General features: G+C 62.7%; 104 protein-coding genes, 1 tRNA gene and 3 pseudogenes (1 of these 108 only partly in view). 50 read left to right on the plus strand and 58 right to left on the minus strand.

Going from position 1 to position 112,647, the window contains the following annotated elements; translation table 11 throughout:
• Positions 1-177 precede the first annotated feature (177 nt).
• The 3 genes from rpsA to aroA form a co-directional block, all read right to left on the minus strand.
• Positions 178-1,875, minus strand: coding sequence for a 30S ribosomal protein S1 (gene rpsA / locus FJ960_RS20655; RefSeq protein WP_027142834.1), 1,698 nt, complete (start codon positions 1,873-1,875; stop codon positions 178-180).
• 204 nt (positions 1,876-2,079) lie between these two features.
• Positions 2,080-2,730 carry a (d)CMP kinase gene (cmk, locus tag FJ960_RS20660; RefSeq protein WP_140716589.1) on the minus strand — a complete coding sequence of 217 codons (651 nt, stop codon included), beginning with the start codon at positions 2,728-2,730 and terminating at the stop codon, positions 2,080-2,082.
• Positions 2,731-3,002: 272 nt separating this feature from the next.
• A complete protein-coding gene (gene aroA, locus FJ960_RS20670) occupies positions 3,003-4,361 on the minus strand; it encodes a 3-phosphoshikimate 1-carboxyvinyltransferase (protein ID WP_140716422.1) in 1,359 nt (452 codons plus the stop codon).
• Between the two features lie 206 nt (positions 4,362-4,567).
• Between aroA and FJ960_RS20675 the strand changes: the two genes are divergently transcribed.
• A complete protein-coding gene (locus FJ960_RS20675; RefSeq protein ID WP_140716424.1) occupies positions 4,568-4,957 on the plus strand; it encodes a TIGR02300 family protein in 390 nt (129 codons plus the stop codon).
• A gap of 172 nt (positions 4,958-5,129) precedes the next feature.
• Positions 5,130-5,205 (plus strand) — tRNA-Ala (locus FJ960_RS20680).
• 137 nt (positions 5,206-5,342) lie between these two features.
• Here the strand turns inward: FJ960_RS20680 and FJ960_RS20685 are convergent.
• The 4 genes from FJ960_RS20685 to FJ960_RS20700 all read right to left on the minus strand — a co-directional run bounded on the left by FJ960_RS20685 (position 5,343) and on the right by FJ960_RS20700 (position 7,461).
• Positions 5,343-5,570, minus strand: coding sequence for a hypothetical protein (locus FJ960_RS20685; RefSeq protein ID WP_140716426.1), 228 nt, complete (start codon positions 5,568-5,570; stop codon positions 5,343-5,345).
• 7 nt (positions 5,571-5,577) lie between these two features.
• Positions 5,578-5,871: a hypothetical protein gene (locus FJ960_RS20690; RefSeq protein ID WP_246672888.1), complete on the minus strand. Its 294-nt coding sequence runs from the start codon at positions 5,869-5,871 to the stop codon at positions 5,578-5,580.
• A gap of 36 nt (positions 5,872-5,907) precedes the next feature.
• Positions 5,908-6,657, minus strand: coding sequence for a Crp/Fnr family transcriptional regulator (locus FJ960_RS20695; protein WP_348642363.1), 750 nt, complete (start codon positions 6,655-6,657; stop codon positions 5,908-5,910).
• A gap of 129 nt (positions 6,658-6,786) precedes the next feature.
• On the minus strand, positions 6,787-7,461 hold the full coding sequence (locus FJ960_RS20700; RefSeq protein WP_140506677.1) for a GntR family transcriptional regulator: 675 nt from the start codon (positions 7,459-7,461) through the stop codon (positions 6,787-6,789).
• 355 nt (positions 7,462-7,816) lie between these two features.
• On the opposite strand from FJ960_RS20700, the gene FJ960_RS20705 reads away from it, so the two are divergent.
• Positions 7,817-8,302 (plus strand): hypothetical protein, encoded by a 486-nt coding sequence (locus tag FJ960_RS20705; protein WP_140716428.1) that lies wholly within the window; start codon positions 7,817-7,819, stop codon positions 8,300-8,302.
• Positions 8,303-8,375: 73 nt separating this feature from the next.
• On the opposite strand, the gene FJ960_RS20710 is transcribed toward FJ960_RS20705, so the two are convergent.
• Entirely contained in the window at positions 8,376-9,035 is a 660-nt protein-coding gene (locus FJ960_RS20710) for a TetR/AcrR family transcriptional regulator (protein ID WP_181165867.1), read from the minus strand.
• Positions 9,036-9,310: 275 nt separating this feature from the next.
• Between FJ960_RS20710 and FJ960_RS20715 the strand changes: the two genes are divergently transcribed.
• On the plus strand, positions 9,311-10,750 hold the full coding sequence (locus FJ960_RS20715; protein ID WP_140506672.1) for an aldehyde dehydrogenase family protein: 1,440 nt from the start codon (positions 9,311-9,313) through the stop codon (positions 10,748-10,750).
• Positions 10,751-10,814: 64 nt separating this feature from the next.
• Complete coding sequence (locus FJ960_RS20720) at positions 10,815-11,390, plus strand: DUF1349 domain-containing protein (RefSeq protein ID WP_140506670.1); 576 nt, start codon at positions 10,815-10,817, stop codon at positions 11,388-11,390.
• A gap of 345 nt (positions 11,391-11,735) precedes the next feature.
• On the opposite strand, the gene FJ960_RS20725 is transcribed toward FJ960_RS20720, so the two are convergent.
• The 3 genes from FJ960_RS20725 to FJ960_RS20735 form a co-directional block, all read right to left on the minus strand.
• On the minus strand, positions 11,736-13,262 hold the full coding sequence (locus FJ960_RS20725) for a mercuric reductase (protein WP_140716430.1): 1,527 nt from the start codon (positions 13,260-13,262) through the stop codon (positions 11,736-11,738).
• A complete protein-coding gene (locus FJ960_RS20730) occupies positions 13,252-14,592 on the minus strand; it encodes a glucoamylase family protein (RefSeq protein WP_140506666.1) in 1,341 nt (446 codons plus the stop codon). Before FJ960_RS20730 ends, FJ960_RS20725 begins: the two co-directional genes overlap by 11 nt.
• 229 nt (positions 14,593-14,821) lie before the next feature.
• On the minus strand, positions 14,822-15,574 hold the full coding sequence (locus FJ960_RS20735; protein ID WP_140506664.1) for an SDR family NAD(P)-dependent oxidoreductase: 753 nt from the start codon (positions 15,572-15,574) through the stop codon (positions 14,822-14,824).
• Between the two features lie 323 nt (positions 15,575-15,897).
• Between FJ960_RS20735 and FJ960_RS20740 the strand changes: the two genes are divergently transcribed.
• Positions 15,898-17,196, plus strand: a complete 1,299-nt coding sequence (locus FJ960_RS20740; RefSeq protein ID WP_140506663.1) for an O-antigen ligase — start codon at positions 15,898-15,900, stop codon at positions 17,194-17,196.
• Between the two features lie 361 nt (positions 17,197-17,557).
• Here the strand turns inward: FJ960_RS20740 and FJ960_RS20745 are convergent, their stop codons facing one another.
• Together FJ960_RS20745 and FJ960_RS20750 are read right to left on the minus strand one after the other, a co-directional pair.
• A complete protein-coding gene (locus FJ960_RS20745) occupies positions 17,558-18,814 on the minus strand; it encodes a polysaccharide biosynthesis/export family protein (protein ID WP_181165857.1) in 1,257 nt (418 codons plus the stop codon).
• 85 nt (positions 18,815-18,899) lie between these two features.
• Complete coding sequence (locus tag FJ960_RS20750) at positions 18,900-19,577, minus strand: sugar transferase (RefSeq protein ID WP_140506659.1); 678 nt, start codon at positions 19,575-19,577, stop codon at positions 18,900-18,902.
• A gap of 600 nt (positions 19,578-20,177) precedes the next feature.
• Between FJ960_RS20750 and FJ960_RS20755 the strand changes: the two genes are divergently transcribed.
• On the plus strand, positions 20,178-20,453 hold the full coding sequence (locus FJ960_RS20755; protein WP_140506657.1) for an exopolysaccharide production repressor exox: 276 nt from the start codon (positions 20,178-20,180) through the stop codon (positions 20,451-20,453).
• A gap of 23 nt (positions 20,454-20,476) precedes the next feature.
• Here the strand turns inward: FJ960_RS20755 and FJ960_RS20760 are convergent, their stop codons facing one another.
• The 6 genes from FJ960_RS20760 to FJ960_RS20785 all read right to left on the minus strand — a co-directional run bounded on the left by FJ960_RS20760 (position 20,477) and on the right by FJ960_RS20785 (position 26,295).
• Positions 20,477-22,321, minus strand: coding sequence for an ABC transporter ATP-binding protein (locus tag FJ960_RS20760; RefSeq protein ID WP_140506655.1), 1,845 nt, complete (start codon positions 22,319-22,321; stop codon positions 20,477-20,479).
• Positions 22,314-23,291 carry a serine kinase gene (locus FJ960_RS20765; RefSeq protein WP_140506654.1) on the minus strand — a complete coding sequence of 326 codons (978 nt, stop codon included), beginning with the start codon at positions 23,289-23,291 and terminating at the stop codon, positions 22,314-22,316. The genes FJ960_RS20760 and FJ960_RS20765 overlap by 8 nt, the downstream gene beginning before the upstream one ends.
• Positions 23,288-25,210: a lasso peptide isopeptide bond-forming cyclase gene (locus tag FJ960_RS20770; RefSeq protein WP_140506652.1), complete on the minus strand. Its 1,923-nt coding sequence runs from the start codon at positions 25,208-25,210 to the stop codon at positions 23,288-23,290. The genes FJ960_RS20765 and FJ960_RS20770 overlap by 4 nt, the downstream gene beginning before the upstream one ends.
• A complete protein-coding gene (locus FJ960_RS20775) occupies positions 25,207-25,599 on the minus strand; it encodes a lasso peptide biosynthesis B2 protein (RefSeq protein ID WP_246672889.1) in 393 nt (130 codons plus the stop codon). The genes FJ960_RS20770 and FJ960_RS20775 overlap by 4 nt, the downstream gene beginning before the upstream one ends.
• Positions 25,600-25,708: 109 nt before the next feature.
• The gene (locus FJ960_RS20780) at positions 25,709-26,008 is read right to left on the minus strand and encodes a PqqD family protein (protein ID WP_140506649.1); all 300 of its coding nucleotides are present in this window, start codon (positions 26,006-26,008) and stop codon (positions 25,709-25,711) included.
• A 134-nt stretch (positions 26,009-26,142) separates the two neighbouring features.
• Positions 26,143-26,295 carry a lasso peptide gene (locus FJ960_RS20785; protein ID WP_140506647.1) on the minus strand — a complete coding sequence of 51 codons (153 nt, stop codon included), beginning with the start codon at positions 26,293-26,295 and terminating at the stop codon, positions 26,143-26,145.
• A gap of 436 nt (positions 26,296-26,731) precedes the next feature.
• Between FJ960_RS20785 and FJ960_RS20790 the strand changes: the two genes are divergently transcribed.
• The 5 genes from FJ960_RS20790 (at position 26,732) to FJ960_RS20810 (ending at position 32,034) form a co-directional block, all read left to right on the plus strand.
• Positions 26,732-27,862: a nucleotidyltransferase family protein gene (locus FJ960_RS20790; protein WP_140506645.1), complete on the plus strand. Its 1,131-nt coding sequence runs from the start codon at positions 26,732-26,734 to the stop codon at positions 27,860-27,862.
• 61 nt (positions 27,863-27,923) lie between these two features.
• Positions 27,924-28,946 (plus strand): glycosyltransferase family 2 protein, encoded by a 1,023-nt coding sequence (locus tag FJ960_RS20795; protein WP_140506643.1) that lies wholly within the window; start codon positions 27,924-27,926, stop codon positions 28,944-28,946.
• A 297-nt stretch (positions 28,947-29,243) separates the two neighbouring features.
• Positions 29,244-29,645: a hypothetical protein gene (locus tag FJ960_RS20800; RefSeq protein ID WP_140716432.1), complete on the plus strand. Its 402-nt coding sequence runs from the start codon at positions 29,244-29,246 to the stop codon at positions 29,643-29,645.
• 148 nt (positions 29,646-29,793) lie between these two features.
• Positions 29,794-30,654 (plus strand): family 16 glycosylhydrolase, encoded by an 861-nt coding sequence (locus tag FJ960_RS20805; RefSeq protein ID WP_140506640.1) that lies wholly within the window; start codon positions 29,794-29,796, stop codon positions 30,652-30,654.
• 48 nt (positions 30,655-30,702) lie between these two features.
• Positions 30,703-32,034, plus strand: a complete 1,332-nt coding sequence (locus FJ960_RS20810) for a UDP-glucose/GDP-mannose dehydrogenase family protein (RefSeq protein WP_140716434.1) — start codon at positions 30,703-30,705, stop codon at positions 32,032-32,034.
• Positions 32,035-32,392: 358 nt separating this feature from the next.
• On the opposite strand, the gene FJ960_RS20815 is transcribed toward FJ960_RS20810, so the two are convergent.
• The 3 genes from FJ960_RS20815 to FJ960_RS20825 all read right to left on the minus strand — a co-directional run bounded on the left by FJ960_RS20815 (position 32,393) and on the right by FJ960_RS20825 (position 36,053).
• On the minus strand, positions 32,393-33,439 hold the full coding sequence (locus FJ960_RS20815; protein ID WP_181174279.1) for an acyltransferase: 1,047 nt from the start codon (positions 33,437-33,439) through the stop codon (positions 32,393-32,395).
• Positions 33,440-33,576: 137 nt separating this feature from the next.
• Complete coding sequence (locus tag FJ960_RS20820; protein WP_140716438.1) at positions 33,577-34,551, minus strand: glycosyltransferase; 975 nt, start codon at positions 34,549-34,551, stop codon at positions 33,577-33,579.
• Positions 34,548-36,053 carry a lipopolysaccharide biosynthesis protein gene (locus tag FJ960_RS20825; protein ID WP_140716440.1) on the minus strand — a complete coding sequence of 502 codons (1,506 nt, stop codon included), beginning with the start codon at positions 36,051-36,053 and terminating at the stop codon, positions 34,548-34,550. Before FJ960_RS20825 ends, FJ960_RS20820 begins: the two co-directional genes overlap by 4 nt.
• A 208-nt stretch (positions 36,054-36,261) precedes the next feature.
• On the opposite strand from FJ960_RS20825, the gene FJ960_RS20830 reads away from it, so the two are divergent.
• The 9 genes from FJ960_RS20830 to FJ960_RS20870 all read left to right on the plus strand — a co-directional run bounded on the left by FJ960_RS20830 (position 36,262) and on the right by FJ960_RS20870 (position 47,073).
• Positions 36,262-37,323 carry a polysaccharide pyruvyl transferase family protein gene (locus FJ960_RS20830; RefSeq protein ID WP_140716442.1) on the plus strand — a complete coding sequence of 354 codons (1,062 nt, stop codon included), beginning with the start codon at positions 36,262-36,264 and terminating at the stop codon, positions 37,321-37,323.
• A complete protein-coding gene (locus FJ960_RS20835; protein ID WP_140716444.1) occupies positions 37,320-38,174 on the plus strand; it encodes a glycosyltransferase family 2 protein in 855 nt (284 codons plus the stop codon). Before FJ960_RS20830 ends, FJ960_RS20835 begins: the two co-directional genes overlap by 4 nt.
• Positions 38,175-38,259: 85 nt before the next feature.
• Positions 38,260-39,183, plus strand: coding sequence for a glycosyltransferase family 8 protein (locus FJ960_RS20840; protein ID WP_140716446.1), 924 nt, complete (start codon positions 38,260-38,262; stop codon positions 39,181-39,183).
• 303 nt (positions 39,184-39,486) lie between these two features.
• A complete protein-coding gene (locus tag FJ960_RS20845; RefSeq protein WP_140716448.1) occupies positions 39,487-40,659 on the plus strand; it encodes a glycosyltransferase family 4 protein in 1,173 nt (390 codons plus the stop codon).
• Between the two features lie 15 nt (positions 40,660-40,674).
• Entirely contained in the window at positions 40,675-41,664 is a 990-nt protein-coding gene (locus tag FJ960_RS20850; protein ID WP_140716450.1) for a glycosyltransferase family 2 protein, read from the plus strand.
• A complete protein-coding gene (locus tag FJ960_RS20855) occupies positions 41,664-42,614 on the plus strand; it encodes a glycosyltransferase family 2 protein (RefSeq protein WP_140716452.1) in 951 nt (316 codons plus the stop codon). The genes FJ960_RS20850 and FJ960_RS20855 overlap by 1 nt, the downstream gene beginning before the upstream one ends.
• The gene (locus FJ960_RS20860; protein ID WP_140716454.1) at positions 42,604-43,572 is read left to right on the plus strand and encodes a glycosyltransferase family 2 protein; all 969 of its coding nucleotides are present in this window, start codon (positions 42,604-42,606) and stop codon (positions 43,570-43,572) included. The genes FJ960_RS20855 and FJ960_RS20860 overlap by 11 nt, the downstream gene beginning before the upstream one ends.
• Before the next feature lie 74 nt (positions 43,573-43,646).
• A complete protein-coding gene (locus FJ960_RS20865; RefSeq protein WP_140716456.1) occupies positions 43,647-44,543 on the plus strand; it encodes a UTP--glucose-1-phosphate uridylyltransferase in 897 nt (298 codons plus the stop codon).
• A 148-nt stretch (positions 44,544-44,691) separates the two neighbouring features.
• Positions 44,692-47,073 carry a polysaccharide biosynthesis tyrosine autokinase gene (locus FJ960_RS20870; RefSeq protein ID WP_140716458.1) on the plus strand — a complete coding sequence of 794 codons (2,382 nt, stop codon included), beginning with the start codon at positions 44,692-44,694 and terminating at the stop codon, positions 47,071-47,073.
• Positions 47,074-47,199: 126 nt separating this feature from the next.
• On the opposite strand, the gene FJ960_RS20875 is transcribed toward FJ960_RS20870, so the two are convergent.
• A complete protein-coding gene (locus tag FJ960_RS20875; protein ID WP_140716460.1) occupies positions 47,200-49,107 on the minus strand; it encodes a propionyl-CoA synthetase in 1,908 nt (635 codons plus the stop codon).
• Between the two features lie 120 nt (positions 49,108-49,227).
• On the opposite strand from FJ960_RS20875, the gene FJ960_RS20880 reads away from it, so the two are divergent.
• The 4 genes from FJ960_RS20880 to FJ960_RS20895 all read left to right on the plus strand — a co-directional run bounded on the left by FJ960_RS20880 (position 49,228) and on the right by FJ960_RS20895 (position 51,734).
• Complete coding sequence (locus FJ960_RS20880) at positions 49,228-49,584, plus strand: DUF2259 domain-containing protein (protein ID WP_246672890.1); 357 nt, start codon at positions 49,228-49,230, stop codon at positions 49,582-49,584.
• 432 nt (positions 49,585-50,016) lie between these two features.
• Positions 50,017-50,307: a PqqD family protein gene (locus tag FJ960_RS20885; protein WP_140506612.1), complete on the plus strand. Its 291-nt coding sequence runs from the start codon at positions 50,017-50,019 to the stop codon at positions 50,305-50,307.
• A gap of 12 nt (positions 50,308-50,319) precedes the next feature.
• Complete coding sequence (locus FJ960_RS20890) at positions 50,320-50,754, plus strand: lasso peptide biosynthesis B2 protein (protein ID WP_140716462.1); 435 nt, start codon at positions 50,320-50,322, stop codon at positions 50,752-50,754.
• Positions 50,751-51,734 (plus strand): serine kinase, encoded by a 984-nt coding sequence (locus FJ960_RS20895; protein ID WP_140716464.1) that lies wholly within the window; start codon positions 50,751-50,753, stop codon positions 51,732-51,734. The genes FJ960_RS20890 and FJ960_RS20895 overlap by 4 nt, the downstream gene beginning before the upstream one ends.
• An 8-nt stretch (positions 51,735-51,742) precedes the next feature.
• On the opposite strand, the gene FJ960_RS20900 is transcribed toward FJ960_RS20895, so the two are convergent.
• The 15 genes from FJ960_RS20900 to FJ960_RS20970 all read right to left on the minus strand — a co-directional run bounded on the left by FJ960_RS20900 (position 51,743) and on the right by FJ960_RS20970 (position 65,628).
• Positions 51,743-52,765 (minus strand): nucleotidyltransferase family protein, encoded by a 1,023-nt coding sequence (locus FJ960_RS20900; protein ID WP_181165859.1) that lies wholly within the window; start codon positions 52,763-52,765, stop codon positions 51,743-51,745.
• A 70-nt stretch (positions 52,766-52,835) separates the two neighbouring features.
• Positions 52,836-53,822: a dihydroxyacetone kinase subunit DhaK gene (gene dhaK / locus FJ960_RS20905; protein WP_140716468.1), complete on the minus strand. Its 987-nt coding sequence runs from the start codon at positions 53,820-53,822 to the stop codon at positions 52,836-52,838.
• Positions 53,823-53,861: 39 nt separating this feature from the next.
• Positions 53,862-54,284 (minus strand): hypothetical protein, encoded by a 423-nt coding sequence (locus tag FJ960_RS20910; RefSeq protein ID WP_140716470.1) that lies wholly within the window; start codon positions 54,282-54,284, stop codon positions 53,862-53,864.
• 9 nt (positions 54,285-54,293) lie between these two features.
• Complete coding sequence (gene ptsP / locus FJ960_RS20915; RefSeq protein ID WP_181174280.1) at positions 54,294-55,868, minus strand: phosphoenolpyruvate--protein phosphotransferase; 1,575 nt, start codon at positions 55,866-55,868, stop codon at positions 54,294-54,296.
• 41 nt (positions 55,869-55,909) lie between these two features.
• A complete protein-coding gene (locus tag FJ960_RS20920; RefSeq protein ID WP_140506600.1) occupies positions 55,910-56,212 on the minus strand; it encodes an HPr family phosphocarrier protein in 303 nt (100 codons plus the stop codon).
• 21 nt (positions 56,213-56,233) lie between these two features.
• Complete coding sequence (dhaM, locus tag FJ960_RS20925) at positions 56,234-56,623, minus strand: dihydroxyacetone kinase phosphoryl donor subunit DhaM (RefSeq protein WP_140506598.1); 390 nt, start codon at positions 56,621-56,623, stop codon at positions 56,234-56,236.
• Entirely contained in the window at positions 56,620-57,222 is a 603-nt protein-coding gene (gene dhaL, locus FJ960_RS20930; protein WP_140506885.1) for a dihydroxyacetone kinase subunit DhaL, read from the minus strand. The genes dhaM and dhaL overlap by 4 nt, the downstream gene beginning before the upstream one ends.
• A 72-nt stretch (positions 57,223-57,294) precedes the next feature.
• A complete protein-coding gene (locus FJ960_RS20935; protein ID WP_140716472.1) occupies positions 57,295-58,938 on the minus strand; it encodes a dihydroxyacetone kinase subunit DhaK in 1,644 nt (547 codons plus the stop codon).
• A 71-nt stretch (positions 58,939-59,009) separates the two neighbouring features.
• Positions 59,010-60,023: an ABC transporter ATP-binding protein gene (locus FJ960_RS20940; protein WP_140716474.1), complete on the minus strand. Its 1,014-nt coding sequence runs from the start codon at positions 60,021-60,023 to the stop codon at positions 59,010-59,012.
• Positions 60,016-61,128 (minus strand): ABC transporter ATP-binding protein, encoded by a 1,113-nt coding sequence (locus tag FJ960_RS20945; RefSeq protein ID WP_140506593.1) that lies wholly within the window; start codon positions 61,126-61,128, stop codon positions 60,016-60,018. The genes FJ960_RS20940 and FJ960_RS20945 overlap by 8 nt, the downstream gene beginning before the upstream one ends.
• A 2-nt stretch (positions 61,129-61,130) precedes the next feature.
• Entirely contained in the window at positions 61,131-61,337 is a 207-nt protein-coding gene (locus tag FJ960_RS20950; RefSeq protein WP_140506591.1) for a hypothetical protein, read from the minus strand.
• On the minus strand, positions 61,334-62,284 hold the full coding sequence (locus tag FJ960_RS20955) for a carbohydrate ABC transporter permease (RefSeq protein ID WP_140716476.1): 951 nt from the start codon (positions 62,282-62,284) through the stop codon (positions 61,334-61,336). Before FJ960_RS20955 ends, FJ960_RS20950 begins: the two co-directional genes overlap by 4 nt.
• Positions 62,281-63,228: a sugar ABC transporter permease gene (locus FJ960_RS20960; RefSeq protein WP_140716478.1), complete on the minus strand. Its 948-nt coding sequence runs from the start codon at positions 63,226-63,228 to the stop codon at positions 62,281-62,283. The genes FJ960_RS20955 and FJ960_RS20960 overlap by 4 nt, the downstream gene beginning before the upstream one ends.
• A gap of 125 nt (positions 63,229-63,353) precedes the next feature.
• Entirely contained in the window at positions 63,354-64,685 is a 1,332-nt protein-coding gene (locus FJ960_RS20965) for an ABC transporter substrate-binding protein (protein ID WP_140716480.1), read from the minus strand.
• Between the two features lie 253 nt (positions 64,686-64,938).
• Positions 64,939-65,628 (minus strand): PIG-L deacetylase family protein, encoded by a 690-nt coding sequence (locus FJ960_RS20970; protein WP_140716482.1) that lies wholly within the window; start codon positions 65,626-65,628, stop codon positions 64,939-64,941.
• 16 nt (positions 65,629-65,644) lie between these two features.
• Between FJ960_RS20970 and FJ960_RS30295 the strand changes: the two are divergent.
• The 5 genes and pseudogenes from FJ960_RS30295 to nhaA form a co-directional block, all read left to right on the plus strand.
• A pseudogene (locus tag FJ960_RS30295) lies at positions 65,645-65,779 on the plus strand (EamA/RhaT family transporter); the annotation flags it as partial.
• 127 nt (positions 65,780-65,906) lie between these two features.
• Positions 65,907-68,369 (plus strand): ATP-dependent helicase HrpB, encoded by a 2,463-nt coding sequence (gene hrpB, locus FJ960_RS20980; protein ID WP_140716484.1) that lies wholly within the window; start codon positions 65,907-65,909, stop codon positions 68,367-68,369.
• 292 nt (positions 68,370-68,661) lie between these two features.
• A complete protein-coding gene (locus FJ960_RS20985; RefSeq protein ID WP_181165861.1) occupies positions 68,662-69,987 on the plus strand; it encodes an ActS/PrrB/RegB family redox-sensitive histidine kinase in 1,326 nt (441 codons plus the stop codon).
• Between the two features lie 63 nt (positions 69,988-70,050).
• A complete protein-coding gene (locus FJ960_RS20990; protein WP_015314185.1) occupies positions 70,051-70,614 on the plus strand; it encodes an ActR/PrrA/RegA family redox response regulator transcription factor in 564 nt (187 codons plus the stop codon).
• A 234-nt stretch (positions 70,615-70,848) separates the two neighbouring features.
• Complete coding sequence (gene nhaA, locus FJ960_RS20995) at positions 70,849-72,045, plus strand: Na+/H+ antiporter NhaA (protein WP_140716486.1); 1,197 nt, start codon at positions 70,849-70,851, stop codon at positions 72,043-72,045.
• Between the two features lie 53 nt (positions 72,046-72,098).
• On the opposite strand, the gene FJ960_RS21000 is transcribed toward nhaA, so the two are convergent.
• Positions 72,099-72,599, minus strand: a complete 501-nt coding sequence (locus FJ960_RS21000; protein WP_181165862.1) for an MmcB family DNA repair protein — start codon at positions 72,597-72,599, stop codon at positions 72,099-72,101.
• Positions 72,600-73,401: 802 nt separating this feature from the next.
• On the opposite strand from FJ960_RS21000, the gene FJ960_RS29555 reads away from it, so the two are divergent.
• A complete protein-coding gene (locus FJ960_RS29555) occupies positions 73,402-73,578 on the plus strand; it encodes a hypothetical protein (RefSeq protein ID WP_181174281.1) in 177 nt (58 codons plus the stop codon).
• Positions 73,579-74,673: 1,095 nt separating this feature from the next.
• On the opposite strand, the gene FJ960_RS21010 is transcribed toward FJ960_RS29555, so the two are convergent.
• Positions 74,674-75,144, minus strand: a complete 471-nt coding sequence (locus tag FJ960_RS21010; protein ID WP_140509102.1) for a nucleoside deaminase — start codon at positions 75,142-75,144, stop codon at positions 74,674-74,676.
• 235 nt (positions 75,145-75,379) lie between these two features.
• A complete protein-coding gene (gene cueR, locus FJ960_RS21015) occupies positions 75,380-75,769 on the minus strand; it encodes a Cu(I)-responsive transcriptional regulator (protein ID WP_140509104.1) in 390 nt (129 codons plus the stop codon).
• Positions 75,770-75,993: 224 nt separating this feature from the next.
• On the opposite strand from cueR, the gene FJ960_RS21020 reads away from it, so the two are divergent.
• Positions 75,994-76,611, plus strand: a complete 618-nt coding sequence (locus FJ960_RS21020) for a L,D-transpeptidase (RefSeq protein ID WP_027142903.1) — start codon at positions 75,994-75,996, stop codon at positions 76,609-76,611.
• Positions 76,612-76,767: 156 nt separating this feature from the next.
• Here the strand turns inward: FJ960_RS21020 and FJ960_RS21025 are convergent, their stop codons facing one another.
• From FJ960_RS21025 to trpS, 3 genes are all read right to left on the minus strand, one after another.
• Positions 76,768-77,337: a NifU family protein gene (locus FJ960_RS21025; RefSeq protein ID WP_027142904.1), complete on the minus strand. Its 570-nt coding sequence runs from the start codon at positions 77,335-77,337 to the stop codon at positions 76,768-76,770.
• A gap of 146 nt (positions 77,338-77,483) precedes the next feature.
• Positions 77,484-77,975, minus strand: coding sequence for a universal stress protein (locus tag FJ960_RS21030; protein WP_010913128.1), 492 nt, complete (start codon positions 77,973-77,975; stop codon positions 77,484-77,486).
• A gap of 118 nt (positions 77,976-78,093) precedes the next feature.
• Positions 78,094-79,161 (minus strand): tryptophan--tRNA ligase, encoded by a 1,068-nt coding sequence (trpS, locus tag FJ960_RS21035; protein WP_140716492.1) that lies wholly within the window; start codon positions 79,159-79,161, stop codon positions 78,094-78,096.
• Positions 79,162-79,393: 232 nt separating this feature from the next.
• Between trpS and FJ960_RS21040 the strand changes: the two genes are divergently transcribed.
• Positions 79,394-79,639 (plus strand): type II toxin-antitoxin system VapB family antitoxin, encoded by a 246-nt coding sequence (locus FJ960_RS21040; protein ID WP_140509110.1) that lies wholly within the window; start codon positions 79,394-79,396, stop codon positions 79,637-79,639.
• A complete protein-coding gene (locus tag FJ960_RS21045) occupies positions 79,639-80,043 on the plus strand; it encodes a type II toxin-antitoxin system VapC family toxin (protein ID WP_140509111.1) in 405 nt (134 codons plus the stop codon). Before FJ960_RS21040 ends, FJ960_RS21045 begins: the two co-directional genes overlap by 1 nt.
• On the opposite strand, the gene murJ is transcribed toward FJ960_RS21045, so the two are convergent.
• From murJ to FJ960_RS21060, 3 genes are all read right to left on the minus strand, one after another.
• Positions 80,018-81,616, minus strand: coding sequence for a murein biosynthesis integral membrane protein MurJ (gene murJ, locus FJ960_RS21050; RefSeq protein ID WP_140716494.1), 1,599 nt, complete (start codon positions 81,614-81,616; stop codon positions 80,018-80,020). The genes FJ960_RS21045 and murJ overlap by 26 nt on opposite strands.
• A gap of 46 nt (positions 81,617-81,662) precedes the next feature.
• Positions 81,663-84,464 (minus strand): [protein-PII] uridylyltransferase, encoded by a 2,802-nt coding sequence (locus FJ960_RS21055; protein ID WP_140716496.1) that lies wholly within the window; start codon positions 84,462-84,464, stop codon positions 81,663-81,665.
• An 89-nt stretch (positions 84,465-84,553) separates the two neighbouring features.
• Positions 84,554-85,357: a glycosyltransferase family 25 protein gene (locus FJ960_RS21060; protein WP_140716498.1), complete on the minus strand. Its 804-nt coding sequence runs from the start codon at positions 85,355-85,357 to the stop codon at positions 84,554-84,556.
• Between the two features lie 622 nt (positions 85,358-85,979).
• Between FJ960_RS21060 and FJ960_RS21065 the strand changes: the two genes are divergently transcribed.
• The 3 genes from FJ960_RS21065 (at position 85,980) to FJ960_RS21075 (ending at position 89,858) form a co-directional block, all read left to right on the plus strand.
• Positions 85,980-88,487, plus strand: a complete 2,508-nt coding sequence (locus tag FJ960_RS21065; RefSeq protein WP_140716500.1) for a heavy metal translocating P-type ATPase — start codon at positions 85,980-85,982, stop codon at positions 88,485-88,487.
• A gap of 43 nt (positions 88,488-88,530) precedes the next feature.
• Positions 88,531-88,923 (plus strand): DUF305 domain-containing protein, encoded by a 393-nt coding sequence (locus tag FJ960_RS21070; RefSeq protein WP_140716502.1) that lies wholly within the window; start codon positions 88,531-88,533, stop codon positions 88,921-88,923.
• A gap of 89 nt (positions 88,924-89,012) precedes the next feature.
• Positions 89,013-89,858 carry an aldo/keto reductase gene (locus tag FJ960_RS21075; protein WP_140716504.1) on the plus strand — a complete coding sequence of 282 codons (846 nt, stop codon included), beginning with the start codon at positions 89,013-89,015 and terminating at the stop codon, positions 89,856-89,858.
• Here FJ960_RS21075 and mutS read toward each other — a convergent pair whose 3' ends face one another.
• Positions 89,859-92,630, minus strand: coding sequence for a DNA mismatch repair protein MutS (mutS, locus tag FJ960_RS21080; protein WP_140716506.1), 2,772 nt, complete (start codon positions 92,628-92,630; stop codon positions 89,859-89,861).
• A gap of 23 nt (positions 92,631-92,653) precedes the next feature.
• Here mutS and FJ960_RS29935 point away from each other — a divergent pair.
• From FJ960_RS29935 to FJ960_RS21090, 3 genes and pseudogenes are all read left to right on the plus strand, one after another.
• Positions 92,654-92,899 (plus strand): annotated as a pseudogene (locus FJ960_RS29935) (glycosyltransferase); the annotation flags it as partial.
• 76 nt (positions 92,900-92,975) lie between these two features.
• Positions 92,976-93,212, plus strand: a complete 237-nt coding sequence (locus FJ960_RS29940) for a hypothetical protein (RefSeq protein ID WP_246672895.1) — start codon at positions 92,976-92,978, stop codon at positions 93,210-93,212.
• A 132-nt stretch (positions 93,213-93,344) separates the two neighbouring features.
• Positions 93,345-95,624 carry an NADP-dependent malic enzyme gene (locus FJ960_RS21090; RefSeq protein WP_140509127.1) on the plus strand — a complete coding sequence of 760 codons (2,280 nt, stop codon included), beginning with the start codon at positions 93,345-93,347 and terminating at the stop codon, positions 95,622-95,624.
• Positions 95,625-95,671: 47 nt separating this feature from the next.
• Here FJ960_RS21090 and FJ960_RS21095 read toward each other — a convergent pair whose 3' ends face one another.
• Both FJ960_RS21095 and FJ960_RS21100 read right to left on the minus strand, forming a co-directional pair.
• Positions 95,672-96,370, minus strand: coding sequence for an antitoxin Xre/MbcA/ParS toxin-binding domain-containing protein (locus tag FJ960_RS21095; RefSeq protein ID WP_140716508.1), 699 nt, complete (start codon positions 96,368-96,370; stop codon positions 95,672-95,674).
• Positions 96,371-96,764: 394 nt separating this feature from the next.
• Positions 96,765-97,757 carry an adenosine kinase gene (locus tag FJ960_RS21100; protein WP_140509130.1) on the minus strand — a complete coding sequence of 331 codons (993 nt, stop codon included), beginning with the start codon at positions 97,755-97,757 and terminating at the stop codon, positions 96,765-96,767.
• A 275-nt stretch (positions 97,758-98,032) separates the two neighbouring features.
• On the opposite strand from FJ960_RS21100, the gene FJ960_RS21105 reads away from it, so the two are divergent.
• Positions 98,033-98,935, plus strand: coding sequence for an EamA family transporter (locus FJ960_RS21105; protein ID WP_140716510.1), 903 nt, complete (start codon positions 98,033-98,035; stop codon positions 98,933-98,935).
• A 118-nt stretch (positions 98,936-99,053) separates the two neighbouring features.
• Positions 99,054-99,764: a sulfate transporter family protein gene (locus tag FJ960_RS21110; RefSeq protein WP_140716512.1), complete on the plus strand. Its 711-nt coding sequence runs from the start codon at positions 99,054-99,056 to the stop codon at positions 99,762-99,764.
• Positions 99,765-99,768: 4 nt separating this feature from the next.
• Here the strand turns inward: FJ960_RS21110 and FJ960_RS21115 are convergent.
• The 6 genes and pseudogenes from FJ960_RS21115 to FJ960_RS21140 form a co-directional block, all read right to left on the minus strand.
• Positions 99,769-100,767, minus strand: a pseudogene (locus FJ960_RS21115) (proline racemase family protein).
• Positions 100,768-100,778: 11 nt separating this feature from the next.
• A complete protein-coding gene (locus FJ960_RS21120; RefSeq protein ID WP_140716514.1) occupies positions 100,779-101,582 on the minus strand; it encodes an oxaloacetate decarboxylase in 804 nt (267 codons plus the stop codon).
• A gap of 75 nt (positions 101,583-101,657) precedes the next feature.
• Positions 101,658-102,509 carry a hypothetical protein gene (locus FJ960_RS21125; protein ID WP_140716516.1) on the minus strand — a complete coding sequence of 284 codons (852 nt, stop codon included), beginning with the start codon at positions 102,507-102,509 and terminating at the stop codon, positions 101,658-101,660.
• 153 nt (positions 102,510-102,662) lie between these two features.
• Complete coding sequence (locus FJ960_RS21130) at positions 102,663-103,334, minus strand: HAD family phosphatase (protein ID WP_140716518.1); 672 nt, start codon at positions 103,332-103,334, stop codon at positions 102,663-102,665.
• A 54-nt stretch (positions 103,335-103,388) separates the two neighbouring features.
• Positions 103,389-103,874 (minus strand): dUTP diphosphatase, encoded by a 486-nt coding sequence (gene dut / locus FJ960_RS21135; protein WP_140716520.1) that lies wholly within the window; start codon positions 103,872-103,874, stop codon positions 103,389-103,391.
• 96 nt (positions 103,875-103,970) lie between these two features.
• A complete protein-coding gene (locus FJ960_RS21140) occupies positions 103,971-104,441 on the minus strand; it encodes an Lrp/AsnC family transcriptional regulator (RefSeq protein WP_140509144.1) in 471 nt (156 codons plus the stop codon).
• Positions 104,442-104,554: 113 nt separating this feature from the next.
• Here FJ960_RS21140 and FJ960_RS21145 point away from each other — a divergent pair, with 113 nt between their 5' ends.
• The 3 genes from FJ960_RS21145 (at position 104,555) to FJ960_RS21155 (ending at position 107,175) form a co-directional block, all read left to right on the plus strand.
• Positions 104,555-104,803: a DUF6356 family protein gene (locus tag FJ960_RS21145; protein WP_140509146.1), complete on the plus strand. Its 249-nt coding sequence runs from the start codon at positions 104,555-104,557 to the stop codon at positions 104,801-104,803.
• A 15-nt stretch (positions 104,804-104,818) separates the two neighbouring features.
• A complete protein-coding gene (locus tag FJ960_RS21150; RefSeq protein WP_140716522.1) occupies positions 104,819-105,619 on the plus strand; it encodes a class II glutamine amidotransferase in 801 nt (266 codons plus the stop codon).
• A 182-nt stretch (positions 105,620-105,801) separates the two neighbouring features.
• A complete protein-coding gene (locus FJ960_RS21155; protein WP_140716524.1) occupies positions 105,802-107,175 on the plus strand; it encodes an amidase in 1,374 nt (457 codons plus the stop codon).
• Here FJ960_RS21155 and FJ960_RS21160 read toward each other — a convergent pair.
• A complete protein-coding gene (locus FJ960_RS21160; protein WP_140716526.1) occupies positions 107,169-108,242 on the minus strand; it encodes an FAD-binding oxidoreductase in 1,074 nt (357 codons plus the stop codon). The two genes, FJ960_RS21155 and FJ960_RS21160, sit on opposite strands and share 7 nt — an antisense overlap.
• Positions 108,243-108,361: 119 nt before the next feature.
• On the opposite strand from FJ960_RS21160, the gene FJ960_RS21165 reads away from it, so the two are divergent.
• The 4 genes from FJ960_RS21165 to FJ960_RS21175 all read left to right on the plus strand — a co-directional run bounded on the left by FJ960_RS21165 (position 108,362) and on the right by FJ960_RS21175 (position 111,576).
• A complete protein-coding gene (locus FJ960_RS21165; protein ID WP_140716528.1) occupies positions 108,362-108,958 on the plus strand; it encodes a TetR/AcrR family transcriptional regulator in 597 nt (198 codons plus the stop codon).
• Positions 108,955-109,710 carry a haloalkane dehalogenase gene (locus tag FJ960_RS21170; RefSeq protein WP_246672891.1) on the plus strand — a complete coding sequence of 252 codons (756 nt, stop codon included), beginning with the start codon at positions 108,955-108,957 and terminating at the stop codon, positions 109,708-109,710. Before FJ960_RS21165 ends, FJ960_RS21170 begins: the two co-directional genes overlap by 4 nt.
• A 35-nt stretch (positions 109,711-109,745) precedes the next feature.
• A complete protein-coding gene (locus tag FJ960_RS29945; RefSeq protein WP_246672892.1) occupies positions 109,746-109,883 on the plus strand; it encodes a hypothetical protein in 138 nt (45 codons plus the stop codon).
• Positions 109,884-109,983: 100 nt separating this feature from the next.
• Positions 109,984-111,576, plus strand: coding sequence for a peptide chain release factor 3 (locus FJ960_RS21175; protein WP_140509158.1), 1,593 nt, complete (start codon positions 109,984-109,986; stop codon positions 111,574-111,576).
• Between the two features lie 172 nt (positions 111,577-111,748).
• Here the strand turns inward: FJ960_RS21175 and FJ960_RS21180 are convergent, their stop codons facing one another.
• Positions 111,749-112,219 (minus strand): VOC family protein, encoded by a 471-nt coding sequence (locus tag FJ960_RS21180; RefSeq protein WP_027142181.1) that lies wholly within the window; start codon positions 112,217-112,219, stop codon positions 111,749-111,751.
• 241 nt (positions 112,220-112,460) lie between these two features.
• Here FJ960_RS21180 and ilvD point away from each other — a divergent pair, with 241 nt between their 5' ends.
• Positions 112,461-112,647 carry the 5' end (the start) of a dihydroxy-acid dehydratase gene (ilvD, locus tag FJ960_RS21185; protein WP_140509160.1) on the plus strand. The gene runs 1,658 nt beyond the window's last position, so only the first 187 of its 1,845 coding nucleotides appear in the window; the start codon lies at positions 112,461-112,463; the stop codon falls past the right edge of the window.

The following is a 112,647-nucleotide window of genomic DNA, read 5'->3' on the forward strand; positions in this document are numbered from 1 at the left end:
ACCATCGAGGCAGCCGAATGCAAGAACTACTTCGAAAACGCCGGATACGCTTCCGTCAAAACATGAAAGACTCTAGTCGCCGCGACATGCTGCAGCCGGCCTCCGACAGCATTCGTCAAAGAAAAACCCCGCCGGAGCGATCCGGCGGGGTTTTGTTTTCAAGGCTGCGAGAAGAGCTTAGCTGCCCTGCTTCTTCAGCGCGGCACCCAGGATATCGCCCAGCGAAGCGCCGGAGTCGGTCGAGCCGTACTGGGCGACCGCTTCCTTCTCTTCGGCGATTTCCAGCGCCTTGATCGAGACCTGCAGCTTGCGGGTCTTCTTGTCGAAGGCGATGACGCGGGCGTCGACCTTCTGGCCGACGGTGAAGCGCTCGGGGCGCTGCTCGTCGCGATCGCGGCTGAGGTCGGAGCGCTTGATGAAGGTCTCGATGCCACTGTCGACCAGCCGCACTTCCAGACCGCCATCCTTGACGCCGATGACTTCGCAGGTGACGACCGCGTTCTTGCGCAGTTCTCCGCTCGTCGCTGCTTCGCCGACCGTGTCCTTGGCCAGCTGCTTGATGCCGAGCGAGATGCGCTCCTTGTCGATGTCGACGTCGAGCACCTGCGCCTTGACCATGTCGCCGCGATTGTACTCCTCGATGACCTGCTCGCCCGGACGGGTCCAGTCGAGATCGGAGAGGTGCACCATGCCGTCCACGTCGCCTTCGAGGCCGATGAACAGGCCGAACTCGGTCTTGTTCTTGACCTCGCCCTCGACCTGGCTGCCGACCGGATGGCTCGAGGCGAAAGCCTGCCACGGATTCTCCAGCGTCTGCTTGAGGCCGAGCGAGATGCGGCGCTTGGCCGGGTCGACCTCGAGCACCACCACATCGACTTCCTGCGTCGTCGACAGGATCTTGCCGGGGTGCACGTTCTTCTTCGTCCACGACATTTCCGAAACGTGGATGAGACCCTCGATGCCCGGCTCCAGCTCGACGAACGCGCCGTAGTCGGTGATGTTGGTGACGGTGCCCTTGATCTTCTTGCCGATCGGGAACTTGGTGCCGATCTCGGACCACGGGTCGCTCTCGAGCTGCTTCATGCCGAGCGAGATACGGTGGGTTTCCTGGTTGATGCGGATGATCTGCACCTTGACCGTCTGACCGATGTTGAGGATTTCGGTCGGATGGTTGACGCGGCGCCAGGCCATGTCGGTGACGTGCAGCAGTCCATCGATGCCGCCGAGGTCGACGAACGCACCGTAGTCGGTGATGTTCTTGACGACACCCTCGACAACCTGGCCTTCTTCGAGGTTCTGCACGATCTCCGAACGCTGTTCGGCGCGGCTCTCCTCGAGCACGGTACGGCGCGACACCACGATGTTGCCGCGGCGGCGATCCATCTTGAGGATCTCGAAGGGCTGCGGGTTGTGCATCAGCGGGGAAACGTCACGGATCGGGCGGATATCGACCTGGCTGCGCGGCAGGAAGGCCACGGCGCCGTCGAGGTCGACGGTGAAGCCGCCCTTGACCTGATTGAAGATGACGCCTTCGACGCGCTCACCCTTGGTGAACTTCTCTTCGAGACGGACCCAGCTCTCTTCGCGGCGGGCCTTCTCACGCGAAAGCATCGCTTCGCCAAGCGCGTTCTCGATGCGCTCGACATAAACTTCGACGGTGTCACCGACCTTGAGAGTGGTGTCCTTGCCCTTGACGCCGAATTCCTTCAGCGGCACGCGGCCTTCGACCTTGAGGCCGACGTCGATGATGGCCATGTCCTTTTCGATCGCGGTGATCGTGCCCTTGACGACCTGACCTTCGCCGGAGTGGCCGGCGGTGAATGATTCTTCGAGCAGGCTCGCGAAATCATCGCGAGTGGGATTTGCAGTTGACATTGTTTCTCCTGGAGTGCCCCGCATCTCAAGCGGGACGGGCGCCGTGGGTTAGCGTTGCGTTGGCCTGCCGGCGTTCCGGGCTAAAAGCCCTTGGCCGCTTTTGAGCGGCAATTCCGGCGCATGAAGAATGCTGGCAGGCTGGTTCGTGCCCGATATGGGTATTTTCTTCGCCTCCGGCAATCGGAAGCAGCATGAAAACCCGGATCAGGCCTTGTTTCTCTTGGCCAGCACGTCGTCGATGACAGACATGGCCGCGAGAAACGCGGCTTCTATAGCCATTTCGCTGGTATCAAGCAAGTGCGCGTCGGCGGCCGGCTTCAAGGGCGAGTCGGTTCGGCCCATGTCGCGCTCGTCGCGGCGTTGGATATCGGCAAGGATTTCGGCGAAATTGGCCGTGCCGCCGATGCTTTCGATCTCGGCCAGCCGCCGTTGTGCCCGCACTTCGGCGCTGGCCGTCACGTAGAGCTTTATGTCGGCGTCGGGGCATACGACGGTGCCGATGTCGCGGCCGTCAAGCACCGCACCCGGCGGCGTCCTGGCGAAGTCGCGCTGCTTTTCGACCAGGATGCGGCGCACGGTCGGGAAAACCGCGATCTTCGAAGCCGCTTCGCCAACCGCATGCGCCGACAGCACCGCCCGGTCGAGTTTTGCCAGGTCGACCTGGCGCGCCGCTGTCTCGGCCGCCGAGACATTGTCGAGCGGCAGTGCGTGTTGAAGTAGCGCATAGGCGACGGCGCGGTAGGTCAGTCCGGTGTCGAGCAGGTTCAGCCGGTAGTGGTCGGCCAGCCGCCGCGCCAGCGTGCCCTTGCCGGCACCGGCGGGGCCGTCGATGGCGATGGTGAAGGTGTGGGTCATTGGCATGCAGACGCCTTACGCATGGAAAAAGGCCCCTGCGACTTCGTCATCCTAGGGCGTAGCGAACGCGAAGCGGAGCGAAGACCCTGGGATCCATGCCGTGACTTCAGCCAAAGAACGCTGCGGATCAGAATTTTGCACCGTCGCGGCGCGTTGAGGTCATGGCATGGATCCTGGGGTCTGCGCCGCGTCGCTGCGCTCCTTGCTTCGCCCCAGGATGACGAAGCACGGGATGTTCCCAGCCAATCTCCAAGGTTTGCGATTGCCACTTGTCACTCAATCTTCGCGCCAAGTCCCTTCATCAACCCCATGAACTCCGGAAAGCTCGTCGCGATCATCGCCTGGTCGTCGATCGTCACCGGCTTCTCCGTCGCCAGTCCCATCACCAGAAAGCTCATGGCGATGCGGTGGTCGAGATGGGTCTCAACGGTCGTGTCCCGCCCGTTGGGATGACCGCCCAGACCCTTGCCGCCCGGCTTGCCGCGCACGGCAAGCGAAGCTTCGCTCTCGGTGCAGTCGACGCCGTTGAGCTTCAACCCGGTGGCCACGGCCGAGAGCCGGTCGGACTCCTTCACCCGCAGTTCTTCCAGCCCCTGCATCAGCGTCTCGCCCTCGGCAAAGCTGGCGGCAACGGCCAGCACCGGATACTCGTCGATCATCGACGGCGCCCGCTCGGGAGGCACGGTGACGCCTTTCAGTTCGGAGTAGCGCACGCGCAGGTCGGCGACGTCCTCGCCGCCGGCATTGCGCGGGTTCAAGATGTCGATCTGGCCGCCCATCTCCTGCAGCGTGAAAAGCAGGCCGGTGCGGGTCGGGTTCATCAGCACATTTTCGATCGTGATGTCCGAGCCCGGTACGATCAGCGCCGCCACCAGCGGGAAACCCGCCGATGAAGGGTCGCCCGGCACCGCGATGGTCTGGCCGGTCAGCTTGCCCTGGCCTTCGATGAAGATGTGGCGCACGCCGCGCTCGTCGGTCTCGACCGACAGGTTGGCGCCAAAGCCTTTCAGCATCTTTTCGGTATGGTCGCGCGTCATCACAGGTTCGATCACCGTGGTGATGCCTGGCGTGTTCAGCCCGGCCAGCAGCACCGCCGACTTCACCTGCGCCGAGGCCATCGGCACGCGGTAGGTGATCGGTGCGGCGTGTTTTGGGCCATGCAGCGTGATCGGCATGCGGTCGCCGGGCGTGGCTTTGAGCACCTGCACGCCCATCTGGCGCAAGGGTTCAAGCACGCGCCCCATCGGCCGGCCGGATAGCGAAGCATCGCCGATGAAGGTCGTCTCCATGTCGTAGGTGCCGACTAAGCCCATGGTCAGCCGCGAGCCGGTGCCGGCATTGCCGAAGTCGAGCGGTCCTTCCGGCTGCAGCAGCGCCCCGTTGCCGGTACCGCGGATCACCCATTCGGCGCCGTGCTTCTCTATATGCGCGCCCATCGCCTTCATGGCCGCCCCCGTGCGCATCACGTCCTCGCCTTCGAGCAGGCCGGTGATGCGGGTTTCGCCGGAGGCGAGCCCTCCGAACATGAAGGAGCGGTGCGAGATCGACTTGTCGCCCGGCACGCGGGCCGTGCCGGAAAGGGCTGGTGACTTGCGGGCGATGGCCGGCTTGGCAGCGGCGGCGTGAGACATGGAATTTCCCTGGACGGATGCCGGCTGACCGGCGCTTTTCATTTGTTGCGGCGGTCTCGTATCACGGCGAGGCGAAATGGTCATCCCCATGGTCATCACTTGGCGCGAGGCCTTTCAATGCTTGGTTTTGTGACGCCGGCTTTTCGCTTTGACAGCGCTGCAAACTGTGGTTAAGGGGACCACTCTTTTATTGACGAGGCTTGGCCGTGGTAAAAACCGAACTTGGCACAAAACGTATCGACCCTGAAACGGGCCGGAAATTCTACGACCTGAACAAGGACCCGATCGTCTCGCCCTATACCGGCAAGAGCTATCCACGTTCCTATTTCGATGAAGGCAAGATCGCCGCCGTCGAGGAGGAGGAGGAAGTGGCCGAGAAGGAAGTGGACGCCGAGGACGAAGAGGGTGTCGAGGTCGTCTCGCTCGAAGAGGCGGAAGACGATACCAAGAGCGACGATCTTCCCGATCTCGGCGACGACGAGGATGACGTCGACCTCGGCGACGACGAGGATGACACCTTCCTCGCCGACGAAGAGGAAGAAGAAGACGACGTTTCCGACATGATCGGCGTCGGCGACGACGATGACGAGGTCTGACAAGGTCTCGAACGCGAGCCTTTGCCGGCTTTCACCGCCTGTGAAGAAAAAGCCGCCGATGAAGGCTTGATATCTGGGAAAGGCGGGGTTAGAAGCCGCCTGCACTAACGGCACGGTCTTCCAACCCGCGCCGATCTCTCGCCGGAAACGGCGCCGGCTGACTGCCGGGAGTGGGGCCATAGCTCAGTTGGGAGAGCGCTTGAATGGCATTCAAGAGGTCGTCGGTTCGATCCCGATTGGCTCCACCAAACAGTCTATTTAGGACAACCCTTTGAAGTGTACTGATCTGGCGTGACGTCTCCAGCTTCGCGGTGACGTCTGACTTGGGCTGCGCATCCGGATGCCCCCCTCATTCAACAAATCAGGGGCGACCGAGCTCGAACGGTCACGGAACGTCGGCGTCGAATTCGATGGCAAATCCCGCATCTATCGCGCTTCGCGCTATGTGGTCGCCAAGTTCCCAATCCGTGAGCTCGCAAAGCGGAAACATGTTTCTTACGGCGCGGATAATTTCGGATAGCGAAACGCAGGGGCTGTCAACATTGTCGATCAGGTAGCGGACAATCGCCTGGCGAAGCTCCGTGGAAACAGTCCTCTGCGCCAGCACAGACATCTCGGGTCTACGAATGGAGACGCGGTGCTGAGCCGTCTGGCTCTGCCGCGTCGAAGGCGACGGGCACCATGTGAGCGATGCAGGCCGCCGCCAGCATCTGCTCCAATTCGTGATCGGTGGCCTTGCATTTCGGCATAAGTGTTCGTATGGCGCGGATTGCTTGTGCAATGGAGAGAAAGCGGGCCTTGCCCCTGGAAAGGACATAGGCTTCGGCCGCTCCTTCCACCGTGATGGTGTGAAACGTATTGGTCATCAAGAATGCCTCCCTGAAATCCAAGCCAATACGACTTTCGACCAACATGCGGCGGTCTTCAAGCCTATGTCCGATTCCGGACAGTCAGCCGGCGATGCCGAAGTGACGCTGCTCCTCCTCGCCATATGCGCCGTGCGTGAGTTTTATCATTCCGGTGCGGTCGACAATCGTGATCTCGCCGCGCTTGGCGTGAACAAGCCCTCGATATTCAAGCATCTGGAGAGCCGTGGTAACGCCGGGGCGTCGGGAACCAAGCATGGTCGCCAGAAATTCATGCGTCAGATAGATGATATCTCCTTCGGCGCGGTCGTTGACCATAAGCAACCAGCGGGCCAGCCGTTCCTCGATTTTCGAGTGGCCATTGACCAGCGCCGTTCGCGAAGACTGGATCAGGAATTCGTGGGCGTAGCGAAGCAGTGACGGGCGAAGGGTCTGGCTGCCGGCGATCGCCATGCGAAGCGGTTCAACCGGCAGGGACCAGCCTTTGCTGGCGACCTGGATATAGGTTTCATTGGGAGACCTGTCCTGGCCGAGGACGACCGCAATGCCCGTCATGCCGTCATAGCCGATCAGGCCGACTTCGCTTTGCCGCCCTCCGGTCATGGCGGCGACCACCGATGCGATACCGGTCTCGGGGAAATATACATGCTCGATCGGCTGATATGCGATCTCCAGCCGGGCTTTGATGGCCAGTTCGACGTGATGCATCGATGGCCGTAAAAGCGCGAAATCCTCAGGCGTGAGGGTATTCAAAACACGGTTGCGAAAAGTCGATTGAGGCATGGCTCTTCTCCCTGACGGGCAAGAGCACGTACCTCTCACTGTCGGCTGCATCCGGATAAATGGCGGCCGATGGTCAAGTCTACGCCCCATAGGCGGGCTTGGCAAATGATTGCGCCCCGCGTCGGGCGAGGCCACCCTAAGACCATTCTTCCTGCGACGATCGCTTCCGGTCGCGGGTTTTCAGCCGAGAAGGTCGGCGGCGACTTCGAGCGTGTTGCGGAACGACGTCTCGAGGTGGTTTTCCATCGCCTGTGCCGCGCCCTCGGCATCGTGTCGCTTCAGGGCGTCGAGAATGGCTTCGTGCTGCTCGATCGTCTGTTCGCCATAGCCGGGCTTTGGAATGGCGAGGTAACGGCCGCGGTCCATCTGCGCCTTCGAGATGTCGACCGCCCGCCAGATCATCGGCAGGCCGCAGATTTCGGCAATAGTGCGATGGAAGACATCGTCGAGCTGGATCGCGGTCGCGTATCTGCCGCGCGATATGGCAAGCCTGTGCGCCGCCATATTGTCCTCCAGCAGTTCGGCGGATGCCGGCGTGAGCTTGACGGCCGCGCGCCTGGCGCTCTCCATCTCCAGGGTCCGGCGGATGATATAGGCTTCCTCGAGATCGGCGCGGCTGATCGGCGCGACATAGGTGCCGGTCTGCGCGAGGATCTTGACCAGGCCTTCGTCGCTGATGCGCTTGACCGCTTCCCGCACCGGCGTGCGCGAAACGCCGAGCGCCTCCGCGATGGCCACCTCGTTGATCACTTCCCCCGGCTTCATCTGTCCGACGACGATCAGGTTGCGGATCTTCTGATAGATCTGATCGCGGAGCGGCAGCGCCCGATTGAGGGTCGAAGGGTCCAGGTCCATGGCAAATCCATAGCTTCGTTCACCGGGAATGGTCAGATTATATTAGAATGTAAATCGGAATGGGAGCCTCGGTCGACGCGGACTGGCCGGCACGCTCGACGCTGGCGCAGCGCCCGCACGCACACGCTGCACGATCCGGTGCGCTGGAAACATTAGATCCTCGGCAAATATTTCCTCAACGGCGAAAATCCGCCGCTGCACGCCTGGAGCTGATTTATCACCGGCGGCCGGGACGAGCGGCACCGTCGAGCTAAGTGGCTTCGCCCCTGTCGGTTATCCCGGGTGAAAGCTTACCCGCAATTTACGACCATCGGCTACATCAGTTCCTGTCTGATTCGCCCGGGACAGGAACATCATGAGCAAAGCCCTCACATCCTTCGCACTGGTCGCGGTGCTGACCGCCTTGCTCATGGCGCTGAGCCTGGCGGTGGCAAGGCACGGCTATCCCTATGGCGCGATCGGTGTGAGACGGCTAGACGGCATCGCCGACGCCGGCACGTTCATTCCACTTGCAGCCGTCTATTTCTTCAGCGTCCTGCTGATGATGATCCTGCCGATCAGGGCAGCCAGCATTGTCCTGACCAACGCCGCGGACGCGGTCTTCTGGACCGTCATCATGCTGTTCGCGGCCATCCTTGGCTGCCTCGTCGCCAGGTGGGCTTTCGGTCAGCGGGATATCTTGTGGGCGGTGTTGAACTGGCGCTTCCTGTTTGCGGCCGCGATCATCGGCTGTCATTTCGTCATGAACGAGTTGCGCCGCAACGTGCTGCTGCGCAGCCTGTTCTTCGTGATCTTTGCCGCCGCCACGCTGGCCTGCCTGTTCTGGTCGTTTACGCTTTGAGCATGATCAGCGCTGGCTAATTTTCGGCGGCGATGTTGCCGACATCGATGCGCAGCTTGCTTTCAGGGGACGGCTACCGGGTGCGGGAGACGGTCTTCTCGACGTAGCGCGAGAAGTCCTCGATATCCTGGGGCGAGGGCTCCCGGCCGGTGAAGCTGCGCAGATAGGCGGCAACATGCGGCAGGCGGCTGCTCATCGGCTCGTTGAGTTCCAGCGAATAGTAGCCGATCTGCATGAAATAGAGCACGCGCGCGCGCACGAACGCGTCTTCCCCCTCATAGCCATGACGCATGAACATGTCGCGTATGGCATTGACGCGTTCTTCGTCGGCCTCATCGAGCGCACGCCGGATGGTCGGGGAGCGGCGCGCCCAGGCCCGGATCGCGAAATCCAGCCGGGGGTCGAACAGCTTTTCGTCCACCCAGCATTCGAAAATGCTCATCACCCCGCGAATGACAGTCGCGGAAGGGCGTTGGGCGCGCTCGACGATGAATCGGGTATTGGTCTGTCGCCAGTGGTCCAGCAACTGGTCGAGCAGGTCCTGGCGGCTCTTGAAATACCAATAGAAGCTCGAGCGCGAGACGTCGAGCTGCTGGCCTAGCGTCAGCACACGGACGCGTTCGACGCCATCCGAGATCAGGGTTTCAAGCGCGAGCTTCAGCCAGTCGTCCCGAGTGGCCTTGATGTTGCCGGTGGCGCCGGCACGCTGGATCGTCGTCTCGGGTGCTGCCATCAGCACGACGCTTGACACGCCGCATCGGGCAAATCAAGGTCGTGGACATATCTGTACAGGGCAATTCGACCTTGACCCGGAGCGCTATCCACCGATGTTAGCCGGATTGGTTGTCGACGCGGCACTGTCGCCGCTGCACCGAAGGCATGAGCATGGGCCGGGGACTTTTGTCGCGGCCTTCCAGCCCAGTGCGTGCTTTCCCGCAACGCAATTGTCTGGCAAATACCCCTTCAGACAGATGCGGCCGCGCGGCCAGCAAGCAGGAAGGCAAGGACATGACAGCGTTTCGAAAGAACCTCATCGATGGCGAATGGGTCGGCGATGCCGGGTCCCGCAACATCAATCCTTCGGATACGGGCGACGTCGTCGGCGAATATGCCTCGGCGGGCGTCGAACAGGCGAGCCAGGCGATAGCGGCGGCCAAGGCGGCGTTTCCGGCGTGGTCGCGCTCCGGTCCGCTGGCCCGTCATGCAGTGCTGAAAAAGGCGGCCGACGAGATCATGGCGCGCAAGGACGAACTCGGCCGCAATCTTGCGCGCGAGGAAGGCAAGACGCTGGCCGAGGGCATTGGCGAGACCATTCGCGCCGCCCAGATATTCGATTTCTTTGCCGGCGAAACATTGCGCCTGTCGGGAGAGGTGGTGCCAAGCGTGCGGCCGGGCGTCGGCGTCGAGATCACGCGCGAAGCGGTCGGCGTGGTCGGCATCATCACGCCGTGGAATTTCCCCATCGCCATTCCCGCCTGGAAGATCGCTCCGGCGCTGGCTCACGGCAACACCATCGTCTTCAAGCCGGCCGAACTCGTTCCCGAGAGCGCCTGGTCCATCGTCGACATCCTGCATCGCGCCGGCCTGCCCAAGGGCGTGCTGAACCTCGTCATGGGCAAGGGCTCGGTGGTCGGCCAGGCAATGCTCGACAGCCCCGACGTCAACGCCATCTCCTTCACCGGCTCGGTGGGAACCGGCAAGCGCGTTGCCGCGGCAAGTGTCGAGCACATGCGCAAGTTCCAGCTCGAAATGGGCGGCAAGAACCCGCTGGTCGTGCTCGACGATGCCGATTTGGCGGTCGCCGTCGATTGCGCGCTGAACGGCGCCTTCTTCTCGACCGGCCAGCGCTGCACGGCCTCGTCGCGTTTGATCGTCACCAACGGCATCCACGACCGTTTCGTCGACGCGCTCAAGGAGCGCATGGAAAAGCTGGTGATCGGCGATGCGCTCGACGCGCAGACCCAGATCGGCCCGGTTGTCGACGCGACCCAGCTCAAGCAGGACGAGGACTATATCGCCATCGGTGTCCGGGAAGGCGCCACGCTTGCCTTCGGCGGCGAGCGGCTCGACCGCAAGACGCCGGGTTTCTATCTCAAGCCGGCGCTGCTGACCGAGGCCACCAATGCAATGCGCAGTTCGCGCGAGGAGATTTTCGGCCCCGTCGCCAGCGTCATCCGCGTCCAGGACTATGACGAGGCACTTGCCGTCGCCAACGACACGCCGTTCGGGCTGACCTCGGGCATCTGCACCACGAGCCTCAAGCACGCCACGCATTTCAAACGCAACTCCGAAGCCGGCATGGTGATGGTCAACCTGCCGACGGCGGGTGTGGACTTCCACGTTCCCTTCGGCGGGCGCAAGGGCTCGAGCTTCGGCCCGCGCGAACAGGGCCGCTATGCCATGGAGTTCTACACCACGGTAAAGACCGCTTATACGTTCGCGGGATGAGTTGGCGCGCCGGCTGACCGGCCGGCGAACCGTCACCTCACCAGAAACCGGACCGGTGCAAGCGATGACGTTGCAGGACCTGACCTGGCTCAACCCGCCGCCGCATCACGCCATCGAAGGTGATGGCGTGCGTGTGCGCACCGGTAAGGAGACCGATTTCTGGCGCGAGACCTTCTATGGTTTCTGGCGCGACAACGGCCACTTCCTGTCTGGGCGGGTCGAGGGCGACTTCACCGCCGAGGTCACCGTCAAGGGCGACTACAAGGTGCTTTACGACCAGGCCGGGCTGATGGTCCGGCTGAGCGAAACACACTGGATCAAGGCCGGCATCGAATACACCGACGGCCTTGCCTATGTCTCGGTCGTTGTCACCAACGACACCTCGGACTGGTCGCTGGTGGCCATCGCCGCTGGCCCGGACGGCGTCAGGATCCGCCTGACCCGCCACGGCGAAGCGATCCGTGTCCAGTATCTCGACGCTTCCGACGGTCATTGGAAGCCGGTGCGGCTCGCCTATTTCCCGATCTCGAAGATGGTCGATGTCGGCATGATGTGCTGTTCGCCCCAGCGTGAAGGTTTCGAGGTCACGTTCTCCGGATTTTCGGTCGGCCCACCGATTGCGCGGGACCTGCACGACTGACGCCCGCAAACTATCTGGAGCCTCTGCACGAGGAGCTTCGGCGGGCGGCCGCCCCACCACGGGACGTGTAGGATTTCCAGCTTGGGCAGGCCGACCGGCCGGATGCCGAGGTCGTTTGCAAGGAGGCGCCACGAATCGAGCAGCATCCGGTCGCTCCTTTCGGGATTTTCGACGAGCTCCACACCAGGCAATCCGGCAGCGTCCGCACGGTTGCCTCGGGGATCGTCGGATAGACGCTGTCGGTCGCGGCTTCGGCAGACAGCACGTTGGGAATTCCATTGGGAGCGATATCGATCGGCACCTCGTGGCGAAAGGCCGATCAGCTTGTCGCAATGGTTTTTGGGGTTATCGCCTGGACCATGCCAGCCAGCGCGCCGCCAGGCGCCTGCGCAGGGAGGTGAACCGTGTCCGCCTGTAGGCGTCGCCCGCCATCTTGATGCCTTGCGTCTGTGTCGGGAAGGGATGGATGACATCGGCCAACGCATGCAATCCCACGCCCGATTGGATGGCGAGGGTCACCGTGTTGATCATCTCTCCGGCATGGCTGGCGACGACCGTCGCCCCCAGGATGCGGTCGGACCCCTCCCTGACATGGATCTTGACGAACCCTTCTTCCTCGCCGTCCATCACGGCACGGGCGACATCGTGCATCAGCACGGTGTAGGTCTTGACCGGAATGCCGTTGCCGCGCGCCTCCAGGGGGTAGAGACCGACATGGGCGATCTCCGGATCGGTATAGGTGCACCAGGGAATGACGAGTTCACTGAGCCTTTCGCGGCCGCGAAACAAGGCATTGCGCACGACAATGCGCGCCGTAGCCTCGGCGGTGTGGGTGAACTTGTAGTCGAGGCAGACGTCGCCCGCCGCGTAGATGTGCGGGTTGCTGGTTCGCAGATAATCATCCACCTTAATTCCGCTGGCATCGTACGCCACGCCAGCCTCTTCGAGGTCGAGACCCGCGACATTGGGTGAACGGCCGACGCCGGTGATGATCTCGTCCACCGAAATCGTCGTCGTGTCGCCATCCCGCATCAGGTCGGCGAGCTTGTTTGCCCCTTCCCTGCGCACCGCCACCACTTCGGTGTTCAGGCGCACCTCCACCCCCTCGCGCGCCAGCGCATCCGAAAGGATCTGAGCGGCGTCGCGCTCCTCGCCGGGCAGGAACATCGGATCGCTCTGCGCCAGGATGACTTTCGCGCCGAGCAGGCAGAAGGCCTGCGCCGTCTCGCAGCCAAGCGGGCCGCCGCCGATGACGAGGAGCCGCGGCGGGCATTGCGTAAGGTCGAACATCGTCTCGTTACTGAGATAGCCGGCTTCGACCAGCCCCGGAATGGCAGGGAAGGCGGGATGCGCGCCTGTCGCAATCAGCGCCTTTTTGAAATACAGCGTGCTGTCCGCGACCGCGACCGTATCGCGTCCGGCAAATCGCGCCTCGCCGAAATAGAGATCGATTCCTTCCGAAACCAGGATCGCGGCGGAATCGGCACGGCTGATCCGCTGCCGGATCTGCCGCATCCGTGTCATGGCCCGTTGAAAATCGACACGAAGATGGTCCGGGGGGTCGCCGCCAAAACTCTCGGCATCGCGCATGTCGGCATAAAGCCTGGCCGTGCGGATAATCGACTTCGACGGAATGCTGCCGACATTGACGCAGGCGCCGCCGACCAGTCCACGCTCGATCAGCGCGACCTTCGCTCCAAGGCTCGCCGCGTCATGCGCGGCGGTCAACCCTGCCGGCCCGGCGCCGATGACGACGAGATTGTAGGGGCCGTTCGGGATCGGGTTCTTCCAGTGCGGAGGATGCGCGCCCCTGATCAGTTCGACGTCGTTGCGGTCGACGGGGAAGGCGGCTCTCGTCGGTTCACCTGACATCGCGCCCCCCGGTTGCCGGCCGCGACAGCCACCCGCCGGTGAAGCCAGCCTTGCCCAAGCCGCGACGGATGTGGGGATTGGAGCGCATGAGCTCCCAAATCAGGCCGGAACGGTGGTTTTCGATCATCATCACCGCAATACCCTGGTCCAGTCCGTAATGGCCTTCCGACACCCAGCCGTTGCGGCCGAATTTTCGCCGGTTGGCCAATGTCGGGTTGAAACCGCTCGGCAGCCGGAAATTGTCGATCACGTCCGGGTAACGATCGACGAGGTGACGTAGCGCCGCCAGGCAGATATCCGGCGCGAAAGGCAGCGACGCCGGATAGGACCATGGCGCGATCGTGCCGTCATCCGGACCGAAAGGCGCGCCGCGCGCCGCATAACCGGAAAACCGGTGGCGCCGTCGCTGCACGCTGGCGCGGAAGCCGCCTGGTCCGTCGCCTGCCGAAAGGCCCCACAGGTTCTCGCCATAGCCGTCAAAGCCATAAGGATTGTGCCGGGCGTAATCGCGGTGAAGGTGTGTCGAGCGGCGGCTGTTTTCGAAATAGTCCGAATTCTTCTCGCGCATGAAAGCGTCGCGGATGCCGGCGAAATCGATCCAGGCATGTGAGAACTGGTGCATGAACAGCGGCCCGCCATAGAGCACGTCGTGGCCGTAGATGTTTTCCCATTGATAGGTCGCCGTCCAGGCCTCGTAGCTGCCGTCGGAACTCGGGCGGTCCGGTGAGGCCATGGACAGCACATAGAGGATCGTCGCCTCGTTGTAGCCTTCCCAGCCATAGTGCAGAAAGCCGCTCCTGGCCTTCCAGCCCTGGCGGAGCGTCGGGCTGCTGCCTTGCGCCCATCGCCAGTCGACGCGCCTGTAGAGCGCCTCGGCCAGTTGGCGGATTTCGGCCTCATCGTCATTGTTCCCGGAAAAATAGGCGCCCGCCACCAGCATGCCGGCGATCAGCAAGGCGGTGTCGACCATCGACAGCTCGCAGCGCCAGACGCGCAAACCGGTCCGCATGTCGAGGAAGTGGTAGTAAAAACCTTTGTGGCCGGTGACGTCGTGGCCGCTGCCTTGCGTGCTGGTCTGGAAGAAGCGTAGCGCCGCAAGGGTCAGCCTAGCAGCCGCGTCGCGCGCTATCCAGCCACGTTCGACGCCGATCGGATAGCAGGACAGGGCGAAACCGACGACGGCGATGCTGCACGGTGAATTGGGCCGCGACGTGTCGGCGACCAGCCCGTTGTCGGGGTTCACATTCTCCAGGAAATAGCCGAAGGCGGCGCGTTGATAGCGGTCCAGAAGCTCGTCATCGGCCAGCGCGGCGGGATCTGCTCTAAGCAAACGATGCAAACTCCAACATGATGATCGCGGCTCCCGTTGATCGCACATCACCGGCACGGTGGCCGGGGGGCGTCGCACCTGCCGGGCTCTCTCGTCGTGTCATGGCATTTCCCTGTTATGGCACGTTCATTGGGTCGTCAGCTCCCATAAGCCTGTCCAGCTCCAATCGTTGCTTCGTCACGCGGAGTTGTAGTTGGCTCGCGCCAACTCGGAACTGCCTCGATACGGCTCAATAAGTGGCGCGGCCGCCCGAAACGTCAAACACGGCGGCCGTGGTGAACGAGCATTCCTCCGAGGCGATCCATGAGATCAGCGCCGCCACCTCCTCGACCTCGCCGAAGCGAGCCATCGGTATCTTGGACAGCATGAAGTCGATGTGCTCCTGGCTCATCTGCTTGAAGATCGCTGTGCGTACGGCGGCCGGCGTCACGCAATTGACCGTCACCTTGGTCTTGGCGAGCTCCTTGCCGAGCGACTTGGTCAGGCCGATCACCGCCGCCTTCGACGTGCTGTAGGCGGAAGCGTTGGGATTGCCTTCCTTGCCGGCGATCGAGGCGATGTTGACGATGCGGCCATAGTTGCGCTCGAGCATGTGCGGCACCAACGCCTTGTTGCAGTAGAAGACGCCGTTGAGGTTGATGTCGATGACCATTTGCCAATCCTCGGCCGAATAGGACCAGGTCGTCATGTTCGGCCCGGTGATGGCGGCGCTGGTGACCAGTATGTCGACGCCGCCGAGGGCTTCGATAGTCGATTGTGCGGCGGCCTCCACACTTGCCGAATCCGCAACGTCCATCATCACCCCATGCAGGCCGGGAATAACGGCTTTCGCCTGTTCGATCTGTGCGGGATCGCGATCCCAGACGCTGACGCGCCCGCCTTCGTCGACGATCCTCTGCGCGACCGCCAGGCCGATGCCCGAGGCGCCGCCGGTAATCACGGCCGCGCGGCCGGCGAAGCGTCCCGCGAAATTCATCGGCATGTGATCCCCTCCCTGTCTATCCTGGCTGAAAGCCGATCTATGTGATGGCCTTTCCATTCGAGATTGTGAGATTACCGCCAGCCGAGTTCAAGTCGGTATGCGGTCGGATCGTCTGGGCCAACACCGGCCGGATTATGGGGTGTGATCTCTCGGCGATCGCCGCGCTGTAAGACAAGGTGACCGGATTTGCCATTGAGCATGGGGTGCGATAGGTTATATTGCACTGCACAATGGAGACGCCGTTTCTTGCACGCCCTTGTTTGCGGATATGCCGGCTGGTTTGCGACCTGCCGGTCCCGGGTCGTGTCGACGGGACCCTTTAGATGAAAATTCCCAAATCCCTGATCGTCGACCCCGAAAAGAATTCGGTCTATGGCAGCTTTGCCGTTGCCGTCTCGATCTGGGCGTTCTCCTATTCCGTCATTTTCGGCCAGGTGCTGATCCTGGCCTATTATGCCGTCTGGCTTCCGCTCATCCTGGTCGACTACCGCCGGTTCCTGCGGCAACTGTCCAGTGCCTGGCTGCCGCTGCTCTTCGTGGCCTATGTCTGCTTCTCCGTGTTCTGGTCGCAGGCGCCCGGCGTCACCGCCAGAACGGCGGTCCAGTATTTTTCGCATATCGCCTGCGCTTATGTCGCGGCGCGCACCGTCAGCGTGCGCACCCTGACGATAGGCGCCCTGGTCGGCATATTCTTCGTCCTGGTCTATTCCCTGAAGGTCGGTGGCTATTCCGAGGACGTGCTCGACGGCACCTATAATTTCGTCGGCGCCTTCGCCTCCAAGAACCAGATCGGTTTTGTCGGCTCGCTCGGCATCTATTTCTCCGTCGTGTTCCTTGCTTTTCTGCGGCGTGGCCGGCTGAGCTTCATGCTGACCGTGCCAGTCGTGCTTTTGTCGGCCTATGTGCTGGTCGTCTCGCATTCCGCCACCTCGATGGCCTCGATACCGGCCGTCCTGGCGCTTATTGCGCTCCTTGCGATGAGCAAGCTTTTGTCGCGGCGTTATCGCCGGGTGATCTTCCTGATCGGCGCCGGCATGATCGTCGTGGTGGCTATTGTCGCCCTCAATCTCGGGCTCATGGATTTCGTGCTTGGTATCTTCGGCAAGGATTCGACGCTCACAGGGCGGACCTATCTGTGGGAGCAGGGCTGGGACGCCGCGCAGCGCTCGCCGATTCTCGGCGTCGGCTATGCCGCCTATTGGGTGCAGGGTTTTGCCGAACCCGAGCGGCTTTGGAACGAATTCTACATCGCCAGCCGTACCGGCTTCCACTTCCACAACACCTATGTCGAGGCCCTTGTCGAACTCGGCTTCACCGGGGCGGTGCTGATATCGCTGATCTTGCTGCGCACGCTCTATGGCCATGTCGCAGCGGTGATCTTCAAGAGGTGGCAAGCCGAATCGGTGGTTCTCTTCGGCGTGATGGTATTGCTGCTCATCCGTTCCTTCGTCGAAGTCGAGACCCTCAACCCTTACATCATGGGCTCCTTCCTGATGTATTTCAGCTACTTCAAGCTGGCGCGGCTGCCTGTTACCCGCACGCGATGGTCCCCCGCCATCGAGCCGGCGAATGCGAAGGGCGGAGAGGCAACCTGGCCTCATCGTCCCGCGGCGGCCGAGTAATGATGAGGGGCCGCTAGAGCCGTTCCAGGAAAAGTGCGTAGCGGCTTTCCGTCCGGCGCTAATGCATGTCGCGCAAAAGTGACCTCGGTTTTGCGACAACGGCATGCATCAAGCAACGGCCTAAAGCGCGCCGCATGAATCCGTTTCGACGCGACGCGCTTTAGGTAAAGCTGGAGCGGGTCAGAGCCATTCCAGGAAAAGAACGTGAGACGGTTCTCCACCCGGTGTCGCGTCAACAGCCGTTCTGGTTTCCCGGTGAAGGAAATCCTGCCAGCAAAAACCTCCGCCCGGCAGGCCAGGCGGAGGTTCAAAGTCTTTGCGTTATGGATCGAACGCGACGGCCGCGCGAACTTCCGCTTTCCTACTGGCTGGCCAGCGGTGCCAGCTTGATCTTGATCACATCGCCAGGCAGCACCGGTGTGTCTTCCTTGGCGGCGATTTCGCTGGTCTTGCCGTCGACATTGCGCACCAGCGAATAGAGCAAGCTAGGCTGCTGGTCGTTGGTGATGGCGGCCGTCGTCGCCGGATCCGTGGCCTGGGTTATCAGGCCTTTTTGCATATTCACCTTCAGCGCGGCCTCGTTCAGGTCGGCTTCGGTCTGCTGCCGGTCGACGGCAAGCTTCGAGCTCAAGGTGTTCTGGGCGTCGATGGCGTCCTGCGTCGCCTTGCTGATAGCCTGCTTGGCGGTGAGGATGGCCGTCTCATAATCCAGGATCTTGCCCTGCAGGTCGGTGACAGACTGCTGAGAATCCAGAAGTCTCGAATTGGCGACCAGGCCCTTCTGGGCAAGCGGACCGATGCTGGTCAGCTGTTGCTGCGCCAGGTCGACCTGCTTCTGCTGGTTGACGATCTTCTTCTGCAGCGATTCGATTTCGGCCTGCAGCACACCCTTGAGATCGTCCAGCGCCTCGAGCTTCAGCTTCAGCGCCTTCTGGTCGGCGGTCAGGATCGTCATCTCGTCATTGACGATGGTCGGCAGGCGCGGATCGCCCTCGACCTCCTTCGGCGCTTCGAAGCTCGTCTTGCCAGCCATATCGGCGTCGATGCGGGCGCGCTTGACGATCAGTCGCACGCGCAGGTCGTCGGAAATATCGAAATTGCCCTTGGCTGTGACCAAGTCCTTGCCGAGCTGGGGACCGTAGTCGGCGTTGCGCCTGATGCCGCCGGCGACGCTGATCGCCTTCAGCACCGTAAGGTCGGGCACATAGGGAAATTGGCCGGGGTTCTGCACTTCGCCCGAAATGTAAAACGGCCGAAATTGTGCCATTTCGACCGAGGCTTCGGGCTTGTCCGACAAAGCGAGCTTGTGCTGCAGCGCCTCGCCGATCGCCGCGGCGATCTCCGCCGTGGTCTTGCCGGCCGCCGGCAGTTCGCCGACGAAAGGCACCGACAACGTGCCGGCCGGACCGACCGTGTATTGGCCATTGACCGACGACCAGTCGCGGAACGCGCTCTCGACGGTCTGCCATTCGGCAATGCGGATGGTGAGCTTGTCCTGGGAACCCAGACGGTAATCGTCGGCGGCGGCCAGCTGGGGGAAAGCGAGCGACATCGCAAGGCACGTCGCCACGAGCCGCGAGCGGCCGGAAAATGGGCCGCTGCCAAAGGCTTCCAACATGTCTATCTTCAACTGAACATTCCGATCCGTTTTAGCCCCATCGCCCGATGAGCTTGCCGCCCGATGCCTGGGTCAGGCCGGCCGATCAATAAGAGCCGCGTGACATCCAGACGGCCGGTACGGTCCTGATGATGATGCGAACGTCCTCGAACAGCGACCAGTTCTCGACATAGTGGCGATCGAACGCGACGCGGCTGTCATAGGAAACGTCGTTGCGGCCGCTGACCTGCCACAGGCCGGTCAGGCCGGGCCGGGACTTCAGATAATAGACGGCCGCGCTGCCGTAGATTTCCAGTTCGTCACGGACCACCGGGCGAGGCCCGACCAGGCTCATGTCGCCCTGGAGAATGTTGATGATCTGCGGCAACTCATCGAGGCTGAGCTTGCGCAGGACCGCTCCGACGCGGGTGACGCGTGGGTCGTTCTTCAGCTTGCGGGTCGCTATCCATTCCGCATTGGCCTCTGGATTGGTCGCAAGATAGGCAGTCAGCACCTTGTCGCCGTTCGGCACCATGGTGCGGAACTTGAGGCAGGAGAACAGCCGTCCGCCGCGCCCGATTCGGCGGTGACCGTAGAAAATCGACCCGCCATCGGAGAACTTGACGAGCAACGCTATCATGATGAACAGCGGGCTGAGCGCGATCAGCCCAGCCAGCGAGCCGGCGATGTCGAAGCTCCGCTTGATGAGGCCGCCGATCGGCGGCGGAAAGTCGGTGTCAGCCTGCGAAAAGTCCGCCGTGGCCGCCTTGGCAATATCCCTCATACGGAAACTCCATGCGTTGAACGAATGGTTTACCGCACGATACCAAAAAAATGCTGCAGCGCAACACACAATTTCCAACCCTCTTGAAATAGTCGCGTCATGAATTGACTAAATAATAAGCTCGCCCTGCACAAATTTCGAAATCTTTAGCACATTTGTGACAATAAATGGGCAAGGATAAAAAAATCAGGACTTTTTTGAGGCGATTCCTAGGCGACGCGTCCTCGGGGCGAGGGCTGGGAGCATGTCAGTGCTTTAGGAAGATGCCATATTCGAAACTATTCACCTAAAATACTGCTTAATATTATAGATTGTACTCGCAGCTTATGGCGGCTGCAGGTTGAGTGAATTGCGATCGTGTGCGTTGCAGCATGGCAGAGTCGAAGGCGTAAGCTCAATCAAAAATATGTGCGGTTGCCCTTGCCGCCTTCTGCTCGCCTTAATAGAATTGCAAATTATACCTGTCATAGTGACGATAGGTTGAAAGGCCGGAAGCAACCGGTCGGCAGCGGGTGACTCAACAAGCCCGCATGACAAGGGACGGCGCTCGGGTGGGGCTATCGTTGGATATGACCCGAGCCGGTTTATGGGCTATTGGGTATGTCGCTTCCAAAATTCATCGTTGGGATGCTCTTCGCGCTCGCGATCGTCGTTGCCTGGTCCTGGCTAGGTGGGGCTTCGCTTGGCACGACACTGATGCGTATCATCATCTGCGCCGTGGTCATCCAGGCCGGTTATTTCGCGGTTGTTTATGCCATGATCGCCAGTAGTGCGCCGACACCAGCCGACAGGCTGCGCGAAGCCGAGAGAAAGCAGAACTCCACCGAAGTGCCCAAGGGCGAGAAGCTTGGCAGCGCCCGGCGGGGCCTGCATTAGATCCCACGGGGATATCACCGTCCTCAGGCCACATCGGCGGGTTCAGTCTCCGATTGTTCTCCCGACAGCATCCGGGACAGCCGGCTGCCCGGCTTCGCCTTCAGCCGCTGATATTGCCCGACTTCCACGACGCGGCCCCCTTCCATTGCCACCACCCAGTCGGCGAAGGCGATCATCGATGGCCGGTGCGCGATGGTCAGGATCGTCATCGCGCCGCGCAGGCCGTCGATCGACCGGGCGATAAGCGACTGGTTCTGCCAGTCGAGCGCGCTTGTTGCCTCATCCAGGATGAGCAGCAAGGGTTTGCGCAGCAGCGCGCGCGCCAGCGCGATGCGCTGACGCTCGCCGCCCGAGAGGCGTACGCCGCGGTCGCCGACCACCGTCTCCAGTCCCAGGTCGAGCCGTTCGACGAATTCGCCGGCGTGCGCGGCGCGCAGTGCCGTCCACAATTCGTCGTTGCCGGCCTGCGGGGCGGCAAGCCGCAGGTTCGCCGCGATCGTGTCATGCAGCAGGAACACGTCCTGCGGCACATAGGCCACCCGATCGCGCCAGCGGCGGCGATTGCCGGCATCGATCTCGACGCCATCGACGAGGATCTTGCCGGCGGTCGGCTCGAGCAGCCCGAGCAGCATGTCGGCGATCGTGCTCTTGCCTGATCCGGACGGGCCGATCAGAGCGGTGACCTTGCCGGCCGGGAGGCCGAAAGTGATGTCGCTCACCACCGCCTTGCCGGTGCCGTCGTCATAGGCGAAGGAGACATCACGAATGTTCAGCCCCGTATCGAGCGACAGCTTGCGGGCGTCCCTGGGTTCGATATGGCCCGGTTCGCGCTCGGCGTCGAAACGTGCCTGCAGGCTACGCATTGCTGTGTAGGCGGGCAGGTTGATCAGCAGCTGCTGGGCCTGCGTCTGCATGTCCATGAAGCGCGGCGCGATTCGCATGAAGACCAGGAGCAGCACGACGATCTCGGCCAGCGACAGGTGGAAGCGGACCAGCGCCACGTAGATGAAGACGCTCAAGCCCACGACGCTCGCCACCTGGAACACGGCGGTGCCGATCGAAGAATTGCGGACATAGGCGATGTTGTCGGCCTTCATCTTTTCGAGCGTGGCCTGCAGCTGCGCGAAATAGCTGGCCTCGACATTCAGGCTCTTGGCCACCTTGATGCCGCCGAGAAATTCCGAGACCGTGCGGTACTGATCCTGGCGATTGGTCGTCAGGATCCGGCCGAAAGCGGTGGCGCGCGAGCGGAACGGCTGCAGCGCTATGAACATCACGATGCCGATGACAACGGCAAACGCCGTCATGACCGGCGAAATGAACATGGAAATCACGAGATAGCCCGCCAGCAGCACGGCGATCTGCACCAGCATCAGCAGGGAAAAGGCCGCCCCCTGGACGCGGTCTATGTCACCGGTCAGGGCATGGTCGAGATCGGAGCCGCGCATGCGCGTGAACACGCCCCACCGCGCCTTGCCGATGCTCTCGAACAGGTTCATGCGCAAGCGGTTGATGAAATCGAAGAGCAGCCTTGCCATATAGACTGACTTGAAGCGGTTGAAAGCTGCCTGCACGGCAATAAGCCCGACCAGCGCACAGAGCACCGTGGTCAGCTGCAGCGTTCCGCCTGGCACCAGCCAGCGCACAAAATCAATGTTCGGCAGCCTGACCGCGAAATCCTGGTCGGCGCGCCCGACCAGATGCAGCAGCGGCACCAGCAGCAGGATGGAGATGCCTTCGGTCAGGCTGCCGAGGATCAGGAACAACAGCGCCGTCCAGGTTCGCCGCCCGCCGATCTGGGCAATGACGGCACCGAACGCCGCGACATCGCGAAACAGCGACAGGCTGAAGACCGATGACCTAGGCATCTCCAGCCAGTTCCTTCTCGATCAGCGCTACGGCCTCGCCGATCCTGTCGATGCCCGTCGGAACGTCCAGCCGGCACACGCCGACATGGTTAGCGATTGCTGAACAGTGGCGAAGATGCATCGCCGCGAAATCGCCGGAGAGTGCAGCGCGGCCGAACCGCGTCACGTAGGAGAATTTGATGATGGCCGGCAAGGCGGCGATGTGAGGCAAGGGGGTGATCCCAGCCCTTTCGCCGCGCTCGAGGATGTAAATCCTGGCCGCCGGCACCTTGTTGCCGGAGAAGGCGCCGTGCAGGCGATGCTGCATTTTCTCGATCGCGGGATGCACTTGCGGCCGCACTTGCGCCTGCCCAAGCGAGATCGCCGCCGCGGCATCGGCGGCAAGCTTGATCTGCGGAAACCCCGGAACGATCATCGGCTGGTTCGGGTCTGCCAGGTCGATCGCCACGACGTCGTCGGTAAGCAGATCGTGTCCGGCCCGGACCAACGCGCTTGCCGTCGTCGATTTGCCGGCGCCCTTGTCGCCCATGAAGATGGCGCCCCTGCCGGTCACCGCAATGGCGCTGGCATGTAGAACCAGCAGGCCGCGCTGGTGCAGAAGCAGCGCCAGCACCGGCCCCAGCAGCGGGAATGCAAGCAAGGCGTCGTCGACGCCGGGCGCCGGCTGGACATCGATGCGGCGCGCGTCGCTGATCAGGAATGCGCCGACGGCCTCCCAGGCCAGATACTGCCGGCCGGGCTCGAAGCGGAAGACGGTCGCGGCCTCCGCCGAGGGCTTGGGCATATCGATCGGGCCGATGGCGATCTCGATGTCGGCCGCCGCCGGTTCCGCCGGCTCCAGTTCGGGCAGTGACACATCGGATGCGATGATCAGGCCGTAGGCGCGGTAGTAACGTCGTTCTCCCGCGATCCCGCCGCGCTGGGCAAGATGGTCGAGATCGCCGCCGAACGGCTCATGGCGAGACATCATGCGGGGCTCCCGCCATGCTGGACCTGCCGCAGCCACAGCGACAGTGAAGCCGAGCGCCAGACATACTGGACGTCGAGCGGTGCCGCCTGGTCCGGCTGGCGCAGCAGCCGCGCATAGGCGGCGTTTACTTCCGGCAGGTTGACATAAGGTGCGATGCGACCCGCATCGCCAACCAGCAACTGCTCCAGCAGGTCGCGATGATTGCGCACCATGCCGTTGACGAGATTGGCGGTGAAATCGATCTTGTCGCGCCGCCATTGGACCGCCGCCGGCAGGATACCCTCCATGGCCTGGCGCAACACGTAGCGGCCAAAGCCGTGACTGAGCTTCTGCTCGCCCGGCAGCCCCAGGCAGAATTCGACCAGCGGCTTATCCCAGAACGGATAACGCGGCTCGACGCCGAAATTGGCGGCGGCCTTGTCCAGAACCTCGAAAGAATGCGGGACATATCCGTTGGACAGGATCCAGCGGTGGCTGAGCGCGTCGCTGGCCTGGATGCTGGGCGGCATATAGCCGGCTCGGTGGAACCGGTCGATGAGCTCCGTTCGCCGGACAAGGTCCGGATTGATCAGGTCGCGCCAGCTCCGGCCACGCTGCGATTTGGCAGGCCTGCCTATCCTGTTCACGGCTCGGTTCCCCAGCTGTCTCAGCCTGGCGATGCGCCAGGCCGGTCCGTAAATGGTGAGAAACTGGAAATAGAGGCCGAGCGTGCTGCCGCCATAGGTGTTGGAGGCGCTGCGGACCTCGCGCCAGAGGTCCAGCCATCTGCCGCCATTGGCAAGCTCGTGCAGATGGCCATGTCCCTGCGAAACGACTTCGTCGCCGCCATGGCCGTCGAGCAGCACCTTGATGCCCTTGGCGCCCGCCGTCCGGTAGATGCCGCGGGTCAGCGTCAGGCCCGGCGCCAGGAAGGTGCCTTCCTGCTCCTCCAGTACCCGTTCGAACTCAGCGAAAGGCTCATAGTTGCCGACAGGGATCAGCGTCGGATCGGCCTTCTGCTGATCCAGCACCGCATCGATGAAGGAGCGCTCGTCCATCGACGAACCCCTGTCGAAAACCAGTGAGAAGGTCGGCAGCTTCGGCTTGCGCCCGGCCGCATTTTGCAGCCCGGCCACGCAGGCGATCGAGGAGGAATCGAGGCCGCCGCTGAGCATCGCACCGACCGACGGACTTCCCCGCATGCGATTTCGGACCGCTTGCGAGAACAGATGGGCGAATTCTTCCGCGGCATCAGACCGCGGCACCCCCTGCGATGGTTCGATCTGCCAATACCGGCGCAGCACCAGACGTTGCGCGCTGACGGTGAGACTGTGACGCGCCGGCAGGGCGAAGATGTCGCTATAGGGCGTGGATTGCGGGTCATCGGCAAGCCCGGCCAGGAATCCAGAAATCCGGTGCTCGCTGAGGCGCGCATCGACCCCGTCGAGGTCGAGCATTGGCCCGATCTCGGAGGCAAAGGCAAAGCGTCGCTCCGCGGCGTGGTAGTAGAATGGCTTGACCCCGAAATGGTCCCTCGCGCAGAACAAAAGTTGCCGCTCGGCATCCCAGACGGCAAAGGCGAAATCGCCTTGCAGATGCACGGGGCAGGCTTCACCCCAGCGCAGATAGGCCCGCATCAGCAATACCGCGTCGGCGACTGAGCTGTCCCTGATACCGAGCCTGGCGAGCAACTCGTCGCGGTTGTCGAGCCGGCAGTCGGCGGTGATGGCCAGCTTGCCGCCGGCCATGGTCAGCGGGCCGGGGCCGGCTTCGTCGGTCGTGTTCAGCCAGGCGTGGCCAAGCGCGATGCCGCTGTCCAGCCACCATGAGCTTCCGTCTGGGCCACGATGGCGCATGCGCGCCAGCATCTGCTGGATGCCGCTCGCCGCTTCAGCCGGCGCGGGGCCCTGTCGCAGCAGGATTCCGGCCACGCCGCTCATCGGCTGCCGTGGTCGACCAGATGGGCGAAACCATCGATGGATCCGCCAAGCACGATGTGGTTGTCGCTGACCAGCCAGGCATGCGCCTTCAATCGCTCGCCCGTGCCGCGCTCGATGCCGATGCGGACATTCGAGGCATTGCCTTGGCGCGCCAGGAGGTATTGGCCCGAAAGCGCCTGGGTCAGGCATGTGGCGCCCGGCACGAACCGTGCGGCCGCTGCAACCCCCCAGGCGACAAGCCGCAACTCGCCCATGCTGGCACATTGGCGCGCGTTGAGCCGTGTCACCATCCCGCGGACGCGGTTGTAGGAGAACAATGTCAGCCCGAGCCGGACGGCCGCGACCACCAGCAGGCAGCGGCACAGGAAAAACGCTTCCGAGCCGCTCAAGGACAAAACCCTCGCCAGGCTCCGCCCGCCAGGCCGCTGCTTCATCGGCCGGGGATGTCCCTGTGTCACAGGTCTTTGCTGCGGAACCACGGCCTTTTGTGACATCTGCCTAGACGAGGGCCTCATGCTCAAGCCTCGCAAGCCCGTTTTCAATCAAGCCTTTCAGCAATGCGTCGACGTCGGCCTTGCAGCGTTCGGCGTCGACATTGTAGCGAGCGAGAACCGCGCTGCGGATATCGGCGATCGATTTGGATTCCTGGATCAGTTCCCAAATGAAGGCCCCGACACCGTTGAGGCTGTAATAAATATTGGATTTCAGGTTGAGAAGCGCGAGGCCACTGCCGAATTCGCAAGCAACGGCGTCCTTGGTGGCCCTTACGCAATCCTGCTCGGAGGGGTTCCAGTTCATCCTAAAACCTCGTTTGCAACACACGGCCTACACGTCGTCGGTTCAAGGCGGAAAGTCGGGGATTTTCATCCCCGGCTCCATTTTGGTCTTGGATCCTGGAGGCCCAACGTCACTCCTCCAGCATCAGGCTGGTCTCAGGAGAAAGTCAGGTCGCCGATCGGGGTGTGCGCGGGAAACGACGCGTCGAGTGCCGTGTTGCCACCGCCGCCCTGCGTAATGGTTTCAATTGAACCATGTACCGTCAGGTTTGGCGTTTCATACTCATGCTTTTCAACATTCTGTTCCATTTTACTCTCCATTAGGACTTGAAACGGCCTGTCGATTGCCGTCAGCACTTTAATGCTGCATTGCAATAGCTGCATGGCAACATTTATGAGTCAAGCCTCATTTACCTTGCGTTAATCAATTATGGGTTGCGAACGTCACCCGGTATAAGAGACTCGCCTCTTTTGAGATAAGGCCGCATGCAATCGGCCCCTGCTGCCAGAAGCCCTGTAAACCTTTGATTCTACTATTTTAAGGGAAAATAACGCAGGCGATTGATTCTAGATGACACTAGACTATATCCCTCCTTTGAACTGACCGCCGCCGATAGCCCGGCGGTTGCAAAATTTTGCACTGCGAAAGGAAAGGCTTTACGGCGCCGCGGTTTTTAAGGATGCTTTGCTTCGCAGGTGCAGCATAGCGCGATGCGCAAACCGTTTTTTGGAGACTGTGCGCTCAATGGCCTTGCCGGAAAGCTCTTATGAAAGATTGCGCGCCACGGACTGCGCCAATGAGATCGCCTATGTGCAGGCCTGCTTACGATTGTATTTCGCAGGAACGGCCGCCTCGGCGGGCGAGGTGTCGCCGCCTGGCCTTTCCGTCGCTGTCGTCGCCGATATCGCCAGGCTCAACAAGGTCGGTACCTTCGTTCTGAAGGCCCTGTCGCGTGCGCCGGCGAATGACAGGCCGGCCGAGCTCTTCCAGTGGCTTGAAACCTATCGTAGAAGCACGGTTTCGATGAACGCCGCCTGCCTGATGGATTCGATGGCCATCAACGAGGCACTGCTCGACAGGCGGATTGATTTCGTCTTCCTGAAGGGGCCGTTCCAGCAGCATCTGCTTTACGACGATCACTTCATGAAGCCTGCAGGCGATGTCGACATCCTGGTCTCGCCGGCCGGGTTCTCGAAGGCACGCGAAGTGTTGCGCTCGATCGGCTACGAGGTGTCAGGCAAGTCACGTTCGGTCTGGTGGGTCCGCTTCCTCGGCGAACAGCACATGGTCCGCGGCAATGGGCCGAAATCATCCACGGTCGATCTTCATTACCGGCTTCAGCAGCCCGGCTCGCCCAGTCCCCGCGATGCCGACGGGTTCCTGCGGCGAAAACGGCTGGTCGAGATTTCCGGCGCCGAAGTCCCCTTCACGTCAGCCGCCGACACTTTGATGCTGTCCTGCATCAGCGTCGCCAAGGCCCTGTTCAACCGCGAGCCCTGCGCCGGCTATGTCTGCGATATCAGGGCCAGCGCCAGCCGACTCGACGAGGCTGATCAGCAGCGCGTGCTCGATGCCGCGGTGAACCAGGGACTGGAAGACACCTTGCTGTTCGGCCTGCGCGCCGCCGATGTGCTGCTGGGCGGCACCGGCACGCTTCTGTCGGAGCGGGCCAAGCCGATCCTGTCGCGCATTGGCAATGAGGATCTGCTCAACATGGTCATTGCGCCATGGCTGTTGTCGCTGCGTTGGCCGCAGCGGCGGACGGTGTTGTGGGAATTGTGCGGGCGGGCTCCCGTCCGCTATCTGGCCGAGGTTGGCTGGGCCGCGTCGGCGGACATCAGCCGCCGCATCTTCGAACGGCCGGCCAGTCCATGATGGCAGTGGGTATCGGGTACAGGGCGAGGGCAGAACGGAACCTGTGCAAGAGGCAAATTCCATGTCGATGACGAAATCCCAGGTCTGCGTGATCATCGCGGCCAAGAACGCGGCGCGCACCATCGCGGTCGCCATCGGATCCGCGCTGCGCGAACCGGAAGTGGCGGAGGTCGTCGTCGTCGACGACGGCTCTACCGACACTACGGCCGAGGTCGCCCGCTCCGCCGATGATGGCAGCGGTCGGCTTACCGTCATGCGCCTCGACGTCAACCGCGGCCCGTCCTTTGCCCGCAATGCCGCGATCGCCCGCTCACGAGCGCCGTTCGTCAGCATTCTGGACGCCGACGATTTCTTCCTCGAGGGCCGGTTTCGCAACCTGTTTGCCGGCGCCGACTGGGATTTCGCCGCCGACAACATCATGCTTATCAGAGATGACGCGACCGGTGACGCGACCAAAATCGTCGCCCCGGATTTTGCCGCCGATCCGGAATTCCTGGATTTCGAAAGCTTCGTGGAAGGCAATATCTCCAGACGCCGCGTGCAAAGAGGCGAGCTCGGCTTCTTGAAGCCCGTGATCAGCCGTGCCTTCCTCGACCGCCACGGATTGCGCTACGACGAAAGCCTGCGACTGGGCGAGGACTATGTGCTTTACGCGCGGGCGGTCGCCCACGGGGCACGGTTCAAGGTCATCCGCTCCTGCGGTTACGGCGCCATCGTGCGCGCCGATTCGCTCAGTGGCCGCCACAAGACGCAAGACCTGAAGCGGCTGGCCGATGCCGATCTGGCGCTGCTGGCCATCGACAGCCTGCCGGAAGGGTCCAAGGCGGTACTGCGGCGGCACGAGCGGCATGTGCGCGACAAATACCGGCTGCGCAATTTCCTCGACGTGAAGGCCGAGCGAGGCCTGGCTTCGGCCGCGGCCTACGCCTTCGCAAGCCAATCCAACCTCATTCCTATCGTCCAGGGGGTGGCATCGGACAAGCTCGAGGCGCTGTTTCGCAGTGTTGGCCTCGTGTCCAGGAACAAGCGCGTGCCGACGCTGCGTTTCCTGATGGACGGAACCAGCACGGGCAAGGGACGGTAAGGCGCGGGACCGTCCGGTGCTGCCTGCCGCCCGGGAGCGTGCCACGCAAACCATTCGATCGGATTCATGAGTTTACGAATTGGGTGGTTGCCTCGCGGCTCCAAGGATGGCAGTCTATGTTGCGATGCAGCAAATTGAACGGTCAGCCGAATTGGCCCCCGATCGGACTGGTCCCAAGTCTCTCTTCTTCGGAGAAGTGGACGCGGTACGAGTTTTTGAGCCCCGGTTGCGGGGATCGGCCAGTGGCCCGGACGGAAAGCCGGTCCAGAAAGCCGGCGATGACGGGAATTTAAGCTCATGGCCTCGATATTCGGCTTCAGATCAAGGGATCCTATCCGCGACAGGCAGGCAGACGTTGCGCGTCTCGACCGGCTGGCGAAGCTGTTCGAGCAGGTCGCGGCTGAAATCGATGCCGAGAAAACCAGCCTGGAGAGCCGCTACCGCAAGGAGGCGACCAACGCGGCTTTCCCAGTCGAAGCCGTGGAAAACGGTTCCGCCTCCGACCGCCGCGCGTCCGAGGTCAGCGCGCTGACGCAGTCGATCTTGAAAAGCGAGCGCCGCATCGCGGCATTGTCGCGCCAGGGCGGCATGGTGCGCGAGCTCCGGCATTCGCTGGATGTGGTCTTCGACGAGAACGCGGCCACCGATTCACCGGCCACGGTCGCATCGGCCTGGCGGGCAGGAGCCGGCCGGGGGTGAAGGCGGCGGCGCGGGACCGTTACGACGGAGGTGATGCAAGACTGGAGGAAGTCGGGAGGGTGATTGAAGAGGTCAAGGTTGGCCCGTTTGGAAGCGGTTCAAGCGTCGACTTTGGGTTGGGGACGCACAGCGCAAAGGTGAGTTTGTCATGAATTCGGATCCCAAAATCATGTCCACGACAGCAATCGACACCCCCCTGCATTTCGGCTGGCGGTCCGGCCTGGCAGTCGCTTTGCTGCTCGCCGCTCTTGGCAGCCTGCCGGCAACCGCGTCTCATGCGCAGGATGTCCAGTCCGCGCCCTCTTTCGTCGACGACTTCAAGAGTTTCGACCGCGAGCGCTGGTACGTTTCAGATGGCTGGACAAACGGCAGCCATCAGAATTGCACCTGGTCGAAAGGCCTGGTCCAGCTTTCCGACGGCGTTCTTTCGCTCGGTTTCGCGAAGCAGAAGACCAAGGATCGTGAGTTCGCCTGCGGTGAGATACAGACCAAGCAGCGCTTCGGCTATGGTACCTATGAGGCGCGAATGAAAACCGATACAGGCGCCGGCCTCAATGCGGCCTTCTTTTCCTATATCGGCCCGTCCGACAAGCAGCCCTGGGACGAGATCGATTTCGAGGTCCTCACCAAGGACACGTCCAAGGTGCAGGTCAACGCCTATATCGCCGGCAAGGGCAAGAACGAGAAGCTGGTCGACGTGCCCGGTGGCACCGACAGTGCCTTCAACGACTACGCCTTCGTCTGGGAGAAGGATAGTCTTCGCTGGTACCTCAACGGCCAGCTTGTGAACACCATCACCGATCCTGCGAAGCTGCCCAGCCATGCGCAGAGGATTTTCTTCAGCTTTTGGGGCAGCGACACGATGAAGGGCTGGATGGGAGCGTTCGCCGATCCGGGCCGCAAGCTTTCGCTGCAGGTCGAACGTGTCGCCTTCACCGCGCTCGGCCAGCCCTGCCAATTTCCGGAATCGCTGGTGTGCAGTATAAAGGAGTTCGGAAAGACGAATTGAACCGGCAGGGCCGAGAAGAGGCCCGCTGCCTGATGGGAATCAAACCGCATGAACTTGACGGTGTTTGGAATTGGCTATGTCGGCCTCGTGCAGGCGGCGGTGCTTGCCGAGGTTGGACACCAGGTCGTTTGCGTCGACATCGACGCAAGCAAGGTGGAGCGGCTCAACCAGGGCCTAGTCCCGATCTTCGAGCCAGGCCTTGAAAGCATCGTCAGGGAGAATCACGCCGCCGGCCGCATCAAGTTCACCACCGATGCGGCGGCCGCCGTCAGGCATGGCGAAATCCAGATGATAGCGGTCGGCACGCCGCCCGGCGAGGACGGTTCGGCCGACCTCAAATACGTGTTGACGGTCGCCGAGACCATCGGGCGCGAGATGGATACCGCCAAGATCGTCGTCGGCAAGTCGACCGTGCCGGTCGGCACCTGCGAAAAGGTGAAGGCTAGGATCGCCGAGACGCTGAAGAAAAGGGGGCGCGAGGATTTGCGCTTCGACGTCGCCTCCAATCCCGAATTCCTCAAGGAGGGCTCCGCCGTCGCCGACTGCATGAAGCCCGACCGCATCATCGTCGGCACCAGCAGCGAGGACACCGAAGCGGTGATGCGCGAACTCTACGCGCCCTTCAATCGCAACCATGAGAAGATGATCGTGATGGACGTTCGGAGCGCCGAATTCACGAAATACGCCGCCAACTGCATGCTGGCGACCAAGATCAGCTTCATGAACGAGATGGCGAACCTCGCCGAGCAGCTCGGCGCCGACATCGAGGAGGTGCGCAAGGGTATCGGCAGCGATCCGCGCATCGGCTACCACTTCATCTATCCGGGCCTCGGCTATGGCGGCTCGTGTTTTCCCAAGGACGTCCGCGCTCTGATCAAGACCGCCGAGGGCGTCAAATTCGACGCCAAGCTGCTGCGCGCCGTCGAGGAGCGCAACAACGACCAGAAATCCGTCCTGTTCGACAAGGTGCACCGCTATTTCAAGGGTGATCTCACGGGCAAGATCTTCGCGCTGTGGGGCTTGGCCTTCAAGCCCAACACCGACGACATGCGTGAGGCGCCGGCGCGTGTGCTGATGGAAGCGCTTTGGAGCGCCGGCGCGACCGTGCAGGCCTATGACCCCGAGGCCATGCAGGAATGCCAGGCCATCTATGGGCTGCGTGACGACCTGATGTTGTGCGGCACCAAGGAAGCGGCATTGCGCGGCGCCGATGCGCTGCTGATCGCCACCGAATGGAAGAATTTTCGCGCACCGTCCTTCGATGCGCTGAAGGCTGCACTGACCACGCCGGTCATCTTCGATGGCCGCAACCTCTACGATCCCAAGGTCGTGGCGCGCCACGGCATCGAATATCACTCGATTGGCAGGCTGGCCGCGTGAGCAGCTGAATACAATCACGACTGCTGTTAACCCGGCGTTGTGCGCTCCGCGCTCTGGGCAGTTTGCGCGACATGCATTAGGTCGACGGAAAATAGGCCAGCTTGAATTGGCTAGCCGGCCTTGAATTCGTGTAGCCCCGTGCAACGCGCCATCACTCCAGCTGAGCAGCGCGTCATCGTGGTGTGTGAATTGAGGCGATCATGTCGATCGCTCGACGCTCACGGGCTGGCCACCATGCCACTTCAATGGGACGCCGCGGGTCAATGCACGTCGCCCAAAAGTGATCTCGGTTTGGGAAGACGACATGCGTAAAACAAAGACCAAGCGTGTCGCCTGAATCCGTTTCGACGCGACGCACTTAGGCGGTTCGGGGCTTGGCCGAAAACATCTTGTTGAGATTTTGCACAGGGCTATCGACCATTCTTCGGAAAATATCGGCTACCAAAAGCGACACTGCAAGAACCATGGGCAGGACGATCCACGCAGGAGCACCAATCAACGTACCTATTTTGGCGACAGCGATGAGCACAGTGAAATGAGTGAGGTACAATGGGTAAGATATATCCCCCAGCCATATCAGCGGCGGCTTATCGAGGAAACGGCTGCTCCCGGGCGAAGCGAACGCCATAAGAATTATGAGGCCAGCACCAACTCCGGAGGAGATGTGGCTGAAAAGTAACCCGTCATAGATGATCCAACGAGCCTCCAAAAGAAGAATTCCCATGGCCCACATCAACGCAACGACAACGGTTGGATATTTGGCGATAGCTGTTTTCAGTGTGTCTCGATAGACGGCCAGGAAAGCTCCGCCGACAAAGATCGGGATATAAATGGAGGTCTGCAGAAGAGACTGCGTTACGCTGCTGGCGGTAAGGCTAAATGCTTCGGGCCAGATCGCCCCGGGCACCAAGAGGACCAACGACAAAGTTACCATGGCCTTTGGAAATTTCAGAACGCCCCAGACTATGAATGGCATCGCGATGGATATTCTTATCTCGTGTACGAGAGACCACATTATGGGCGATAGCGTCATATGTTGGGTCAGTCCTGTCATTAACAAATGACCCACGACGGACTTGATTGAAATCGCACCAGGTGGCATGTGCTGGAGCCATTCGCTGTATCCATCTCCGATGGGTTGAACGAAAAGAGCCTTTGATGCAATTATTGCCAGCAACAATGCGACGGCAAAGGGCATCCAAATTCGCACTATTCTCTTTGCGGCATAATTGGCAAAAGAATCCCGTGCCTTGAGAATAGCCAACGTCAAGACAAAGCCGCTTAATATGAAAAACACCAGTACTGCTTCGTGCCCACTCCAGAAGATGTGGAGCGGAGAATAGGTAATTACGTTTTTCCCAACGCCAGGTGAAATGGCGTGTCGCGTTCGGGTCTGCCCACACAAGCAAATCGATACCTGGAATTGCCAACACCAAGTGGCTCGTTAGTACGACGATAGCGGCAATTCCACGAATTGCATGCAGGGAATTGAAACGGTCTTGAGCCAATATTCGCGCCCTGAATTAATCGACATAGCGGCGGTTATCTAACTGCGAAGAAGTCCCGCTTGACATAGGCACGAAATGCCCGGCGCTGGGATATTCGAGTGCGAGCGCCCCGAAGGGTTGAAATCCTCGCACGCAGGCCGGGTGTCGGCTGCGGCGCGTAAGGTTCGACTTTGAAGACCGACGCAAGCTCCGGAAAGCGCTCCATGAGATCGGTATAAGACTTGTGGAAACGCCATCCCCATGGCGGGACGGCAGCCTTCCAGGGTTTGGCGGGGCCGGTGAAATGGATGATCTTTGGCGCGAGAATTCCGTGGCACTTGAGCTTGGCGTAGACATTGTGGAAATTATAGGCCGGCGAGAGCGGTTCGACATTTTGCTCAAAGACGGCATTGAGCGCACTCTGGTCGTGCCGAATGAATGTGTCGCCGTTGCTGAAGAATGCGTTTAGCGCTTTGGGACCATAAATGGCCCAAGTGTCCCGGTTGCATGCCAGCACTCCGGAGTTGAAGTAGCTCTGACGCGTGGCTCCCGCCAACACATCGAAATAGCCTTTAGGATTAAGCCCCAATCTATCGTCGGGATCGAGCCAGGCGCTACCCCTGCCGGCCGCGATCCAACCGTCCCGGACCCGATGCCGAACGAGCGGCGCAATGTCTCCAACGATTTGGATATCGCCATCAAGGTAAACGATGTTGCGATACTGCGACGGCAAATGGTCGGCTATCACGAGCCGCGCCAAAGCGGTGACTGGCACGTGGTTCTTGGCAAACGCCACGCCATCCGGTGGCACATAGGACGTGTCGGGCAGCGCGATGAAGGATATCGCCCGACCTGCACGGTTCTGAAGTGTGTCGATCAGTGCTGGATCGACACCGACCGTGTAGATCATGATGTCGGCCAACGCGTCGATGCCTTGCGCCGTCAACTGAAGTGCCGCCAGGAGTGACGGACCGAGATATCCGTTGTCGGTCACGAAGACGACCGCGGTGTCGTGCTTTTTCCCTGTCATGCCCACCGTCCAAGCAGGCGTGCGCCCCTGCCCATCAAAAGCCGCTTGCCCATGGCAATCAGTTCAGTTTCGGGTCCTACAGGTCGTCGCATCAAATTCCACTGCAGCAATTGCGCTCCGGCAAAAGAGATCGCTCCAATGGCGATCTGTGACGCGAGGTTCAAAATCATCTCGGATATTTCGACGCCGGATGGAAGCGCCGACCGAGAGACGAGCACGGCCGCGATCATGACTCCGGCACTTGCCAGGCTTCGCAGATTGGGGCGCACCTGTGCAAGATAGCCAATGCCGGTGAGTTGCCGCACGACCTGAAGATTGAAAAAGATGCCGATGACCCCCGCCACCGCTCGCGCGATTGCCACGCCGGCAAGTCCACCAAGCCAAAGTCCCACGACGACCGAGGGGACGCGCAGGATGAATGCCTGAACGTCACGCTTGAACAGCAATCGCGTGTCCCCCGTTGCCATCGCCAGCGGTTGCGCCAGGCTTCCCAGGGTTTGAATGGCAAACACGGCAGACAACGCCTGGATCACGATTACGGCGGGAAGCCACTTGTCCGTCATCGTCAGCCGGACCAATGGTTCGGCGATCAGCGCCATTCCGACGCCGACGGGCAATGCGATCATCGTGACGAGCGCTTGCGACGACTGGTAGACCTTCTCCAGGCCGCCGTCGTCGCGGTTCTTCACATGGGCGAATGCAGGAAACAGCACCGAGGTCAAAGGAGCGATCGCCTCGCGCGTCGGCATGGCGGCGAGATTGTCGCCCACCGAATAATATCCAAGCGGGGTCTTGCCGAGGAAGGCCCCGATCAGCAGATGGTCGAACCGCCAGTTCAGTGTGTTGATAGCCTGTGCAAGAGTCAGCCAGATGGAATAGCCGAACATCTCGCGCCAGTGCCGCAAGCCGGGCTTTGGCTTGAAGGGCGCGACTATATAGGAAATGACGAGGCCAGTGAAATCCGATGCCAACGTTCCCGCAACAAGCGCCCAGTAGCTTTTGAAGATGAACGCGAACACGGCCGACACGATGAGCCCGACAAGCTTCTGGGAAACTTCGACCAGGAATTGCTGCCAGAACACCAGGTCGCGCGTGAGGAGGATTCGACGCGGACTGCCAAGCCCTCCTATCAGTGTCGAAATTGCCAACGCCGCCAGCACCGGCGGCAAGCGCGGTTCCGCGAACGCCGATTCGGCCGGCATCGCGACGACCATAAGCATCGCGGCGACCGCCGCGGCACGCACCGCGCTTAGCGTCCAGGCGGTATCAAGATGTTCCTTGGTGGGATTTGGATGATGGATGAGCACAGCGCCGATCGAAATTTCGGTGACTGAGTTCAAGATCGCGAGCACGGTCCAGCCGAGGGCGACAATTCCGAAATCGCCGGGAGTGAGCAGCCGCGCTAGGACAAGCGTGCTTACCAAGCCCAGGAGATTGGTGATGAGCCGAGCCGCGGTGATCCATGCCGCGCCTTTGGCCAGTCTTCCCTTGATTCCATCCACGCGCCGGCGCCTCCAGTACACTCAGAACCGACACATCCCCGCCCGCGATCGATATTCGATCAATGTCCGATGCGATCGTTTTTATTCCCCGTCGGGTCAGGGCGCAAGCATTTATGCCGCAGTGCAGCATTAAAACGGATATGGCTATTGTGCACCGCAGTCGGTGGGGCAAGATGGAAAGAGCGACACACAAAAGGATCGACTTCTGATGACGCACCAGAAATGGCTGGAAGACCCCCCGCAAGGGAGCCGAACGACCGAAGATCTTCAAATTGCCTTGCGGCATCGTATCAGAGAAGTCTTGCTCCCGCTGATAGCCGGACGCGGCGAGCGCATCCACCTTATTGATCCACCGGAGCATCCCAACGTCGGCGACTGCGCGATCTTGTTGGGCGAATTGGATTTTTTCAAACGCGAGCTTCCCGGCAGCCAAGTGGCATTCCACGACTGGAGTACCTACAGCCCGTCATCTGACCGACACATCGAGCGCGCATCCGTTCTCTTGATGCATGGCGGGGGCAATTTCGGGGATATATATCCTCACCACCACGAGTTTCGTTTGAAAATCCTTCGACGCTTTCCCAATCGACCGACCATCCAGCTGTCTCAAAGCATCCATTTCGACTCACCGGCGGTGTTGCAGGAGACGCGTGACGCCATCGCCGCGCATTCCGATTTCACATTGCTGGCTCGTGACACAAAAAGTGAAGCTTTTGCCCGGGCGAATTTCGATTGCCAAGTGGTGCTCTGTCCGGACATGGCATTCGCCATGGACCGGATCGTCCGCAAGCCGGCAAATGTGGACGCGTTCTGCCTGTTGCGCACTGACAAGGAAGCGGTGGCGCCGCATGAAGAAATCAAGAGGCAGCTGAACCAGATGGGGCTTTCCGCGGAGGCGAGAGACTGGTTGGATGATCCCAGAACCGCGGCTCGATTGGGGGACATATTGTTCTCCAAATTCACGCGTAAGTTTCCTGCCGCCTATCCGCTGCTGGCGCCCTTGGCGCTTATCGCACGCCGACGCTACGCGGAGACCCGGCTGAGGGTGGGTATCGATCTGTTGAGTCGCGGGCGTATTGTGGTCACCGATCGGTTGCATGCTCATATTCTGAGCACGATTCTCGGAATCCCGAACGTCGTTTTCAGATCCTTCGATGCCAAAGCTGCTGCTTTTTACGACACCTGGACACATGCGGCGCCCATCTGCCGGCTAGCTGATGGTCCCTCCGACATGGTCCATGCTGTCCAAGCCGTGATGCCGCCGAAATGAGCCAGGTCATTGGAATGCCGGATTGCAGTTCTTCGCCGCATTACGCGGCGGTGATCCGCGCATATCAATGCACGCCGCTCCTGATCGAAGTGATAGAAGCGCTGCGAAGACAAAGCGTGCCTCCGAAACGGTTGATCATCGTGGATTCGTCGCGCGATCCGGCCGTATCCAGCGCGTTTGAAGAGCTTGGTGCGGATATCGTGACATATCCTTCCGAGGACTTCAATTTTTCGAAAGCGATCAATCTCGGTGTCGTGGTCAACGACCAGCCTCTCACGCTCATCATCAGCAGCCACATGCTCATTCGGGCGCCTGACCTGATAGCGAAAGGATGGGACGCTGGTATTAGTGGGGGCATGGAGATTGTCTACTGGAGGCATCCACCAGCACAGGATGCCCCACACGAGTGCCATACCGTTATGACCAATCACAACTTCAACGGCAGAAATGGCCTGTCCAATACCATGGCCATGATCCCTACTCGACTGCTGCGAGAGCGTCCCTTCCGGGAGGAGGTCTTTTCGGCCGAGGACCAGGAATGGACCAAGTACTATTTGGCATCCCGCCATCACGCGATGTTGCGCATCGACACCAGGGATGTCAGCTACAGCAATCCCAACCACAACGCCGAGACATGGAGCGAGACCAAGCTTCTGCGGGAGGAATTGGCAATTGGATACTTCGTCAATCGGCGGCTACTTTTGCCGGACAGGATCATCGCTCGGCTTCTGCGAGGTATTCTCGCCACTTTGCGCCGCCGACCAGAAAAAGCTCGAGTGCATTTCGGCTTTGCCTGGGCTATGACTAAAGCAAATTTCAAGCAACCAAGTGCAAAGTCGCGATATTTTTGAGCCGTGAAGCATCTCCCGGGTCGTGGTGGCTGAGATTTTTGGCGTTCGAAAGATCAGAACGGCTTTTTTAGTTTGAGGAACGGTGATGAGAAATTCTGTTGATGAAAATATCAACATAGTATGCGTGTCCGATACAAACTATGTACCGCATCTGGTTACACTATTGAGATCAGTCCAATCAAATTCTGGTCATGATGACACCTTCAACGTGCATATTATACATGATGCTATAAGTGAAGATTTGCAAAAATTAATATCGGCCGAATTGAGAGGGATGGAGGTTCGCTGGTATTCAATTGTTGGTCACGATGCTTTGACATTGCCTCCTCTTCTGCAAATAAGCCGCGCTACCTATTTGCGTCTTATCATGGACGAGGTTCTGGATGAATCGATATCGCGTCTCATATACCTGGATATCGATATGGTTGTGACGGGCAGTCTGAAAGAGCTTTGGCAATGTGATTTGGGTCACTGTGTTTGTGCGGCTGTTCCTGATCCTGGTATAAATATAGAAGCGTTCGCGCAGAGGTATAATTTGACCCTTCCCGGTCAATATTTTAACGCGGGGATGATGGTACTTGACATGCAGCGGGCTCGTATTGATGGAATTCTGAGAGGTGCATTGAATCTGTTGCTGGAGCATCCATCCAAGTTTGAATATGCCGATCAGGACGCCCTGAATGTTATGTTGTGGGGTAAGTGGAAGCAGGTGGATGCGACGTGGAATTTCCAGAGAGAGTTTATGTACGATGATCTAGCCGCATGGCGCGTGATGTCGAGAGATAGGCATACCGTGCCGAAAATCATCCACTTTACGGAGAGCGTTAAGCCGTGGAAGGCTGGAGAGTGGCACCCGTTTGCGTGGCTTTATTGGAAGCACCTGCTCCGGTCGGGATTCGCCGGGGAGGTCATGCGAAAGGAGAACATCAGGTATCGAGACATCATCAAAATGTGGCTTAAGTACCTATTCAAGAAACCGAATTTGGCTCGGGGCTCGGCCAATCCGTAGGGCGCCATCCTGCTTCGTGTCGATCCACGCATTTTATGCTGCAGCGCAATATGCACCGTGGACAAATTTATCGCCAGTCGATGGTCTTCCGCGGCCTGACTTCCCAAGCGAAGCTTCCAGAGCCAGCAAGCCTTTGAAATAATGTGACAAATCCATCCGGAGCGTGTGGTTCTCCTGACTGCTTGGCATTCGCCTTGATCAACGCACCGGGTCGATTTTTGCTACGCCGCAGCAAAAATGTTGCGATGCAGCAAGAGCTGTACTAGGCTCGCCTCGGGTGGGTCAAACAGCGGTCGAGTTTTCATGCTGCATGTCTTGTACCTTGTACACGATGTTTCCGATCCGGCGGTTCGCCGGCGGATCACGATGCTCCGGACAGGTGGCGCCCAGGTCACCCTGGCTGGCTTCCGCCGTACCGCCACCCCGGTTGCCGATATCGAAGGATTGCGGCCGGTCGACCTTGGCGCGACGCGTGACGGCCGATTCGCGCAGCGTCTGGCGGCCGTGGCGAAAACAGCAGTTTCGATAGGTTCGAAGCTCAAGGGCATGCCGAAGCCCGACATCATCATCGCGCGCAACCTGGAAATGCTGGCGTTGGCGCGCCGGGCAAGGTCGGCTTTCGGCGCCGCGGCCCCGATCGTCTATGAATGCCTCGACATTCATCGCCTGGTGCTCCGCGACGATGTCCTTGGCAAGGCGCTGCGCGCCACCGAGCGCCATCTGGCGCGGGACGTGAAGCTGCTGGTAACCAGTTCGCCCGCCTTCATCGCCAATTATTTCAAACCCTTCCGCCAGGTCGCGGCACCAGTGGAACTGGTCGAGAACAAGTATTTCGAGGCAGCGGCTGTTCTGCCTGGCGAACGCGAGGCGGTGGAAGGACCTGGCGCGCCGCCATGGCGTATCGGCTGGTTCGGGGCGCTTCGGTGCCGCCGCTCGCTCGAACTGCTGGCCGGCTTCACGCGCCGTATGGAGGGCCGGTTCGAGATCGTACTGCGCGGCCGCCCGGCACTTTCCGAATTCCCGGATTTCCATGCCTTCGTCGATGCCGAACCTTACCTGTCGTTTCGCGGGCCGTATCGCAACCCGGAGGACATGGCGGCGATCTATCAGGACGTCCATTTCTCCTGGGCGATCGATTTCTTCGAGGAGGGACAGAACTCCGAATGGCTGCTGCCCAACCGCCTTTATGAAGGCTGCCGCTTCGGCGCGGTGCCGATCTCGATGGACAACACCGAGACCGGACGGTTCCTGCGGCATCGCGATATCGGCGTTTTGTTGCCGCAGGCCACGCCCGAGGCGCTGGAAACAGCACTTGGCAGGATGGAACAACACCGCTTCGGCAGGCTCAAGGCGCGCGTGCTGGCCCACAATCCGAGGATGTGGAGCTACGATCGCGGCGACTGCAGCGCCCTGGTCGAGAAACTTCGCCGACTGACCATCGGGCGCGAGCCTTTCACAACCGAAGTTTTGGCCTAGGAGAAACATCGCCCGATGACGCAAGCGCCTGCCGCCAGCCTGATCGTGATCCCGTGCTTCAACGAGGCAACTCATATCGGTGCGCTGCTCGACCAGCTCTGCCCGGCGGCGGAACGGCTTGGCGCGCGGATCCTTGTTGCCGATGGCGGCAGCACCGACGGTACGCTGGCAATTGTCGGCGAGCGCCAGAAGAACGATCCGCGCATCATCCTGCTTCACAATGAAAGGCGCATCCAGAGTGCCGCGATCAACCTGGCGGTGTCCAAATTCGGCGAGGGCGCGCAATATCTGATCCGCATCGATGCCCATGGCGGTTATCCCGACGACTATTGCGACCGGCTGATCGAGGAGGCGCAGGCCACCGGCGCCGATTCGGTGGTGGTTTCGATGCTGACCAGCGGCAGCGGCACCGTGCAGAAGGCGGCGGCGGCGGCGCAGAACTCCAAGCTCGGCACCGGCGGCTCCAAGCATCGCCACCTCTCCGCCGGCGAGTGGGTCGACCACGGCCATCACGCGCTGATGCGGATATCGGCCTTCCAGGCCGTCGGCGGCTATGACGAGACGTTCAGCCACAACGAGGATGCGGAACTCGACTATCGGCTGAGGCAGGCCGGCTACAGGATCTGGATGAGCGGCAGGACGCAGATGGTCTACTATCCGCGTACTTCGCTGCGCGGCCTCTATTTCCAGTACCTCGGCTATGGCCGTGGCCGGGCCAAGAATGTGCTGAAGCACCGGGTGATCCCGAAGGTTCGGCAGATGGTGCCGTTGGCGGTCTTCCCGGTGGTTCTGTTGGCGGCCTTCTCCTTCGTGCACTGGATTGCGGCGCTGCCGCTGTTGCTGTGGGTGGCGGTGTGCCTGGGCTACGGCCTGGTGACGGCCATCAGTCAGCGCAATGCGGATATCGCGCTTGCCGGCGTCTCGGCGATGGTCATGCATTTCGGCTGGTCCGTCGGCTTCTGGCTGCAGCTTCTCGGCCTCGGCGCGTGGCGGAGGGCGGCGTAATGGTGGCTGGGGCCAGGAACCGCAGCATCGACATCGGCGTGTGCACGTTCCGGCGGCCGGAACTGGCCGACACGCTGCGCTCGCTCGCCGCGCTTGCCATGCCTGACGGCTTCGAGGTCGGCGTCATCGTCGCCGACAATGACGACACGCCGAGCGCCAGGGCGCTGGTGACGGCGCTGTCGCAGGAATTGAAGCTGCCGGTCCGCTACCGGCATTGCCCGGCGCGTAACATCTCGATTGCCCGTAACGCTTGCCTCGACGCCAGCAAGGCGGATTTCCTGGCCTTCATCGACGACGATGAGACCGCCACCGCCCACTGGCTCGCCGAACTGGTGACAATGGCTGAACAGAGCGGCGCCGCCGCGGTTCTCGGCCCGGTGCGCGCGCTCTATCGCCCGGATGCGCCGGACTGGATGCGCCGCGGCGATTTCCATTCCACCTTCCCGGTTCGCGTGCGCGGCGAAATCCGCACCGGATACACCTGCAACGTCCTGCTGCGCATGGGATCGGACAGCCTGCGCGACCGCCGCTTCAGCCTGGCGCGCGGCCAGACCGGCGGTGAGGACACCGAATTCTTCGACCAGATGCACAAGGCAGGCGGCCAGATCGCCTTTGCCCCGGAAGCATGGGTGGACGAGGCGGTGCCGAGGGCCAGAGCCGCGTTCGACTGGCTCAGCCGCCGTCGTTTCCGGGTCGGCCAGACGCACGGCCATCTCCTGGGCCGCAATGCCAGCGGCATCGCTCGGGTGAAGCAGGCCGGCCTTGCCGCGGCAAAGGCCGCTTATTGCTTTGCCGCCGCACTTCCGGTTGCCGCCAGCCCGATGCGCAGGAACCGCAGCGTACTGCGCGGCATCATGCATGTCGGCGTCGTCAGCGGCCTTGTCGGTGTCCGCGAACTGCGCCTCTACGGCCAGCCTTCACCAGAGGAAGGGGGCAAGCATGCAGCCTGATGGTGCCTTCGTCCCCGACGTTTCTTTTGTGATTGCCGCCTACAATGCCGAGGCAACCCTTGATCGGGCGATCGCCAGCGCCATCGCCCAGAAGGGTGTCAGCCTTGAAATCATCGTCGTCGACGACAAATCGCGTGACGGCACACTCGATGTGGCGCGGGCCTACCCCGAGCACATCGTGCGCGTCGTGGCGCTCGAAAAGAACAAAGGCCCCGGTGGGGCCAGGAATGCCGGGCTCGACGCCGCGCGCGGCAGGTGGATCGCGGTTCTCGATTCCGACGACGCCGTCTTTCCCGGCCGCATCGCCGCCATGATAGGCCGCGCCGAAAAGGCGGACGCCGAGATCGCCGTCGACAATCTCCAGGTCGTCCGTGAGGACGGTGTGATCGAGGACGCGATGTTCCCGCGCCAGTATCTGGAAGGTCTGCGCGAGATAACGCTCGCCACCTACATCGCCGGCAACGTCGTGTTCGAATCGAAATTCAACTTCGGCTACCTCAAGCCGATCTTCCTGCGCAGTTTCCTCGACGAGAACCAGCTGCGCTATGACGAGAAACTGAGGATCGGCGAGGACTACATCCTGTTTGCCGACGCTCTCGCCAAGGGCGGCAGATGCGTGGTCGAGCCTACTATCGGCTATGCCTATCATATTCGCAGCGGCTCCATCTCCCGTGTGCTCGAGCTTCATCACGTCGAAGCGATGCGCAAAGCAGATGCGGTATTCGCTCAAACCCACCAGATGGATGAGGCTGCGCAGGCAGCGTTCGCCCGGCGCGGCCGCAGCCTGCGCAAGGCAGCCTCGTTCCTGGCGATGGTTCAGCACATCAAGGCGCGGTCCCCGCTCAAGGCGATACGGACTGCGCTCAGCGACCCGGCGGCGGTCGGGCATATGGGCATGCCGATCGCCGTGCGGTTGCGAAGAGTAGCGGCACAGTTTGCCGTTGGGGTGGGGAGGTGAAGATGCAGGCACATGGAGGGATTTTTCGTGGCCTGTGAATGGACTGAAGTCGATCTCCTCAGAAGGAATTTGCGATGAAGAAAATCAGGAAGGCCGTGATACCGGTGGCGGGGCTTGGAACAAGGTTCCTGCCGGCGACCAAGTCGATGCCGAAGGAAATGCTTCCCGTAGTCGACAGGCCCGTCGTGCAATACGCGGTGGACGAGGCCTTCGAGGCCGGCATCGAACACATCGTGTTCGTGACGGGCCGCAACAAGGCGGTCATCGAGGACTATTTCGACCTCCATCCGGAATTGATCGGAACCCTGGAGCAGACCGGCAAGAAGGCGCAATTGCAGTCGCTGGAAAGCCTGCTTCCGGTGGCCGGCGCCACCTCCTTTATCCGCCAGCAATCACCGCAAGGCCTCGGACATGCCGTCTGGTGCGCGCGCGAGGTCATCGGCAACGAGCCCTTCGCCCTGCTTTTGCCTGACATGGTCTCCTTTGGAGGGCGCGGATGCCTGGCCGAGATCACCGACCTCTATGCCGAGACCGGCGGCAACGTCATCGCCGTCGAGCGCTGCGATCCGACCGAGACCAACAAATATGGCATCGTCGGCCGTGGCGCCGACATTGGCGGCGGCTTCGAGGTGACGGCCATGGTCGAAAAGCCGGCGCCGGTCAACGCGCCGTCGAACTTCTACATCAACGGCCGCTATATCCTGCAGCCCGAGATCTTCCAGCTTCTGGGCAACCAGCAACGCGGCGCCGGCAATGAGATCCAGCTGACCGACGCCATGGTCCGCCTGTCGCAGGAGCAGCCATTCTTTGCCCAGCCTTTCAAGGGCCGCATGTTCGACTGCGGTTCCAAGGAGGGGTTCATCCAGGCCAATATCGCCTTCGCGCTGGCGCGCGACGACATGAAGGGCCCGGTTTTCGAGATGCTCCGGGAGTTCGTCCGGACGCATGAACGCCAGGAAGAAGCCGCATAATGCCCATCTTTCGGGAGCATTGTCGGATGGCTGACGGCGGAGGGGCCGGTCGGCTCCTCGCTGTCCGGCACCAAGCGTGTGTCGCGTCCGCCAATGCTCCCGATCTTTCTGGGGCCCGCGAGCGAGACAAGCCAGAATTGGACCGAAGATGAATTATGCCAATTTTCCTCTCGACAAGAGGATGCCATTGCCGAATTCGGACGTAGGAGACGGCGACGACTTCATCGATATCGAGCGGCTGCTTGGCATGGCCGCACGGCAGGCCAAGGTGGTTGGCGTGTGCGCCATCATCGGTCTTTTCCTGGGCTTGCTCTATCTGCAGACGACGCCGCCAAAATTTGTGTCGGTCTCCAGCGTGCTGATCGATGAGGGCCTCAACAAGATCGTCGACGACATCTCGGCGGCATCGACAACCATGCAGACCGATTCGGCCATCCTGAGCCAGATCGAGATCCTGACCTCGACCCGGCTCGCCGCCGTGGTCGTCGACAAGCTCAAGCTCGACCAGAACGACGCGTTCATGAACCCGCCCCAGTCGGCGCTTGCCCAGGGCGTCGGGATGATCCGCGGTCTGATCCAGTATGTCCATCCGAGCCAGGCCACGCCGGGCGTCGGCGATATCTCCAAGCTCGACCCCGCCGCGCGCGATGCGCTGATCGCCACGTCGCGACGTGACTATGCCATCCTCAAGCTGCAGAACGAGATCCGGGCCGATCGCGTCGGGCGAAGCTACGTCATCGCGCTTGGCTATCAAGCGACGGATCCGGGTTTGGCGAAAGCCATCACGAAGGCCTATGCCGACGCCTATCTCGCCGATCAGCTCGATGCCAGCTTCGACGCCACCGAGCGCGCGGCGGTCTGGCTGCAGGGCCGGCTGACCGAACTGCGCGAGAGCTCGCAGCAGGCATCGCTGGCGGTCGAGAAATTCAGGGCCGAACACGGCCTGTCCGCCAACAGCGACGGCCAGCTGATGAGCGACAAGCAGCTCGCCGACCTGAACGCCCAGCTCATCGTGGCGCAGGCCGACACGGCACGTGCCAGCGCCCGCTACCAGCAATACAAGTCGATCGTCGACAGCGGTTCGGACAACGCTTTCAAGGACGCCGCCATATCCAGCGACCAGCCAAGCAGCGCAGTCATCGCGGCGCTGAAGACGCGCTATCTCACCGTCGCCAAGCGGCAGCAGGATGTGGAGGCGAATTTCGGCCCGCAGCATCCGCAGGCGGTGGCGCTCGCCAAGGAGAAGGCCGACATATCGGCGCAGATCTTCGGCGAACTGAAGCAACTGACCCAAAACTATCGCAACGAATATGAGGTGGCGCTGGCGCGCGAGACCGCGCTCAGGGCCAATGTCGCCGCCGCGCAAGGCAAGAGCTCCATCGACAATCAGTCGCAGGTGAAGCTGCGCGAGCTCGACCAGAAGGCGACGGCGCTGACCACACTCTACCAGACGTTCCTCGGCCGCTACGAGGAAGCCGCGCAGCAACAATCCTTCCCGGTCGGCAAGATCCGCATCATCTCGGATGCGTCGACGCCGCTTGCCGCCTCGAGCCCGCGCACCGTCATCGTGCTCGGCCTTTCGCTGGTGCTCGGCGTTCTGATGGGCGCCGGCTTCGGCGGGCTCAACGAGTTCAACGAGCGGTTCTTCAGGACCGGCGACGAGGTGCGCGACCGCGTTGGCCTCAAATTCCTCGGTTACCTGCCCACCATCGGCAGCAAACCGACGAAGGAAGACAAACCGGACGAGCCCGATCTCAAGGTCGCCAGATCGCCGGCCGCCATTGAAAGGCGCGCGCGAATGCGGGTAAGCATCGACGCTCCGGCGTCGATGTTCTCCGAAACGCTGCGCAGCGCCAAGATCGCTTTCGATGTCGTCATGGAAGGGCAAGCCAGCCGCGTCATCGGCGTGGTCTCGGTCCTGCCCGGCGAAGGCAAGTCGACGGTCGCGGCCAATCTCGCCGGTCTGCTCGCCGCCAACGGCGCCAGAACGCTGCTCATCGACGGCGACCTGCGCAATCCGGGCCTCAGCCGCAGCCTCGGCATGGAAGCCGAGCAAGGGTTGATGGAAGCCGTGGTGAGCGGTCAAACCTGGCAGTCCGTCGGCAAGATCGACAGGCAGACCAAGCTGGCGATCATTCCGGCGGTGTCGCGTGGGCATTTCTCGCACACCAGCGAGCTTCTCTCCTCGGCCGGCATGCGGCGCTTCATCGAGAACGCCAAGGAGACGTTCGAATACATCGTCGTCGATCTGCCGCCGCTGGGGCCGGTGGTCGACGCCAAGGCCTTCGCGCCGCTCGTCGACGGCTTCGTTCTGGTCGCCGAATGGGGCCGCACGCCGCGCGCCATGGTGCGCTCCATGCTGGAATCCGAACCCTATGTCGCCAACAAGATCGTCGGCGCGGTGCTGAACAAGGTCGATCTGAAGAAGCTGGCCAAATACGGATCGTTCGGCGCGTCGGAGAAATTCTTCGACAAGTACTCGAGCTACTATCTCGACAAGTCGGAAGTGCGGTCGAAGACAGCGGCCTGAGATAGGCCGCCGCTCTCATTTCGAGATTGCGCAAAGTTTCGGCCGTCCCGCCCTGCGGCCGTCACAAAAGTTGCAGCGCCGCAACATCGCGGAACGGTAGCGCCACCCAGATGCCGGCAGTGCTCCCTACACGCCGATGCCACGCGCCTTCAGCGCCGCCGTGATTTCCTCGAGGATGGCGGGGTCGTCGATGGTCGCCGGCATCGTCCAAGCTTCCTTGTCGGCGATCTTCTGCATGGTGCCGCGCAGGATCTTGCCGGACCGCGTCTTGGGCAGCCGCTTGATGGTCACCACCGTCTTGAAGGCGGCGACCGGGCCGATACGCTCGCGCACCAGCGCGACGACCTCCTTCTCGATGGCGCCGCCTTCGCGCGCGACACCGGCGTTCAGCACCACGAAGCCCAGCGGAATTTGGCCCTTCATCGCATCGGCGATGCCGACGACGGCGCATTCGGCGACGTCGGGGTGGGCGGCCAGCACTTCTTCCATCGCGCCGGTCGACAGCCGATGCCCGGCGACGTTGATGATGTCGTCGGTGCGGGCCATCACGTAGAGATAGCCGTCCTCGTCGATCATGCCGGCATCGGCCGTCTTGTAGAAGCCGGGGAACTCATCGAGATAGGCCTGGCGGAAGCGGGCATCGGCATTCCACAGCGTCGGCAGGCAGCCCGCCGGAAGCGGCAGCTTGACCACGACATTGCCCAGCGTGCCGCGCTGCACCTCGTGGCCGGCATCATCGAGCACGCGGATGTCGTAGCCCGGCATCGGCACACCGGGCGAGCCGTATTTCACCGGCAGCAGGCCGAGCCCGGCGGGATTGATCGTCATCGGCGAGCCGGTCTCGGTCTGCCACCAATGATCGACCACCGGCACGTTGAGCTTCTGTTCCGCCCATTTGATGGTTTCGGGGTCGGCGCGCTCGCCGGCGAGGAACAGCGTGCGGAATTTGGACAGATCGTATTTCGGCACGAACTCGCCCTTGGGGTCCTGCCCCTTGATGGCGCGGAAGGCGGTCGGCGCGGTGAACAACGCGACCACGCCATGCTCCGAGATCACCCGCCAGTAGGTGCCGGCATCGGGCGTGCCGATCGGCTTGCCTTCGAACATCACGCTGGTGCAGCCATGCAGCAGCGGTCCGTAGACGATGTAGGAATGGCCGACCACCCAGCCCACGTCGGACGCCGCCCAGAACACTTCTCCCGGCTTGACGCCGAACTCGTTGTCCATCGTCCATTTCAGCGCGACCATGTGGCCGCCATTGTCGCGCACGATGCCCTTGGGCTGGCCGGTCGTGCCCGACGTGTAGATGATGTAGAGCGGGTCGGTCGCCAGCACCGGCACGCAGTCGACATTGGCGCCGGCCGCCCGTTCGCGGGCGACGGCATCGGCATAGTCGATGTCGAAATGGTCCTTCAAATCGCAGCGCAACTGGTCGCGCTGCAGGATCAGGCAGGCGTCCGGCTTGTGGCGGGACATCTCAATCGCCTTGTCGAGCAGCGGCTTATAGGCGACCACCCGGCCCGGCTCCAGGCCGCAGGAGGCCGAGATGATCAGTTTCGGTTTTGCGTCGTCGATGCGGGTGGCAAGCTCATGCGAGGCAAAGCCGCCGAACACGACCGAATGCACGGCGCCGATGCGGGCGCAGGCGAGCATGGCGATGGCCGCTTCGGCCACCATCGGCATGTAGATGATGACGCGGTCGCCTTTGCCGACGCCGCGGTTCTTGAGCACCGAGGTCAGCGCCACCACTTCGCGTTTCAACTCGGCATAGGTGAACTTCTTCACCGTTCCGGTGATGGCGCTGTCATGGATCAGGGCGATCTGGTCGGCCCGCCCGCCGGCGACATGCCGGTCAAGGGCGTTGTAGCAGGTGTTGCAGGTCGCGCCGGTGAACCAGCGGCCATAGACGCCGGCGGCGGTATCGAACACCTTGTCCCAAGGCGAATACCAGTCGATGGCCTCGGCCGCCTCCGCCCAGAATTTTTCCGGGTCGCGTTTCCAGCCGTCATAGACCTCGTGATAGCGTGAAGCCATCCGTAACCTCCCCAGGAACGATTTGCGGTCCTCGGCAATAGCCTATGTTGTTTCTTCGGGCGATGTCTCCCTGCATTTTCGTCTCAGTCGGCCGTGTCTTGACCTGACACGCGCGGTGGCGTGCCGCTCTATGACGAAACCGGGGTTTCGACGATCCAGCTGGAACAGATTCTGGCCGGCAGCACGGCCGATTGTTCGGCGAGCTTCGATGACACCCAGCAAGGCGACACATCGGGCAAGGCGCTCGGTTTCCGGCTGACGCTGCAAGGCCAGGACGGCAAGCCTTTCAGGACCTTGCATGAGGACAAGGCCGTACCGGGCTCGAGGAACTGCCCGAGCTCCTACAGCCTGTCGCAATCCTATGAATACACACCGGCTGGCAAGCCGGCGGTGATCGTCGTGCTGGTGCAGCGCTTCAGCCAAGGCTTTGAAGGGCGTGATCGCCGCTTCATCGCCGTGGCCGGACAGCTCCGCTGAGCAATCCATCGATAGCCGTCTAACGAACAGGATTCGCTGGACAAATGTGGATTGCACTAGATCGGCAAGGCCACCAGCATGAGGCCGACACCGCCGAAGATCAAAATGGCTGTCGCAAGAGCTTTTCGATGACGTTCGAAAGTCGTTGGAGCCCGCTCCCAATTGTAACGCATACGCTTATCTCCCCAGGTCCCGGGGAGTTCTTACCTTACCCAAGGGAAGAAAAGCAACGGTCTTGCCGGTCAACGCACTCGCCTGCCGCGTCATTCCGACGACTGTTTCCGGGACGATTTTCGGCTCTGGATGAATGTTACAGCCTGACAAGAGCGTGCTGCAAGCATAGCGCTACACGAGCCCCCCGCCGGCCGATAGACAGCGCCCCACCACCGCGCTATCTCATTTCGGGGTTTTGCATCGCTTTTGGGGTTCGTGATGGAAATTGCCTCTGGAACGGTTCTGCGGCTGGCGGACGATGCCTCGGTTCAGCATGTCGGCGACGGCGCGGTCGTGCTTTTGGCGCGCAGCGGTCAACTCTATACCTGCAACGGCACGACCGAAGCTTTTCTCGACAAGGTGGATGGCGCGCGCAACCTCGGCCAGATCGTCGGCCTGCTTTGCGAGGAGTTCGAGGTCGACAAGGGCACGCTTGACGAGGACATGGCGGCGCTGGCCACCGATCTTGTTTCGGAAGGCATTCTCGCCGCTCCAGGACTCGATAGCTGAAAGGACTGCTTGATGGCGGACAGTCCTCTCTTGCGCGCCTTGTTTCGCTGCCATCTCTGGGCAAGCGCGCGGCTGATGCCGGTCCTCATTGCCAACCGCAGCTTCGAGGAGGTGCTGAAATGGGCGCCCCTCGCTTCGCCGACGCCCTATCGCGGCTTGCCAGCCCCCTACATTATCGCCCGTGTCAACCGTGCCGTGCGCCGTCCCTGGCTGATGCGCGACCGCAGATGCCTGCGGGAAGGACTACTCGGCCACCGTTTCCTGCGCCTTGCCGGCTTCGATCCGGAGTTGCGCTTCGGCGTCGATCCGAAGTCGCTGCAAGCGTCGCGGCTGTCGGCGCATTGCTGGGTCTGCCTCGACGGCAGGCCGGTGGTCAGCGACAGCCTTCCCGGCATGGTCGAGATCTATCGCCACCATGACCGCGCCTCGAAAGTGCGCGCCGCTTGACCAGACCTTGCGCCTTCTATGATCTCAACGGCCATGTCCTCGGCATTTCGGCCGACCGCGCCGGACTATGGCTGGGCTTCGACAGGATGCTCGCCAGCCTGCGCGTCGAAGGTTCGACCGAAGCGGATTTTCATCTGGACATCGTCGAGGCGGAAACATTGGACGAGACACCCGCCGGATCCCTGGTCTTTGACGGCGAGATACCGGACGATGGCTACTGCCGGATGATCACGGACGGCGCCAGCGTGCATCTGGTTTTGCCGGGGCGCCAGACCGTCGAGATCAACGAGAAGGGCTGGGCTCGACTCCGCATCGTGCCCGACAGCAAGGCCGCCTGGACGCCATCGATGCTGATGCTGGACGCAGCACTCGATGCCGGCGGCCAACATATGCTGCACACGGCGGGCCTGACGCTGCCGGGCAGCGACGCCGTCGTGCTGGTCCATGCCCCGAGCGGTACCGGCAAGACCACCACATCGCTGGCCTTGGCAACGCAAGGATTCGGCCTGTGCTCCGACGATGCCATGATCCTGGATGTCGCTTCCGCCAGGCCTGTTGCCTGGGGTTTGCCCCGCCACGTCAAGATCCATGAGAAGACCGCGCGGATGATCCCGCTTGTGGCGCCATGTCTCGGGCCGTCCTGGGACCGTAACGGCGAACAGGCTGTTTCGCTGGAAAAGCTGGGTGGGATCATAAAAATCGAGAACCCGACTGCCCGTCCGGTAGCAGCACTCCTGCACCTTGCGCGATCGGCCGACGAAGAAACCCGGCTCACGCCCATGGCCCGGACCGACGCGACGGTGGCGCTGGCGATGGACAATGTCCGCACCGGCATGACCGGCCTGCTGCCGCTGCAGAAGCGCCGGCTGGCGACGATCGGCAAGCTGGTCTCCTCGGTGCCGGCCTTCAACCTGGAAGTGGGCGCGCGTCCGGCCGATGCGGCGGCGCTGATAAGCGCCATATTGACGTCACGGGACTGACGGCCACTTCAAGCCGCGTATGGCCTGGCCTTGGCCAGCCGCTGGATCCAGCGGAACGCATCGCGACGCAGGCGCGAGCCGATCTTCTCCCGGGAATTGACCCTGAGCAGCGTGTTCGTCGTGATCAGCTTTTTGGCCAGCCGTATCGACAGGTCGGGCTTGATCCGAGCGGCGAGTTCGAGCGCATGCGATTCGTCGAACAACTGGCCGGTCACGTTGAGCACGATCGCCAGTTCGAGTTCGATGCCGGTCATGCGGGCGGCGTCGAGCAAGCGTTCCTCGGCTTTCGGCGACTGTAGCGCCCGTACGCCTTGCAGCACGTCGACACAAAGCTGCAGCCGGTGGAATTTATGCCCCCCTGCCGCATGCACGATGGCGATCGTCAAAAGGGCTGCCGGCGTGTCCGTCGCCTCGCCGTCAATGATGCCCAGCTCGCGAAAGCCCAGGGACAGGCGCCGCCGCATGCCGGTGTCGTGCACAAGGTCGCCATGCAGCTCGACCAGCAGGCTGGAGTTCTCCTTCTCCTGCCATTTGAACTCCTGCAGCTGGTAGGATTCGGCTTCGTTGCTGCCAAGCTCGAAGCCTGACGCCGCGATCACCTGGTTTGCCCGCGCAAGGTTGGCGGGCTCGACAAGGATGTCGATGTCGGTGAACGGCCGGTCGGAAATGTTGCGATAGAGTTTTCGCGCGAAGACCGGTCCCTTGACGATCCGCGCCGGAATGCCTTCCGCCGCCATCCCCTTCATGATGCGGTCACCATGATACTGCAGCAGCATCGAATGGCCGGTGGCGATCGTCGCCTTCTGGCGCAGATCATCCAGCTTGGATTGCAGGCCTGAATCTTGAGGCAGGCGCGCGTCGCCGCGCTCCCTGAGCTTACGCAGCATAATCGGCAGGACACCGTGGAATTCGGCATTGTCGAGCAACGCCGACAGTGCCTTCGCCGACAAATTGTCCTCGACCGCCGCGGCCTCCGGATCGGCCAAGCGCAGCAGCAGTCTTTCTTCGGCGAAGGTGAGGGAGGGCAGCATCAACCCGGGCAAATCCATGGCTAAGTGGATTGTCCAGAATGGTTGCAGAAAAGCGCGGCCGAAGCCAGCCTTATAGGCCCCAGCGCAGCGCGGCCGTGTGGACAGGTGCGTCCCACCAGTCCGTCAGTTCGTCGTCGAGCAGGGTCAGCGTGATCGAGCAGCCGGCCATGTCGAGCGAGGTGACATAGGTGCCGACCAGCGAGCGGGCAATCGTCACGCCATGCTTCTCGAAAATCCGGCGAGCGCTGTTGTACATCAAGTAGAGCTCCATCAGCGGCGTGCCGCCGAAACCGTTGACGAACAGCAGCGCCGGGCCTTTCGCCTGGCCATCCAGATCCCCAAGGATCGTGGCACAGATCTCCTGCGCGATCGCATCGGCGCTCTTCAAGGTGTCGCGGCGGCGGCCGGGCTCGCCATGGATACCGACGCCGAATTCCATCTCGCCATCGCCGATGTCGAAGGTCGGTTTGCCGGCCGCCGGCACGGTGCCACTGGTCAGCGCCACGCCCATCGAGCGGGTCGCGTCGTTGACACGCTCGCCCAGCGCCTTCAACGCCGGCAACGCCAGCCCGTGCTCGGCGGCGGCGCCGACCATCTTTTCCACCACCAGCGTGCCGGCGACGCCGCGCCGTCCGGTCGTGTAGGACGAATTCTCGACAGCGACGTCGTCATTGGTCACCACCTGAAGCACGCCTTCCGACATTTCCGCCGCCATGTCGAAGTTCATCACGTCGCCCTCATAGTTCTTGACGATGAACAGGCAGCCGGCGCCGGTGTCGACAGCCTGCGCGGCCGCCAGCATCTGGTCCGGCGTCGGCGAGGTGAACACCTGGCCGGGGCAGGCGGCGTCCAGCATGCCATGGCCGACAAAGCCGCCATGCAGCGGCTCGTGGCCGGAGCCACCGCCGGAGATCAGCGCCACCTTGCCCGGCTTGAGCATCTTGCGGCGGATGAATTTGTGCTCCTCGCCAAGCACTAGGATATCGGCATGGGCGGCCACGAAACCGTCGAGGCTTTCGGTCAGCACCGTGTCCACCGAGTTCATGAATTTCTTCACGGCCGTCTCCTCCCGAAATAGCCTGACATCAAGGGGCAATCAGCCACTCTTGCCGGTGATGCTGGTGACCTTCTGGATGAATTCGTTGATCGCGCGGTCGAGCGCCGCATTCTGTTTGTCGTCGCCGAAATCCGGCACGATGAGCGAAACGTGCCTTGTCTTGCGCGCGCCCGCGGCGACCGAGATCTTCCCTGGATGCGCCTGATGGTAGGCGGCGAGAAACTGGTCCCGCTCGGCCTGGCTGAAATGGCAGACGGAAAAGATGGCGGGCAGATGCTTCGACGGAATCGGGATCGAATAGGTGGGGCTCGAAATCTGCGTGACGAAACTGCGGTGCTTGCCGAGCGCGTCGGCAAGGCGCTGGCGCATGCCGGACGGACGCTGGTCGATGACCTGCGACAGGATCGTTTTGTAGGCGCGGATCGCTTCTTCGGAGCCGGGCTCGGGTTTGATATCGATCATGCCTGCCGCCTAGACCGGGACGTCCGCGATGGCCGCCTTGGCCATGGCGAGTTGCGCCGGCGCGACCGAGAGATCGCGCAGGCCGGCCTCCAGCAGCGACGGGATCGAGGCGGGGTCGCCGCCGGCATCCCCGCACAGGCTGACGGGAATCCCGGTTTCCCGTCCGAAGGCCGAGACCGAACCGATCAGCCTAAGCACCGCGGGATGACGAACAGAATTCAGGTGGGCCACAGCGGCATTGTCGCGCGCGGCCGCCATTACATATTGCGTCAGATCGTTGGAACCGATCGACAGGAAGGCGACGCCGGCGAACGCCTCCGGCGCGATGGCTACCGAAGGCACTTCGACCATGATGCCGAGCGGCGGCATTTCTTGCGCGATGCCGCGCGCGGCAAGGGCTGCCCGTTCCTCGGCGAACAGGGTGGCGGCGCGTTCATACTCTTCTGATGTGGCGATCATCGGAAACATGACTTTGAGATTGCCGTGTGGTGCGGCGCGCAGCAATGCCCTGATTTGAACACGGAATATGTCGAGCCTGGCCAGCGACAGCCTGATGCCGCGCAGGCCAAGGAACGGATTGCCTTCCTCGACGGTGAAGCCCGGCACCGGCTTGTCGCCTCCGGCATCGACGGTACGGATCGTCACTGGTTTTTCGCCGGCCCATTCCAGCACTTTGCGATAGGCGCGATACTGGGTCTCTTCATCCGGCAGCGTCTTGCCGAACAGGAATTCCGTGCGCATCAGGCCGACACCGTCGCAAGTCGCGATGTCGATGGCCTCGACATCGCTGGGGTCGGCAATGTTGACCTGCACCCGCACCGCGGTGCCGTACTTCGTCGCCGCAGGCCGTGCCAGAAAGGTGCGCGCGTCGCCTTGGCGGGCGGTGAAGGCGGAGGATGCCTGCCGGAACGAGCCGATCTCCACAGGCGAGGGCGCCAGAACGATATTGCCGTGCTCCGCGTCGAGCAGCGCGATGCCGGCAACAGCGGTGAGCGGCTCGCGCAGACCCACGACCATCGGCACGCCACGCGAGCGCGCCAGCATGGCGACGTGGCTGGCGGTGCTGCCTGCCTCCAGCGCGATGCCGCCGCCATGGCTCCAGTCGGTTTCGAGAAAGCGCGTCGGCGCGATGTCCTCGCCGTGGAGGATGGCGCCGGCCGGTGCCGTGCTGCCACCGTCCTCGGTCAGGGCGCGCAGCACCTGATCCCTGATGTCGCGCAGGTCCGTGGCGCGGGCGCGGAAATAATCCTGGTCCGAGGCGTCGTAGCCGGCGATCTCGGCATCGAGTGCCTGCCGCCAGGCCACGTCGGCGGGTTTTCCGGAAGCGATCGACGCGAAGGCCGGTCCGCTAAGCGCGTCGTCTTCCAGCATGGCGAGGTGGAATTCGAGTATGCCGGCGGCATCGCTGTCGGCGGTTTCGATCATGGCCACGAGCCGGTTCACCGCCTTGCCGATCGCTGCCTCCAGCGACATCTTCTCTTCCGCAGCGCTTGCCTTGCTCGCGTAGATGCTTGCAGGCCGGCCGAGGTCGAACAGAGGCCCCTCGGCATAGCCGGCCGAGGCTGGAACACCCTCAATGCGCATGGCCCGCATTCCCAGCGGGCAGGCCAAGGCATGGATCGCCCTCAAGCCGAGCGGACATGGCCGGCATCCTCGTCGAAATCGCGCTGCACCAGTTCGATCAGCGCGCGGACAGCATCATCGGCACCATCGCCTTTGGCCCTGATGTGCAGCACCGTGCCCTTCGGTGCCTTGGCCGCCATCACCTTGACGATGCTCTTGGCATCGAACCATGGGCCGTTGGCGGCAAGTGCAATTTCCACGTCGGCGGCAAAGCTCTTGGCCAGCTTGGTGAACTTCACCGAAGGACGCGCATGCAGGCCCACATCGTGGGTGATCAGGACGGTCGCTTCGGCGGTTTCGGACATGTCTTCAAAAATCCCGTTCACTCACGACGGCGACAATTCGTGCGCCGTCGCGACCACTTCCCGCAGCGAGGCGCCGCCGGATGCCTCGGTCGCCGCCATCACCGCGCCCTCGACGATCGGCGCGTTGCAGACGATGATTTTGTGCGCACGCGGCTCGCCGATCATCTCGACCGCCATTTCACTGTTGGTCTCGGCGCCGCCGAGATCGACAAGGACGGCAACGCCAGCTTCCGACCAGGCCCTGTCGATGGCGCCCATGATCGCCTCGACATTGGTGCCGAGCCCGCCATGGCCATTTCCACCGCACCACGCAAGCGGCACTTCGTCGCCCACCATCTGGCGTACCATGTCGGCCGTGCCCTCCGCGACCAGCGGCGAATGCGACACGATCACGATCCCGACATTGCTCATGCTTTGTCCCCGATGATTTGCGCCACCGTGCGCACCAGCAGCGCGGTCGAGCGCGCGCCGGCATCCATATGGCCGATGGAGCGGTCGCCGAGGAACGAGGCACGGCCGCGCAGCGCCTTCATCGGCACGGTCGCTTCGGCCGCGGCGTCGGCGATGTCGGCTATTTCAGCCGCCGTCTTTCCCCCGGCCAACGCGTCACGCACGGGCTGCAGCACATCGAGCATTGTTTTCTGGCCGACTTGTGACTTGCCGCGCGCGGCCACCGCTTCGATCGCCTTGCCGAAGGCAGCCGTCAGGTTGGCATGGTCGGGCTCCGCCGAAATCTCCTTGCCGAGCGCCATGAACAGCGTGCCGAAGAGCGGACCGGAGGCACCGCCCACCGTCATCACCAGCTTGGTGCCGATCGCCTTCAGGGCGTCGGGCAGCTGCTTTGCCGCGAACGCATCGGCCTCGGCGCGCACGGCTTCGAAGCCGCGCTTCATGTTCAGCCCATGGTCGCCGTCGCCGATCGCCTGGTCGAGCGCCGTCAATTCCTCGGCGTGAGCGGCAATCGTGTCCGCGGCCGCCGTGATCAGCCTCGAAAGGTCCAGCGCCGTCATGTCGCCCGAATTCCCGGTTTCCACCTTGCCCGCAGTAGCGAAAGAACGGTCGTTCGACAACTGGTGCATGCGTCAGGCCGTGACAAGCAGCGTGGCGGCGGCCGCGAACACTTCGGCCACGGCATGGGCGCCGGGGTCGACCACGCCGTGCAATTTGGCGCCGACATAGGCGGACCGTCCGGCCTTGGCCTTGTCCATCGCGGCTGTGGCCTCGGCGCCGCGTCGGGCCGCTATCGCGGCTTCCTCCAGACCCTTGCCGTCGAGCGCCTTCAAGGCCGGCTCCAGCGCGTCGACCATGGTGCGATCGCCCGGTTCTGCGCCACCGTAGAAGGTCATTCGTTTAAGCCCGGCGAGCAGCCCCTTGGATAGCTTCGCATCACTGTCCATTGCCTGCGCCGCCGCCGTGAAGAAGATCGATAGCAGCACGCCGCTGGAGCCACCCATCGAGGCGCTCAGGATATCGCCCATCGCGCCAAGGGTCGCGGCCGGCCCGGCAAGCGGCAGCGTATCGAGCCGTTCGAGGATGCTGCGCGCGCCGGTCGCCACGGTCGAGCCGGTGTCACCGTCGCCCGCCCTGGCGTCCAGTCCGTTCAATGTCGCTTCCAGCGAAATCAGCCTTTCGCAGACAGTGGCGATCAAGCGCCTGGTGCCTTCATCCTGGCTGGCCTTGCGCGCCTCGCCTTGTCCGGCTGCCTTGGTCATAGGTTCGACAGCAGGCGCAACGACCGGCTTTGCCGGCATCCAGGCATGCGGGCCGACGGGTGCCAGCAAGGCAGCCTCTCGCGCCGCATCGAGCTTGATCAGCGACAGTGAGAAACCGTTCATGTTGAGCGCCGTCATCAGCGGCCCGGGGCCGATCGTCAGCTTGACGGTCTTGGCGAGCGGCGAGGCAAGCACCGCATTGGCAACCAGCGACATTTCGAGCGGAGGCACCGAGCCCAGATTGTTGATCAGCAAGGCATAGGTGGCCGTCGGGTCGAGCCGCACCAAGAGCCGCTCCGCCATAACAGCCACAAGCCGGTCGGCGCTTTGCACCGCGATGCGCTCAACGCCGGGCTCGCCGTGGATGCCTAGTCCAAGCTCTCCATCGTCGGCGCCGAACCTGTCTTCGTGCTGTTGGCCTGGGATCGAACAGGACGACAGCGACATGCCGAGCGAGACGATATCCTTCGCAGCCGCACGTGCGGCTGACACGATCTCGGCCAGATCGCGGCCGGCTTCAGACAGATGGCTTGAGATCTTGTGCACGAACAATGTGCCGGCAACACCGCGCGGCTGGGCGATATCGGGCAGCGCGATGTCGTCGGCGACGATCACCATTTCTATACGAAAGCCTTCGGCGCGCGCCTTCTCGGCCGCCAGGCCGAAATTGAGCCGGTCGCCGGTGTAGTTCTTGACGATCAGCAGGCAACCCGCCGGCCCGGTGACCGCGCGGATGGCCGCCAGCACCGCTTCGACGCTTGGCGAGGCAAAGATCTCGCCCGAGACGGCAGCCGTCAGCATGCCCTTGCCGACGAAGCCGGCATGCGACGGCTCGTGCCCGGCGCCGCCGCCGGAGACGATGGCAACCTTGGACTTGTCCCAATCGGCGCGCAGCACGACCTTGATCTCGGGATAGCCGTCGAGGCGCGCGAGGTCGCCTGAGCCAATGGTGCGCAACAATCCGTCCAGCGCCTCGGTGACGATCGTTTCCCTGCGGTTGAAAAAGTGCTTCATCGAATTCGTCCCGTATTTCGCAATCGTCAATCAGAAGCTGGCATCACCTTGGCGGGGATGCCGAAAACCATTCACATCAGTCGTTGTCCGTCGGCGCCGAAATAGAGCGGCGACCGGTAGCGGATCATCACTTTGTCGCCTTGCGCCAGATCCGTGTCGGGATCGGTCAGCGTCACTAGTTTCTTCGGCCCCACTGTCACATGCAGATGGTTCTGGTCGCCGAGATGTTCGACCCAGTCGACGACGCCGTCGGCATGGCCGTGCATGGCTTTCTCGATAGCCAGATGCTCGGTGCGTGCGCCGATCGTCCTGGTGCCGGCCGGCGCGCCGCTATCAGGCAGAAGCCCCGTCGGCAGAAGATTGATCGCGGGCTGGCCAAGCCGTGCCGCGACATGCAGGTTTGCCGGTTCGGAATAGATGGTTCGTGGTGAGCCGATCTGCACCAGCACGCCGTTGGCGAGGATGCCGATCCGGTCGGCCATGGTCATGGCCTCGATCTGGTCGTGCGTGACGTAGAGCATGGTGGCGCCGAGCTCGGACTGGATGCGTTTCAATTCGAGCCTGAGATCCGCGCGCAGCTTGGCGTCCAGAGACGACAGCGGCTCGTCCATCAGGTAGATGGACGGCTTGCGCACCAGCGCGCGGCCGATGGCGACGCGCTGCATTTCGCCGCCCGACAATTTCGTCGACCGGCTGGCAAGCTTGTGATGAATGCGCACCATCTTCGCCACCTCCTCGACCCGGCGGCGGATCTGGTCTTCCGGTATTTTCCGCGCCGGCGAGCGCAGGGGGAAGGCGAGGTTGTCGAACACCGACAAATGCGGATAGAGCGAATATTGCTGGAAGACGAAAGCGGTGTCGCGCTCGGCCGGCGACAGGTTCGTGGCATTGTGGCCGCCGATCTCGATCGTTCCGGCATCCGGCCGCTCCAGCCCGGCGATCAGCCGCAGCGTCGTCGTCTTGCCGGCGCCGGTCGGTCCGAGCAGCACGACGAATTCGCCGTCCGTTATATGCAGGTCGAGACTGTTGACGGCGGTCTGCTCGCCAAAAATCTTAGTCACGCCCTTGATGCGCACATCAGCCATACTGCACTCTCCGCTCCGAAGCAGTATCGTGGATCGCCGTCCTCACCGCGCGCCCGGAGCCCTTGTCGAACAGCGACAGCCGCGCGCTGTTCAGCGTCAGGCCGACATGGTCGCCGGTGTTGAGCCGAATTTCGGCCGGCACGCGCGCCTTGATGATGCCGTCCGCCGTCTCCACCGCCACGATCTGCGTGGTGCCGAGATATTCGGTGCCGTAGATCGCGCCGCGCAGCTTGGAGGCATCGTCGAAGCGGATGTGCTCGGGCCGGATGCCGAGCGCCATGTCGGCCGGCGCGATGTCCTCGCGCACTTCCGGCACCGCTACCTTGGCACCCTGGACGACGATCTCCTTGGCACCTTTGGCGAGCCCGCCGCCGAAGCCCAGAAAATTCATCGGCGGCGAGCCGATGAAGTCGGCGACGAACATGGTAGCGGGGCGGTCGTAGATCTCGCGCGGTGTGCCGAACTGCTCGATAACGCCGTGGTTCATGACGGCGATTTTGTCGGCCATCGACATCGCTTCCATCTGGTCATGTGTGACGTACACAGTCGTCGCATGGATACGGTTGTGCAGCTCGCGCAACTCATGGACCATCAAATCGCGGAATTCGGTGTCGAGGGTCCCCAGCGGTTCGTCCATCAGGAAGCATTTCGGCCGCCGCACGATGGCGCGGCCGAGCGCGACGCGCTGGCGGTCACCGCCCGCCAGTCCCGAGACCGATTTGTTGAGCAGATGGTCGATGCGCAGAAGCTTCGCGGTCTCCTCGACGCGGGTGCGGATCTCGGCCGACGGCATGCCTTGCGCCAAGAGCGGGAAACCGATGTTCTTGCGCACATTCATGTGCGGATAGAGCGCGAACAGCTGGAAGACAAAGGCGATGTCGCGCTCGCGGGCCCGGAGCATGGTGACGTCGTCGCCGCCGAGCAGGATCTGGCCGCGCATCGGCAGCTCGAGCCCGGCGATCATTCGCAAGGTCGTCGTCTTTCCGCAACCCGATGGTCCGAGCATGACGAAGAACTCGCCGTCCTCGACGACAAAGTTGGAGTCCTGCACCGCGACGAAATCGCCGAAGGCCTTTCTCAGATGTTGGACGCGGATTTCGGCCATGATTATTCCGGGAATTTCGAGACGACGATGAACATCACCGTGCCGGCAAGCATGGTGATGAAGGAATAGGTGTAGAGCGACAGCGCGAAGGGCTGGAACAGCATCAGGAAGCCGATGGCGATCAGTGCGGTCGCGATGTTTTCCATCAGCCCGCGCCTTGCCCAGCGCGGCCAGCGCGACTTGCGTTTGATGGGCTTGGTCATGCTCATTTGCGTACCGCGCCGAAGGTGATGCCGCGCAGCAATTGCTTGCGGAGCAGGATGGTGAAGACAAGGATCGGCACCAGGAAGATCGTCGTGCCGGCCGCCACCGCCGGCCAGTCCTGTCCGCCTTCGCCGATGATGGTCGGGATGAAGGGGGGCGCCGTCTGCGCCGTGCCCGAGGTCAGGAGCGCGGCGAAGGCGTATTCGTTCCAGGCGAAGATCAGGCAGAAGATGGCGGTCGCGGCAATGCCGGTGGTCGCCTGCGGTACCACGGTGCGCCAGAAGGCCTGCAGCCGCGTGTAGCCGTCGATCATGGCGGCTTCCTCGTATTCGCGCGGAATCTCGTCGATGAAACCTTTGAGCAGCCAGACCGCCAGCGATACGTTGACCGCCGTGTAGAGCAGGATCATGCCGAGCGCGGTGTCCGACAGCCCAAGCTCGCGGTACATCAGATAGATGGGGATGGCGACCGCGATCGGCGGCATGAAGCGTGTCGACAGGATGAAGAACAGAAGGTCGTCCGCGAGCGGCACCTTGAAGCGCGAGAAGCCATAGGCCGACAGCGTGCCGAGGAAGACGGCGCAGAAGGTCGAGCCGAAGGCGATGACCAGCGAATTGATGAAGCGCGGCAGGAAGTTGGACGGGCCGGCGATCACCATGTTGCGCTTGCGCACCGTCTCGTCGCAGAAGCCGGTCGCCGGTCCGAGCGAGTTGATGTATTCCGGCGTCTGCCTGGTCCGCGTCGTGAACAAATTGCAGTAGCCCTCGATGCTGGGCTGGAACACGATCTTCGGCGGATAGGCGATCGAGTCCGGCGGCGTCTTGAAGCTGGTGGCGAAGATCCACAACAGCGGCACGATCGAGATCAGCGCGTAGGCGATGATGATGGCGCCGGCGATGCGCTTCGAACCTGCCGAGGGGGCGACGACCGAATGGGCAGTGGTCAGGCTCATCTCTGCTTCACCTTGTTGAGCGCCTTGACGTAGATGTTGGCGAGACCGAACACCGCGACGAACAGGATGATGGCGAAGGCTGACGAATAGCCGGTGCGCCAGCTTTCGAAGGCCTGCCGCTTCAGCGTGATCGAGGCCACCTCGGTGGTGGAGCCCGGTCCGCCGCCGGTCAGCAGATTGACCATGTCGAACATCTTGAAGTTCTCGATGCCGCGAAACAGCACCGCCAGCATGATGAAGGGCAGCGCCATCGGCAGGGTGATCGACCAGAACTGTCGCCAGTTGGAAGCACGGTCGACCTCGGCCGCCTCATAGATGTATTCAGGGATGGAACGCAGGCCCGCGAGGCAGATCAGCATCACGTATGGCGTCCACATCCAGGTGTCGACGATGATGATCGACCACGGTGCCAGCGAGACGTTGGAGAGCATCTGGATGCTTGTCGGCGGAATGCCCGACACGAACGAGATCACATAAGAGAACAGCCCGATCTGAGGCTCGTAGAGGAAGCGCCAGAAATTGCCGACCACCGCCGGCGACAGCATCATCGGCACCAGGATCAGCGTCGTCCAGAAGGCGTGGCCGCGGAACTTCCTGTCGATCAGCCAAGCCAGTGTGAAGCCGATCAGCGTCTGCAAGAGGATGGTCCAGAACACGAAATGCGCCGTCGTCTGCATAGCGATCCAGATGTCCTGGTCGCCGAGGATGCGCTGGTAGTTGGCGAAACCGAGGTTCTTCACCACTTCGTTGGGGCGGTTGGCGCGGAAATTGGTGAACGACAGATAGATCGCCCAGAACAGCGGGAAGATATTGATGGCGAGTAGCAACAGGATCGTCGGCGAGATGAACAGCCAGGCGAGGCCCTTGTCGCTGATGCCCCGGACCTTGCGCGCCAACGGTTCCGGGGTTGACCGGGCAACGTTCTCCGCGGTCCGATTGAGCATGGTAAGTCCTGCTTCGGTCACTTGGGCGTCTCTGTGATGGAATTTATCTGAACCGCGTCCCGTGCCAAGGTCGGCACGGGACGCGGCGGTCACAGCTCGGGAGGAGCCTGGATATTGCCTCGCGGCTACATCTTGCCATCGTCCTGGAAGACCTGCGTCCAATCCTTGACCAGCCCGTCGAGCGCATCCTTGGCCGAACCCTGGCCGGCGACGACATAGTCGTGGAAGCGCTTCTGCGACGCCTGCAGCAGCGGTGCGTAGCTCGGCTCGGCCCAGAAGTCCTTCACAATGGCCATCGAGTCGAGGAAGGTTTGAGCATAGGGCTGGCTGGCCGGGAATTTCGGATCCTTGACCACCGCATTCAGGCAGGAATAGCCGCCGAGCGACCACCACTTGGCCTGCACGTCCTTGTTGGCGAACCACTTGATGTATTTCAGCGCCGCTTCCTGCTTGTCGGAATAGGACACCACCGAAATGCCCTGGCCGCCGAGCTGGGCGAACTGGTCGCCGTCCGGCCCCTTGGGATTGACGAAATAGCCGATCTTGTCGCCGCCGACATTCTCGTCCTTCTGCAGGCCCGGCCATGTGAAGGCGAAGTTCATGTGCATCGCCACCTGGCCGGATTTGAAGGCATCGACGCCTTCACCCATGTAGCTGTTCGAGGCGCCCGGAGGGGTGCAGCAGTCGTAGAGCGCCTTGTAGAATTCCAGCCCCTTCACCGATTTCTCGGAGTTGACGAAGCCTTCCATCTCGTAGGGCTTCTTCGGGTTTTCGTACTGGAAGCCATAGCTGTAGAGCACGTCCATGGCGCCCATGGTGATGCCTTCGGAACCGCGCTCGGTGTAGATCGAGGCGCCATAGACTGTCTTGCCGTCGACCTGCCGCTTCTGGAAGAATTCGGCGATCTGCTTCAACTGTTCGAAGGTCGTAGGCGGGCCGAGGTCCCAGCCATACTTCTCCTTGAACTCCTTCTGCAGCTCGGGCTTGGAGAACCAATCCTTGCGGTAGGTCCAGCCGACAACGTCGCCCATGGCCGGCAGCGCCCAGTAATTGGGCGTGTTCTTCGGCCATTCCGAATAGCCGACGACGGTCGCCGGCACGAAGTCGTCCATGCTGATCTTCTCCTTGTCGAAGAAGTCGTTCAGCTTGACGTAGTGGCCGTTCTCGGCCGCGCCGCCGATCCACTGGCTGTCGCCGATGATCAGGTCGCAGAGCTTGCCGTGTGAGTTCAGCTCATTGAGGAAACGGTCGGCATAGTTGGTCCACGGCACGAATTCGAATTTCATGCCGACGCCGGTTTCCTTGGTGAAATCCTTGGACAGTTCGACAAGCGCGTTGGCCGGGTCCCAGGCGGCCCAGCACAGCGTCAGGTCTTCAGCGTGCGCGGCGTTCGAGACGGCTGTCGACGCTGCGATCGCCGAGGTCAGTCCCAACGCCAGTTTCAATCTCGATTTCATGCCTTCCTCCCATTTGTGAAACACGCCCGGATGGCGGTCTCAAGAACCTCAACCTCTCTCCTCAGAGGCCCAAACACGGCGGCATCGTTGCGCCGCGGATGTTTAGTAATTTGTTTAGTGATGCAATTTTTACTAAACAAGGCAAGCGAATTCGTTGCTGCGCCGCAACATACTGAAGCCGGTCTCTGAAAACGTTGGGAAAAGCGCCGAAGGCCCGGTCGGATGAGCGCGGATTGTGGACGCGTCCGAAACGTCAGTCGACCCGCTTGGTGCTCACCATCACCGTCCGGATCGGCGGCGCCGGCGGCAGCAGCGCGCGGATGTCGCCGAATGGAAACGTCGGCTCGAAGCGGAAGGCTTCGGCCAGCGAGCCTTGCGCGCCATTGCATTGGCCCGAGCGAAAAAGGTTCTGCGTCAGCGCGATATCGACGAAGCGATCGGGGTCCTGCGACTGATGCATGCGGATCGCCCTGGCCTTGATATCGGCATGGGAGGAAATATCGACATAGTGGGTCGGCGAGAACCCGGTGCCGCCCATCGTGTCGGCATGCAGCACGGGAACGCCGAACGACGCAGCGATGCGCACGCCGTCCGACAGCGCGCGATGGTCGGCGTGATAGTCGTTGGGCGCGTGCGTGATCACAAGATCCGGCCCGATTTCGCCGATCAGTGTTTTCAGCGCATCGATCAGTGCGGCGTCGGCCACCAGCCCGCCGTCGGGAAAATCGAGGAAGCGCGCCGCCGCCCCCAGCAGCGCGGCCGCGGCCATCGCTTCCTCACGGCGGACCCGAGCCAGGACAGCGGGATCGCTCTTGCCGCCCCTGGCACCATCGGTGGCTACGGCAAAACTGAGTTCCGCGCCTTGGGCGGCATAGGCGGCCATCGTACCGAACATGAAGATCTCGATGTCGTCCGCATGCGCACCGAGCGCCAGTATTTTCAACTTTCTCTCCCCGGAAATGAAAAACGTACCGAACGGAATCCTGCTCGCCCCGATCGCCTATGCAAGCTATTCGGGCAGCGATGCCGTTATCAAGAGCCTGGGCGGCCAATTCACGGTGTTCGAGATTGGCTTCTTTTCGACGCTGTTCGCCTGCTGCTTGGTGCGCGAGGAAGCGCGGCTGGGTACGGTGCGTTGGAATCCGTTTGCGCGAGCCCGGCTTTGACCGGCGCGACTTTCACGAGTTGCACGGCGCCCGCGACCGCTGATATGCGATCGCAATGACGACCAGACCCTTGCCGGAGCTTCCGGTATCCGCCGTGCTGCCGGAGCTGAGCGAGACGCTCGGCTTTGGCAACAGCGCCGTGCTGGTGGCACCGCCCGGTGCCGGCAAGACCACGCTGGTGCCGCTGGCGCTGCTCGATGCGCCCTGGCTGGGCGCGGGCAAGATCGTATTGCTCGAACCGCGCCGGCTTGCCGCCCGCGCCGCGGCGCGCCGCATGGCCGAATTACTGGGGGAAGAGCCCGGCGCCACGGTGGGCTATGCCATGCGTATGGAAAACCGCACCTCGGCGCGGACGAAAATCCTGGTCGTCACCGAGGGCGTGCTTGCGCGCATGATTCTTGACGACCCTGAGCTGCCCGGCGTTTCGGCCGTCATTTTCGACGAATTCCACGAGCGCTCGCTCGACGGCGATTTCGGTCTCGCTCTCGCCCTCGATGTACAAGGCGCGCTGCGGCCGGATCTGCGTCTGCTGGTGATGTCGGCAACGCTCGACGGCGCACGGGTCGCGAAACTCCTGTCGGGCGCGCCGGTGATCGAAAGCGAGGGCCGTGCCTTCCCGGTCGATGTCCGCTACGACGAACGGCCGGCCGGGATGTCGATCGAGGATGCCATGGCCAAGGCAATCCGCTCCGCGCTTGCCGACGAGAGCGGCAGCGTGCTTGCCTTCCTGCCTGGCCAGCGCGAGATCGAGCGCACCGCCGAGCGGTTGGCCGGCAAGGTCGGCGCCGACACCGATATCGTCCCGCTCTATGGCCAGCTCGACGGCAAGGCGCAGGACGCGGCGATCAAGCCGGCGCCGGCGGGCCGCCGCAAGGTGGTGCTGGCGACCTCGATCGCCGAAACCTCCATCACCATCGACGGCGTGCGCGTCGTCATCGACTCCGGTCTGTCGCGGCTGCCACGCTATGAGCCGGCCAGCGGCCTGACACGGCTGGAGACAGTGCGCGTCAGCAAGGCTTCCGCCGACCAGCGCGCCGGCCGCGCCGGCCGTACGCAGGCCGGCGTCGCCAATCGGCTGTGGCGGGCTGAGCAGACGGCGGCACTTCCCGCCTTCACGCCGCCGGAAATCCTCGAGGCGGACCTATCCGGCCTCCTGCTCGACTGCGCCGCCTTCGGTGTCGCCGATCCCAGGACGCTCGCTTTCCTCGATCCGCCGCCGGCTCCCGCGCTCAACGAAGCAAGGGCGCTGTTGCGCGCACTCGATGCCATCGACGAGGCTGGCCGCTTGACGGACGCGGGCGCTTCGATGCGCAAGCTCGCTCTGCCGGTACGGCTGGCGCATATGGTCGCCGAGGCGGCGAAGGCCGGACAGGCGCAGGAAGCAGCCATGCTTGCCGTGCTGCTCACCGAGCGTGGCCTCGGCGGCGACGGTGCCGACCTCGAACGGCGGCTGATGCGCTTTCGCGGCGAGAAATCGCCGCGTGCCGCGTCGGCGCGCCAGCTTGCCGAGCGCCTGGCCAGTCAGGCAGGCGGTGCGAAGACCAGCGGAGCTGTTCCAACCGGAACCCTGCTCATCCATGCCTGGCCGGACCGCGTCGCCAAGGCGCGCGGCGAGCGCGGCCGTTTCGTGCTGGCCAATGGCTCCGGCGCCATGCTCGATGCCGCCGATCCGCTGGCGGGTGAACCCTTTCTGGTCGTCGCCGACCTGCAGGGCAAGGCGCAGAATGCCCGCATCACGGCAGCGGCGGCAATCGGCGAGGAGGACATCCGGTCGACGCTTGGCAACAAGATCGAAACGCGCAGGCAGACGAGTTTCGACCGCGAGCGCCGCGCCGTGCGGGTGCGCGAAACCGAGTGCCTCGGCGCCATCACGCTCGTCGAACGCATGCTGCCGGCGCCGGCCGGCGCCGATGCCGACCGCGCCATCATCGAGGCCTTGCGCGAGCATGGGCTTTCCCTTTTGAGCTGGAGCAAGGAGGCTCAGACGCTGCGCCAGCGGCTGTCCTGGCTGTACAAAGGCTTAGGCGCGCCCTGGCCGGACATGTCGGATGAAGCACTCATCGGACAACTCGACGACTGGCTGCTGCCGTTTCTGTCCGGTGCGGCATCCCTGGCCGCCATCGACCCCGGCACTGTCCCGGCCGGGCTGGCGTCGCTCGTGCCGCACGACCTGCAGCGCAAGGTCGAGACGCTGGCGCCGACCCATTTCGACGCTCCGTCGGGCAGCCACGTGCCGATCCGCTACGACGGCGAATGGCCGGTGCTGGCGGTCCGCGTCCAGGAACTTTTCGGCCTCGACCGCCATCCTTCGATCGCCAACGGTACCGTGCCTTTGACGCTCGAATTGTTGTCGCCGGCGCACCGGCCCATCCAGACGACGCGCGACCTGCCCGGCTTCTGGCGCGGCTCCTGGGCCGATGTGCGTGCCGACATGCGCGGCCGCTATCCCAAACATGTCTGGCCGGAAAACCCGCTACTCGCCGCCGCCACCGCCCGCGCCAAACCGCGAGGGACCTAGCCTTGGGGATAACGCACGCCTTGGCGATTGGCGCCCATCATTTCGTCATCCACGGGCGAAGCAAGGAGCGTAGCGACGCAGCGTAGACCCGAGGATCCATGCCGCGACATCAAGGCCACGCGACGGTGCAGAATTCTGCTCCGTTGCACGCCCCGGCTAAGGTCACGGCATGGATCCCAGGGTCTCCGCGACGGAGCTTCGCTCCTGCTTCGCCCAGGGATGACGAAGTTGGGGAGGGCTCGGGCTGACAGCGCTACTGGCGCTATTCCTCCCACGGCTGTAATCCATTGCCATGATCAACATCCTGAACACGCCCGATTTCCAGCAGAGCCAGCGACTGCGCCTCAACACGCTGATCCGGCTGCGCTGGCTGGCCATTGTCGGACAGAGCGTGACGGTGCTCGTCGTCGCTTACGGCCTGAAATTCCCGCTGCCGGTCAGCCTGTGTTTTGCCCTGATCGCCTGTTCGGCCTGGATGAACCTGTTTCTGGCCTTCCGGTTTCCGGCCGCGCACCGGCTCACTCCGTTCGCAGCCTTCGGCATCCTGATCTTCGACAGCCTGCAGCTAGCCGGGCTGCTCTATATGACCGGCGGCCTGACCAATCCGTTCTCGCTGCTGATGACCGTGCCCGTCGTCATTTCGGCAACGTCGCTGCCCCTTCGCCTCACCGCCATCCTTGGCGGGCTGGTGATGATAGCGGCGACCTTGCTGGTCTTCCGCCATCTGCCGCTGCCCTGGCCTGAGGACGCGCCGCTGGCGATGCCCTTCGTGTATGTCGCCGGCATGTGGATGGCGGTGCTGTCGTCCATCGCCTTCACCGCCATGTACGCTTTCCGGGTGGCCGCCGAAGCCCGGCTTCTGGCCAACGCGCTCGCCGCCACCGAACTGGTGCTGCAGCGCGAGCAGCACCTTTCCGCGCTCGATGGCCTGGCCGCCGCCGCCGCGCACGAACTCGGCACGCCCCTCGCCACCATCACGCTGGTCGTCAAGGAAATGGAGAAGGCGCTCGGCACCGATCCGAAATACGGGGAAGACGTGAAGCTGCTGCGCTCGCAGAGCGAGCGCTGCCGCGAAATCCTGAAGCGCCTGACCAGCCTGTCGTCCGAAGGCGAGGCGCATCTGTCCCGCCTGCCGCTGACCTCGCTGGTCGAGGAGGTCACCGCGCCACATCGCGACTTCGGCATCTCGATCAAGCTTCGTCCGGGCGAGCGGACCGGACCGGAGCCGGTCGGGCGGCGCAATCCGGGTGTCATCTACGGCCTCGGCAACCTGGTCGAGAACGCCGTCGATTTCGCCCGCAAGAGCGTCACCATACGCTGGAGCTGGGACGAGGCGATGGTCTCCTTCTCGATCACCGATGACGGCCCGGGTTTTCCGCCCGAGATCATCGACCGCATTGGCGAGCCCTATATGTCGACACGCCAGGGCAATGAAGCCGGAGGCGGCCTCGGGCTCGGCCTGTTCATCGCCAAGACATTGCTCGAACGGTCTGGCGCCACGCTCGATTTTCGCAATTCGAGCGGCCTCGGCGAAGGGGCCGTGGTGCGGATTTCCTGGCCGAGGAGCGTTTTCCTGAACCCGGAAACGGCCCCGGCGACGATGTTTGACACTGCGTAATTGGACAATAGCCCCGCAAAACTATATCTGCGTAAAAATAAGGCAGCAGGAATTTTCGAGACGATGACAGGCGATGAAAACAGTGGGCCTATGGTTGAAGGCGAGGATACCTCGCTTCTGATCGTCGATGACGACAAGCCGTTCCTGACCCGTCTGGCCCGTGCCATGGAAACCAGGGGTTTCGTGGTCGAGACGGCGGAGAGCGTCGAGGAGGCCGTGGGCAAGGCCCGCGCCAATCCGCCCGCCTATGCGGTGGTCGATATGCGGTTGGGCGACGGCAATGGCCTCGACGTGGTCGCCGCCATCCGCGAGAAGCGCGAGGATTCCCGCACCATCATCCTGACCGGTTACGGCAACATCGCCACCGCGGTGACCGCGGTGAAACTCGGCGCCGTCGACTATCTGTCGAAGCCCGCCGATGCCGACGATGTCTTTGCGGCACTGACCCGCACCACCGGCGAGCGCGCCGCCCCACCGGAAAACCCGATGTCGGCCGACCGGGTGCGCTGGGAGCATATCCAGCGCGTCTACGAGATGTGCGAGCGCAATGTCTCCGAGACCGCGCGCCGGCTCAACATGCATCGCCGCACGCTGCAGCGGATCCTCGCCAAGCGCGCGCCGCGCTGAGAGACGTCGACTCCGGGCAATTGGCGTAAGGCCACCCGAGCTTCGTCATCCTCGGGTCTGCGCCGCGTCGCTACGCTCCTTGCTACGCCTGTGGATGACGAAGCGATGTCGGTCGATTTCCCAAGCATACGATATGCCTGTGAACTCATACGAAACTAAGGCGCCTTGCATCGTCAACGGCACCTGCCATCATTGCAAACAACGTTGGCTGCCAGGCTAGGTAACGGAGGCAAAATGCAGGATTTGAAGCAACGGCCGGTTTCCGTCTTCCGCGAGTTCCTGGACAGCGAGGCGGCTGGCGGCATTATCCTGATGGTGGCGGCGGCCCTTGCCCTGATCGTCGCCAATTCGCCGCTTGCCGAAACCTATTTCGCCGTTCTCCACGCCTATATCGGCCCGCTCAGTGTCTCGCACTGGGTCAATGACGGGCTGATGGCGGTGTTCTTCCTGCTCGTCGGGCTGGAGATCAAGCGCGAGATGCTGGATGGCCAGCTCTCGACCTGGCCGCGCAGGATGCTGCCTGGCATCGCCGCGGCCGGCGGCATGGTGGTGCCGGCTCTGGTCTATGTCGCCATCAACAGCAGCAATCCGGCCGCACTGTCCGGCTGGGCGATCCCGACCGCCACCGACATCGCCTTCGCCCTCGGCGTGCTGTCGCTGCTCGGCAGCCGCGTGCCGGCCTCGCTGAAGGTCTTCCTGACCGCGCTTGCCATCATCGACGACCTCGGCGCCGTCATCATCATCGCCATCTTCTACACCAGCGGTCTGTCGCTGGCCTATCTCGGCGCGGCCTTCGCCGTCATTGCCGCGCTTGTCGTGCTCAACCGCATGCGGGTGATGAGCCTGGTGCCTTATCTCATGCTTGGCGCCATCCTGTGGGTGCTGGTGCTGAAGTCCGGCGTCCATGCCACGCTGGCCGGCGTAGCACTTGCGCTCACCATTCCGCTCGAACGCTCCGCCGGGATCGGCCACGATCTCGACCGTTCGCCGCTGCACCGGCTCGAGCATGGCCTGCACAAGCTGGTGGCGTTCATCGTCGTCCCGATCTTCGGCTTTGCCAATGCCGGCGTTTCGCTTGCCGGCCTGAGTTTCGGCGCCTTGATCGAGCCGCTGACGCTGGGCGTCGCGGCCGGTCTCGTCGTCGGCAAGTTGGTCGGCGTGTTCGGCTCCTCCGCGCTCGCCATCCGCTTCGGCCTCGCCGATCTGCCGGCCCATGCCGGCTGGTCGCACATGATCGGCATCTCGCTGCTGTGCGGCATCGGCTTCACCATGAGCCTGTTCATAGGCCTGCTCGCCTTCGCCAGTGACGTGGCGCTGCAGGACGCGGTCAAGGTCGGCATTCTCGCCGGTTCCTTCATCGCCGCGCTGCTCGGCGCCGCGGTCCTGCTGATGGCGCCGGCTGCGAGTGGAGTGGAAGGGACGGAGGAGTAGCAGTTCCGGGCTGGAGCATCTGACAGTTGCGGGCGTCAATTTCAGGGCCGCGATTACTCGCTCTCCCCCTCCAGTGCCGGCACCGCGACCCCCGCGAGTTCCGCCGCCAGAAGCCGCGAAGCACCCGCACGCGCGATACGCAGCATCAGCGCCTTGCGCGTTGCCGCCGCCATGTGATGCTCCGGCGCATCGCGCAGGATTTCGGCGCCATATCCGTCGGAGAGAATGAAGCCGCATTCTTCGGGAAAGATTTCGGCCGGCACGCCCGGATGGGTGGCAAAGAAAAAACGGTCGGAATGCAGGCGATAGTCCGGCCACTTGCGGTCAACGCGAAAATCCTCGATCGAGGATTTGATCTCGATGATCCAGATATCGCCCTGCCGCGTCAGCGCCACGAGGTCGGCGCGGCGGCCGGTGGCCAGCGACAGTTCAGGCAGCACATGGGCGCCCATTTGCATCAGCAGCCGCTGCACGCCACGCCGCACCAGCATGGCGCGCTCGGACTGGCGGCCGTCGATCAGAGGGTTCAGGAGAATCGGGGAGATGATTGGCATGGCAGGCACCATGCCAGATTTTGTTCATGGTTTGAACCCGTTCGATTCTTATTAAGGCTGGCTAATTTAAAGCGACGTGATACCGGTTTCCACAGGCTACGGCTGGATAGCGCCGCCTGACTTGTCGACAAGCCGGTCGGCTTCACCACTTTGATTAGCGCTCACTAATATGCTATAGGCAAATGGTGAGGGGCTAGTTCCATGAGACAGTCGCTAAGACACATCGCATTGGCATGGCTCATTCTGCCCGGCGATGCAGACGCTCACGATTGGTATACAGGCAAGACTGATCCCGTCCTTCACTATAACTGCTGCGGAAACAAAGATTGCCACCCGATCAGTTCCGACTACGTCAGGATGACGAAAGACGGTTATTTCGTCAGGATGCCGCGCCCGGCTTACTTGAATGAGCCCCAGGAACCGGAGTGGTTTATCCCCCGAGAACGCGTCCAGACTTCGCCTGATGATCAATACCATATCTGCGAGCGATTGATGACGTTTTACCGGACGATCATTCCTCACTTGAAATTTGAGGCCTATTACCGGTTCAGATGGACGTGCTTCTTCGCGCCGCCGGGGACGGGTTCAATCCAGTCGGATTGAACCCGGCAAGGGCTTTCTGTCATTGGGTCTGTCAAATATACAATCGCCTTTTAGAAGGCGATTGTATATTTGACGGACCCATCCTCGTTTAAGCGCCGGGCCGCGAGGCCGATTTGTCTGATTTGTACGATTTCACCTACGCGGCTTGCGAGCTACTTTCACTAGGGATACGTTTCGGTTTCGCCATGGAGCATTTGCCATGCACGAACTCGATGAAACGAAAATGCTGATCCAAACCGCCAAGGACAAGCACGCCAACTGGCTTGTCGACAAAACCGGAATCACCCTCAGCCAAGCACGCGAGCTTATCGATTTGCTTGGCGTTGGCAGTTTGCCATCGCTGGTGCGCGAAGCTCTCTTGCTGGCGAAAAGGTAGCCGAAGGCTGTTTGGTCCGTTTGCTGGATAAGACCGGAATTTTGTACGCATTCGGACATGCCATTGCGAACAGGTCCGCTTAGGAACATGCTCAACCTTCACCGGCTCGTCCCCTCAAAAGCCGGCGTACGGCCCGGCCTGCGGGATCCTGTGTCACACGATGAGCAGGCCGGGCTGTTGTCCTTTGTGCGTGGTGCCTGATGACTGACAATTTCGGTCACGCCTTCGAGATGGCCATGATCCTCGTCATGGCCCTTGCGGCGATTGGGATCATCCTAGTTGTCATGGGAATCTTCTGAAGGACGCTATTTCCCGGAGCCATCGGGAGCTATCTGAAAAAGCCCCGGCGCTTGGGCCTGCACCGGGGCTTTCGACACGTACGAGCTACATCAGCATGTCCGATTATGAGCATGTGCTGATATGGTGAAGAAAGGGTGAATAGCCGTCTAATCTTCGCCTTGATCCCGCTTCCGACGCGCCAGTTCCTTTATCTGTTCCTGGGTCAGCTTCAGTGCATGCGCGGTCTTCTTTACGATAGCCTCAAAGGCTGCGTCGGACTGGTCGGCTTTCAGTTCGCGCGCGGCTTCTCTAAACTTGTCGATCTGCGGCTGCGACGGTTTCTCAGGCGTCTGTGGCGGGCTTTTTATTGGGTTTGAACAGGGCTGGGTTGGCTCACCCTTCGTATCAAGGCAAGGAGGAGACGCTGTGAGCCATCCTCCTCGCTTTGGGACAGTGTGGGGGGCGATGACGCAAGGTTAGGGGTGCCTAGTTCCCCGCCGCTTAAAATCACCTTCGACAAGCAGAACGATACATACTCCGACCACGGCAGACATTGCGGCACTTTCTATGATGCTGCGCAGATCGTCACCGTTGAAAATCATGTACACGATATGGCCGAGAAAGACGCCAACCGCCCCTCCGCGTCCATAGCCTAAAATCCTCTGGTCCATGACGCGCACCATATCAGCACGTCCTCAATTCGCCATCGGTCTATCAACTATAGGCTTTTAGGCGGCGATTATCTGGTAGCCAAACCAAAAGCGAAATTGGAAGACATTCAGGACAGACCGGCAACCCAGCAAACCCGAAGAACCACTACCGCTGCCAGAAGCCACGGTGCACCGAGACCAGCTCGTCCGCAATTTCGGGGAACGGGCCGTGAACCTCGATCTTCTTCTGTCCAGAGCCGAGCACAACGCGCGAGGACAGGTTCATCGTCGGGTTTTCGGGATGGTCGCTAGTCAGCGCGAGAAGCTCGATCTCCTCGAAGCCATAGACCAGCCGGCCGATATTCGCCCAGTAGAGCGTTCCGGTGCACATCGCACAGGGCTCGCCGGTTGAGACCAGCGTGCATGTCCACAGAAACTCAGGCGAATAGGCTGCTGCCGCGCGCCGTGCAAGTTCGGTCTCGGCGTGATGAATGGTATCGATATTGCCTTGGCGCATGAGGATCGCGTCGTCGGGGCCGACCAGCACCGCACCGAACGGATGATGGCCGTGCGCGGCAGCCTCGCGAGCGACCGCATCGGCGGCGCGAAGGTAGGCGAGCATCTGGTCGCGGGTCATGCGCTCTCTCCGGCTTATACGTTACGTTCATATTAGGGCGTGCAACTACACGAACCAATGCTGGCGGCCTTCACGGAAGTGTGCAAGGCCACTCGCACCGTCGACAATCACAGGGGCAAGACGGGGCTTTCGAAGATGCGGGCTGTCATCTAGTTTGCCGTCTTTCGCCGCCTTCGCCCAGGCCACCTTCCTCAATACGAGGTCTATCGCTCCTGCGATGGGGTTTGTCGCTGACTCACGCCGCCCCCGCCATATCATCCAGGATCGGGCAGTCCGGCCGCTCGTCGCCATGGCAGGCGTGAACGAGCTTCTGCAGCGTCGAGCGCATCGATTGCAGCTCGCGCACCTTCTCCTCGATCGCCATCACATGGGCGGCAGCGATCGCGCGCACGTCCTGGCTGGCGCGGCCACGATCCCTGTAGAGCGCCATCAGCTGGCGGCAATCGTCTATGGAAAAGCCGAGATTGCGCGCGCGGCGCAGGAAGGCCAGCCGATGGATGTCGTCGCCCGAATAGTCGCGGTAGCCATTGGCGGCGCGCGCGGGCGCGATCAGGCCGATTTCCTCGTAGTAGCGGATGGTCTTGGCCGGCAGGCCTGAGCGGTGGGCGGCGTCGCCGACATTCATGGCGGGTCCTCGATTTTGCGGGCCTGCGATTCAGGCCCATTGAATTTCCTTGACAATCCGGCGAGGTATGTTGCCGAAATGCCATAGTGATACGCATACCAGCATGTAAGTCCCCGCATATAGGCATCGTGTGCTTGGCAAGCAAAGCAAATGCCAGCATGAATGATGATGAGAAAGCGGCCGACTCGTGCCGCTCTGGTTTAGGCGGGGCACCGGATCACCACATGCGCATGAAGTCGCTTGCAATAATCGCCGCACTGGCGCTGTCCACCGCTATTGCCGGTTGCAGCACCATCGGCGGGCAGATCTTCTCCAACGACTATGGCGCGGTGACCGATGCCGGTTACCAGCTGCCGCGGATCCCGATCGAGAAAGTGCCTTCGAAGTACCATCGCCAGGAAGTCAACTACGACACCAAGGAAAAGCCGGGCACCATCATCGTCGATACGCAGAACAAGTTCCTGTACTTCGTCGAGGGCGGCGGCCGGGCCATCCGCTACGGTATCGGCGTCGGCCGCGAAGGCTTTGAATGGCACGGCACCGCCCATATCGCCATCAAGCGCGAATGGCCGACCTGGACACCGCCCTCGCAGATGATCAAGCGCCAGCCCGAACTGGCCAAGTTCGCCGGCGGCATGGATCCGGGCCTGAAGAACCCGCTTGGCGCGCGCGCCATGTACCTGTTCAACAAGGGCGGTGACATGGGCTACCGCCTGCACGGCAGCCCCGAATGGAACTCGATCGGCAAGGCGATGTCGTCGGGCTGCATCCGGCTGATGAACCAGGATGTCATCGACCTCTACGATCGCGCCGAGGTCGGCGCCAAGGTCATCGTTCTTTAGGCCATGATGCCGGAAAGCCCCGCTTTTTCGGCACATCGTGGTTAAACTGGAAGTCGCCTTTCATACGCGGACCGTCTAGGCAACAACGGACGTCCCAAACAGAAAACCGGGCAATTCGGCCCGGTTTTTTGTTGTCTGTCGGCAGGGAACTGGCGGTTAGGAGACCTGTTCGACCTGCTGCACTTCCGGCACGAAATGGCGAAGCAGGTTCTGGATGCCGTGCTTCAGCGTCGCCGTCGACGACGGGCAACCGGCGCAGGCGCCTTTCATGTGCAGGAACACGGTGCCGTTCTCGAAGCCGCGGAAGGTGATGTCGCCGCCGTCCTGGGCGACCGCCGGGCGCACGCGCGTGTCGAGCAACTCCTTGATGGTGATGACGAGCTCCTCGTCGGCCTTGTCGTAGAATTCGCCCGTCTGGCTGGTCTCGGCGGCGGGGCCCGCCTTGGCCATGACAGGCGCGCCGGACATGAAGTGCTCCATGATGGCGCCGAGGATTGCCGGCTTCAGGTGCTGCCAGTCCGGGCCGTCCTTGGACACGGTGATGAAATCATAGCCGAAGAACACGCCGGTGACGCCGGGGATTTCGAACAGCCGGCCAGCCAGCGGCGAGGCCGTCGCCGCACTGTCGGCATCGCGGAAATCGGCGGTACCTTCGAGCAGCACTTCCTTGCCGGGCAGGAATTTCAGCGTCGCCGGATTGGGCGTCGACTCGGTCTGGATGAACATAGCCGTCTCCATGCCCGTTTTGGGCAACTAGTTTGGAATAGTTCTAAATAGGCTCTATCGGCTGGACATTCAAGCGAAACGCGTCGCCGGAACGGCTGGCTGGCGGAATGTTTTTGCTGGCTGGGGAACTGGATCCCGGGCGGGCCTTAGGCGAGGCTGTCGATCTCCTCATCCGACAGGTTCTGCGGCACCACGGTCACCGGGATCGGAAAGGCCGCACCCTTGCCGGCCACGGCACCGACCAGCGGTCCGGGACCTTCCTTGCCGGCGCCGGCCGCCAGCACCAGGATGGCGATATCCTGGTCTTCCTCGATCAGTTTATGGATCTCTTCCGTAGGCTTGCCTTCGCGCACGACCATCTCCGGTTCGATGCCGAGCTTCTGGCGCACCTTGTTGGCGTAGCCGTCGAGCGCCGCGCGTGCCGTGGCGTTCGCCTCCTCGCGCATGATCTTCTCGACGCCCAGCCAGTGCTGGAAATCGTCCGGTACGATGACATAGAGCAGCACCAGCGTGCCGCTGGTGCTCTGCGCCCGCTTCGAGGCGTAGGCGACGGCGCGTTCGCATTCTGGCGTGTCATCGATGATCGTCAGGAATTTCCTGCGATGACCGGCTTCGCGGCTGAGACGTTTGGAGACCATGTCTACCTACTCGGTAACTTTTCGGCCGCAATCTGCCACTGCGGCAGGCCGGCGGCAAGCCGCCGGCCACAGGCCAGTATGTCTTGGCCGGTATGAGGCGGCGCGTTGACGATCGGGCTCAGCCCTGCAGCAGCCCGACAATATCGCGCACCGTCTTCATTGTCGTCTCGGCAAGCACGCCGGCGCGTTCGCCGCCGTTCCTGAGCACGGCGTCGACATAGGCCCGGTCGCCCTGGATGCGGCGCATCTCGCCGGCGATCGGCGCCAGCTTCTCCACCGCGAGATCGGCCAGCGCCGGCTTGAAGACGGAGAATTGCTGGCCGCCGAATTGCTTCAGCACATCGGCCTTCGACATCTCAGCGAGACCCGCATAGATGCCGACCAGGTTCTCCGCCTCGGGCCGGCTTTCCAGCCCGTCGACCTCGCTCGGCAGGGCCTCCGGGTCGGTCTTGGCCTTGCGGATTTTTTTCGAGATGGTGTCAGCATCGTCGGTCAGGTTGATGCGCGACAGGTCCGATGGGTCGGACTTCGACATTTTCTTCGATCCGTCGCGCAGGCTCATGATGCGCGCCGCCGGCCCGCCGATGACCGGTTCGGTGATCGGGAAGAAGCCGTTCACCGTCTCCTCACCGACCTGCATCTCGACGCCGACGCCAAGACCGGCAATGCGGGCGGAGAAATCGTTGTTGAATTTCTGGGCGATGTCGCGGGTCAGTTCCAGGTGCTGCTTCTGGTCCTCGCCCACCGGCACGTGGGTGGCGCGGTAGAGCAGGATGTCGGCCGCCATCAGCGAGGGATAGGCGAGCAGGCCCAGCGAGGCATTCTCGCGGTCCTTGCCAGCCTTGTCCTTGAACTGCGTCATCTTGTTCATCCAGCCGATGCGCGCGACGCAATTGAAGATCCAGGCAAGCTCCGCATGCTGCATCACCCGCGACTGGTTGAAGACGATGTGCTTCTTCGGATCAATGCCGGAGGCGAGGAACGCCGCGGTGATCGACCGCGTCTGGTCGGCAAGATCGTCATAGACGAGCTGGGCGGTCAGCGAATGCAGGTCGACGACGCAATAGATGCAGTCGGACGTATCCTGCAGGGCGACGAATTTCTTGATGGCGCCGAGATAGTTGCCGAGATGCAGATTGCCGGTCGGCTGGACACCGGAGAAGACGAGTGGCTTGAAGGCGGACATGGTTTCCTCATGGCTTGTGGAGGGCCGTATAAGCGTGATTCCGAAAAGTTGCAGACTTTTCGGAGCCAATCACGCGGCTGGAAACCGCGCGCGGCGAAAGCCTTGCGACGGCGCGCTTATGGACGAGAGTGGGGAGAGGATCAAGAGGCGTGAGATCGCTCCGCGACCATGTTGATTTATTTTTGTAGTGTGCTACGTATCAATGACTATACAAATGAATGTAGGTACTGCGATGACCATCAACATCAACAACAAGGAGGCGGACAGCTTGACGCGCGCCTTCGCCAAGGTCGAGGGAGTCGGCCTCACCGAGGCGATCGTCATCGCCATGCGCGAAGCCCTGGAGCGTCGGCGTAACCGAGAGACACCTCTTGAGACGGCTGCACGACTCCGTGCCGAATTCGGGATCGAGCTGAGCGAGCAGGCACGCAATCCGCTGCCGCGCTCGGTCTACGACGAACTGTCCGGCGAAGACTGATGTTCGTCGACGCAGCCGCTATCGTCGCGATGCTGAGCCAAGAGGCCGAAGCTCCACGCTGCTCGCAAGCGATCATGGAGGCGCCGGCTCCTTTCACGTCGGCGATCGCCGTCTGGGAAGCCTCGATGGCGCTTTCGCGATCAGAAAAATTGGCAGTGCCCGTCGAAGTAAGCCTGAGGATAGTCAGTCGTTTTCTTGAAGAGCGAGCTATAGCCTTGCGGGAGCTTCCGCCTGCCTCCGAGGCAACGTCATTGTCCATCGAGGCTGCGTCGCGGTTTCGCAACAACGCCATTCGCCTGAATTTGGCGGACTGTTTCCACTACGCTTGCGCGCGCTACTACGCCGTTTCGATACTTTCGACGGCAGACGAATTCCGGCTTACGGATCTGGAGACTGTTCCTTAGTCGCTGGCGATCCCCTGCGCCCGACATTGCGCCGGATCATACTGAAATCGGCACCGCCGGTGACGAACGCGGTGACGAAATAGAGCGTAGCTCCGCCCGCCACCAGCGCGAGTACCGTCGTCGCCTTGATGACCAGCGGCGAGCCGGGTCCGAGCCTGACGGCGAAATAATGCTCGGCGAAATAGAGGGCGACCCCCATTACCACCGCCGACAGCACCAGCCGCGGAATGCGCTTCAGGAGCGGCACGTCGCGGCCCCAATGGCCGCGCCGGATCAGCACGGCAAGCAGCATCAGCGCGTTGACCCAGCCGGCGACGGCCGAAGCCACGGCAATACCGGGTGCGCCCATCCTCGGGAACAGCGTCAGCGCCGTGGCGACGTTCACCGCCACGGAGATTGCGGCGAAGATCATCGGCGTGCGCGTGTCTTCGCGGGCGAAATAGCCTGGGGTGAAGGCCTTGATCAGCACGAAAGCCGGCAGGCCGAGACCGAAGATCGCCAGGATCGCCGCCACGACAGGCGTTGAATGGTTGGCGGCGAACGCGCCGCGCTCATAGACCAGCCGTACGATCGGTTCCGACATGACCCAGAGTGCCGCCGCCGCCGGCAAGGTCATGAACAGGGTGAATTCGACGGAGCGGTTCTGCAGATTGGCGGCCTCGATCAGGTTGCCTGACTTCAGCGCCCGCGACAGTTCGGGCAACAGCACGATCGCCACCGCGACGCCGACGACACCGAGCGGCAACTGGTAGACGCGGTCGGCATAGGCCAGCGAGGAGACGGCACTGTCCTGCGCCGAGGCGATGGCCGTTCCGATCAGCTGGTTGATTTGGGTGATGCCGCCGGTGATCGCCGCCGGCAGCGCCAGGATCAGGAGCCGCTTCACGTTCGGCGTCATCTTCGGCCGGCGGAAGCCGATCGAGATGCCGGCATTGCGCACCGCCACCCAGACGATGGCAAGCTGCACCACGCCCGCCGCCAGCACGCCCCAGGACAGGGCGAAGCCGACAGCATGTGCATCCAGTCCATGGTACCAGGCGTAGCCAAGCACGCTAATCAGGATGATGTTGAGGAAAGCCGGCGCGATCGCCGCCGCGAAATAGCGCCGCAGTGAGTTCAGCATGCCCGCCATCATGGCTGCGAGCGACATGCAGATCAGATACGGGAACATGATCGTCGCAAGCGTGACGGTCGTCTCGAACTTGCCCGGCGTGTCGGCAAAGCCCGGCGCCACCAGATAGCGCACGATCAGCGGCATCGCCAGTTCCATGGCAACGGTCAGCGCCAGGAGCGCGGTGAACAGGACACCGAACACCTCTTCCGAGAAACGCTTGGCGCCGTCGGTGCCGTGCGTCTCGATCTCCTTGGCGAACAGCGGCACGAAGGCGGCATTGAAAGCGCCCTCCGCGAACAGCCGGCGAAACGTGTTGGGAAACTGGAAGGCGGCATTGAAGGCGTCCGCGACCGGTCCGGTGCCGAGTGCGGCTGCCATCAGCATCTCGCGGCCGAAACCGAGCGCACGGCTCATCAACGTGCCGGAAGCGACGGTAGCAAATTTCTTGACGAGACTCATGCGTTCGCAAACTACCTGTGGGACTGGGAGAAGGGGATGATGGCCGTCACTCGGCGGCTGCCTTGGACCTGCCGCCGCGTTCCGGCACGATGCCTTCGAGCGTCGCGATCAGCCGGTTGCGGATAGTGGCGATGCGGGCTGGGCTGTCGATCTTCTGGCCGGTGAGGTCGGTGACGTAGAAGGTGTCGATGACCTTCTCGCCGAAAGTGGTGATATGCGCCGAGGCAATGTCGAGCGACAGGTCGGACAGCGTCCGGGTGATCTCCGACAAAAGGCCAGGGCGGTCGAGCCCCTCGACCTCGATGACCGAAAACCGGTTCGACAGCGCGTTGCGGATTTCGGCGCGCGGCGGGATCTTGAACACCTTGGATCCGCGCCTTGGCTTGGTGCGTTTCTCGATCATCTCCGGCAGCCAGCTCTTGCCCGACAGCACGTCCTCGATCAGCCGGCCGACGCGCTCGGCGCGCCGGCGCTCGTCCTCGTCGCGATCGAACTCCCTCGATATCAGGATCGTGTCCAGAGCGCGGCCATCCGATGTCGTGAAGATCTGCGCGTCGACGATGTTGCCGCCGGCCCCGGCGCATGCCCCGGCAATGACCGAGAGAAGACGGGGATGGTCCTGCGCCAGCACGGTGATTTCGGTCACCGCCTCGAACTGATGGGTCTTGACCATGGTGGCGAGCTTATTGCCAGCCGCGTCCGTCTCGCGAATGAATTCGGCGTGGCGGAGCTGGTCCGGCAGGTCCACGGTCAGGAGATAGTTTTCATAATGCAGCCTGACATAGCGCTTGCGCGCCTTGTCGGGCCAGTCGGCGAGCGCCTCCGCCAGGCGTTCGCGCGCTGCCGCCGTGCGTTGGGCGCGCGAGACTTCCGAAAAGCCGCCGGTCAGCAGCAGTTCGGTCTCGTAGTAGAGCGTACGCAGCAACTGGCCCTTCCAGCCATTCCACACGCCCGGTCCGACGCCCCTGATGTCGCAGACGGTCAGGATCAACAGCATCTTCAGCCGCTCGACCGACTGCACGATCGAGGCGAAGTCCTCGATCGTCTTGCGGTCGTTGAGGTCGCGGGTCTGCGCCGTCATCGACATGACGAGGTGGTTCTCGACCAGCCAGGCGACGGTTTCCGTATCGGCCGGCGAAAGCCCCATATGCGGGCAGATCCGCCTCGCGATCCTGGCGCCGGCCTCGGAATGGTCTTCAGGCCTGCCCTTGGCGATATCGTGCAGCAGCACGGCGACATAGAGCGCCTCGCGGCTCTTCTTCAGGCCCGGCATCAGCGAATGCGACAGCGGATGCACCTTCTCGCCGTCGCCGCGCTCGATCTCGGCCAGCACGCCGATGCAGCGGATCAGGTGCTCGTCGATCGTGTAGTGGTGGTACATCGAGAACTGCATCATGGCGACGATCTTGCCGAAATCCGGGATCAGCCGGCCCAGCAGCCCCGCCTCATTCATGCGCCGCAGGTTGAGTTCGGCGTTGCGGTCCGAGGTCAGTATGTCGAGGAACAGCCGGTTGGCTTCCTCGTCGCGCCTGAGCGACTTGTTGACCAGGCCGAGCGAACGAGTGAGCAGTTTCAGCGCATCGGGATGGAATTCCAGCCCGTGCTTGTCGGCGAACCAGAACAGCCTGAGAAGATTGACCGGGTCGCGCTCGAAGACGCCGTCGTCGGCGATGTTGATGCGATGGTTGTCGACGATGAAGTCGGACGTGCCGGCAAGCTTGCGCTTACGGCGCTGAAAGGTGAGGAAGATGCGGTTGAAGCCGGGAACGTGCTTGGCCTGCTCTTCCTCCAGCGCGGCGCAGAAGATGCGGGTCAGGTCGCCGACATCCTTGGCGACGAGGAAATAGTGCTTCATGAAGCGTTCGACAGCCGACAGGCCGGGATGGGTCGTATAGCCGAGCCGTTCGGCGATCTCGCGCTGGATGTCGAAATGCAGCCGCTCCTCGGCCTTCCCCATGAGGAAATGCATGTGGCAGCGCACCGCCCACAGGAAATCCTCGGCCTTCTGAAACTCACGATACTCGGCCTCGGTAAAGACGCCTTTCTCGACCAGTTCCTCACCGGTGCGCACGCGGTAAAAATACTTGCCGATCCAGAACAGCGTCTGCAGATCGCGCAACCCACCCTTGCCGTCCTTGACGTTGGGTTCGACCAGATAGCGGCTTTCGCCGGCCTTGGCATGGCGCTCGTCGCGTTCGGCGAGCTTGGCCTGCACATATTCCGGGCCGGTCGTGCGCACCACCTCATGGTCGAAGCGCAGCATCAGCTCGTCATAGAGTTTGCGCTCGCCCCACAGGAAACGGGCTTCCAGGATCGAGGTGCGGATGGTGATGTCGGTGCGCGACAGCCTGAGGCACTCATCGATGTTGCGGGTGGCATGGCCGACCTTCAGCCCCATGTCCCACAGCATGTAGAGCATGTACTCGACTGTTTGTTCGCCCCACGGCGTCTGCTTGTAGGGCAGCAGGAACAGGAGGTCGATGTCGGATCCCGGCGCCAGCGTGCCGCGGCCATAGCCTCCGACGGCAACGACCGCCATGCGTTCGGCCGAGGACCGGTTCTTCACCCGGTATACATGCGTCGCGGCAAAGTCGTAGAGCGCACAGATCAGCTCGTCCATCAGGTGCGACAGCCGTTCGGCGCAAGCGTTGCCGCCGCCATCTTGCCTCAGCATGGCCTCGGCTGTCTTGCGGCCCTCGGCGAGGCGCCCCTTGAGAAGCTGAAGAACGGCAGCACGGATGGCTTGGCTGGAACCGTCGCCGGCACTGGCCGCGGTCAGCGCGGTCATCTCGCGGCGCAAAGCGTCGCCGTCGATCAATTCATCGAGCTTCAGGGAAATTTTCGCCATGGATACCGGTTGGCCCTGCCTTTTGGGCGGCGTCTATAGCGTGTTTTCGTGGCGCTGGGTATGGGCCTGCTGTCGATCCGGCAAACGCTCTAGTCGTTTGCCTCGACTGGAGCGAGCGGTACGACAATCTGCCGCCGCAGCCTGCAGAGATCGGTGATCTGCCGCGCTGCCCGCCGGGCCTCCCTGCGTATCCGCGCGAGAGCCGGCATCCTGTGTCCGCCGGCGAGCCCGCTTGCGACCCACTCGGCCTCCCGTCCCGGTTCAACCAGGCTCGGCAACCTGTTGCCCACGAACTGCTCCTGCGCACAGAGCGCCGGGACCAGCTGGTAGATCGTCTTGCCGCTCGACGTAGCGAACGCAGGGTCGAAGATGAGACTGTCCACCGCCACGTTGACGTCGGCGGTCGCCTCGAGAAGGGCACGTGCCATTTGCCGGGAGAGCAGGTAACCGCCAGTTCCGATGTGGTTCTTGCGGAGCCTGAACAGCGAAAAACCGCCGCCGACGGAAAACCTCTCCCTCTGGATCACGGTTGTGTGGAAGAATGTCTCGAGCTTGACGACATCGGCATCGGCCGGAATCCAGCTAGTATCGGCAAGCAGCGCACCGGCTTTCGCGGAAAACACCATGTCGTCCTCGAAGACGGCGCCATAGGGCGCGTCGTCTTGCGCGATAATGGTCCAGCAGGCGCGATGGCTGTGCAGGCATGCGATCTCGCTGCCGGACAGGCGCCGCACCGCATACAGTGGATGCTGGCGCTGCAGCATGAGCTCCGGATGGTCCCTTGCATCGATTGCGGCAACCCGCTCGAATCCGAGGCCGATGAGCGCAAACTCCGCCGTCGTATGGGCAAGCCGGTCGGGAGATCGATCGAGGTTGATGACCAGGCGCTTCATTCTTCAACAAAACTTATTTTTTCTTGGGATGGCAGGCTCTATAGCACATGTGGAGCCGGCGTCTCCTATTTTCTTGCGAAAGGTTTTGCGTTGTAATCAAACGAAAGGACAATAGGGCTATTTGCCCCTCAATTGGCCGACATCACTGTGGATTTTTAGGGGAGGCGTGGGTTTCAATTTCTGCCTCCGCTCGCCGCATGGGCGGGTCCAAGCAACACTGAGGCCTATACTTACCTTGAGGAGTGTTGGGGATTTCCGCCGCGGTGCCGGCTGGCTTTCTTCCCGCGACGCCCAAGCGCATTCCTGTGCCGTAGGATGTGGACCTGTCGGCCGTCAGGCAAGCTTAGGCGCCGGGACGATAATGTGTCGCCGACCTCTGCAGAATTCGACGATCCACTGCACGGTTCGTCCGCCTTCCACCATGATTCTTTCGGCGATCGGCTTCCTGCATTTTGCGACAAGCCCATTCGCGGTCCCTGTGGCACGAGCTCGGCCTTTGTGCAGGGGGGTCGATCGATTTCACGGGGCTTGAAATGCGGAAAACCAAAACGGCCCTTGACCTTCCAGTTACTGGAAGCACTACCTCGGGTTTTGAAGCAGTGACAATCAAGGCATTTTTAGAATGACGCATTCAGATCACGATCACCACACGCACGGCTCGCATCGCGGCTGTTGCACGCCGAAAGGCGCTGCCTCGGATGCGGTTCTGCGCGACCCGGTCTGCGGCATGACCGTGGATCCGGCCGCCGGCAAACCGACATTCGAGCATGGCGGCCGCCTCTATCATTTCTGCAGCGAGCGCTGCCGTTCGAAGTTTCAGGCCGAGCCGGAAAGCTACCTGACGGCGACCGACCCTGTCTGCGGCATGAGCGTCGACCGCGCGACGGCGAAACATTTTGTCCGCCATGAAGGCCAAGGGTTTTATTTCTGCTCCGCCGGCTGCAAGGCGAAGTTCGAGGCGGCGCCGCAAACCTATCTCGGCGGCAGGCCGGCGCCGGCGCCGGTGCCCAAGGGCACGCAATACACCTGCCCCATGCATCCGCAGATCATCCGCGACAAGCCCGGCTCCTGCCCGATCTGCGGCATGGCGCTCGAGCCCATGGGCGTGCCGATGGGTGATGAAGGGCCAAATCCCGAACTGGTCGACTTCACCAGACGGCTCTGGGTGAGCGCGGTGCTGTCGGTCCCGCTGCTGATCGTCGCCATGGCGCCGATGATAGGCCTGTCGCTTGAGGGCCTGGTCGAGGATCGCGCAAAGGTCTGGATCGAACTGGTCCTGGCGAGCCCGGTGGTGCTCTGGGCCGCCTTCCCGTTTTTCCATCGCGGCTGGGACTCGATCCTCAACCGCAGCCCCAACATGTGGACGCTGATTTCGCTTGGCGTCGGCGCCGCCTATCTCTACAGCGTCGCCGCCACGCTCTTCCCGGACATCTTTCCGCATCAGTTTCGCGGCCATGGCGGTGCGGTGCCGGTTTATTTCGAGGCAGCCGCAGTCATCGTGGCGCTGGTCTTCCTCGGCCAGGTGCTGGAACTGCGCGCCCGCGAAAAGACCGGATCGGCGATCCGAGCTCTGCTTGACCTCGCGCCGAAGACCGCACGGCGAATCGCCGAGGACGGTTCCGAGAGCGATGTGCCGCTGGACGACGTCAAGACCGGCGAGCGCCTGCGCATCAGGCCCGGCGATGCCGTGCCGGTCGACGGCACGGTACTCGAAGGCCGCTCCTCCATCGACGAATCGATGATCACGGGCGAGCCCTTGCCGGTCGAGAAGGCCGAAGGCGACGCCTTGACCGGCGGCACGCTCAACAAAAATGGCTCGCTGATCATGCGCGCCGAACGGATCGGCGCCGAGACGACGCTGTCGCGCATCGTCGAACTCGTCGCCAAGGCACAGCGCTCGCGCGCACCGATCCAGGGCCTGGCCGACCGCGTTTCCTTCTATTTTGTCCCGGCCGTCGTCCTCGTCGCGATCGCCGCATTTGTCGCCTGGGCGGTCTTCGGCCCCGAGCCCAGCCTGATCTTCGCCATCGTCTCGGCGGTTTCGGTGCTGATAATCGCCTGTCCCTGTGCGCTGGGTCTCGCCACGCCGATGTCGATCATGACCGCCACCGGGCGCGGCGCGCATGCCGGCGTGCTGATCAAGGAAGCCGCCGCGCTTGAACGCTTCGCCGCTGTCGACACCTTGATCGTCGACAAGACCGGCACGCTGACCGAGGGCCGGCCGAAATTGACCGACGTCGTGGCTGCCAGTGGCTTTTCCGAGGACGAATTGCTGGTATACGCCGCGACCCTGGAAAAAGGCTCGGAGCACCCGCTGGCCGAGGCCATCGTCGACGGGGCGGGCCAGCGCGGCGTGAAGATCGCCGAGGCCGGCAGCTTCGAAGCGGTTACCGGCAAGGGCGTTTCCGGCACGGTATGGGGCAAGAGGGTCGCGCTCGGCAATACCGTGATGATGGCCGATCTCGCCATCGACGTTTCCGCAATCCTGGCCAGCGTGGAAGCGTTGCAGGGCGATGGCAAGACGGCGATGTTCGTCGCTGTCGACGGCAAGCTGGCCGGCATCGTCGCCGTCGCCGATCCGGTCAAGGCGACCACGACCGAGGCGATCAAGGCGCTGCATGATAGCGGGCTGAGGATCATTATGGCGACCGGCGACAATGAGCGCACCGCCAAGGCGATCGCTGGACGTCTCGGCATCGACGAGGTTCGGGCAGGTCTGTTGCCGGAACAGAAGGCGGCGCTCGTCGACGAACTGCGCGGCAGGGGTGCCGGCGTTGCCATGGCCGGCGACGGCGTCAACGACGCGCCGGCGCTTGCCGCCGCCGATGTCGGCATCGCCATGGGAACGGGCGCCGATGTCGCGGTCGAGAGTGCCGGCATCACTTTGGTCAAGGGCGACCTGAACGGCATCGTCCGCGCCCGTACCCTGGCCCAGGCGACCATCGGTAACATCCGGCAGAACCTGTTCTTCGCCTTCCTCTACAATGTGCTCGGCGTGCCGGTCGCCGCCGGCGTGCTCTATCCGCTCACCGGCACGCTTTTGTCGCCGATGCTGGCGGCGGCGGCGATGAGCCTGTCCTCCGTCTCGGTGATCGCAAACGCATTGCGGCTCAGAACATTGAAACTCTGAGATCAACTCCCAGATACCAAACCCAACCAACAGGAGACCATGAATGACCTTGGCTAAAAAACTCGTGCTGCTGCTGATGGCCGCCGGAATGCTGCTTGCCGTCTTCCTTGAAAGCGTGCCGGCGCAGAGCGAGGAGATGAAGCACGACATGGGCGCCATGGCCATGGGGGCGGAAGGCCCTTCGACGGCGGGCTACAAGGCGGCTATGGACAAGATGCATACCGGCATGATGGCCTCGCAATATACCGGCAATGCCGATGTCGATTTTGTCCGCGGCATGATTCCGCATCATCAGGGCGCGATCGACATGGCCAAGGTCGAGCTGGCCAACGGCAAGGATCCGGAAATCCGCAAGCTCGCCGAAGGCGTCATCGCCGCGCAGGAAGCCGAAATCAAGCAGATGCGGGACTGGCTCGCCGCCCATCCGGTGAAGTAAGCTTCCGGCATCGCCAAGCAGGGCCCGGCGAGAACTCCTTCCGGAGTCTCGTCGCGGCTCGATGCGATCGGGTACCACGGAGCCAGGCCATGGAATCGAGCGTCAGGACCACCACGCTGCCCTGCGGCGAGGCCATACCCGTTCTCGGCCAGGGTACGTGGAAGATGGGCGAGGATTCGCGCCGGCGCTCCGAGGAGGTAGATGCCCTCAAGCTCGGTCTCGACCTCGGCGTCACGCTGATCGACACCGCCGAAATGTATGCCGGCGGCGGTGCGGAAGAAGTGGTGGCCAAAGCTATCGCCGGGCGCCGCGCCGAGGTCTTCCTGGTGTCGAAGGTCCTGCCTTCCAACGCTTCGCAGGCCGGCCTGCAGCGCGCCTGCGAGAACAGCCTGAAGCGCCTCGCCACCGACCGCATCGATCTCTATCTTCTGCATTGGCCGGGCAGCGTGCCCCTATCGGAAACGGTCGAAGCCTTCGAGGCGCTGAAAAAAGCCGGCAAGATCCGGCATTGGGGCGTCAGCAATTTCGACACCGACGAGATGCAGGAATTGGGACTCCTGTCCGACGGCGACAAGGTACAGACCAACCAGGTGCTTTACAATCTGGTCCGCCGCGGCCCGGAATTCGATCTCACGCCCTGGATGAGGAAACGTGGCATCCCACTAATGGCCTATTCGCCGGTGGAGCAGGGCGCGCTGGCATACAATGCCAGGCTCGCCGAGGTCGCAGCCCGTCACAGCGCAACCGCGGCGCAAATCGCCCTGGCCTGGGTAATCCAGCAGGACGGCGTCATCGCCATTCCCAAGGCGGGCAGCCAGGCGCACGTCCGCCAGAATTTTGCCGCACTGGACATAAAGCTTACGCCGCAGGACATCGCCGATCTCGACAGTGCGTTCCCGCCACCCAGCCGGAAGAGTGGGCTGGAGATGATCTGACTACTTCCCCGCCAGTCCCTTCAGCCGGTAAAGCGCCTCCAGCGCTTCCTTTGGCGTCATCTCGTCGGGGTTGATGTCACCCAGTGCCGCGCCCAGCGCGTCGCTCTTCATCGGCCTTGGCGCTTCCCGCTTTACCGCCACCGAAAATAGCGGCAGGTCGTCGACCAGCCGGTTGGTCTTGCCGGAGACCTCGCCTTCCTCCAACTGGTGCAGCACCGCCTTGGCCCGTTCGACCACCGCTTCCGGCAAGCCGGCGAGCCGCGCCACCTGCACGCCGTAGGAGCGGTCGGCGGCGCCCTTGCCGACCTCGTGCAGGAAAACGACGTCGCCCTCCCATTCCTTGACCCGCATGGTGACGTTGGAAAGCCGCGCCAGCTTGCCGGCAAGCGACGTCATCTCGTGGAAATGGGTGGCGAAGATCGCCCGGCAGCGGTTCTTCTCGTGCAGATATTCGACCGCCGCCCAGGCGATCGACAGGCCGTCGAACGTTGCGGTGCCGCGGCCGATCTCGTCGAGGATCACCAGCGCGCGTTCGCCGGCCTGGTTGAGGATCGCCGCCGTCTCAACCATTTCGACCATGAAGGTCGAACGGCCGCGCGCCAGATCGTCCGACGCGCCGACGCGCGAGAACAGCCGGTCGACGACCCCGATATGGGCAGACGCCGCCGGCACGAAGGAGCCGGTCTGGGCCAGGATCGCGATCAGCGCGTTTTGCCGCAGGAACGTCGACTTACCACCCATGTTCGGGCCGGTCAGCAGCCAGATCGCGCCGTTCTTGGCATTTCCCTCCGGCGAGAGGTCGCAATCATTGGCGACGAACGGGCCTTCGCCCGAACGGCGCAGCGCTTGTTCGACCACTGGATGCCGGCCGCCTGAAATCTCGAAGGCAAGGCTGGAATCCACCACCGGCCGGCACCAGCTCTCGCTTTCCGACAAAAGTGCAAGTGCCGCCGACACGTCGAGCACGGCGAGCGCATCGGCGCCGGCGCGGATCGCCTCGGCCTGGCCGACGGCTTCGGCCGTCAGCGCATCGAAGGCGGCCAGTTCGATGCTCAGTGCCCGGTCGGCGGCATTGGCGATCTTGGTCTCCAGTTCGGCGAGTTCGGTCGTGGTGAAGCGCATGGCATTGGCCATGGTCTGGCGATGGATGAAGCGCGCCTTGGCGCCATCGCTGCCGGTCATGACGGCATGATGGTTGGCCGTCACCTCGATGTAGTAACCGAGCACGTTATTGTGCCGGATCTTCAGCGAACGGACGCCGGTCTCCTCGATCAGGGAGCGCTCCAGCCCGGCGATCACTTTGCGCGACTCGTCGCGCAGCGCCCGCATCTCGTCGAGTTCGGCATGGTAGCGGCCGCGAACGAAACCGCCGTCGCGTTTGAGCAGCGGCAGTTCCTCGCCGAGCGCCCGGGTGAGATGTTGGGCAAGTGTCTTGGGCAGCGCCTGAATCGCGGCCATCGCGCCGGCCAATTCCTGGGGCAGGGCGATCGCGGCAAAGGTTTCAGCGATGGCGCCTGCCGCCTCGAAGCCGGCGCGGAGCGCCCCGAGATCGCGCGGGCCACCCCGGTTGAGCGCCAGCCTGGACAGGGCACGCGGCATATCGGCGACACTCTTCAGGCTCATCCGCACTGCCTGGCAAAGCCGCACTTCGGAACGGAAGAACGACACCGAATCCAGCCGTGCGCCGATGGCCGCCGGGTCGGTGAGCGGCGCCATCAGCCGGTCGGCGAGCAGCCTTGCGCCGCCGCCGGTCACCGTGCGATCGATCGCCTTGAACAGCGAACCCTCGCGGCTGCCGGACAGCGTGCGCAGCAGTTCGAGATTGCCGCGCGTCGCCGGGTCGATGAACAGGGTCGAGCCCTGCTCCTCGCGCTCGGGCCGCGACAGCGGCGGCCGTTCGGCCTTCTGCGTCTTCTCGACATAGGCGATGGCGCCCGAGATCGCCGACAGTTCGGAGCGCGAAAACGTGCCGAAACTGTCTGGTGTCGCCACCTCGAAGAAGCGCGCGATCCGTCCCGTGGCCGAGGCCGAATCGAATAGCGAAGGCGGCTGTGGGCTGGCGACACGTCCGAGCACGTCGAAAACCGGCTTCAGCTCTGGATCGTGGAACACCGGCTCGGCGACGATCAACTCACGCGGATCGACACGGAAGATGTCGGCGAGCAGCCGGTCGGCGGTGGTCTCAGCGACGCGGAAGGCGCCGGTCGAGATGTCGATCCAGGCAATTGCAAAGCTTCCTTGGTGCCCTGTCGCGCTACCGCGCTCCCCGCCTCTTGGCTCCGCTCCGCCCTTCACCCTGCCCAGCGCCATCAGGAAACTCGATTCCGAGGGTGCCAGCAATTTGTCCTCGGTAATGGTGCCCGGCGTCACCAGCCGCACCACATCGCGGCGCACCACCGATTTGGAGCCGCGCTTCTTGGCCTCGGCCGGATCCTCGATCTGCTCGCAGACGGCAACGCGGAATCCCTGGCCGATCAGCTTCTGCAGGTAATCGTCAGCCGCATGCACCGGCACGCCGCACATCGGAATGTCGTGGCCCTGATGCTTGCCGCGTTTGGTCAAGACGATGCCCAGCGCCCGGCTCGCCTTCTCGGCATCGTCGAAGAACAGCTCGTAGAAATCGCCCATGCGGTAGAACAGCAGCGAATCCGGGTTCGCCGCCTTGATCTCGATGAATTGCTCCATCATCGGAGTGACGGCGGCAGCGCCGGGCTGCGGCGGCGTCATCACCTCGGGGGCGGCGTCGGGCTCGTTCGGGCTGTGCATGTTCATGGCGCGGCACGCTAGCAGATGTGATGGCGCGGTTTAATGCCGGGGGGATAGAAAGCAGGGGAAGACCGCGAGCCATCTTTCCATGGAAGGGGCTATTCAGCGCGCATTGCTCGAGGTGTGATCGCCTGACTGGCTGGCTGGCGCCGCAGGAGGTCAATCGCGTCTACAACCAGGCCGCGGTCGGGCTCTGTCTGTCGGCGGCGGAAGGGGCAATGTGCTCCAGCATGGAATATATGATGGCCGGGTTGCCGGTGGTGACCACACCTAGTCTTGGCGGCCGGGACGTCTTTTTCAATCCGGACTATTGCATCATCGCCGAGCCCGATCCGGCGCGCCGTCGAGACGTTGCGCGACCGCGCCATTCCGCGCGAGGAGATTCGCAACCGCACGCTGGCCAAGGTGCGGGCTCAACGGCAGGAACTCACAGTATTCCTGGCCGACCTGCTGAAGAGACTGGGAAGCAGCCAACCGCCGCTATCGCAAGGGCCGTTCCGCGGAACCAGGACGCTGCGGCGATGGGCAACGGCCCGCCAGCATGCGCATGAAATCATGGCATCCAGGGTGGCGCAGAATGGCTCCTGACCGAGCGTGTCCGCTTTGAAGCAGCTTTGCAGAGCTTCGTGGTTTACACGCGGCGGCCCGTGGTCTTAATTCGCAAGCACACAGGCACCCGCTTCAAAAAGGTGTCCCACCGGCGAGGAAATCAAAAGCATCATGGCCAGGAAAACCGAGAACAACGGTCCGTCCGTCAGCGCACAGGAAGCGCTCGAATTCCATGCCATGGGCAGGCCCGGCAAGCTGGAGATCGTCGCCACCAAGCCGATGACGACGCAGCGCGATCTCAGCCTCGCTTATTCGCCTGGTGTCGCCGTGCCAGTGCGCGCCATCGCCGAGGATCCATCGAGAGCGTTCGACTACACGACGCGCGGCAACATGGTCGCCGTCATCTCCAACGGCACCGCCATCCTTGGCCTAGGCAATCTCGGCGCGCTGGCCTCCAAACCGGTGATGGAAGGCAAGGCGGTGCTGTTCAAGCGCTTCGCCGATGTCGATTCCATCGACCTCGAGGTCGATACCGAGGATGCCGACGAGTTCATCAACTGCGTGCGCTTCCTCGGTCCCTCCTTCGGCGGCATCAATCTGGAAGACATCAAGGCGCCGGAATGCTTCATCATCGAGCAGCGCCTGCGCGAACTGATGGACATCCCGGTCTTCCACGACGACCAGCACGGCACCGCCATCATCTCGGCCGCCGGCCTGATCAACGCGCTGGAGGTAACCGGCCGCGACATGAAGACCACGAAGCTGGTCTGCAATGGCGCGGGCGCCGCCGGCATCGCCTGCATCGAACTGATGAAGGCGATGGGTTTTTCGCCCGAAAACATCACCTTGTGCGATACCAAGGGCGTGGTCTTCCAGGGCCGCACCGAGGGCATGAACCAGTGGAAGTCGGCGCATGCGATCAAGACCGATGCGCGCAGCCTGGCCGAAGCGCTCGACGGCGCCGATGTCTTCCTCGGCCTTTCCGCCAAGGGGGCGCTGACCACCGCCATGGTGCAGTCGATGGCCAAGAACCCGATCATCTTCGCCATGGCCAACCCCGATCCCGAGATCACCCCGGAGGAAGTGGCCGAGATCCGCACTGACGCCATCATGGCCACCGGGCGCTCGGACTACGCCAATCAGGTCAACAACGTACTCGGCTTCCCCTACATCTTCCGCGGCGCGCTGGATGTCAGGGCCACCACCATCAATGACGACATGAAGATCGCCGCCGCTCGCGCGCTCGCCGAACTGGCGCGCCAGGACGTGCCCGACGACGTCGCCGCCGCGTATCAGGGCAACCGGCCGAAATTCGGTCCCAACTACATCATTCCGGTGCCGTTCGACCCGCGCCTGATCTCCGCCATTCCGATCGCCGTGGCCAAGGCGGCAATGGATTCGGGCGTCGCCCGCAAGCCTATTCTCGATCTCGACCGTTATGCGCAGGAGCTTTCCGCCCGCCGCGACCCAATCGCCTCGACCCTGCAGCGTATCTACGACCGCGTGCGCCGCCAGCCCAAGCGCATCGTCTTCGCCGAAGGCGAGGAGGAGCAGGTGATGCGCGCCGCCGTCTCCTATGTGAACCAGCGGCTCGGCACTGCCATCCTGCTTGGCCGCGACGACGTCATCAAGGAGAACGCCAGGCACGCCGGCATTGACCTCAACAAACAAGGCATCGAGATCATCAATGCGCGTCTGTCGCGCCGCAATTCGATCTACACCGACTATCTCTACGAACGCATGCAGCGCAAAGGCTTCCTGTTTCGTGACTGCCAGCGGCTGATCAACAACGACCGTAATCATTTCGCCGCCTGCATGGTGGCGCTGGGCGATGCCGACGGCATCGTCACCGGCGTCACCCGCAACTATTCGACCGCGCTCGACGATATCAGGCGCGTCATCGACGCCAAGCCCGGCCACCGCGTCATCGGCGTCTCGATCGTGCTGGCGCGCGGCCGCACGGTGATCGTCGCCGACACCGCAGTGCACGACATGCCCAACGCCGAGCAGATCGCCGACATCGCCGAGGAGGCCGCCGGATTTGCCCGCCGCATGGGCTATGAGCCAAGACTCGCCATGCTCGCCTATTCCACCTTCGGCCACCCGCAGGGCGAGCGTTCCGAGCGCATCCAGGAAGCCGTGCGCATCCTCGACAAGCGCCGCGTCGATTTCGAATATGACGGCGAAATGGCAGCCGACGTGGCACTCAACGCCCGCGCCATGGCGCAATATCCGTTCATAAGGCTCACCGGCCCGGCCAATGTGCTGATCATGCCGGCGTTCCACTCGGCCTCGATCTCGACCAAGATGCTGCAGGAACTCGGCGGTTCGACCGTCATCGGCCCGCTGCTGGTCGGCCTGAACAAGCCGGTGCAGATCGTCTCGCTGAACGCCAAGGACAGCGATATTGTGAACATGGCGGCGATTGCGGCATATACGGCGGGGACTTGAGGAGCGGTCGGCGTGGCGGACGAAAGCTGGCGATCAGACTGGGTCTCTCACCCCCGCGCGAACGCCCGCGCCGCCTCGACCACCTCCTCCGCCCGGTCCTGGCGCAACAGGTCGATCGGAATGCGACCGTCGAGCTGAGCCGCTGGGCGGGTCAGCCACAGCCATGCGAGCCTTGGATTGCCGATGATCTCCAGCACATCGCTTATGCCTGCCACCGGCCTGCCGTCGACGAACTGCGCCAGCGGGAAGACGTGCTTGCGACCGCCCTTGCGCAGCGCGATGACGTCGCCCCGTCTCTGCCAGCGGTGCAGGGTGGAGCGGGCGATGCGCAGGTTTTCCTCGAGGTAGGTCGAGCCGGCGACGCGGCCGGCCCAGTCCTCGATCAGCATCGATTCTAGGTCGTCGGACTGGGGAAGCGCGGGAAGCGTTTCGGCCTCTGCCGACAGCGTCGTCGTCCCCACCGTGCCAGCTTCGCTGCGGCGCGCGGCTTCCGCCGCGAGCGCACGCACGAATTTCGAGGCAAGGCCGGGAAGGTCGGCGTGAATGGCGTCGATGGCGCGCTGGTGCTTGGGCGACAGCAAGGTGACCGCGGACGCTATGCTGCCGGCGATCTTGCCGACCGAGATCATTGTCGGGCCGTTGATGGCCTCGTCATAGTGAGCAAGCGCACGCTCGACTTTTTCCGCCACCATGTCGGCGAAATCGTCCTGCGTGATGCCGGTCGTCTTAGTCTGAAATCTGGTCATGCATCTGTCTTCTGGGGCCGCGCGCGCTCCTCCCTCAGCCGCGGCCGGTTGTAGAACGGTTACGGCGGAAAATGGAAAGCGCGACGGCAACAGATGCAGCGATCCGACAGATTGCTGTCCTGCATTGCTCCACACCCTGATTAGCGTGCCGAAATGTCAGTCACGGCACGATCGCATTTGCCTTTAGGAGCGGTCTGTGACAACTGCGCGACGGTGAGAAGCGGTCCGCGCTTGCCTTCTCCCTGCGGGGCCCGAAGGGCGGGCGAGGCCCGTGACTCGCCCAAGACGGTTGAGGGTGCTGGACGGAGTGCCGCCATTGCCAAGCTGGAACACCCCTCATCCGGCCGCTTCGCGGCCACCTTCTCCCACAACAAGGGGAGAAGGAAAGGCGTTCCTACAACAATCCCGCCTGCTCTGCCTCTTTGCGCAGGTTCTGCCGTGGCCTTGGGCCGATCTGCTGGATCACCAATCCGGCCGCCAGTGAGCCAAGATCGCCGCAGGTCTGGAGGTCTCGGCCCTGTGTATAGCCATGCAGGAAACCGGCGGCGTAGAGGTCGCCGGCGCCTGTCGTGTCGACCAGTTCCTTGATGGTGGTTGCCTTTATGACCACGGTCTCGTCGCCGCGTACGATGACCGAGCCTTTTTCGGAACGGGTCACCGCCGCGATCTTGCAATCCTTGCGGATCTGCGCCAGCGCCTCGTCGAAGGACGAAGTCTGGTAAAGCGACTTGATCTCGTGGCTGTTGGCAAAAACAATGTCGACCGTGCCCGAGCGCATCAGGTCGAGGAATTCGTCGCGGTAGCGGTCGACGCAGAATGGATCCGACAAGGTCATCGAGACTTCGCGACCGGCCGCGTGCGCAAGTTTCGCCGTCTGCCGGATGGCTTCCTTGGCGCGCGGCGGGTCCCATAGATAACCTTCGAAATAGGTGACCTTGGCGCCCGACGCCTTGTCGGCCTCGACATCTTCCGGCCCGAGTTCGACGCAGGCGCCGAGATAGGTGTTCATCGAGCGTTCGCCATCGGGGGTGACGAAGATCATCGAGCGCGCCGTCGGCGGCTCGCCCTCGAGCGGCCTGGTGTCGAAGGCGACGCCCTGCGCGTGGATGTCATGCGCGTAGATTTCGCCCAGCGCATCGTTGGAGACCTTGCCGAAGAAGGCGGCGCGTCCGCCGAAGGAGGCGACACCAGCCGCCGTGTTGCCGGCACTGCCGCCGGAGGCCTCGATCGCCGGGCCCATGCGGCTGTAGAGCAATTCGGCGCGGTGGGTGTCGATGAGGTTCATCGCGCCCTTGATGATGCCGTTGGTCTCGAGGAAGTCCTCCTCGCACTGGGCGATGATGTCGACAATCGCATTGCCGATGCAAAGCACGTCATAATCCGGCATCAATGTCTCCGCCAAAACCCGAGCCGGCTTCTTGCCATGCCCGCGCGGGTCTACAGCATGACCCTGAAAACTGGCAACCGATTTTCTGTCGTTGCCGGCGTAGCGGCGAGGCCCGTCCTTTGCCGAAGAAGCCCGCGACTGCGCGCCTGCAAGACAGTTCTGCAGTTGGTTTTCGTTGTACCCAGGCGTTACGACAATTCGATCGTGGCCGAAGCATTTCGCCGTGGCGTTGCCTAAAAGGGCTTGTTCGATCCCGATCCGAAGGCGGCAAGCCCATGTCAGCAAAGAGCGATACGACCACCGACCTGGTGTTGCTCGGCGTGCTGGCGGTGCTGTGGGGGGCGTCCTATACCTTCATCAAGATCGGCGTCGAGACCATCCCGCCCATCACCTTCATCGCCGCCCGCACCCTGATCGCCGGCGCCATCCTGTTCGCCGTCATCCGCTGGCGCGGCCTTGCCATGCCGGGCGACGCGGCAAGCTGGCGCCGCTTCGCCTTCCAGGCCTGCCTCAACAGCGTCGTCCCGTTCACGCTGATCGCCGCCGCCGAGCGTTCGGTCGACGCCGGCCTTGCCACCATCCTCAACGCCACCTCGCCGATCTTCACCTTCCTGCTGACGGCGCTCATCACCCGCCATGAGCCGGTGACGGCGCGCAAGCTGGTCGGCGTCGGCGCAGGCATTGCCGGCATATGCCTGATCGTCGGCACGCAGGCGCTTGGCGGCATAGGCCACCAGCTCTGGGCACAGCTAGCCATCGTCGCGGCAACGGTGTGCTATGCGGGCGCCGCCATTTTCGGCCGCGGCTTCAGGGGCCTCGATCCGATGCTTCCCGCCGCCGGTTCGATGCTGTGCGGCGCGATCATGCTGGTGCCGCTCAGCCTGGCGGTCGACCAGCCGTGGACGCTGGCGCCTTCGGCGGCTTCCATACTCGCTTTGCTCGGCCTGTCCGTGTTTTCGACGGCACTGGCTTTCGTCATCTATTTCCGTCTGATCCACACGCTGGGGTCGGTCGGCACGACGTCTCAGGCCTATCTGCGCGTGCCGATCGGCGTCGGCATTGGCGCCGTGTTCCTCGGTGAAAGCCTGGGCCCCACGGCTTGGCTCGGCATGGGTTTTGTCGTTGTCGGCGTGGCGGCCATGACCATACCGGCCCGCAAGCCGGCCTCCGCCCGATAGGCAGATTCGGGTGAGTGCGAGGCTGGCAACGGCCCGCGCTTGCGCTCGCGGGCCGCACTGCCTATCTCGGGAACGTCCTGCCTTGTGGCTGTGTCCGCTGACGTTGGGGTGAAGCACGGTGATTTTCGACGCTGCCCGCAGCGCGGCCCTGGAGTTGCTCTCGCCTCCGTTTCGCTCCGTGTTCATCAAGACGCTTGGCCTGACCCTGCTGGCGCTGGTCGCCCTTTGGTTCGGCCTGACCAGCCTTGTCGAATGGCTGGCCCTGCCGTGGCTCCAGACATCGTTGCCCGGCATACCGTCCTGGGCCGGGTGGCTGGGCGGACTAATCGCCGCCATCGCGTTGGCCTTCGGCATGGCGCTGCTGGTCGCGCCGGTCACGGCCGTCATCGCCGGCCTGTTCCTCGACGATGTCGCCGAAGTGGTCGAGCGCACCGACTACCCCGGCGACCCGGCCGGACGCGCCATGCCGGCATTGCGATCGCTGGTGCTGGCGATAAAATTCTTTGGCGTCGTCATCCTGGGCAACATCGTCGCCTTGCTGCTTCTGCTGGTGCCGGGCATCAACGTCGCCGCCTTCTTCATCGTCAACGGCTACCTGCTCGGACGCGAATTCTTCGAATTCGCCGCCATGCGCTTTCGCCCGGAGGAAGATGCGAGGGCCCTGCGCAGGCGGTATGCCGGCACGGTGTTTCTCTCCGGGCTGGTTATCGCGGCTTTCCTCGCCGTGCCGCTGCTCAACCTGCTGACGCCGCTCTTCGCCGCCGCCATGATGGTGCATCTGCACAAGGCGGTCTCGGCACGGGAAGCGGCCCGTCCCGCACGCGGTTGAGCCTTCAGCGCAAGAGAAAGCCGCGCCCCAGCTCGTCGTCCGGTTCGACAATGAATTCGGCTCGTCCGGAATAATAGGCACGGCCGCCGACGCGGGCGACAATCGCTTCGTACGGGCCGGCCTTCGCCGTTCGCGCCACCACCCCGGAAAAGCGCGAGCCGGCGATGCTCTCGAAAATGCGCTTCTGCCCGATGGCGATCTCGCCCTTGGCATGCATGGCCGCCAGCCGGGCGGTGACGCCGGAACCAGTCGGCGAGCGGTCGACCTCCGCCTCGGCGAAGACGCAGACATTCCTGGTGACTTCCCCGGAAAAGGCGTCCTTTCCATCTGTCAGGATGGTGCCGTAGAGGAAGGCGAGGTCATCATGATCGGGATGCGAAAGCGGAAACTCGGCCTTGAGCCGGTTCGTCAGCGCGGTTGCCGCGTCGACGAAATCGCGCACACGGTCGCGGCCGAACTCCAAGCCGAATTGATGACAGTCGGCCAGCGCGTAAAAGGCGCCGCCATAGGCGACATCGAAACCGATCTTGCCATATTCCGTCAGCTCGATCTATTGGTCGCGGGCAAACAGGAAGGCCGGCACGCTCTCGAACGACACCGAACCGGCCTTGCCGTCGCTGACCGCGACCGAGGCGACGACCAGGCCGCACGGCGCCTCGATGTTCACGGTGGTGAACGGCTCCTGCTTGGCCACCAGCCCTTGATCGATCGCGTAACGGCCGAGCGCGACGATGGCGTGGCCGCACATGGTCGAATAACCCTCATTGTGCATGAACAGCACGGCGAGGTCCGCGCCGGGCAAATCGGGCTCGACCAGCAGGGCGCCATACATGTCGTAATGGCCGCGCGGTTCGAAGATCAGCAGTTTGCGCAAATGATCGAGATGGTCGCGCACATAGGCGCGCTTCTCCAGGATGGTGCCCTTGGGAATACTGGGATAACCGCCTGTGACGATCCGGAGAGGCTCGCCGCCCGTATGCATGTCGACGACAGCAAGGTTCATTCGGGCCCGTCCTAGCCCTGGGATTTGCCGTACAGCGCCTGCAACTTGCCGAACGGCATGGCGGCGCGGGTGAAGCCGAACGTGCCGTCCTGCTGGATTTCGCGCGCCGCCGTCTCCAGCATGCCGTAGGCGAAATTGGTCAGCCACGGCCCTAGCGAAATCCGTTTGACGCCGGCCACGGCAAGGTCGGCGATGGTGAAGCCGGGCTTCGCCATGACATTGACCGGCTTGCCGACCGCCGAGCACAAGGTCTGTACCATCTCGACGTCGCCGATGCCCGGCGCATAGAGCACGTCGGCGCCGGCCTTTTCGAAGGCCTGCAGCCGCCTGATCGTGTCGTCGAGGTCGGACTTGCCCCAGAGGAAATTCTCGGCCCGCGCCGTGAAGACAAAGTCGCGCTTCAGCGCCCGCGCCGCCTCCACCGCGGCGGCGACACGCTCGACCGCGTGCGAAAATTCATAGATGGGCTTGTCCGGATCGCCGGTGTGGTCCTCGATCGAGCAGCCGGCAAGCCCGGCGGCTTCCGCCGCGAAAATGGTCTCGGCGGCCTGCTCGGCGCTGTCGCCCTTGCCCTTCTCCAGATCGGCCGAAACCGGCAGTTCGGTCGCCGCCGTCACCTCGCGGCAATGATGGATCATCTGGTCGAAGCTCACGGCTCCGTCCGGCAGGCCGCGCGAAAAGGCAAAGCCGGCGCTGGTCGTGGCCAGCGCCTTGAAGCCGAAGGAGCCAAGCAGCTTCGTCGTGCCCGGATCCCAGGGATTGGGCATGACGAAGGTCGAGGCATGCAGGTCGCGAAAAATCTTGCCGTTGTCCATGAATGCTCCCCCATGACGAGTGTCGGGGCGGATGCTACCGCGCTGTTCGTGGCCGGGCAAACGAATGCGGTTGGTTCAGAAGCGTTTCTCGTTGTCTGCTGCCAATTTCTCGAAAGCGTCGGAATCGGCGACATAGCGCGCCGTTTTCTTGTCCCAGCGGTAGGTTACGGAATTGTCGTTCGAGACGGCCTTCGGGGCCGGTTCGTCGCAAGTCTCTTCGCCAGGCACTGTCTTGTCGGTTATCGTCGCCTTGATCGCTGCGTAGGGCGAACCATCGCTCAAAGCCTGGAAGGTCAGGTCCTGGGAGCGCCGGTAGGAACAGACATTTTCGTCGAACGTGTTGATGAGGTCGATCAGCTCAAAACGGCCGTCTCGCACCAGGATAAGCGGCGTCGACATGTAGCCCTGGTTCGAATTGAAATGCGTGCTGGAGATCATCAGCGCATCGTCACTGGCGCCGAGCGAAAGTTTACCGGGGTGGCGAAAGAAGGTGAAACGGTCGGTCGCCACATTGACGGCATCGAGCAGCTTCGGTTTGCCGGTGAGGTCGTAAAGCGCCAGCACCGCATAGCCCTCCGCGCTGTCGGGCGACTGGCCGAGGTCGAACAGCATGGCCAGCCGATCCTTGCCGCCGGCTTTGATGCCAAGCACGCCGGCGCTGAAAACGCTCGGTGCCTCTGGTGGCGAGCTGTCATTGTCGGGACCGGCAATGTGCCGCATCTCGATCGGCGAGGAGCCGACATAATAATCGCCCTTCGCCGTCAGATCCGGAACGACCATCCTGATGAGATCGGCATAGGTCGTATCGGCGTGGCCGATGATGGGTTTGCCGAGGTCCGGGCTGGCGGCATCCTGGGCTCCGGCCGCGCCGCACAGCAATGGCAGCAACAGGCAGGCAAGGACGAGCCGATGCAAAAATCCTGACATGCTTGATATCGTCCCCTCACCCCAGCGCCGCCAAGCTAACATGACTTGCCGGGCCGCGCAGCTACAGCATATCGCGGCGAATAGGATTCGCCCGACCTGCTGTAAGCTTCTGATTTTATGCATGTCGTTATCCCGGCCTACACGGCCGGCGAATCAGTGGATCGGCACCAGCCCGGCGAGTTCGCGCATATCATCGAACAGGATGCCGCCGGCCTGGATCAGGCCGTCGCGGTCGGAATAGGGGTCGCCATGATAGGAAAACACCCGCATGCCGGCGGCGATCCCGGCCTGCGTGCCGGCGACGCTGTCCTCGACGACGATGCAGTCGGCGGGCGCGAAGCCCATGGTTCTGGCGGCGTGCAGGAACAGGTCGGGGAACGGCTTGCCGCGCGATACCATGGTGGCACTGAACATGGCATGTTCGAACAGCGGCAACAGCCCGGTCTGGCCAAGGGTTATGTGCATCTTGGAGATCCTTGCCGAGGTGGCGACGCAATAGGCGATGCCGGCCGCGCGGACCGCCTCGATGAACTCCCGGACATAAGGGATCGCCTCGACGCCATGGGCGAACAGATCCGGCAGGCCGGCATTCCAGCGCTCGACGAAATCGGCGCCGAGCCTGACGTTGGTCGTCTCTTCGATCTCTTTCTGCACTGACACCATGCTGCGGCCGGAGAAGTTCTTGCGGCAATATTCGAAGGTCGCGGGATAGCCGGTCGCGCTTAGCCATTCGGCAAGGCGCCGGTTGGCGAGGTTCTCGGTATCGACCAGGATCCCGTCGCAGTCGAAGATGACGAGCTTTGGCAGCGGCCGTGTTTCAGTCATATTGGATCAGTCTACGCGACAAATCGGTTCGATATGCCGAAATACAGCCATGCATCAGGCGGTGCCGGTCGATCCGAATCCGCCCGAGCCGCGCGCCGTGCCGCCGGCCAGCGAACGCTCTTCCACCGCCACCTGCGTCACGGCGCCGAAAACGATTTGGGCGATCCGCATGCCGCGCGTCACGGCGAAGTCCTCGTCGCCGAGATTGACCAGCAGCACCTTCACCTCGCCGCGATAGTCGCTGTCGACCGTGCCGGGTGAATTGAGGACGGTGAGGCCATGTTTGAAGGCAAGGCCCGAGCGTGGCCGCACCTGGCCCTCCATGCCCTCGGGAATTTCCAGGATCAACCCGGTCGGCACCAAGGCGCGCTTGCCCGGCAGGATCAGAAGCGGCCGGTCTTCGGGCACCGCCGCGCGCAAATCCATGCCGGCGGCGCCGGCGCTTTCATAAGCGGGAAGCGGAAGACCCTCACCATGCGGCAACCTGACGAAGCCGACGGTCGGACCGATGACGGAAGGTGTTTGAAGGGCTGCGCGCATAAAATGGATCCTATCGGCGCGATTGCCGATTCGGTCAACTCGACCGCAGGGCTATCAACGGCTTTCTTTCGGGCATCACTGTGGCCTGAGGACGGCTCAACGCACTTCCATCGGAACCACGGTCGTCTCCTTGATCTCCTCCATGACGAAGGAGGCGGAAACATCCGACAAAGCCACCTTGGCGATCAGCCGCTGGTAGAGCCGGTCATAGGCCTTCACGTCGGCGACGCGGGCGCGCAGCACATAGTCGAGATCGCCGGACATGCGGTAGACGCCGATGATCTCGGGCAAGCCGGCCACCGCAGCGCGGAATTTCTGCAGCCAGTCCGGGTCGTGGTTGGATGTGCGGATCAGGATGAACACCGAAAGGCCAAGCCCGAGCTTCTCGGCATCGACCAGCGCCACGCGGCCGGTGATGACGCCAGCTTCCTCCAGCCGCTTGACGCGCCGCCAGCAGGCATTGCGCGACAAGGCCACCCGCTCCGACAACTGGTCGACCGACAAGGTGCCGTCGCGTTGCAATTCGGCGAGCAATTTCCGATCAAGTTCGTCGATTGCCAGTGTCATGTGGGATACTTGTCCCATGAAATCGCAAAATACAAGGATATTTTGGGACCAATGAACCGGTGAGGCGTGTCAGGATACTCATATCGGAACGCAAACGCTGAAGGGGAACCAGCATGTCGGTCGCAAGGATTTTCACCTCTCATCCGGCCAAGGTCGGTGAAACCTATTTCGGCCATATGGCCTTCGCCACATGGTTTTCGTCGCGCCTGCTGATGGCGGCGGCAGCAGCATTTGTTCACGCTTTCTTGCCATTTCTCTTTGAGACTACCGCCAGCCGAATCATTCGCGAGCTCTACGAGCGGACGCACAACAGAGGCACACACGCGATCAACGAGCCCGCTGCTCTTCCGGATCGCGCCTAAAGGAAGGCGGAAGCAATGTGCCGGTGGGCGGCCTATCTCGGTGAAGCGGTCTTTCTCGAAGACATCCTCACGGCGCCCTGTCACTCACTGATCGCCCAGAGCCACTGCGCCCAGGAAGCGAAGTCGCCGACCAATGGCGATGGTTTCGGCCTTGCCTGGTACGGCGACCGGCCGGAGCCCGGTCTCTACCGCGACATCCTGCCGGCGTGGTCCGATCCCAACCTGAAGAGCCTGTGCCGGCAGATCAAATCCGGCCTGTTTCTCGCGCATGTGCGGGCCTCGACCGGCGGCGCCACCAGCCGCATGAATTGCCATCCGTTCATCTCCGGCCGCTGGTCGTTCATGCACAATGGCCAGATCGGCGGCTTCGAAAAGATCCGCCGCGCGCTGGAGAACTCGTTGTCCGACGCTGTCTTCGAGCAGCGCGAAGGCACCACCGATTCCGAACTGTTTTTTCTGCTCATGATCGACGAAGGGCTTTCGTCCGACCCGCAAGGTGCCGTTTCCCGCGCCACCTCCCGCGTGCTCGAAGCCTCGCGCCGCGCTGGTCTCGAGCCGGCGCTGAAATTGACCGCCGCCTTCTCCGACGGGCAGGCCCTGCATGCGGTGCGCTATGCCACCGACGTCCAGGCGCCGACGCTCTACACGTCCATCTTCCGCAAGGGCGCTGGCCGCTGCATCGTTTCCGAACCCTTCGATCGAGAGGGCGGCGACTGGCAGGCGATCCCGCCATCGAGCTTCGTCACCATGACAAAGGACGGCATCGACATTCGTCCGTTCGCTCCGGTCGCGGCGAAGCTGGCGCTGGCCGGGTAAGTCTTCTTCGCCGATGTCTCGAATCGGCAATGCTGGCAGGACAGAGGGGGGCGCCGTAGAGTGCAGACCTCAACGCAATCCCAATCAAGCGCCCACCTCCAATGAATGCTCAACTCCGCTTGAAGCCGCGCCGCTATCCGCCATTTGATGAGGCAGGCGGCAAGCAAGCCGGAACCTTGATCATGAACCTCGCCTTTTCCTCAGCCACCGATCTCGCCGCCGCCATCGCCGCGCGCAAAATCTCCGCCGTCGAAGCGCTCGACGCCCACCTCGCGCGGATCGACAGGCACAATCCTGCCGTCAACGCCGTCATCTCGCTCGACAGGGACGGGGCTCGCGAGCGTGCCGAGGAGGCCGATGCGGCATTGTCGCGTGGCGAAGCGCTCGGGCCGCTGCACGGCGTCCCCTTCACGCTGAAGGACATGCACGAGACATCTGGGATGAGAACCACGGTCGGCTTCCCGCTCTTCGCCGACTATGTGGCGAAAGAGGACAGCCCCGTCGTTAACAGGTTGAAGGCAGCCGGCGGTGTGCTGATGGCCAAGACCAATGTCGCCACAATGCTGTCCGACTGGCAATCGGACAATCCGCTGTTCGGCCGCACCAGCAATCCCTGGAATCTCCAGCGCACCCCGGGCGGATCCAGCGGCGGCGCCGCTGCCGCCGTCTGCACAGGCATGACACCGTTCGACATCGGCACCGACATGCAGGACTCGATCCGCCTTCCCGCGGCGTTCTGCGGCGTCTACGGCCTGAAGCCGACGGAACATCGCGTTTCGCTGGCCGGCGCCTTTCCGGATCCAGGCGGTGCGGCGCGAAGCGTGCGGCTGATGTCCTGTCTCGGCCCACTGGCGCGCAGCATCGACGATTTGGCGTTGATCTATCGGATCATCGCCGGCCCGGACGACCGCGACACCGACCTTGCGCCGGTGCCCGTCGAGGCCATGCCGAAGCTCGACCTCCAAACTTTGCGCATCGCTTTCGCGCCCTCCTTTCCCGGGTTCCCAGTGGCCGGCGGCATCAGTGCAGCGGTCGAAAATGTCGCAAGACGACTGCAAGACGCCGGCGCCATCATCGAGGAAGCGAAACTGCCCAAGCTCGACCTGCACGACGATCTCGCCCAGGGCGGCGCGCTGATCGGCATGATGATGGAGGCGGCGCAGCAGGAACCGCCGGAGGAGCCGGCATCGGTCTCGCGCTGGTTTGAGGCACTGGCCCGCCGCGACAAATCCATTCTCGCCTGGGACCGTTTTTTCGAGGATTGGGACGCGCTGCTCTGCCCGGTCGTCATGACCACGGCATTCCCGCATTGTGCGCCGGGCACTGCGATCAAAGTCGACGGCAAGGACCAGAGCTACTGGATGTTGCCGGCCTACGGAGCCGTCTTCAACTACAGCGGCCACCCGGCGCTTTCGATACCTTGCGGGCAGGACAGCGACGGCCTGCCGATCGGCCTGCAGCTTGTCGGCGCACGCTGGTCGGAGGCGCGGCTGCTCGCCGTGGGCAAGGGGATGGCGCCCTTGACCGGCGGCTTCAGTCGTCCGCCCGGCTATTGAGCGAAGCGCGACAGTCCATAAGGCGCCAGCAGCGGGTCGCGCTCGCCGCCAAGGATTTCGCGCGTGGCGAACAGGCCGACGGCCGGCGCCAGCGTGATGCCGGAATGCATGACCGCGATGTAGACGCCATCCATGCCCTCGGCGCGGCCGATGATCGGAAAGCCGTCGATCGGTGTCGGCCGGTAGCCGATCGTGTAGAAATCCAGCTCAAGTCCGTCGCTGTCGCGCAACATGGCTTTCGTGGCCGCGAACAACGCGCGGGCGGTGGCTTTGGCATCCATCCCCGGATCGGCGCCGCCGAAGTCCGAGCCGGCGATGATACGGCCTTCCGCCGTCTGGCGCATGTGCAGCCGCTCGGCCAGCACCAGTCCGTTGAGCAGCTTCTTGTATGGCCGCGAATGGACGATCAGGCCGGGCGGGGTCTCGATCGGCAGGTTGATGCCGGCGGTCGCGGCAATGTCCGGCGAGCCGACGCCTGCCGCGATCACCACCTCGTCGGCGGCAATCAGCCCATGCGATGTGCCCACGCCGGTTATCCTGCCATTGGTCTGGATCAGCGCCGTGACCGTACTGGAACGGATGCGCGCGCCGCGCTGTTCGGCATCGGCCAGCAGGGCCTTGGAGGCTGCGACCGGCTCGGCAACACCTTCCTCGGCGACATGCAAAGCGAAATCCGGCGGTTCGGCGAGATTCGGCTCGATGCGCGCCGCGCCGGCACGGTCGATGCGCTCGATGCCGTAGCCCCAGGCTGAGTGCTCCGCGGCATAGGTTTCCATATCCGCCGCCGATAGATCCCAGCACAGGCCGCCGCACCAGTTGAGCGGCAGGCCGGGCAGGTCTCTCGCCAGCCGAGACCATTCGGCCATGGCGCGGCTGCGCAGCCGGAAATAAGGCTCCGGATTGCCCCAGCTGGCATTGATCCAGGCAAAGGAATTGAGCGTCGCGACACCGCCGGCCTCGCTGTCGGCGATGACCGTTACCTGGGCACCCGCTTTGGTCAGGTGCCAGGCAATCGACGCACCGATGATGCCGGCGCCGATGACGATCACTTGTTTGCCGGCGCTCATGTTCGCTCCTGATCCAAGGGTGACATGTCATCCAAGTGCCATCCTGTCCGCCGCTTGCCAACATCGAATGCCGTAAAAAGGTAGCTTGACATCAATACGTACGTACGTATTGTATGGCCATGGCTAGACAATCACTCCGCGAAAAACTCCTCGATGCCGGTTTCCAGACCATCTGGGACTCGGGCTATGCCGCCGCCGGCATACGCGACATCGTCGCCGCGGCTGACGCCCGGCCGGGCTCCTTCACGAACCATTTTGCCTCCAAGGAGCAATTTGTTGGCGAAGTGGTCGACCGCTATTTCGCCTATGTGAGCGGACTGGTCGAAACAGCGCTGGCCCGGGATGGGACCCCGCCTGTCGGCAGGCTGCGCCGTTATCTCGATCTCATCACCTCGAAGCTTGAAGCGCATGATTGGGCGCGCGGCTGCATGATCGGCAATCTCAGTCTTGAGACCGCCGTGCACAGCGAACCGCTGCGCCTGCGGCTGGTCGCTATCTTCGAGCGCTGGCGTCGGCCCTTCGCGGCCTGCATCGCCGAAGGCCAGGCGACCGGCGACATCACGAGAGCCTTCGATGCCGAGGACCTTGCCGACTTCCTGCTGTCGTCCTGGCAAGGCGCCATGCTGCGTATGAAAGTCGAGCGTAGCCCCGAGCCGCTCGACCGATTCAAGAAGATCATCTTCAGTACAGTCTTTGGAAAGGAGCCGATCCCATGACTTCGAAAGCCGACATGCCTCAGGCGGGCGTCGCCGCACCGAGACGTTCGCAAATCGCCGTCCTCGATTCGACCATGTCCTTTGTCGAGGCCGGCGCGTCTGGCCCGACCGTGCTGTTCCTGCATGGCAATCCGACCTCGTCGCATATCTGGCGCAACATCATCCCGCACGTGGCGTCGTTCGGGCGCTGCATCGCGCCCGACCTGATCGGCTATGGCCAATCCGGCAAGCCCGATATCGACTATCGCTTCTTCGACCATGTCCGCTACCTCGACGCCTTTCTCGACGCGCTCGACATCAGGGACATGGTTCTGGTCGCCCAGGATTGGGGCACTGCCCTGGCCTTCCATCTTGCGGCGCGGTGGCCGCGCCGCGTTCTCGGCCTCGCCTTCATGGAGTTCATCCGGCCCTTCGAGCGTTGGGAGGACTTTCACCAGCGTCCGCAAGCTCGCGAAATGTTCAAGGCGTTGCGTACACCCGATGTCGGCGAGAAGCTGGTCCTGGAAGACAATGTCTTCGTCGAAAAATTGCTGCCGGCCTCGGTGCTGCGCACAATGAGCGACGAAGAGATGGCCGTCTACCGGGCGCCGTTCCCGACGCCGCTATCGCGCAGGCCGGTGCTGCGTTTGCCCCGGGAATTGCCGATCGAGGGCCAGCCCGCCGACGTCGCGCCATCAGCGAACACGACCATCGGGCGCTGCGGCTGTCCACCTATCCGAAACTGCTGTTCGCCGGCGATCCGGGCGCGCTGATCTCACCGCAGGCCGCACGCGAATTCGCGGCCAGCTTGAAGAACTGCCGGTTCATCGATCTCGGGCCTGGCGCGCACTACCTGCAGGAGGATCATGCCGACACGATCGGCAGCGCTATCGCCGGCTGGCTTCCGGGGGTCGTTCAGGCGGGCCGCATGAACGAACCCGCCTGAAGCAAGCCATGCAACCGGCGGCGTTCACGCCGCCGGACCGGTCGACAGCCCGGCGCTGCGCTGCTAGAAGCCCGGCCTGTCACACGGAAATCCCAAGAGAATGCCCGAAATTATTCCAGAGGAAGTGGCGCGCCGCCGCACTTTCGCGATCATCGCCCACCCCGACGCCGGCAAGACGACGCTGACCGAAAAGCTGCTGCTGTTCGGTGGCGCCATCCAGCTTGCCGGCGAGGTCAAGGCCAAGAAGGACCGCATCCAGACGCGTTCCGACTGGATGAAGATCGAGCGCGAGCGCGGCATTTCGGTCGTCACCTCGGTGATGACGTTCGAATATGAGGACAACGTCTTCAACCTGCTCGACACGCCGGGCCACGAGGATTTCGCCGACGACACCTATCGCACGCTGTCGGCGGTCGACTCGGCCGTCATGGTCATCGACGCCGCCAAGGGCATCGAGCCGCGCACGCTGAAGCTGTTCGAGGTCTGCCGGCTGCGCGACATCCCGATCATCACCTTCGTCAACAAGATGGACCGTGAAAGCCGCGATCCGTTCGAGATTTTGGACGAGATCGAGCAGAAGCTGGCGCTGGACACCGCGCCCATCACCTGGCCGATTGGCCGTGGCAAGACTTTTTCCGGCACCTATCACCTGGCGCTGAACGCCGTGCGCAAGGGCGACGACGAGAAGGAACGCACGCCGGTCAACGGTCCCGATTCCAACCGCGTTGCCGGCCTGCTGCCGGAAAACGAGCGCGAGGCTTTCATCGAGGAACTGGAGCTCGCGCGAGAGGCGTGCAGACCCCTTGATATCGACGCTTTTCGCGAGGGCCATCTGACGCCGGTCTATTTCGGCTCGGCGCTGCGCAATTATGGCGTGCGCGACCTGATCGAGGCGCTTGGCGCCTTTGGTCCGCCACCGCGCGCGCAGGAGGCCGACACCCGCACCATCGAGGCGACGGAGGAAAAAATGACCTCCTTCGTCTTCAAGATCCAGGCCAACATGGATCCCAACCACCGCGACCGCATCGCCTTCGTGCGCGTCTGCTCGGGCAAGCTCGAGCGCGGCATGAAGGCCAAGCTGGTGCGCACGGGAAAGCCGATGAGCCTCTCGGCCCCGCAATTCTTCTTCGCCCGCACCCGTGTCACCGCCGACGAAGCCTTCGCCGGAGATGTCGTCGGCATCCCCAACCACGGTACGCTGCGCATCGGCGACACGCTGACCGAGGGCGAGGAAATCCTGTTTCGCGGCGTGCCGAATTTTGCCCCGGAAATCCTGCGTCGTGTCCGCCTCGGCGACGCGATGAAGGCGAAAAAACTCAAGGAAGCGCTGCACCAGATGGCCGAGGAAGGCGTGGTGCAGCTGTTTTCGCCCGAGGACGGCTCACCGGCTATCGTCGGCGTCGTTGGCGCCCTGCAGCTCGATGTGCTGAAAGAGCGGCTGAACTTCGAATACACGCTGCCCGTCGAATTCGAGATGTCGCGCTTTTCGGTCTGCCGCTGGATCTCGGCCGATGACAAGGCCGAGGTGCTTCGCTTCATCGAGGCGCATCGCGGCGACATCGCCCGCGATCTCGACAACGACCCGGTCTTCCTCGCCCAGCACGCCTTCTCGCTGAACTACGAAGCCGAGCGCTGGAAAGCGATCCGCTTCGCCACGATCAAGGATTATCAGGTCCGCGACAAAGCGGCATAAGAACCCTTTTTCCTTCTCCCCGTTCACGGGGAGAAGGTGCCCGAAAGGCGGATGAGGGGCAGCGCCGACTTCAAGGATCGTTAGACTCAATCCCCCGGCCTTCGCAAGCTCCGGGCGTTCGAAGCTCGAAAAGCCAAGCAATTGGCTTTTCGTCCGCTACGCGGACCGCTTCTCACCCTTTCGCCGCCGCCTCCAATTTGGCGATATCGATCTTGCCCATCTGCATCATCGCTGACATCACCCGGCCGGCCTTGGCCCTGTCAGGGTCCTGAAGCAGTCGCGGCAACTGCTCCGGCACGACCTGCCAGGAAACACCGAACTTGTCCTTCAGCCAGCTGCATCGGCCGGGCTCGCCGCCGCCTTCGGTGAGTTTGCTCCAGAAATGATCGACCTCGTCCTGCGTCTTGCAGTCGATCGAGAGCGACATGGCCTCCGTGAACTTGTATTGCGGGCCGCCATTGAGCGCCTGGAACTGCACACCGTCGAGCTCGAACGATGCCACCAGCACTTTGCCTTCCGAAGCATGGCCCTGCGGCCAGCGCGTGACGCTCAGCACCTTCGAATTCTTGAAGATGGATACGTAATGGTTCATGGCCTCTTCGGCCTGGTCGTCGAACCACAGGAAGGTGGTGATCTTTTGCATGTCGTGCTCCTCGGTTGCTTCTTGCTGCCACAATGAAACGGCTGGCTCCCGGAATGGCGCCATTTCTTGCCGTCTGCCCAAGGACGGTCGTGATACGCCCGATCCGACAACGGCACCGAATTTTCCTGGAGAATCTGGCGCATTGCAAAATTGTGGCCAGACCATAGTTGCGCGTCTATAACCCCTGCGATCAAAATTCAGCGCCGCCGCGCCCGGCGCGGCCAGCCACCAAGGAAAAAACATGCCCGCCTACCGTTCCCGCACCACGACCCATGGCCGCAACATGGCCGGCGCCCGCGGCCTGTGGCGCGCCACAGGCATGAAGGATAGTGATTTCGGCAAGCCGATCATCGCGGTGGTCAATTCCTTCACCCAGTTCGTGCCCGGCCATGTTCATCTGAAGGACCTCGGCCAGCTGGTCGCGCGCG

It is taken from the genome of Mesorhizobium sp. B2-3-11 (assembly GCF_006442215.1).
Lineage (GTDB): Bacteria > Pseudomonadota > Alphaproteobacteria > Rhizobiales > Rhizobiaceae > Mesorhizobium > Mesorhizobium salmacidum.

What these genes read in the sequence shown, in the direction of transcription:
- rpsA (WP_027142834.1), bottom strand. Translation starts at nt 1,875, where the DNA reads ATGTCAACTGCAAATCCCACTCGCGATGATTTCGCGAGCCTGCTCGAA.
- cmk (WP_140716589.1), bottom strand. Translation starts at nt 2,730, where the DNA reads ATGACCCACACCTTCACCATCGCCATCGACGGCCCCGCCGGTGCCGGC.
- aroA (WP_140716422.1), bottom strand. Translation starts at nt 4,361, where the DNA reads ATGTCTCACGCCGCCGCTGCCAAGCCGGCCATCGCCCGCAAGTCACCA.
- FJ960_RS20685 (WP_140716426.1), bottom strand. Translation starts at nt 5,570, where the DNA reads ATGTCTGTGCTGGCGCAGAGGACTGTTTCCACGGAGCTTCGCCAGGCG.
- FJ960_RS20690 (WP_246672888.1), bottom strand. Translation starts at nt 5,871, where the DNA reads ATGTTGGTCGAAAGTCGTATTGGCTTGGATTTCAGGGAGGCATTCTTG.
- FJ960_RS20695 (WP_348642363.1), bottom strand. Translation starts at nt 6,657, where the DNA reads ATGCAGCCGACAGTGAGAGGTACGTGCTCTTGCCCGTCAGGGAGAAGA.
- FJ960_RS20700 (WP_140506677.1), bottom strand. Translation starts at nt 7,461, where the DNA reads ATGGACCTGGACCCTTCGACCCTCAATCGGGCGCTGCCGCTCCGCGAT.
- FJ960_RS20705 (WP_140716428.1), top strand. Translation starts at nt 7,817, where the DNA reads ATGAGCAAAGCCCTCACATCCTTCGCACTGGTCGCGGTGCTGACCGCC.
- FJ960_RS20710 (WP_181165867.1), bottom strand. Translation starts at nt 9,035, where the DNA reads ATGGCAGCACCCGAGACGACGATCCAGCGTGCCGGCGCCACCGGCAAC.
- FJ960_RS20715 (WP_140506672.1), top strand. Translation starts at nt 9,311, where the DNA reads ATGACAGCGTTTCGAAAGAACCTCATCGATGGCGAATGGGTCGGCGAT.
- FJ960_RS20720 (WP_140506670.1), top strand. Translation starts at nt 10,815, where the DNA reads ATGACGTTGCAGGACCTGACCTGGCTCAACCCGCCGCCGCATCACGCC.
- FJ960_RS20725 (WP_140716430.1), bottom strand. Translation starts at nt 13,262, where the DNA reads ATGTCAGGTGAACCGACGAGAGCCGCCTTCCCCGTCGACCGCAACGAC.
- FJ960_RS20735 (WP_140506664.1), bottom strand. Translation starts at nt 15,574, where the DNA reads ATGCCGATGAATTTCGCGGGACGCTTCGCCGGCCGCGCGGCCGTGATT.
- FJ960_RS20740 (WP_140506663.1), top strand. Translation starts at nt 15,898, where the DNA reads ATGAAAATTCCCAAATCCCTGATCGTCGACCCCGAAAAGAATTCGGTC.
- FJ960_RS20745 (WP_181165857.1), bottom strand. Translation starts at nt 18,814, where the DNA reads ATGTTGGAAGCCTTTGGCAGCGGCCCATTTTCCGGCCGCTCGCGGCTC.
- FJ960_RS20750 (WP_140506659.1), bottom strand. Translation starts at nt 19,577, where the DNA reads ATGAGGGATATTGCCAAGGCGGCCACGGCGGACTTTTCGCAGGCTGAC.
- FJ960_RS20755 (WP_140506657.1), top strand. Translation starts at nt 20,178, where the DNA reads ATGTCGCTTCCAAAATTCATCGTTGGGATGCTCTTCGCGCTCGCGATC.
- FJ960_RS20760 (WP_140506655.1), bottom strand. Translation starts at nt 22,321, where the DNA reads ATGCCTAGGTCATCGGTCTTCAGCCTGTCGCTGTTTCGCGATGTCGCG.
- FJ960_RS20765 (WP_140506654.1), bottom strand. Translation starts at nt 23,291, where the DNA reads ATGATGTCTCGCCATGAGCCGTTCGGCGGCGATCTCGACCATCTTGCC.
- FJ960_RS20770 (WP_140506652.1), bottom strand. Translation starts at nt 25,210, where the DNA reads ATGAGCGGCGTGGCCGGAATCCTGCTGCGACAGGGCCCCGCGCCGGCT.
- FJ960_RS20780 (WP_140506649.1), bottom strand. Translation starts at nt 26,008, where the DNA reads ATGAACTGGAACCCCTCCGAGCAGGATTGCGTAAGGGCCACCAAGGAC.
- FJ960_RS20785 (WP_140506647.1), bottom strand. Translation starts at nt 26,295, where the DNA reads ATGGAACAGAATGTTGAAAAGCATGAGTATGAAACGCCAAACCTGACG.
- FJ960_RS20790 (WP_140506645.1), top strand. Translation starts at nt 26,732, where the DNA reads ATGGCCTTGCCGGAAAGCTCTTATGAAAGATTGCGCGCCACGGACTGC.
- FJ960_RS20795 (WP_140506643.1), top strand. Translation starts at nt 27,924, where the DNA reads ATGTCGATGACGAAATCCCAGGTCTGCGTGATCATCGCGGCCAAGAAC.
- FJ960_RS20800 (WP_140716432.1), top strand. Translation starts at nt 29,244, where the DNA reads ATGGCCTCGATATTCGGCTTCAGATCAAGGGATCCTATCCGCGACAGG.
- FJ960_RS20805 (WP_140506640.1), top strand. Translation starts at nt 29,794, where the DNA reads ATGAATTCGGATCCCAAAATCATGTCCACGACAGCAATCGACACCCCC.
- FJ960_RS20810 (WP_140716434.1), top strand. Translation starts at nt 30,703, where the DNA reads ATGAACTTGACGGTGTTTGGAATTGGCTATGTCGGCCTCGTGCAGGCG.
- FJ960_RS20820 (WP_140716438.1), bottom strand. Translation starts at nt 34,551, where the DNA reads ATGACAGGGAAAAAGCACGACACCGCGGTCGTCTTCGTGACCGACAAC.
- FJ960_RS20830 (WP_140716442.1), top strand. Translation starts at nt 36,262, where the DNA reads ATGACGCACCAGAAATGGCTGGAAGACCCCCCGCAAGGGAGCCGAACG.
- FJ960_RS20835 (WP_140716444.1), top strand. Translation starts at nt 37,320, where the DNA reads ATGAGCCAGGTCATTGGAATGCCGGATTGCAGTTCTTCGCCGCATTAC.
- FJ960_RS20840 (WP_140716446.1), top strand. Translation starts at nt 38,260, where the DNA reads ATGAGAAATTCTGTTGATGAAAATATCAACATAGTATGCGTGTCCGAT.
- FJ960_RS20845 (WP_140716448.1), top strand. Translation starts at nt 39,487, where the DNA reads ATGCTGCATGTCTTGTACCTTGTACACGATGTTTCCGATCCGGCGGTT.
- FJ960_RS20850 (WP_140716450.1), top strand. Translation starts at nt 40,675, where the DNA reads ATGACGCAAGCGCCTGCCGCCAGCCTGATCGTGATCCCGTGCTTCAAC.
- FJ960_RS20855 (WP_140716452.1), top strand. Translation starts at nt 41,664, where the DNA reads ATGGTGGCTGGGGCCAGGAACCGCAGCATCGACATCGGCGTGTGCACG.
- FJ960_RS20860 (WP_140716454.1), top strand. Translation starts at nt 42,604, where the DNA reads ATGCAGCCTGATGGTGCCTTCGTCCCCGACGTTTCTTTTGTGATTGCC.
- FJ960_RS20865 (WP_140716456.1), top strand. Translation starts at nt 43,647, where the DNA reads ATGAAGAAAATCAGGAAGGCCGTGATACCGGTGGCGGGGCTTGGAACA.
- FJ960_RS20870 (WP_140716458.1), top strand. Translation starts at nt 44,692, where the DNA reads ATGAATTATGCCAATTTTCCTCTCGACAAGAGGATGCCATTGCCGAAT.
- FJ960_RS20875 (WP_140716460.1), bottom strand. Translation starts at nt 49,107, where the DNA reads ATGGCTTCACGCTATCACGAGGTCTATGACGGCTGGAAACGCGACCCG.
- FJ960_RS20885 (WP_140506612.1), top strand. Translation starts at nt 50,017, where the DNA reads ATGGAAATTGCCTCTGGAACGGTTCTGCGGCTGGCGGACGATGCCTCG.
- FJ960_RS20890 (WP_140716462.1), top strand. Translation starts at nt 50,320, where the DNA reads ATGGCGGACAGTCCTCTCTTGCGCGCCTTGTTTCGCTGCCATCTCTGG.
- FJ960_RS20900 (WP_181165859.1), bottom strand. Translation starts at nt 52,765, where the DNA reads ATGCTGCCCTCCCTCACCTTCGCCGAAGAAAGACTGCTGCTGCGCTTG.
- FJ960_RS20910 (WP_140716470.1), bottom strand. Translation starts at nt 54,284, where the DNA reads ATGATCGATATCAAACCCGAGCCCGGCTCCGAAGAAGCGATCCGCGCC.
- ptsP (WP_181174280.1), bottom strand. Translation starts at nt 55,868, where the DNA reads ATGCGCATTGAGGGTGTTCCAGCCTCGGCCGGCTATGCCGAGGGGCCT.
- FJ960_RS20920 (WP_140506600.1), bottom strand. Translation starts at nt 56,212, where the DNA reads ATGTCCGAAACCGCCGAAGCGACCGTCCTGATCACCCACGATGTGGGC.
- dhaM (WP_140506598.1), bottom strand. Translation starts at nt 56,623, where the DNA reads ATGAGCAATGTCGGGATCGTGATCGTGTCGCATTCGCCGCTGGTCGCG.
- dhaL (WP_140506885.1), bottom strand. Translation starts at nt 57,222, where the DNA reads ATGACGGCGCTGGACCTTTCGAGGCTGATCACGGCGGCCGCGGACACG.
- FJ960_RS20935 (WP_140716472.1), bottom strand. Translation starts at nt 58,938, where the DNA reads ATGAAGCACTTTTTCAACCGCAGGGAAACGATCGTCACCGAGGCGCTG.
- FJ960_RS20940 (WP_140716474.1), bottom strand. Translation starts at nt 60,023, where the DNA reads ATGGCTGATGTGCGCATCAAGGGCGTGACTAAGATTTTTGGCGAGCAG.
- FJ960_RS20945 (WP_140506593.1), bottom strand. Translation starts at nt 61,128, where the DNA reads ATGGCCGAAATCCGCGTCCAACATCTGAGAAAGGCCTTCGGCGATTTC.
- FJ960_RS20950 (WP_140506591.1), bottom strand. Translation starts at nt 61,337, where the DNA reads ATGAGCATGACCAAGCCCATCAAACGCAAGTCGCGCTGGCCGCGCTGG.
- FJ960_RS20955 (WP_140716476.1), bottom strand. Translation starts at nt 62,284, where the DNA reads ATGAGCCTGACCACTGCCCATTCGGTCGTCGCCCCCTCGGCAGGTTCG.
- FJ960_RS20960 (WP_140716478.1), bottom strand. Translation starts at nt 63,228, where the DNA reads ATGCTCAATCGGACCGCGGAGAACGTTGCCCGGTCAACCCCGGAACCG.
- FJ960_RS20965 (WP_140716480.1), bottom strand. Translation starts at nt 64,685, where the DNA reads ATGAAATCGAGATTGAAACTGGCGTTGGGACTGACCTCGGCGATCGCA.
- hrpB (WP_140716484.1), top strand. Translation starts at nt 65,907, where the DNA reads ATGACGACCAGACCCTTGCCGGAGCTTCCGGTATCCGCCGTGCTGCCG.
- FJ960_RS20985 (WP_181165861.1), top strand. Translation starts at nt 68,662, where the DNA reads ATGATCAACATCCTGAACACGCCCGATTTCCAGCAGAGCCAGCGACTG.
- FJ960_RS20990 (WP_015314185.1), top strand. Translation starts at nt 70,051, where the DNA reads ATGACAGGCGATGAAAACAGTGGGCCTATGGTTGAAGGCGAGGATACC.
- nhaA (WP_140716486.1), top strand. Translation starts at nt 70,849, where the DNA reads ATGCAGGATTTGAAGCAACGGCCGGTTTCCGTCTTCCGCGAGTTCCTG.
- FJ960_RS21000 (WP_181165862.1), bottom strand. Translation starts at nt 72,599, where the DNA reads ATGCCAATCATCTCCCCGATTCTCCTGAACCCTCTGATCGACGGCCGC.
- FJ960_RS29555 (WP_181174281.1), top strand. Translation starts at nt 73,402, where the DNA reads ATGCACGAACTCGATGAAACGAAAATGCTGATCCAAACCGCCAAGGAC.
- FJ960_RS21010 (WP_140509102.1), bottom strand. Translation starts at nt 75,144, where the DNA reads ATGACCCGCGACCAGATGCTCGCCTACCTTCGCGCCGCCGATGCGGTC.
- cueR (WP_140509104.1), bottom strand. Translation starts at nt 75,769, where the DNA reads ATGAATGTCGGCGACGCCGCCCACCGCTCAGGCCTGCCGGCCAAGACC.
- FJ960_RS21020 (WP_027142903.1), top strand. Translation starts at nt 75,994, where the DNA reads ATGCGCATGAAGTCGCTTGCAATAATCGCCGCACTGGCGCTGTCCACC.
- FJ960_RS21025 (WP_027142904.1), bottom strand. Translation starts at nt 77,337, where the DNA reads ATGTTCATCCAGACCGAGTCGACGCCCAATCCGGCGACGCTGAAATTC.
- FJ960_RS21030 (WP_010913128.1), bottom strand. Translation starts at nt 77,975, where the DNA reads ATGGTCTCCAAACGTCTCAGCCGCGAAGCCGGTCATCGCAGGAAATTC.
- trpS (WP_140716492.1), bottom strand. Translation starts at nt 79,161, where the DNA reads ATGTCCGCCTTCAAGCCACTCGTCTTCTCCGGTGTCCAGCCGACCGGC.
- FJ960_RS21040 (WP_140509110.1), top strand. Translation starts at nt 79,394, where the DNA reads ATGACCATCAACATCAACAACAAGGAGGCGGACAGCTTGACGCGCGCC.
- FJ960_RS21045 (WP_140509111.1), top strand. Translation starts at nt 79,639, where the DNA reads ATGTTCGTCGACGCAGCCGCTATCGTCGCGATGCTGAGCCAAGAGGCC.
- murJ (WP_140716494.1), bottom strand. Translation starts at nt 81,616, where the DNA reads ATGAGTCTCGTCAAGAAATTTGCTACCGTCGCTTCCGGCACGTTGATG.
- FJ960_RS21055 (WP_140716496.1), bottom strand. Translation starts at nt 84,464, where the DNA reads ATGGCGAAAATTTCCCTGAAGCTCGATGAATTGATCGACGGCGACGCT.
- FJ960_RS21060 (WP_140716498.1), bottom strand. Translation starts at nt 85,357, where the DNA reads ATGAAGCGCCTGGTCATCAACCTCGATCGATCTCCCGACCGGCTTGCC.
- FJ960_RS21065 (WP_140716500.1), top strand. Translation starts at nt 85,980, where the DNA reads ATGACGCATTCAGATCACGATCACCACACGCACGGCTCGCATCGCGGC.
- FJ960_RS21070 (WP_140716502.1), top strand. Translation starts at nt 88,531, where the DNA reads ATGACCTTGGCTAAAAAACTCGTGCTGCTGCTGATGGCCGCCGGAATG.
- FJ960_RS21075 (WP_140716504.1), top strand. Translation starts at nt 89,013, where the DNA reads ATGGAATCGAGCGTCAGGACCACCACGCTGCCCTGCGGCGAGGCCATA.
- mutS (WP_140716506.1), bottom strand. Translation starts at nt 92,630, where the DNA reads ATGAACATGCACAGCCCGAACGAGCCCGACGCCGCCCCCGAGGTGATG.
- FJ960_RS21090 (WP_140509127.1), top strand. Translation starts at nt 93,345, where the DNA reads ATGGCCAGGAAAACCGAGAACAACGGTCCGTCCGTCAGCGCACAGGAA.
- FJ960_RS21095 (WP_140716508.1), bottom strand. Translation starts at nt 96,370, where the DNA reads ATGACCAGATTTCAGACTAAGACGACCGGCATCACGCAGGACGATTTC.
- FJ960_RS21100 (WP_140509130.1), bottom strand. Translation starts at nt 97,757, where the DNA reads ATGCCGGATTATGACGTGCTTTGCATCGGCAATGCGATTGTCGACATC.
- FJ960_RS21105 (WP_140716510.1), top strand. Translation starts at nt 98,033, where the DNA reads ATGTCAGCAAAGAGCGATACGACCACCGACCTGGTGTTGCTCGGCGTG.
- FJ960_RS21120 (WP_140716514.1), bottom strand. Translation starts at nt 101,582, where the DNA reads ATGGACAACGGCAAGATTTTTCGCGACCTGCATGCCTCGACCTTCGTC.
- FJ960_RS21125 (WP_140716516.1), bottom strand. Translation starts at nt 102,509, where the DNA reads ATGTCAGGATTTTTGCATCGGCTCGTCCTTGCCTGCCTGTTGCTGCCA.
- FJ960_RS21130 (WP_140716518.1), bottom strand. Translation starts at nt 103,334, where the DNA reads ATGACTGAAACACGGCCGCTGCCAAAGCTCGTCATCTTCGACTGCGAC.
- dut (WP_140716520.1), bottom strand. Translation starts at nt 103,874, where the DNA reads ATGCGCGCAGCCCTTCAAACACCTTCCGTCATCGGTCCGACCGTCGGC.
- FJ960_RS21140 (WP_140509144.1), bottom strand. Translation starts at nt 104,441, where the DNA reads ATGACACTGGCAATCGACGAACTTGATCGGAAATTGCTCGCCGAATTG.
- FJ960_RS21145 (WP_140509146.1), top strand. Translation starts at nt 104,555, where the DNA reads ATGTCGGTCGCAAGGATTTTCACCTCTCATCCGGCCAAGGTCGGTGAA.
- FJ960_RS21150 (WP_140716522.1), top strand. Translation starts at nt 104,819, where the DNA reads ATGTGCCGGTGGGCGGCCTATCTCGGTGAAGCGGTCTTTCTCGAAGAC.
- FJ960_RS21155 (WP_140716524.1), top strand. Translation starts at nt 105,802, where the DNA reads ATGAACCTCGCCTTTTCCTCAGCCACCGATCTCGCCGCCGCCATCGCC.
- FJ960_RS21160 (WP_140716526.1), bottom strand. Translation starts at nt 108,242, where the DNA reads ATGAGCGCCGGCAAACAAGTGATCGTCATCGGCGCCGGCATCATCGGT.
- FJ960_RS21165 (WP_140716528.1), top strand. Translation starts at nt 108,362, where the DNA reads ATGGCTAGACAATCACTCCGCGAAAAACTCCTCGATGCCGGTTTCCAG.
- FJ960_RS21170 (WP_246672891.1), top strand. Translation starts at nt 108,955, where the DNA reads ATGACTTCGAAAGCCGACATGCCTCAGGCGGGCGTCGCCGCACCGAGA.
- FJ960_RS21175 (WP_140509158.1), top strand. Translation starts at nt 109,984, where the DNA reads ATGCCCGAAATTATTCCAGAGGAAGTGGCGCGCCGCCGCACTTTCGCG.
- FJ960_RS21180 (WP_027142181.1), bottom strand. Translation starts at nt 112,219, where the DNA reads ATGCAAAAGATCACCACCTTCCTGTGGTTCGACGACCAGGCCGAAGAG.